This is a genomic window from Streptomyces sp. NPDC005303, assembly GCF_040607335.1.
Lineage (GTDB): Bacteria > Actinomycetota > Actinomycetes > Streptomycetales > Streptomycetaceae > Streptomyces.
Window position 1 is genome coordinate 1 of record NZ_JBEXGM010000001.1, and the last position, 112,494, is coordinate 112,494.

General features: G+C 70.2%; 108 protein-coding genes and 2 pseudogenes. 65 read left to right on the forward strand and 45 right to left on the reverse strand.

The window, feature by feature from the left end; translation table 11 throughout:
- Positions 1–115 precede the first annotated feature (115 nt).
- The 9 genes from ABZT93_RS00005 to ABZT93_RS00045 all read left to right on the forward strand — a co-directional run bounded on the left by ABZT93_RS00005 (position 116) and on the right by ABZT93_RS00045 (position 7,908).
- On the forward strand, positions 116–760 hold the full coding sequence (locus tag ABZT93_RS00005) for an HAD family hydrolase (protein WP_356096563.1): 645 nt from the start codon (positions 116–118) through the stop codon (positions 758–760).
- A gap of 69 nt (positions 761–829) precedes the next feature.
- A complete protein-coding gene (locus ABZT93_RS00010) occupies positions 830–1,513 on the forward strand; it encodes a VC0807 family protein (protein ID WP_356096566.1) in 684 nt (227 codons plus the stop codon).
- Between the two features lie 66 nt (positions 1,514–1,579).
- The gene (locus tag ABZT93_RS00015) at positions 1,580–2,794 is read left to right on the forward strand and encodes an MFS transporter (protein WP_356096568.1); all 1,215 of its coding nucleotides are present in this window, start codon (positions 1,580–1,582) and stop codon (positions 2,792–2,794) included.
- Entirely contained in the window at positions 2,745–3,917 is a 1,173-nt protein-coding gene (locus ABZT93_RS00020) for an acetoin utilization protein AcuC (RefSeq protein ID WP_356096569.1), read from the forward strand. The genes ABZT93_RS00015 and ABZT93_RS00020 overlap by 50 nt, the downstream gene beginning before the upstream one ends.
- 178 nt (positions 3,918–4,095) lie before the next feature.
- Positions 4,096–4,911, forward strand: coding sequence for a phosphatase (locus ABZT93_RS00025; protein WP_356096572.1), 816 nt, complete (start codon positions 4,096–4,098; stop codon positions 4,909–4,911).
- A 129-nt stretch (positions 4,912–5,040) separates the two neighbouring features.
- On the forward strand, positions 5,041–5,250 hold the full coding sequence (locus ABZT93_RS00030) for a helix-turn-helix domain-containing protein (RefSeq protein WP_016437488.1): 210 nt from the start codon (positions 5,041–5,043) through the stop codon (positions 5,248–5,250).
- A 178-nt stretch (positions 5,251–5,428) separates the two neighbouring features.
- Positions 5,429–5,527 (forward strand): AURKAIP1/COX24 domain-containing protein, encoded by a 99-nt coding sequence (locus ABZT93_RS00035; RefSeq protein WP_003948845.1) that lies wholly within the window; start codon positions 5,429–5,431, stop codon positions 5,525–5,527.
- 240 nt (positions 5,528–5,767) lie between these two features.
- Positions 5,768–6,832: an NAD-dependent epimerase/dehydratase family protein gene (locus tag ABZT93_RS00040; protein WP_356096575.1), complete on the forward strand. Its 1,065-nt coding sequence runs from the start codon at positions 5,768–5,770 to the stop codon at positions 6,830–6,832.
- Positions 6,833–6,846: 14 nt separating this feature from the next.
- Positions 6,847–7,908, forward strand: coding sequence for a lysophospholipid acyltransferase family protein (locus ABZT93_RS00045; protein ID WP_356096577.1), 1,062 nt, complete (start codon positions 6,847–6,849; stop codon positions 7,906–7,908).
- Positions 7,909–7,977: 69 nt separating this feature from the next.
- Here the strand turns inward: ABZT93_RS00045 and ABZT93_RS00050 are convergent, their stop codons facing one another.
- The 3 genes from ABZT93_RS00050 to ABZT93_RS00060 all read right to left on the reverse strand — a co-directional run bounded on the left by ABZT93_RS00050 (position 7,978) and on the right by ABZT93_RS00060 (position 11,439).
- Positions 7,978–9,192 carry a DUF5667 domain-containing protein gene (locus tag ABZT93_RS00050; protein ID WP_356096580.1) on the reverse strand — a complete coding sequence of 405 codons (1,215 nt, stop codon included), beginning with the start codon at positions 9,190–9,192 and terminating at the stop codon, positions 7,978–7,980.
- 233 nt (positions 9,193–9,425) lie between these two features.
- Positions 9,426–10,199, reverse strand: a complete 774-nt coding sequence (locus tag ABZT93_RS00055) for an ECF subfamily RNA polymerase sigma factor, BldN family (protein WP_356096583.1) — start codon at positions 10,197–10,199, stop codon at positions 9,426–9,428.
- 313 nt (positions 10,200–10,512) lie between these two features.
- Positions 10,513–11,439: an HAD-IB family hydrolase gene (locus ABZT93_RS00060; RefSeq protein WP_356096586.1), complete on the reverse strand. Its 927-nt coding sequence runs from the start codon at positions 11,437–11,439 to the stop codon at positions 10,513–10,515.
- 125 nt (positions 11,440–11,564) lie between these two features.
- Between ABZT93_RS00060 and ABZT93_RS00065 the strand changes: the two genes are divergently transcribed.
- The 11 genes from ABZT93_RS00065 (at position 11,565) to ABZT93_RS00115 (ending at position 25,375) form a co-directional block, all read left to right on the forward strand.
- The gene (locus tag ABZT93_RS00065; protein ID WP_356096589.1) at positions 11,565–11,843 is read left to right on the forward strand and encodes a glutaredoxin family protein; all 279 of its coding nucleotides are present in this window, start codon (positions 11,565–11,567) and stop codon (positions 11,841–11,843) included.
- Positions 11,844–12,078: 235 nt separating this feature from the next.
- The gene (locus ABZT93_RS00070) at positions 12,079–12,846 is read left to right on the forward strand and encodes a redox-sensing transcriptional repressor Rex (RefSeq protein WP_356096592.1); all 768 of its coding nucleotides are present in this window, start codon (positions 12,079–12,081) and stop codon (positions 12,844–12,846) included.
- Entirely contained in the window at positions 12,843–14,573 is a 1,731-nt protein-coding gene (locus ABZT93_RS00075) for a glutamyl-tRNA reductase (protein WP_356096595.1), read from the forward strand. Before ABZT93_RS00070 ends, ABZT93_RS00075 begins: the two co-directional genes overlap by 4 nt.
- Entirely contained in the window at positions 14,570–15,529 is a 960-nt protein-coding gene (hemC, locus tag ABZT93_RS00080) for a hydroxymethylbilane synthase (RefSeq protein ID WP_356096598.1), read from the forward strand. Before ABZT93_RS00075 ends, hemC begins: the two co-directional genes overlap by 4 nt.
- On the forward strand, positions 15,526–17,229 hold the full coding sequence (locus ABZT93_RS00085) for a bifunctional uroporphyrinogen-III C-methyltransferase/uroporphyrinogen-III synthase (RefSeq protein ID WP_356096601.1): 1,704 nt from the start codon (positions 15,526–15,528) through the stop codon (positions 17,227–17,229). Before hemC ends, ABZT93_RS00085 begins: the two co-directional genes overlap by 4 nt.
- A 196-nt stretch (positions 17,230–17,425) precedes the next feature.
- The gene (locus ABZT93_RS00090; RefSeq protein ID WP_356096604.1) at positions 17,426–21,397 is read left to right on the forward strand and encodes a WD40 repeat domain-containing protein; all 3,972 of its coding nucleotides are present in this window, start codon (positions 17,426–17,428) and stop codon (positions 21,395–21,397) included.
- 243 nt (positions 21,398–21,640) lie between these two features.
- The gene (locus ABZT93_RS00095) at positions 21,641–22,285 is read left to right on the forward strand and encodes a hypothetical protein (protein WP_356096607.1); all 645 of its coding nucleotides are present in this window, start codon (positions 21,641–21,643) and stop codon (positions 22,283–22,285) included.
- Positions 22,286–22,369: 84 nt separating this feature from the next.
- Positions 22,370–23,248, forward strand: a complete 879-nt coding sequence (locus ABZT93_RS00100; protein ID WP_356096610.1) for a glycine betaine ABC transporter substrate-binding protein — start codon at positions 22,370–22,372, stop codon at positions 23,246–23,248.
- Between the two features lie 40 nt (positions 23,249–23,288).
- Positions 23,289–23,648, forward strand: coding sequence for a hypothetical protein (locus ABZT93_RS00105; RefSeq protein WP_356096613.1), 360 nt, complete (start codon positions 23,289–23,291; stop codon positions 23,646–23,648).
- 83 nt (positions 23,649–23,731) lie between these two features.
- Positions 23,732–24,724 (forward strand): porphobilinogen synthase, encoded by a 993-nt coding sequence (gene hemB / locus ABZT93_RS00110; RefSeq protein ID WP_356096616.1) that lies wholly within the window; start codon positions 23,732–23,734, stop codon positions 24,722–24,724.
- 294 nt (positions 24,725–25,018) lie between these two features.
- Positions 25,019–25,375 (forward strand): DUF805 domain-containing protein, encoded by a 357-nt coding sequence (locus ABZT93_RS00115; protein ID WP_356096618.1) that lies wholly within the window; start codon positions 25,019–25,021, stop codon positions 25,373–25,375.
- Positions 25,376–25,404: 29 nt separating this feature from the next.
- Here ABZT93_RS00115 and ABZT93_RS00120 read toward each other — a convergent pair whose 3' ends face one another.
- Positions 25,405–25,620 (reverse strand): hypothetical protein, encoded by a 216-nt coding sequence (locus ABZT93_RS00120; RefSeq protein ID WP_356096621.1) that lies wholly within the window; start codon positions 25,618–25,620, stop codon positions 25,405–25,407.
- A gap of 251 nt (positions 25,621–25,871) precedes the next feature.
- Here ABZT93_RS00120 and ABZT93_RS00125 point away from each other — a divergent pair, with 251 nt between their 5' ends.
- Positions 25,872–26,774, forward strand: a complete 903-nt coding sequence (locus ABZT93_RS00125) for an SAM-dependent methyltransferase (RefSeq protein ID WP_356096623.1) — start codon at positions 25,872–25,874, stop codon at positions 26,772–26,774.
- Positions 26,775–26,889: 115 nt separating this feature from the next.
- A complete protein-coding gene (locus ABZT93_RS00130) occupies positions 26,890–28,101 on the forward strand; it encodes a PLP-dependent aminotransferase family protein (protein ID WP_356096626.1) in 1,212 nt (403 codons plus the stop codon).
- A gap of 6 nt (positions 28,102–28,107) precedes the next feature.
- Here the strand turns inward: ABZT93_RS00130 and ABZT93_RS00135 are convergent, their stop codons facing one another.
- The 6 genes from ABZT93_RS00135 to ABZT93_RS00160 form a co-directional block, all read right to left on the reverse strand.
- A complete protein-coding gene (locus ABZT93_RS00135; protein WP_356096629.1) occupies positions 28,108–28,611 on the reverse strand; it encodes a hypothetical protein in 504 nt (167 codons plus the stop codon).
- A complete protein-coding gene (locus tag ABZT93_RS00140; protein WP_356096632.1) occupies positions 28,608–29,864 on the reverse strand; it encodes a putative T7SS-secreted protein in 1,257 nt (418 codons plus the stop codon). The genes ABZT93_RS00135 and ABZT93_RS00140 overlap by 4 nt, the downstream gene beginning before the upstream one ends.
- Positions 29,864–30,190 (reverse strand): hypothetical protein, encoded by a 327-nt coding sequence (locus tag ABZT93_RS00145; protein ID WP_356096635.1) that lies wholly within the window; start codon positions 30,188–30,190, stop codon positions 29,864–29,866. Before ABZT93_RS00145 ends, ABZT93_RS00140 begins: the two co-directional genes overlap by 1 nt.
- Before the next feature lie 126 nt (positions 30,191–30,316).
- Complete coding sequence (locus tag ABZT93_RS00150) at positions 30,317–31,141, reverse strand: DUF4253 domain-containing protein (RefSeq protein ID WP_356096638.1); 825 nt, start codon at positions 31,139–31,141, stop codon at positions 30,317–30,319.
- Positions 31,142–31,185: 44 nt separating this feature from the next.
- Positions 31,186–31,359, reverse strand: a complete 174-nt coding sequence (locus tag ABZT93_RS00155) for a DUF397 domain-containing protein (RefSeq protein ID WP_356096641.1) — start codon at positions 31,357–31,359, stop codon at positions 31,186–31,188.
- Positions 31,356–32,183, reverse strand: a complete 828-nt coding sequence (locus ABZT93_RS00160) for a helix-turn-helix transcriptional regulator (RefSeq protein ID WP_356096644.1) — start codon at positions 32,181–32,183, stop codon at positions 31,356–31,358. The genes ABZT93_RS00155 and ABZT93_RS00160 overlap by 4 nt, the downstream gene beginning before the upstream one ends.
- 113 nt (positions 32,184–32,296) lie before the next feature.
- On the opposite strand from ABZT93_RS00160, the gene ABZT93_RS00165 reads away from it, so the two are divergent.
- The 3 genes from ABZT93_RS00165 to ABZT93_RS00175 are packed head-to-tail and all read left to right on the forward strand — an operon-like array spanning position 32,297 to position 36,581.
- Positions 32,297–32,698 (forward strand): ATP-binding protein, encoded by a 402-nt coding sequence (locus ABZT93_RS00165; RefSeq protein WP_356096647.1) that lies wholly within the window; start codon positions 32,297–32,299, stop codon positions 32,696–32,698.
- A 56-nt stretch (positions 32,699–32,754) separates the two neighbouring features.
- Entirely contained in the window at positions 32,755–34,689 is a 1,935-nt protein-coding gene (locus ABZT93_RS00170) for a hypothetical protein (protein WP_356096650.1), read from the forward strand.
- Between the two features lie 56 nt (positions 34,690–34,745).
- Positions 34,746–36,581, forward strand: coding sequence for a protein kinase (locus tag ABZT93_RS00175; RefSeq protein WP_356096653.1), 1,836 nt, complete (start codon positions 34,746–34,748; stop codon positions 36,579–36,581).
- Positions 36,582–36,591: 10 nt separating this feature from the next.
- Here the strand turns inward: ABZT93_RS00175 and argS are convergent, their stop codons facing one another.
- Complete coding sequence (gene argS, locus ABZT93_RS00180; RefSeq protein WP_356096655.1) at positions 36,592–38,346, reverse strand: arginine--tRNA ligase; 1,755 nt, start codon at positions 38,344–38,346, stop codon at positions 36,592–36,594.
- Between the two features lie 141 nt (positions 38,347–38,487).
- On the opposite strand from argS, the gene lysS reads away from it, so the two are divergent.
- On the forward strand, positions 38,488–40,233 hold the full coding sequence (gene lysS, locus ABZT93_RS00185; RefSeq protein WP_356096658.1) for a lysine--tRNA ligase: 1,746 nt from the start codon (positions 38,488–38,490) through the stop codon (positions 40,231–40,233).
- A gap of 59 nt (positions 40,234–40,292) precedes the next feature.
- On the opposite strand, the gene ABZT93_RS00190 is transcribed toward lysS, so the two are convergent.
- The 3 genes from ABZT93_RS00190 to ABZT93_RS00200 all read right to left on the reverse strand — a co-directional run bounded on the left by ABZT93_RS00190 (position 40,293) and on the right by ABZT93_RS00200 (position 43,555).
- Entirely contained in the window at positions 40,293–41,546 is a 1,254-nt protein-coding gene (locus tag ABZT93_RS00190; protein ID WP_356096661.1) for a DUF2637 domain-containing protein, read from the reverse strand.
- Between the two features lie 115 nt (positions 41,547–41,661).
- Complete coding sequence (locus ABZT93_RS00195) at positions 41,662–42,480, reverse strand: DUF3558 domain-containing protein (RefSeq protein WP_356096664.1); 819 nt, start codon at positions 42,478–42,480, stop codon at positions 41,662–41,664.
- Positions 42,481–42,733: 253 nt separating this feature from the next.
- The gene (locus ABZT93_RS00200) at positions 42,734–43,555 is read right to left on the reverse strand and encodes a DUF3558 domain-containing protein (protein WP_356096666.1); all 822 of its coding nucleotides are present in this window, start codon (positions 43,553–43,555) and stop codon (positions 42,734–42,736) included.
- A gap of 206 nt (positions 43,556–43,761) precedes the next feature.
- Between ABZT93_RS00200 and ABZT93_RS00205 the strand changes: the two genes are divergently transcribed.
- Entirely contained in the window at positions 43,762–44,955 is a 1,194-nt protein-coding gene (locus ABZT93_RS00205) for an RtcB family protein (protein WP_356096669.1), read from the forward strand.
- A gap of 7 nt (positions 44,956–44,962) precedes the next feature.
- Here ABZT93_RS00205 and ABZT93_RS00210 read toward each other — a convergent pair whose 3' ends face one another.
- Complete coding sequence (locus tag ABZT93_RS00210; RefSeq protein ID WP_329266200.1) at positions 44,963–45,097, reverse strand: hypothetical protein; 135 nt, start codon at positions 45,095–45,097, stop codon at positions 44,963–44,965.
- Positions 45,094–45,870 (reverse strand): SDR family NAD(P)-dependent oxidoreductase, encoded by a 777-nt coding sequence (locus ABZT93_RS00215; RefSeq protein ID WP_356096672.1) that lies wholly within the window; start codon positions 45,868–45,870, stop codon positions 45,094–45,096. The genes ABZT93_RS00210 and ABZT93_RS00215 overlap by 4 nt, the downstream gene beginning before the upstream one ends.
- Before the next feature lie 135 nt (positions 45,871–46,005).
- On the opposite strand from ABZT93_RS00215, the gene ABZT93_RS00220 reads away from it, so the two are divergent.
- Positions 46,006–46,440: a nuclear transport factor 2 family protein gene (locus ABZT93_RS00220; protein WP_356096675.1), complete on the forward strand. Its 435-nt coding sequence runs from the start codon at positions 46,006–46,008 to the stop codon at positions 46,438–46,440.
- A 10-nt stretch (positions 46,441–46,450) separates the two neighbouring features.
- Here the strand turns inward: ABZT93_RS00220 and ABZT93_RS00225 are convergent, their stop codons facing one another.
- Positions 46,451–46,786 (reverse strand): YnfA family protein, encoded by a 336-nt coding sequence (locus tag ABZT93_RS00225; protein WP_356096678.1) that lies wholly within the window; start codon positions 46,784–46,786, stop codon positions 46,451–46,453.
- A 130-nt stretch (positions 46,787–46,916) separates the two neighbouring features.
- On the opposite strand from ABZT93_RS00225, the gene ABZT93_RS00230 reads away from it, so the two are divergent.
- Complete coding sequence (locus ABZT93_RS00230; protein ID WP_356096681.1) at positions 46,917–47,375, forward strand: hypothetical protein; 459 nt, start codon at positions 46,917–46,919, stop codon at positions 47,373–47,375.
- A gap of 47 nt (positions 47,376–47,422) precedes the next feature.
- On the opposite strand, the gene ABZT93_RS00235 is transcribed toward ABZT93_RS00230, so the two are convergent.
- Positions 47,423–48,238, reverse strand: coding sequence for a helix-turn-helix domain-containing protein (locus ABZT93_RS00235; protein ID WP_356096684.1), 816 nt, complete (start codon positions 48,236–48,238; stop codon positions 47,423–47,425).
- Positions 48,239–48,313: 75 nt separating this feature from the next.
- Here ABZT93_RS00235 and ABZT93_RS00240 point away from each other — a divergent pair, with 75 nt between their 5' ends.
- From ABZT93_RS00240 to ABZT93_RS00260, 5 genes are all read left to right on the forward strand, one after another.
- Positions 48,314–48,919, forward strand: a complete 606-nt coding sequence (locus ABZT93_RS00240; protein WP_356096686.1) for a TIGR03086 family metal-binding protein — start codon at positions 48,314–48,316, stop codon at positions 48,917–48,919.
- A gap of 227 nt (positions 48,920–49,146) precedes the next feature.
- Positions 49,147–50,238, forward strand: coding sequence for an LLM class flavin-dependent oxidoreductase (locus tag ABZT93_RS00245; RefSeq protein ID WP_356096689.1), 1,092 nt, complete (start codon positions 49,147–49,149; stop codon positions 50,236–50,238).
- On the forward strand, positions 50,235–50,864 hold the full coding sequence (locus ABZT93_RS00250) for an FMN reductase (RefSeq protein WP_356096691.1): 630 nt from the start codon (positions 50,235–50,237) through the stop codon (positions 50,862–50,864). Before ABZT93_RS00245 ends, ABZT93_RS00250 begins: the two co-directional genes overlap by 4 nt.
- Before the next feature lie 85 nt (positions 50,865–50,949).
- Positions 50,950–51,663 (forward strand): response regulator transcription factor, encoded by a 714-nt coding sequence (locus ABZT93_RS00255; protein ID WP_356098355.1) that lies wholly within the window; start codon positions 50,950–50,952, stop codon positions 51,661–51,663.
- Positions 51,664–53,088: a HAMP domain-containing sensor histidine kinase gene (locus ABZT93_RS00260; protein ID WP_356096694.1), complete on the forward strand. Its 1,425-nt coding sequence runs from the start codon at positions 51,664–51,666 to the stop codon at positions 53,086–53,088.
- A 216-nt stretch (positions 53,089–53,304) separates the two neighbouring features.
- Here the strand turns inward: ABZT93_RS00260 and ABZT93_RS00265 are convergent, their stop codons facing one another.
- From ABZT93_RS00265 to ABZT93_RS00295, 7 genes are all read right to left on the reverse strand, one after another.
- A complete protein-coding gene (locus tag ABZT93_RS00265) occupies positions 53,305–54,156 on the reverse strand; it encodes a PaaX family transcriptional regulator C-terminal domain-containing protein (protein ID WP_356096697.1) in 852 nt (283 codons plus the stop codon).
- A gap of 52 nt (positions 54,157–54,208) precedes the next feature.
- Positions 54,209–55,579 carry a prolyl oligopeptidase family serine peptidase gene (locus ABZT93_RS00270; RefSeq protein ID WP_356096700.1) on the reverse strand — a complete coding sequence of 457 codons (1,371 nt, stop codon included), beginning with the start codon at positions 55,577–55,579 and terminating at the stop codon, positions 54,209–54,211.
- Positions 55,576–56,919 (reverse strand): MFS transporter, encoded by a 1,344-nt coding sequence (locus tag ABZT93_RS00275; RefSeq protein WP_356096703.1) that lies wholly within the window; start codon positions 56,917–56,919, stop codon positions 55,576–55,578. The genes ABZT93_RS00270 and ABZT93_RS00275 overlap by 4 nt, the downstream gene beginning before the upstream one ends.
- Positions 56,920–57,055: 136 nt before the next feature.
- Positions 57,056–58,087: a LacI family DNA-binding transcriptional regulator gene (locus tag ABZT93_RS00280; RefSeq protein WP_356096706.1), complete on the reverse strand. Its 1,032-nt coding sequence runs from the start codon at positions 58,085–58,087 to the stop codon at positions 57,056–57,058.
- Positions 58,088–58,163: 76 nt separating this feature from the next.
- Entirely contained in the window at positions 58,164–59,000 is an 837-nt protein-coding gene (locus ABZT93_RS00285) for an ATP-binding cassette domain-containing protein (protein WP_351990456.1), read from the reverse strand.
- Positions 58,997–60,010 (reverse strand): ABC transporter permease, encoded by a 1,014-nt coding sequence (locus ABZT93_RS00290; protein WP_007383866.1) that lies wholly within the window; start codon positions 60,008–60,010, stop codon positions 58,997–58,999. The genes ABZT93_RS00285 and ABZT93_RS00290 overlap by 4 nt, the downstream gene beginning before the upstream one ends.
- 130 nt (positions 60,011–60,140) lie before the next feature.
- Complete coding sequence (locus ABZT93_RS00295; RefSeq protein WP_356096710.1) at positions 60,141–61,157, reverse strand: sugar ABC transporter substrate-binding protein; 1,017 nt, start codon at positions 61,155–61,157, stop codon at positions 60,141–60,143.
- 350 nt (positions 61,158–61,507) lie between these two features.
- On the opposite strand from ABZT93_RS00295, the gene ABZT93_RS00300 reads away from it, so the two are divergent.
- The gene (locus tag ABZT93_RS00300; protein WP_356096713.1) at positions 61,508–61,801 is read left to right on the forward strand and encodes a putative quinol monooxygenase; all 294 of its coding nucleotides are present in this window, start codon (positions 61,508–61,510) and stop codon (positions 61,799–61,801) included.
- Between the two features lie 70 nt (positions 61,802–61,871).
- Here ABZT93_RS00300 and ABZT93_RS00305 read toward each other — a convergent pair whose 3' ends face one another.
- Complete coding sequence (locus ABZT93_RS00305) at positions 61,872–63,131, reverse strand: ROK family transcriptional regulator (RefSeq protein ID WP_356096716.1); 1,260 nt, start codon at positions 63,129–63,131, stop codon at positions 61,872–61,874.
- A gap of 162 nt (positions 63,132–63,293) precedes the next feature.
- Between ABZT93_RS00305 and ABZT93_RS00310 the strand changes: the two genes are divergently transcribed.
- The 4 genes from ABZT93_RS00310 to ABZT93_RS00325 are packed head-to-tail and all read left to right on the forward strand — an operon-like array spanning position 63,294 to position 67,840.
- Positions 63,294–64,610 (forward strand): sugar ABC transporter substrate-binding protein, encoded by a 1,317-nt coding sequence (locus ABZT93_RS00310; protein ID WP_356096719.1) that lies wholly within the window; start codon positions 63,294–63,296, stop codon positions 64,608–64,610.
- Positions 64,611–64,615: 5 nt separating this feature from the next.
- Positions 64,616–65,608 (forward strand): sugar ABC transporter permease, encoded by a 993-nt coding sequence (locus ABZT93_RS00315; RefSeq protein WP_356096722.1) that lies wholly within the window; start codon positions 64,616–64,618, stop codon positions 65,606–65,608.
- Positions 65,609–65,621: 13 nt separating this feature from the next.
- Positions 65,622–66,461: a carbohydrate ABC transporter permease gene (locus ABZT93_RS00320; protein ID WP_356098358.1), complete on the forward strand. Its 840-nt coding sequence runs from the start codon at positions 65,622–65,624 to the stop codon at positions 66,459–66,461.
- A 20-nt stretch (positions 66,462–66,481) separates the two neighbouring features.
- A complete protein-coding gene (locus ABZT93_RS00325) occupies positions 66,482–67,840 on the forward strand; it encodes a GH1 family beta-glucosidase (protein ID WP_356096725.1) in 1,359 nt (452 codons plus the stop codon).
- A 137-nt stretch (positions 67,841–67,977) separates the two neighbouring features.
- Here the strand turns inward: ABZT93_RS00325 and ABZT93_RS00330 are convergent, their stop codons facing one another.
- Both ABZT93_RS00330 and ABZT93_RS00335 read right to left on the reverse strand, forming a co-directional pair.
- On the reverse strand, positions 67,978–68,547 hold the full coding sequence (locus ABZT93_RS00330; RefSeq protein WP_356098362.1) for a TetR/AcrR family transcriptional regulator: 570 nt from the start codon (positions 68,545–68,547) through the stop codon (positions 67,978–67,980).
- A 201-nt stretch (positions 68,548–68,748) separates the two neighbouring features.
- The gene (locus tag ABZT93_RS00335) at positions 68,749–70,251 is read right to left on the reverse strand and encodes an MFS transporter (RefSeq protein ID WP_356096728.1); all 1,503 of its coding nucleotides are present in this window, start codon (positions 70,249–70,251) and stop codon (positions 68,749–68,751) included.
- 303 nt (positions 70,252–70,554) lie between these two features.
- Between ABZT93_RS00335 and ABZT93_RS00340 the strand changes: the two genes are divergently transcribed.
- Entirely contained in the window at positions 70,555–71,433 is an 879-nt protein-coding gene (locus ABZT93_RS00340) for an alpha/beta hydrolase (RefSeq protein WP_356096730.1), read from the forward strand.
- A gap of 216 nt (positions 71,434–71,649) precedes the next feature.
- Here ABZT93_RS00340 and ABZT93_RS00345 read toward each other — a convergent pair whose 3' ends face one another.
- From ABZT93_RS00345 to ABZT93_RS00360, 4 genes and pseudogenes are all read right to left on the reverse strand, one after another.
- Positions 71,650–72,747, reverse strand: a complete 1,098-nt coding sequence (locus ABZT93_RS00345) for an NmrA family NAD(P)-binding protein (RefSeq protein WP_356096733.1) — start codon at positions 72,745–72,747, stop codon at positions 71,650–71,652.
- 37 nt (positions 72,748–72,784) lie between these two features.
- Positions 72,785–72,955, reverse strand: a pseudogene (locus tag ABZT93_RS00350) (alpha/beta hydrolase); the annotation flags it as partial.
- A 98-nt stretch (positions 72,956–73,053) separates the two neighbouring features.
- Positions 73,054–73,755: an SDR family oxidoreductase gene (locus ABZT93_RS00355; RefSeq protein ID WP_356096736.1), complete on the reverse strand. Its 702-nt coding sequence runs from the start codon at positions 73,753–73,755 to the stop codon at positions 73,054–73,056.
- A gap of 150 nt (positions 73,756–73,905) precedes the next feature.
- Positions 73,906–74,553 carry a hypothetical protein gene (locus ABZT93_RS00360; protein ID WP_174269201.1) on the reverse strand — a complete coding sequence of 216 codons (648 nt, stop codon included), beginning with the start codon at positions 74,551–74,553 and terminating at the stop codon, positions 73,906–73,908.
- A gap of 303 nt (positions 74,554–74,856) precedes the next feature.
- Here ABZT93_RS00360 and hemL point away from each other — a divergent pair, with 303 nt between their 5' ends.
- From hemL to ABZT93_RS00400, 8 genes are all read left to right on the forward strand, one after another.
- Complete coding sequence (hemL, locus tag ABZT93_RS00365; protein ID WP_356096739.1) at positions 74,857–76,176, forward strand: glutamate-1-semialdehyde 2,1-aminomutase; 1,320 nt, start codon at positions 74,857–74,859, stop codon at positions 76,174–76,176.
- Entirely contained in the window at positions 76,173–76,862 is a 690-nt protein-coding gene (locus ABZT93_RS00370; RefSeq protein WP_356096742.1) for a histidine phosphatase family protein, read from the forward strand. Before hemL ends, ABZT93_RS00370 begins: the two co-directional genes overlap by 4 nt.
- Positions 76,863–77,050: 188 nt before the next feature.
- On the forward strand, positions 77,051–78,337 hold the full coding sequence (locus tag ABZT93_RS00375; RefSeq protein WP_356096745.1) for a hypothetical protein: 1,287 nt from the start codon (positions 77,051–77,053) through the stop codon (positions 78,335–78,337).
- A 66-nt stretch (positions 78,338–78,403) separates the two neighbouring features.
- Positions 78,404–79,012 (forward strand): TlpA disulfide reductase family protein, encoded by a 609-nt coding sequence (locus ABZT93_RS00380; RefSeq protein ID WP_356096748.1) that lies wholly within the window; start codon positions 78,404–78,406, stop codon positions 79,010–79,012.
- Between the two features lies 1 nt (position 79,013).
- Complete coding sequence (locus ABZT93_RS00385; RefSeq protein ID WP_037720801.1) at positions 79,014–79,787, forward strand: cytochrome c biogenesis protein CcdA; 774 nt, start codon at positions 79,014–79,016, stop codon at positions 79,785–79,787.
- A 3-nt stretch (positions 79,788–79,790) separates the two neighbouring features.
- Positions 79,791–81,554 (forward strand): cytochrome c biogenesis protein ResB, encoded by a 1,764-nt coding sequence (locus tag ABZT93_RS00390; RefSeq protein ID WP_356096751.1) that lies wholly within the window; start codon positions 79,791–79,793, stop codon positions 81,552–81,554.
- Entirely contained in the window at positions 81,551–82,633 is a 1,083-nt protein-coding gene (ccsB, locus tag ABZT93_RS00395) for a c-type cytochrome biogenesis protein CcsB (protein WP_356096754.1), read from the forward strand. The genes ABZT93_RS00390 and ccsB overlap by 4 nt, the downstream gene beginning before the upstream one ends.
- Positions 82,634–82,658: 25 nt before the next feature.
- The gene (locus tag ABZT93_RS00400) at positions 82,659–83,063 is read left to right on the forward strand and encodes an SRPBCC domain-containing protein (RefSeq protein ID WP_356096757.1); all 405 of its coding nucleotides are present in this window, start codon (positions 82,659–82,661) and stop codon (positions 83,061–83,063) included.
- An 8-nt stretch (positions 83,064–83,071) separates the two neighbouring features.
- Here the strand turns inward: ABZT93_RS00400 and ABZT93_RS00405 are convergent, their stop codons facing one another.
- The 3 genes and pseudogenes from ABZT93_RS00405 to ABZT93_RS00415 form a co-directional block, all read right to left on the reverse strand.
- Entirely contained in the window at positions 83,072–84,634 is a 1,563-nt protein-coding gene (locus tag ABZT93_RS00405) for a hypothetical protein (protein ID WP_356096760.1), read from the reverse strand.
- Positions 84,634–86,730, reverse strand: coding sequence for a hypothetical protein (locus tag ABZT93_RS00410; protein ID WP_356098365.1), 2,097 nt, complete (start codon positions 86,728–86,730; stop codon positions 84,634–84,636). The genes ABZT93_RS00405 and ABZT93_RS00410 overlap by 1 nt, the downstream gene beginning before the upstream one ends.
- A gap of 105 nt (positions 86,731–86,835) precedes the next feature.
- Positions 86,836–86,946: pseudogene (locus ABZT93_RS00415) on the reverse strand (transcriptional regulator); the annotation flags it as partial.
- Between the two features lie 147 nt (positions 86,947–87,093).
- Between ABZT93_RS00415 and ABZT93_RS00420 the strand changes: the two are divergent.
- Positions 87,094–87,993, forward strand: a complete 900-nt coding sequence (locus ABZT93_RS00420; protein ID WP_356096763.1) for a transglutaminase domain-containing protein — start codon at positions 87,094–87,096, stop codon at positions 87,991–87,993.
- Here ABZT93_RS00420 and ABZT93_RS00425 read toward each other — a convergent pair.
- A complete protein-coding gene (locus ABZT93_RS00425; RefSeq protein ID WP_356096766.1) occupies positions 87,990–89,273 on the reverse strand; it encodes a PucR family transcriptional regulator in 1,284 nt (427 codons plus the stop codon). The two genes, ABZT93_RS00420 and ABZT93_RS00425, sit on opposite strands and share 4 nt — an antisense overlap.
- Positions 89,274–89,366: 93 nt before the next feature.
- Here ABZT93_RS00425 and ABZT93_RS00430 point away from each other — a divergent pair, with 93 nt between their 5' ends.
- Both ABZT93_RS00430 and ABZT93_RS00435 read left to right on the forward strand, forming a co-directional pair.
- Positions 89,367–89,816, forward strand: a complete 450-nt coding sequence (locus ABZT93_RS00430) for a nucleoside deaminase (RefSeq protein ID WP_356096769.1) — start codon at positions 89,367–89,369, stop codon at positions 89,814–89,816.
- Positions 89,797–90,774: a 2-oxoglutarate and iron-dependent oxygenase domain-containing protein gene (locus ABZT93_RS00435; protein WP_356096772.1), complete on the forward strand. Its 978-nt coding sequence runs from the start codon at positions 89,797–89,799 to the stop codon at positions 90,772–90,774. The genes ABZT93_RS00430 and ABZT93_RS00435 overlap by 20 nt, the downstream gene beginning before the upstream one ends.
- A gap of 36 nt (positions 90,775–90,810) precedes the next feature.
- On the opposite strand, the gene ABZT93_RS00440 is transcribed toward ABZT93_RS00435, so the two are convergent.
- Positions 90,811–92,202 (reverse strand): cytosine permease, encoded by a 1,392-nt coding sequence (locus tag ABZT93_RS00440; RefSeq protein ID WP_356096775.1) that lies wholly within the window; start codon positions 92,200–92,202, stop codon positions 90,811–90,813.
- A 103-nt stretch (positions 92,203–92,305) separates the two neighbouring features.
- Complete coding sequence (locus ABZT93_RS00445) at positions 92,306–92,695, reverse strand: PLD nuclease N-terminal domain-containing protein (RefSeq protein WP_356096778.1); 390 nt, start codon at positions 92,693–92,695, stop codon at positions 92,306–92,308.
- 88 nt (positions 92,696–92,783) lie between these two features.
- Here ABZT93_RS00445 and ABZT93_RS00450 point away from each other — a divergent pair, with 88 nt between their 5' ends.
- From ABZT93_RS00450 to mqnP, 3 genes are read left to right on the forward strand one after another with little or no spacing between them, the layout of a single operon-like run.
- Positions 92,784–94,241 (forward strand): menaquinone biosynthesis decarboxylase, encoded by a 1,458-nt coding sequence (locus tag ABZT93_RS00450; protein WP_355747745.1) that lies wholly within the window; start codon positions 92,784–92,786, stop codon positions 94,239–94,241.
- A complete protein-coding gene (locus tag ABZT93_RS00455; protein ID WP_356096781.1) occupies positions 94,238–94,708 on the forward strand; it encodes a hypothetical protein in 471 nt (156 codons plus the stop codon). Before ABZT93_RS00450 ends, ABZT93_RS00455 begins: the two co-directional genes overlap by 4 nt.
- Positions 94,705–95,628: a menaquinone biosynthesis prenyltransferase MqnP gene (gene mqnP, locus ABZT93_RS00460; protein WP_356096784.1), complete on the forward strand. Its 924-nt coding sequence runs from the start codon at positions 94,705–94,707 to the stop codon at positions 95,626–95,628. Before ABZT93_RS00455 ends, mqnP begins: the two co-directional genes overlap by 4 nt.
- Positions 95,629–95,802: 174 nt before the next feature.
- On the opposite strand, the gene ABZT93_RS00465 is transcribed toward mqnP, so the two are convergent.
- Positions 95,803–96,405 carry a rhomboid family intramembrane serine protease gene (locus ABZT93_RS00465; protein WP_356096787.1) on the reverse strand — a complete coding sequence of 201 codons (603 nt, stop codon included), beginning with the start codon at positions 96,403–96,405 and terminating at the stop codon, positions 95,803–95,805.
- A gap of 80 nt (positions 96,406–96,485) precedes the next feature.
- Here ABZT93_RS00465 and ABZT93_RS00470 point away from each other — a divergent pair, with 80 nt between their 5' ends.
- The 7 genes from ABZT93_RS00470 to ABZT93_RS00500 all read left to right on the forward strand — a co-directional run bounded on the left by ABZT93_RS00470 (position 96,486) and on the right by ABZT93_RS00500 (position 101,332).
- Entirely contained in the window at positions 96,486–97,169 is a 684-nt protein-coding gene (locus tag ABZT93_RS00470) for a UbiX family flavin prenyltransferase (protein WP_356096790.1), read from the forward strand.
- 93 nt (positions 97,170–97,262) lie between these two features.
- Positions 97,263–97,718 carry an Lrp/AsnC family transcriptional regulator gene (locus ABZT93_RS00475; protein ID WP_031057954.1) on the forward strand — a complete coding sequence of 152 codons (456 nt, stop codon included), beginning with the start codon at positions 97,263–97,265 and terminating at the stop codon, positions 97,716–97,718.
- A 49-nt stretch (positions 97,719–97,767) separates the two neighbouring features.
- Positions 97,768–98,931 carry an aminofutalosine synthase MqnE gene (gene mqnE / locus ABZT93_RS00480; protein ID WP_356096794.1) on the forward strand — a complete coding sequence of 388 codons (1,164 nt, stop codon included), beginning with the start codon at positions 97,768–97,770 and terminating at the stop codon, positions 98,929–98,931.
- An 83-nt stretch (positions 98,932–99,014) separates the two neighbouring features.
- Positions 99,015–99,662, forward strand: a complete 648-nt coding sequence (locus tag ABZT93_RS00485; protein ID WP_356096797.1) for a UdgX family uracil-DNA binding protein — start codon at positions 99,015–99,017, stop codon at positions 99,660–99,662.
- A gap of 16 nt (positions 99,663–99,678) precedes the next feature.
- Positions 99,679–100,203 (forward strand): GNAT family N-acetyltransferase, encoded by a 525-nt coding sequence (locus tag ABZT93_RS00490; protein ID WP_356096800.1) that lies wholly within the window; start codon positions 99,679–99,681, stop codon positions 100,201–100,203.
- A 96-nt stretch (positions 100,204–100,299) separates the two neighbouring features.
- Entirely contained in the window at positions 100,300–100,611 is a 312-nt protein-coding gene (locus tag ABZT93_RS00495) for a DUF4229 domain-containing protein (RefSeq protein WP_356096802.1), read from the forward strand.
- Between the two features lie 46 nt (positions 100,612–100,657).
- Entirely contained in the window at positions 100,658–101,332 is a 675-nt protein-coding gene (locus ABZT93_RS00500; protein ID WP_356096805.1) for a TetR/AcrR family transcriptional regulator, read from the forward strand.
- Here ABZT93_RS00500 and ABZT93_RS00505 read toward each other — a convergent pair.
- Positions 101,325–102,278, reverse strand: coding sequence for a MaoC/PaaZ C-terminal domain-containing protein (locus tag ABZT93_RS00505; protein ID WP_356096807.1), 954 nt, complete (start codon positions 102,276–102,278; stop codon positions 101,325–101,327). The genes ABZT93_RS00500 and ABZT93_RS00505 overlap by 8 nt on opposite strands.
- On the reverse strand, positions 102,278–103,570 hold the full coding sequence (locus ABZT93_RS00510; protein WP_356096810.1) for a 3-oxoacyl-ACP reductase: 1,293 nt from the start codon (positions 103,568–103,570) through the stop codon (positions 102,278–102,280). Before ABZT93_RS00510 ends, ABZT93_RS00505 begins: the two co-directional genes overlap by 1 nt.
- 88 nt (positions 103,571–103,658) lie before the next feature.
- Here ABZT93_RS00510 and ABZT93_RS00515 point away from each other — a divergent pair, with 88 nt between their 5' ends.
- Together ABZT93_RS00515 and ABZT93_RS00520 are read left to right on the forward strand one after the other, a co-directional pair.
- Positions 103,659–104,945: an acetyl-CoA C-acetyltransferase gene (locus ABZT93_RS00515; protein WP_356096813.1), complete on the forward strand. Its 1,287-nt coding sequence runs from the start codon at positions 103,659–103,661 to the stop codon at positions 104,943–104,945.
- 221 nt (positions 104,946–105,166) lie between these two features.
- Entirely contained in the window at positions 105,167–107,083 is a 1,917-nt protein-coding gene (locus tag ABZT93_RS00520) for an AMP-dependent synthetase/ligase (RefSeq protein WP_356096816.1), read from the forward strand.
- Here the strand turns inward: ABZT93_RS00520 and ABZT93_RS00525 are convergent.
- Together ABZT93_RS00525 and ABZT93_RS00530 are read right to left on the reverse strand one after the other, a co-directional pair.
- Positions 107,071–107,289 (reverse strand): DUF397 domain-containing protein, encoded by a 219-nt coding sequence (locus ABZT93_RS00525; RefSeq protein ID WP_356096819.1) that lies wholly within the window; start codon positions 107,287–107,289, stop codon positions 107,071–107,073. The genes ABZT93_RS00520 and ABZT93_RS00525 overlap by 13 nt on opposite strands.
- Positions 107,286–108,140, reverse strand: coding sequence for a helix-turn-helix transcriptional regulator (locus tag ABZT93_RS00530; RefSeq protein WP_356096822.1), 855 nt, complete (start codon positions 108,138–108,140; stop codon positions 107,286–107,288). The genes ABZT93_RS00525 and ABZT93_RS00530 overlap by 4 nt, the downstream gene beginning before the upstream one ends.
- Before the next feature lie 117 nt (positions 108,141–108,257).
- Between ABZT93_RS00530 and ABZT93_RS00535 the strand changes: the two genes are divergently transcribed.
- A complete protein-coding gene (locus ABZT93_RS00535) occupies positions 108,258–108,680 on the forward strand; it encodes an ATP-binding protein (protein WP_356096825.1) in 423 nt (140 codons plus the stop codon).
- Positions 108,681–108,731: 51 nt separating this feature from the next.
- Here the strand turns inward: ABZT93_RS00535 and ABZT93_RS00540 are convergent, their stop codons facing one another.
- Positions 108,732–110,687: an Ig-like domain repeat protein gene (locus ABZT93_RS00540; protein ID WP_356096828.1), complete on the reverse strand. Its 1,956-nt coding sequence runs from the start codon at positions 110,685–110,687 to the stop codon at positions 108,732–108,734.
- Positions 110,688–110,846: 159 nt separating this feature from the next.
- Positions 110,847–111,752, reverse strand: a complete 906-nt coding sequence (locus ABZT93_RS00545) for a LysR family transcriptional regulator (RefSeq protein WP_356096831.1) — start codon at positions 111,750–111,752, stop codon at positions 110,847–110,849.
- Between the two features lie 158 nt (positions 111,753–111,910).
- On the opposite strand from ABZT93_RS00545, the gene ABZT93_RS00550 reads away from it, so the two are divergent.
- Complete coding sequence (locus ABZT93_RS00550) at positions 111,911–112,456, forward strand: DUF6817 domain-containing protein (RefSeq protein WP_356096834.1); 546 nt, start codon at positions 111,911–111,913, stop codon at positions 112,454–112,456.
- Positions 112,457–112,494 lie beyond the last annotated feature (38 nt).

Here is a 112,494-nt window from a genome sequence, read left to right on the forward strand (position 1 = left end):
GCGCCGATGGTACTGCAGGGGGGACCCTGTGGGAGAGTAGGACACCGCCGAACAATTTTTGGGAAAACCCCCGTGCCATTCGGCACGGGGGTTTTCTGCGTTTAGGGTCGATGCCATGCGCTATGACCTCGTCATCTTCGACAACGACGGCGTTCTTGTCGACAGTGAACCGATCTCCAATCGCCACCTCGCCGCCTATCTGACGGAGCTCGGGCATCCGACCTCCTATGAGGACTCCATCCGGGACTACATGGGCTCCGCCATGCACCGGATCCATGACCTCGTCCTGGAGCGGACCGGGCAGCGGTTGCCGGCGGACTTCGACGATGTCTTCCATGCGAGGGTGTTCGCCGCGTTCGAGCGGGAGTTGAACGCCGTGGACGGCGTCACCGGCGTACTGGAGAAGCTGACGGCGGACGGGGTGCCGTACTGTGTCGCGTCCTCCGGTAGCCATGAGCGGATCCGGGTGGGGCATCGGGCGGCCGGACTCGACCGGTGGTTCGAGGACGGGCGGATCTTCAGTTCGGAGGATGTGGGGCGCGGGAAGCCCGCGCCGGATCTGTTTCTGCACGCCGCTGAGCGGATGGGGGTCGAGCCCGGGCGCTGTGTGGTGGTCGAGGACAGTCCCCTGGGGGTACAGGCGGCCAACGCGGCGGGGATGGACGTGTACGGGTTCACCGCGATGACGCCCGCCGCCAAGCTCGCCGGAACCACGCAACTCTTCTCCGACATGGGCGAGTTGGTGGACCTGCTCGTCTGACATTTGTCATGCCGAGCTCCGGACGATCGTTTCTACTGGCGCCCCCCTGCCGGACGAGAAGCTGAGGGCATGACGACGAAGACGAACTCGAAGCGCGCGAACCTGGCTCCTCTGATCGTGGACGTGGCTGTGCCGATCGGGGCGTACTACCTGCTCAAGGACGGGCTCGGGATGAGCACGTTGATGGCGCTGGGCCTCAGCAGTGTCGTCCCGGCCGTGCGGACCGGCTGGAGTGTGGTGAAGGAGCGGACGGTCAACGGTCTGGCCGCCCTCATTCTCGTCGTCAACGTCGTGGGGCTGCTGCTCAGCTTCGTGGCCGGCGACCCGCGGCTGATGCTCGCCAAGGACAGCGGGGTCAGCAGTGTGATCGGGATCGGCATCCTCGTTTCCGTCGCGCTGGGGAGGCCGATGATGACCGCGGGCATGAAGCCCTGGCTGGTGAAGGGGATCGCGGAGCGGGAGGCCGCCTGGGCGCGGCTCCAGGGCAGGTCGGCGGACTTCCGGCGGGCCGAGCGCAGGTTCTCCGTGGTGTGGGGGGTCGTACTGCTGACGGAGTGTGTGCTGCGGGTCGTGGGGGCGTACACGCTGCCGGTGGACACGATGGTGTGGCTCGGGTCCGTGGTCATGGTCGTGTCGATGGCGGTGGCCTTCCTGGTCAGCGGGGCGATCGGGGCCGGACCCATGGCCCGGATGCTCGTCGCCGAGACGAAGGGCTGCGCCCCCGTGAGGCCGGAAGTCGCCCTCGCCCGATAAAGCTGAGGGAAACTCATCTTTGGCTGGATCTACCCACGAGTACGCCGGGGCCCTACGCTCGCCGCCATGACAGATGTGCTGCGGCGCGGTAGGGCCTCGCTGGCGTTCAGCTTCTTCGCGCAAGGCGTCGCCTTCGCTCTGCTGGTGACTAGGATCCCCGCGATCCAGGACCGGTACGGCGTCTCCGACGCGCTGCTGCCCGCCTTCCTGGCCGCCGTGCCGATCCTGGCCGGGGTCGGGAGCGTCTCGACCGAGCACCTGGTGAAGCGAATACGGCCCAGCCGGCTGCTGCGGTTCGCCCAGCCCGTCGTGCTCCTGGCGCTGCTCGGCGTGGGAGCCGGGGACTCGACGGTCGAGCTGGGGGTCTCGCTCGCCGCCTTCGGGCTCGCCGTCGGCATGCTCGACGCCTCCATGAACATGCTCGGGGTGAGCCTGCAGCGGTCGTACGGGCGCAGCATCATGCTGAGCTTCCACGCGGTGTTCAGTCTTGGCGGGATCGTGGGGGCCTCGCTCGCCTGGGTCGGGGCGCACTGGCATCTCGCGCTGTTCGTGTCCTATCTGCCCGTCGTGGTGGTGCTGGTGCCGCTGTGCCTGGTGGGGAGTCGGTGGTACGTCGACGGTGACGGGACCGCCGTGGAGGAGAAGGCGCAGGGTGGTGGGGACGGGCTCGTCTTCAAGCTGCTGCTGCCGCTGTGTCTGGTGATGACCTTCGCCTATATCGGGGACTCCACCGTCTCCAACTGGAGCGCCAAGTACCTTCAGGACGTGCTCGGGAGCAGTGAGCAGCTGGCGACCGTGCCGTACAACGTCTACATGGTGACGACCCTGCTGGGGCGGGCCGTGGGGGACTTCGGGGTGCGGCGGTTCGGGGCGGCGACGGTCGTACGGGCCGGGGCGCTGGTGGCGGCCGGGGGGTTCGCGGTGGTCGCCGTGGCGCCCGGGCCGTGGGTGGGGATGCTCGGGTTCACGCTGCTGGGGATGGGGTTGTGCGTGCTGGTGCCGCAGACCTTCGCGGCGGCGGGGCGGTTGTTCCCGGGGGCGTCGGACGCGGCGGTCGCGCGGCTCAATGTCTTCAACTACGTGGGGTTCCTGGTCGGTTCGCCGTTGGTGGGGGCCTTGGGGGACGCGTGGAGCTATCGCGGGGCCATGCTGGTGCCGATGGTGTTGGTGCTGGTGACGCTGGTGTACGCCAAGTCGTTCGCGGCTCAACCGGACCGATACGGTGGCGGGCATGAGCGGCCGCGCACAGCTGATGTGGGACGAGGCAGTAACGGGCTATGACTTCGGTCCGGACCATCCGATGGATCCGGTCCGGCTGGACCTGACCCGGCGACTGGTGGACGCCTTCGGGCTGGACCGGGACGTGGAGGTCGTGGCCGCGAAGGCGGCGGGCGAGTCGACGCTGCGGCTCGTGCACCGGCAGGACTACGTCGAGGCCGTGAAGGCGGCTTCCGTGGATCCCGGGGCGGCCGACCAGTCGTACGGGCTGGGGACGATGGACGATCCGGCCTTCGAGCGGATGCACGAGGTGTCGGCGCTGATCGCCGGGCAGTCGGTGGGGGCGGCGGAGGCGGTGTGGCGCGGGGAGGCGCTGCACGCGGTGAACTTCGCGGGCGGGCTGCACCATGCGATGCCGGGGGGAGCGTCCGGGTTCTGCATCTACAACGACGCCTCGCTCGCCATCGCGCGACTGCTGGAGCTGGGGGCCCGGCGGGTCGCCTATGTGGATGTCGACGTGCATCACGGGGACGGGGTGCAGGCGGCGTTCTGGGAGGATCCGCGGGTGCTGACGATCTCGCTGCACGAACATCCTCGGACGCTGTTTCCGCAGACCGGGTGGCCCGAGGAGACGGGGGCGGACTCGGCCGAGGGCAGCGCGGTGAATGTGGCGCTGCCGGCGGGGACGGGGGACGCGGGGTGGTTGCGGGCGTTCCACGCCGTGGTGCCGGAGCTCATCGCGGACTTCCGGCCGGATGTGCTGGTGACACAGCACGGGGCGGACACGCACTTCGAGGATCCGCTGGCTCATCTCGCGGTGTCGTTGGACGCTCAGCGGGCTGTGCAGGTGGCGTGTCATGAGCTGGCGCACGAGTACGCCGGGGGGAAATGGATCGCGCTCGGGGGTGGGGGGTACGCCGTGGTGGATGTCGTGCCCCGGTCCTGGACGCATCTGGTGGGGATCGCCGCGGGCCGGGCCATCGAGCCCGAGGCGATGATTCCCGAGGGCTGGCGGCAGGAAGTGTTCGCCCGGACGCGGCAGTTGGCGCCGGCGCGGATGACCGACGGGCGGTGGCCGGTGTCCTATGCGGAGTGGGATGCGGGGTACGACCCTGCGGACCGGCTGGATCAGGCTGTGCTGGCTACTCGGCGGGCGGTGTTTCCGTTGCGAGGGCTCCTTGCCTGAGGGGCGCCCACGGAAGTGCCTCGCTGTGTCGTAGGGCGGCTGCGGGTGCTTTGTGGCTGGTCGCGCCCGCGCGGCGGAGCCGCATATCGATACAGCCCCGCGCCCCTGACTACTCCGACCGTGCGGTGTATTTCTGTTCCCCCACCTTCCTCACTCCCCATCCGCCACGATCACCATCGTGTTGAGCACCGGCGCCCTCCGCGCCCATCTGCTGGCCGCCCGTCTCGCCGGACCCGTGGCCACCTCGCGGGAGGAGAGTCTGCGGAGTTATCGGTTGTTCGCGGCTCGGGACCCGAGGGTGCTGATCGGGATTGATCCTGAGGGGGCGTGGACCGAGCGGGATCTGATCGGTCTCATGGCTGACAAGTGCGGGGTTTCGGGCAATCCTCGGCATAGAACCGGCAACGATGTGATCGATCCTGAACGGACGCTCGTCGCGCTCGACGCCTTCGCGGAGCGGCTCGCGGCAGTCGCCCAGCGCAGTGGGACCGTGCTTCTCGGCACCGGCCATCCGCACCGACTGCTCGGGTTCTACGCCGCCCTCGCGGACGCCCTCTCGGCGGCGGGATGTACCGTCCTCACCTCTGCGCATGGTCGCCGTGTCGACATAACGACCCGGTTCGGTCTACGCACGTACAACCTTCAGTACGTACGAGGAGTCGCGCTCCTGCGAGAACCGGACGGGAAGAGCTCCGGTGGTGAGCCGGGCGCACACACGCACTCACCGCTGCCGGTTCGTACCGCGCTGGCGGCCGCGGCGGAGAGCGGCGGGCCGCTTCCGGAGCTCGTGATCGGGGATCACGGATGGGTCTGCGGAGCAGGTCAGCTGGGGTTCGAGGCGATTGGGCCCGCGGATACGGATGACCCCGCGCTCTTCGTGGGGGAGGCTGAGAGGGTCGTGTCCGTCGTCGTTCCACTTGATGACGCTGTGCGGTCTGATTACTACCGGCCGCTGACCCGCTACGTACTCAATCGAGCGTGTCTGTCACAGTAGGCCGCCGATGGGTGCACCTCTTCCCCACTTGCATCACCCGCCCCTACATTGGGGAGTGAGCACGCAGCGACGAAGAGTCACCGGAAGGGGAAGCCGGTGGCCGTCGAGTGCGGAAGGTTCAGGTGTGTCATGGCTGCTGAACAGAGGCCTCTGAGTGAGGTTCAGTTCCTTACCGTGGCGGAAGTCGCCTCGGTGATGCGAGTGTCGAAGATGACCGTGTACCGGCTGGTGCACAGCGGTCATCTGCCCGCGATCAGGGTGGGACGGTCCTTCCGTGTCCCCGAGAACGCGGTTCACGAGTACCTCCGCGAGAGTTATGTGGGGGTGGAGACGGCCTGACGGTGACCGGACTCGGGGAGGTTCCAAGGGGGCCTCAGGGCACTCGTGGACCCCTGCCGGATCTCCCCGGTTCACCTCGATTACGACCTCAGCGCTCGGGCGGGTAGGCTGACCCCTCGTAGGTCGTATGGGCCCATGGCGCCCAGCACCGAGTGATGAGAAGTGAGCGAGGGTAGTCGTGGGCTCTGTTATCAAGAAGCGGCGCAAGCGGATGGCCAAGAAGAAGCACCGCAAGCTGCTCAAGCGCACGCGCGTTCAGCGTCGCAACAAGAAGTAGGCGACACCGCGTAAGCGTGTTTGTGGCCCTCCACCTGATATCGGTGGAGGGCCACACGCGTGTCAGGACGTGGCAGTGGGCTGGATGTCGTCACCTCGTGCAGTGGGCGGTCATCACAGCGCAACATCGAACCGCTAAGTTGGCGGAACACGGGGAACGCGGCACAGGACTGGGGCTGTACAAGGGCTGTACCAGGACTGGCACCAGGACTGGACTACGGCTGGAAGGAAGGCGCTGATCTTGGGAAAGGTCGTGCTCGTCACCGGAGTGGCCCGACAGCTGGGGGGCCGTTTCGTACGACGCATACAGCGTGACCCGCAGGTGGACCGGGTGATCGCCGTGGACGCGGTGTCGCCGGAGCATCATCTGGGCGGTGCCGAATTCATCCAGGCCGACATCAGGCAGCCCGGGATCGCGCGGGTACTGGCCGAGACGGCTGCCGACACCGTCGTACACCTGGATGTGACGGCCATGGCGCTCGGCAGCGGGAGCCGGACCACGGTCAAGGAGACCAACGTCATCGGCACCATGCAGTTGCTCGGTGCCTGCCAGAAGTCGCCGAACGTGCGGCGGCTCGTGGTGAAGTCCAGTACGAACGTCTACGGGTCCGCGCCCCGTGACCCCGCCGTCTTCACGGAGACCACCCCGCCCAAGTCCCTGCCCTCCGGCGGCTTCGCCAAGGACACGGTCGAGGTCGAGGGGTATGTGCGGGGCTTCGCGCGGCGGCGGCCGGACGTGGCCGTGTGCGTGCTCAGGTTCGCGAACATACTGGGACCGACGGCGGACACCCCGCTCGCCTCGTACTTCGCGCTGCCGGTGCTGCCGACGGTGTTCGGGTACGACCCCCGGCTGCAGTTCGTGCACGAGGACGACGTGGTCGAGGTGCTCAGGATCGCCTCGCACGAACCGGAGCGGGGCACGCTCAACAGCGGCACCTTCAACATCGCGGGCGACGGCGTCCTGTTGCTGTCACAGTGTTCCCGGCGGCTCGGCCGGCCCACCGTGCCCCTGCTGCTGCCGGCCGTCACCTGGGCCGGGTCGCTGGTGCGTACGCTGGGGATGACGGACTTCTCGCCCGAGCAGATCCGGCTGCTGACCCACGGCCGGGTTGTGTCGACGGTCCAGATGCGCGAGACGCTCGGATTCCGGCCGAAGTACACGACGGCCGAGACCTTCGCGGACTTCGCGCGCAGCCAGGGCCGCGGGCTGCTGCCGCCGGAGGCCCTCGCGGGGGCCGTCGACCGGATCGCCGCGCTGCCGTCCCTGGCGGGCAGCGGCAACCCCCCGACGCAGAGCGCCAACTGAGGAGCGCATCAACGATGGCGGACGCCAAGGTCATTCCGTTCGACGACGACCGGTCCCGCGCAGGCGCCGTACAGCGGCCGGCGCGGCGCCGCGGCGCGGGGAGCCGGCGCAAGGGCACCGAGCCCGGGCTGGTCCGTGAGGTCCACCCCCTGCCCAGCGGGGTCTCCGCGCAGGATGATGTTCCTGTGACGCGTGAGGAAGAGCCGCCGCAGCAGGCGACCGACGAGGGCGGCGAGGGCGGCCTGGAGCGGCGGATCGCCGGGGGCCTGAGTTTCCTGCGCCGCCGTCTCACCGGGGACTACGAGGTCGACGACTTCGGCTACGACGAGGAACTCACCGACCAGGTCCTGATGTCCCTGCTGCGGCCGGTGTACGAGAAGTACTTCCGGGTCGAGGTGAAGGGCGTCGAGAACATCCCCGCGGAGGGAGGCGCGCTGATCGTCGCCAACCACTCCGGGACGCTGCCGCTGGACGGCCTGATGATGCAGGTCGCCGTCCACGACCACCACCCCGCGAACCGGCATCTACGGCTGCTGGCGGCGGACCTGGTGTTCATGCTGCCGGTGGTCAACGAACTCGCCCGCAAGGCCGGTCACACCCTCGCCTGCGCCGAGGACGCCGAACGGCTGCTGGGGCGCGGGGAACTGGTCGGAGTGATGCCGGAGGGCTTCAAGGGCATCGGCAAGCCCTTCAGCGAGCGATACAAGCTCCAGCGCTTCGGCCGGGGCGGCTTCGTGTCCACGGCCCTGCGTCAGCGCACCCCGATCATCCCGTGCTCGATCGTGGGCGCGGAGGAGATCTACCCGATGATCGGCAACGCGAAGACCCTCGCGCGTCTGCTGGGCTTCCCGTACTTCCCGCTGACGCCGACCTTCCCGTGGCTCGGGCCGCTGGGCGCGGTCCCGCTCCCGACCAAGTGGACGATCCAGTTCGGCGAGCCGATCCCCACGGACGGCTATCCGCCGGAGGCCGCCGAGGACCCGATGCTGATGTTCAACCTGACCGACCAGGTCAGGGAACAGATCCAGCACACGCTGTACAAGTTGCTCGTGCAGCGGCGGTCGGTGTTCTTCTGAGGTGAGGTTCGGTACGACGGTGGGGGCGCCCTTCGCAGGAAGGGCGCCCCCACCGTCGTACCGGAAGAGCTAGCCGTCCTCGCTGTTGATGCCCAGGCCGGGCAGGAGGCCCGGGAGGAGGGGCGGGAGGGTGACGTCCGGGTCGGCCGAGGGGGCCGGGGACGTCGGGGTGGCGGTGCCGGTGTCCTTCGGCGGGTCGAGGAGGCCCCCGGTGCTGCCGCCGATCAGGCCGTCGTCCTCGCCACCCGAGGAGGCCGACTTGCTCGGACTGCTGCCGCCGTTGTTCTCGGCGGAGCCGCCGGTGCCAGGAGCCGTCGAGCGGCCGGAACCGGTCGAGGTGTCCGAGGACGCCGAGCCGGAGCCGCGCTGCCGTTGGCCTCCCTTGCCGCCGCTCTGGGCCGGGGACTGGGGGAGCCGGGACTGGAGCGGCGCGACCTCTTCGTCTATGGCGTCGAAGACGTCGGACACCTGCTCGCTGACATCGCCGAGCTGGACGGGCAGCCGCTCGCGCAGTGCGCCCCAGGCCTCGCGGTGCGAGCGCGAGAAGCTGGAGAGGGCCTGGATGGGACCCAGGGCGTTCGGGTCGCGCTCGTACGCCTCGTGCAGCAGCCGGTGCCCCTCGGAGGCGTCGTACTGCATGCCGGACAGTGCGCGGCGGATCTCGCCCACGGACTCGTGGTCGAGGTGACCGCCCCGGCCGCGCTCCATCAGGCGGCGGGCCTCGTTCAGCCGGGTGGAGGCCTGGTCGAGGTAGGCGACACCGCGCTCGTCGTCGCCGTCGGACATGTAGGTGAGCTTGAAGTCCTCGATGCCGCGCTTGAGGCCGTACAGCGAGTCCCCGGGCAGGGCGTCCGAGCTGGCCGCGGCCACTCCGCCGAAGGCCCCGGCGGCGACTCCGACGCTCAGGCCGCCCGCGGCCAGGCCCTTGGTGAGCCGGGAACGCGGTCGCAGTTTCCCGAGCGGGCTCGCCCGGTGGGTGCTCCTGGCCCGATGGGAGCGCTGCTCGGGAACCGCGGGTTCCGCCCCGTCGCCCTCCAACAGCATGGCCTCCATCGCGGCCACCAGCTGGGCTCGCTGGACGACCTTGACCTCCGGGTCCAGCTCAGGCCTGGGCAGTTCGCCGAGACACTCCGCGAGGGCCAAAAGGCGGTCCGGATCGGGATGGTCCGCGGCGGCCGGCGCTGGTCCTTCGGACTGCTCGGCCGCCGGGTCCCGGTCGGACTGCTCCTCCAGGGCCTGGGCGAAGGCGTTCGCCCGCCGGTGCGCCGATACGTTCGCGATCACTGGCGGCACCTCCTCTCGTCATGACGGTCGACTCCCCAGGGGGTCCTGAGGGTTGCACACCCTGAGCACAAGCACACGATCGAGTGATCGCGGTCGGCCAGGGAGTGACCACAGGGAGCCTGCATCCCGCACAACGAGTGGCGCGGCACTTGGGTTACGGACTGCGGATGATCGGATCGGGAAGGCAACGGACTTTCACCGAGAGCGAGTTGACGGTTACCGGGCGTGCGATCTCAACGGGCGTCGTCCGGGAGGAGCCGGGCCAGGGTGCGGACGGCCCGGTACTGGAGGGTTTTGATGGCCCCCTCGTTCTTGCCCATCACCCGGGCTGTCTCGGCGACCGACAGGCCCTGGAGGAACCGGAGGGTCACGCACTCCTGCTGCTGGGGGTTGAGCCGGCGGACGGCGTCCAGCAGCGCGGCGTTGGAGAGGGACTCCAGGACGGAGTCCTCGGGCGAGCGCTCGACCTCGTTGGCGTCGAGCATCTCGCCGGTGGTGACCTCCAGCCGGAACCGGCTCGACTTGAAGTGGTCGGCGACGAGGTTGCGGGCGATGGTGACGAGCCAGGCGCCGAAGTCACGGCCCTGCCAGGTGAAGGTGCCGATCCTTCTGAGCGCGCGCAGGAACGTCTCGCTCGTCAGGTCCTCGGCGGTGGCCTTACCTCCTACCCGGTAATAGATGTACCGGTACACGGTGTCGCTGTACTGGTCGTACAGGCGGCCGAAGGCGTCGGCCTCGCCGGCCTGGGCACGTTCGACCAGGTCCATCATGCGGGCGCTGTCGCTGTCCGCGGCGGGACGGCGGGCGGGGGCGGCGCCGGTAGAACGCCCTCGTCTGCCGACGGCCGCGGAGCCGTCGGCCAGTGCGTAGCACGGGCCGATCGGTGCCGCGGCTACGGCGAGGGCGGGGACGGCGTACGCGGTGGGGACGAAGCCGCGCAACAGGTCTTGGACCGTTGCGCGCAGCGTAGCCAGGCCCGAGGCGTCAACCCCGACGTGTGGGTACACGGGACTCCCAGAGGCAGAGCTTCCATCACGTGCAGTGCGGGACCGTTCACCCGTCGTAGCGACGGAGGGGTACCGGATTGCGTCTGAGGAGAATAACGCTTAGTGCAGGCACTGCTACACCCAGTTGCTCTATTCATCGATTACGTCGCTTCTGTAACCGATTGGGAGCCGTTCAAGTGCCACAGAGTGACCGGTTGTTGATCGAAGACGGTCGTGTTCTGCCAGGGAACGGGGCGAGTTGTGGCCGTGTGCAGCCAATGTGCCTGCACACAGGGTTACGGGGGCAAAACTCGTGGATTGGCGTGTTGCCCGGCTACCGGCGGCGCTTGTGCAGGGCGATCGCCGCCGCCGTGCCGCCCGCCACCGCTCCGACGCCCGCCGCCGCCGGGATGCCGACCTTGGCCGCCTTGCGGCCCGTGCGGTAGTCGCGCAGGCGCCAGTCCAGTCGACGGGCGTGCTTACGGAGCTTGGTGTCCGGGTTGATCGCGTAGGGGTGACCCACCAGCGAGAGCATCGGGATGTCGTTGTGGCTGTCGCTGTACGCCGCGCAGCGCGACAGGTCGAGACCCTCCGCCGCGGCCAGGGCCCGGACCGCCTCCGCCTTCGCGGGGCCGTGCAGGGGCTCGCCGACCAGCTTTCCCGTATAGACGCCGTCCACCGACTCCGCCACCGTGCCGAGGGCGCCGGTCAGGCCGAGGCGACGGGCGATCACCTGGGCGATCTCCACCGGGGCCGCGGTGACCAGCCACACCTTCTGACCGGCGTCCAGGTGCGCCTGCGCCAACGCGCGCGTGCCCGGCCAGATGCGCTCGGCCATGTACTCGTCGTAGATCTCCTCGCCGATCGACTGGAGCTCGGCGACGCGGTGGCCCTTGACGATGGAGAGCGCCGAGTCGCGGGCCTCCTGCATGTGTTCGGGGTCCTCGGAGCCGGCCAGCCGGAACCAGGCCTGCTGCCAGGCGAAACGGGCGAGGTCGCGGGTCTCGAAGAACTTCCGCTTGTACAGGCCGCGGCCGAAGTGGAAGAGGGACGCGCCCTGCATCACGGTGTTGTCCAGGTCGAAGAAGGCGGCGGCCTTGTCGTCGCCCAGGACCGGGAACTGTGACTCCGGTTCCGCACCAGGGGTCTCCTCGACCTCCTGGGAGGACTTGCGCGCGGCCTCCGCCGAGGCCTCGCCTGCCAACACGCTGCGCGCCGTGGCGGAGCGCCTACGGGGAGTGAGCCATCCGAGAGCGGCCATGGCGTGAGCATAGCCAGTTTGTTCGGTGGTTCCGGAGTCGAGAGGTTTGAAGGGTGTGAACACTCCGAGACTGTGCCGTTAAGCAGGCGCGCGGATCGAGGACGCCGCGCGGGAGAATGGCCCGTATGAGTCCCATCTTCCGCCGAAAGCAGGCCAGGCCCCCCGAGGACCGGCTCGTCACCCTGATCCGCAAGCCCGGTTGCCATCTGTGTGATGACGCACAACTGGTGATCGAGAAGGTGTGTGGAGATCTCGGGGTTCCCTGGGAGTACAAGGACATCGACCAGGACCCTCAACTCCACGAGCAGTACTGGGAACAGATCCCCGTCGTGCTCGTCGACGGTGAGCAGCACACTTTCTGGCGGGTGGACGGCGAGCGCCTCCGCAAGGCCCTGACCGACTAGTCCAACTCGTCCGGCCGGTCGCTTAGGATCGATGGCGAAGTGGTCTTGGGGGCGGGATTGATGAGGGAAGTGTGCGGTTTTGCCTCCGAGAGAGACGCGCGTGACCCCGGTCACGTTGGCCGGGCAAATCGGACACCATCTTTGTGCACGCGTTCACAAAGACATAGCCTGCATTCGACGGGGCGGTCCGGGGACGTGTGACCGCCTACAGCCCCGCTCTACCCGCAGGAGCACCGTGGCAACTGGCCGAACTCACCGACCGGCGACCCGTAGCCGAGGGATTCCCGAGGCCACCGTCGCCAGGCTTCCGCTGTACCTACGAGCCCTGACGGCACTGTCCGAGCGCTCGGTACCCACGGTCTCCTCCGAGGAGCTCGCGGCCGCCGCGGGGGTCAATTCCGCGAAGCTGCGCAAGGACTTTTCTTACCTGGGTTCCTACGGAACGCGCGGTGTCGGCTACGACGTCGAGTATCTCGTCTACCAGATCTCCCGCGAACTCGGCCTGACCCAGGACTGGCCGGTAGTGATCGTCGGCATCGGCAACCTCGGCGCCGCTCTCGCCAACTACGGCGGGTTCGCGTCCCGTGGATTCCGGGTCGCCGCGCTGATCGACGCCGATCCGGCGATGGCCGGCAAGCCCGTCGCGGGAATCCCGGTGCAGCACTCGGACGAACTGGAAAAGATCATCGAGGACAACGGCGTGTCCATCGGTGTCATCGCGACCCCCGCCGGTGCCGCCCAGCCGGTCTGCGACCGGCTCGTGGCCGCCGGGGTCACCTCCATCCTGAACTTCGCGCCGACCGTGCTGTCGGTGCCGGACGGCGTCGACGTGCGCAAGGTCGACCTCTCCATCGAGCTGCAGATCCTCGCCTTCCACGAGCAGCGCAAGGCCGGTGAGGAGGCCGCCGCGTCCGATGGCGCCGGTCCGGTCGCCGCAGGCCGCGACGCCGCCTCCGCCGACAAAGGGCCCGACGGGGACGTACCCGCCGTGATGCCGGCATGAGTCTCCTCGTCGTCGGGCTGAGCCACCGCAGCGCGCCGGTCAGTGTGCTGGAGCGGGCGGCGCTGCATGCCGATGCGCAGGTGAAGCTGCTGCAGGACACGGTCGCCGCGGAGCCGGCCACGGAAGCCGCGGTGCTCGCGACCTGCAACCGGATCGAGCTGTACGCCGACGTGGACAAGTTCCACGCGGGCGTGGCCGAGCTGTCGACGCTGCTTGCTCAGCACAGCGGGGTGGGGCTTGATGAGCTCACTCCCTATCTGTACGTGCACTACGAGGACCGGGCCGTCCATCACCTCTTCTCCGTGGCCTGTGGGCTCGACTCCATGGTCGTGGGCGAGGGCCAGATCCTCGGGCAGATCAAGGACTCGCTTGCCCGGGCTCAGGAGCTGCACACCGCCGGGCGGCTGCTGAACGACCTGTTCCAGCAGGCGCTGCGGGTCGGGAAGCGGGCGCACTCCGAGACCGGGATCGACCGGGCGGGGCAGTCGCTGGTGACGTTCGGGCTGGAGCAGCTGGCTCTGGGCGCGGAGGTGTCCGACTGGGCGCGCGGGAAGAAGGCGCTGGTCATCGGGGCCGGGTCGATGTCCTCGCTGGCAGCGGCGACGCTGGCGCGGGTGGGCGTTTCCGAGATCGTGATCGCCAACCGGACCGCTGAGCGGGCCGAGCGGCTCGCGGAGATCCTCAATGACGCCGGGAACGTGGTTGCCCGTGCGGTACCGATGGATTCGGTGTCGGACGAGCTGACACGTGCCGATGTCGTGGTGTCTTGTACGGGGGCTACTGGGCTGGTGCTTACTGCTGAGGCTGTTGCTTCGGCTGCGCCCGGTGTGGGGGCTGAGCGGGGGTGGGTCGCGCGGCCCGGCGCTGACGGGGTGCCGCCCGCGCCCACCCGTGCCGCCCCAAGCGGCACGACTGCCCGCAGCTTGGCGGAGCCAGTTGCTGAAGAGAACTGTCCGCTCGACCTGGCCCCCGTTCAGGCCACCGCCGGTTTCTCCGTGCTCGGGGAAGCCGCCGTCGCCGGCATGGCTGCCTCCGAGCTCGAGCAGCACGCCGCCTGGGTGGACAACGCGCCCCGGCCGCAGGGGGCCGTCACCGTCGTCGATCCCGTCCAGGAAGCCGACGTCATCGCCGCGCTCGCCGCCACCGCCGCCGTGATCGGGCGGGTGCCCGAGCGGCGCAGGCCCGAGCCCGTCGCCGAGATCCCGCGGCCGACCCCCTCGCTCTTCCTGCTCGACCTCGCCATGCCCCGGGACATAGACGCCGCCGTGCACCGGCTGGGCGGGGTGCGGCTGGTCGACATCGAGTCGCTCGCCGAGGCGTCGGCGGACGCGCCCATGGCGGCCGACGTCGACGAGGTCCGCCGTATCGTCGCGGACGAGGTCGCCGCCTTCGGGGCGGCGCTGCGGGCCGCGCACATCACGCCCACCGTCGTCGCGCTGCGCACCATGGCCGCCGATGTCGTCGCGAACGAGATCGCGCGGCTCGACGGGCGGCTGCCGGGCCTTGACGACAAGCAGCGCGGGGAGATCACGCAGACCGTGCGGCGCGTCGTCGACAAGCTGCTGCACGCGCCGACCGTACGGGTCAAGCAGCTCGCGGCCGAGCCCGGCGGAGCCGGGTACGCGGACGCGCTGCGGACCCTGTTCGACCTCGACCCCGAGACGGTGGCCGCCGTCTCCCGCGCCGAGGACAGCACCACCGATGAGAAAGACCGAGGCTCGTCATGAGTACCAAGGCGCTACGGCTCGGGACCAGGCGGAGCAGACTCGCCATGGCCCAGTCCGGGCGGGTGGCGGATGCCGTGAGCCAGGTGACCGGGCGGCCCGTCGAGCTCGTCGAGATCACCACGTACGGCGATGTGTCCAGGGAGGCGCTCGCGCAGATCGGCGGCACGGGTGTGTTCGTGACCGCGCTGCGTGAGGCCCTGCTCAAGGGCGAGGTCGACTTCGCGGTGCACTCGCTGAAGGACCTGCCGACCGGGCAGCCGGACGAGTTGGCGCTGGCCGCGCTCCCCGAGCGCGAGGACCCGCGCGATGTCCTGGTCGCCCGGGACGCCCTCAAGTTCACCGACCTGCCCCGCGGTGCCCGCATCGGTACCGGTTCGCCCCGGCGTACCGCGCAGCTGAACGCGTACGCCCGCGCGCACGGACTTGATATCGAGACGGTTGCGATCCGAGGGAACATAGACACCCGCGTGCGGTTCGTGCGCGATGGTGAACTGGATGCGGTCGTGCTGGCCGCGGCAGGGCTGCAGCGCATCGGCCGTATCGACGAAGTGACCGATTTCCTCTCGGTCGACACAGTTTTGCCCGCTCCCGGCCAGGGAGCACTCGCGATCGAGTGCACCGCGGACAACGCGGACCTGATCGCAGCGCTCGGCGAGCTCGACGACCCGTTCACGCGGGTCGCCGTGACCGCCGAGCGGTCACTGCTCGCCGCCCTGGAGGCCGGTTGCAGTGCCCCTGTGGGGGCGCTGGCCGACCTGCTGGCCGACGGGCAGATTGTCAAGGAAATGCGCCTGCGGGGCGTCGTCGGTACCACCGACGGCTCGCGCATGGTGCAGTTGTCCACCACCGGTCCCGTGCCCGAGTCGTACGACCAGGCAATGGCGCTCGGTCGCGAACTCGCGTCCGAGATGCTCGCCCAGGGCGCGGCCGGTCTGATGGGGGAGCGAGCACAGTGAGCCCCACCACCCTTCCCGCCGGTCCTGAACACGGGCACGTCACCTTCCTCGGTGCCGGACCCGGAGATCCGGGACTGCTGACTCTGCGCGCCGTCGAGGCGCTCACGAACGCGGACGTTCTCGTCGCCGGGCACGAGGTGCTCGACGTCGTGCGCGTCCACGCTCGGTCGGGCGTCGCCGTCGTGGACACGGACACCGAGTTGCCCTCGGCTCCGGGTCCGGGCACGGGCGCGCCCCAACTGACAGTCGTTGACGGCACGTCAACAACCCCTGCTGTCCCCGCTGTACGGGATGCCGCACATCTTGTCATGGAGGCCGCACGGGGCGGCAGGCGGGTCGTGCGTGCGGTGTCCGGGGACCCCGGACTCGACGCGTACGCCGCCGAGGAGATGCTGGCCTGCGCCCGCGCGGGCGTTCCCTTCGAGGTCGTGCCCGGTGTGGCCGCGGCCGTCGGCGTACCCGCGTACGCCGGTGTCCCGCTGCGGGACGCGCAGGGTGCGGACGTGCGGTTCGTGGACGCGCGCACGGCCTCCGACCGGTGCTGGACGGAGGTGGGGGTGTCGGACGGGACCGTGGTCGTGTCGACGACCCTGGACTCCGTGGGCGCCGCCGCCGGGGAGCTGGTCGCCGCCGGGCGCAAGCCCGACACCCCGATGACGGTGACGGTCGCCGGTACGACCACGCGCCAGCGGACCTGGACGGCCACCCTGGGCACCATCGCCCAGACGCTCAAGCAGGCCAAGGTGCTGCCCTCGCCGGAGGGCAGCCGGCCGGTGATAGCCGTGGTCGGTGAGCGCTCGGCTGCCGCGCAGCGCGACCAGCTGTCGTGGTTCGAGAACAAGCCGCTGTTCGGCTGGAAGGTTCTCGTGCCGCGCACCAAGGAGCAGGCGGCCTCGCTCTCCGACCAGCTGCGGTCCTACGGGGCCGTGCCGCACGAGGTACCGACGATCGCGGTCGAGCCGCCGCGCACGCCCCAGCAGATGGAGCGGGCGGTCAAGGGGCTCGTGACCGGGCGCTACGAGTGGATCGCCTTCACCTCGGTCAACGCCGTCAAGGCCGTCCGGGAGAAGTTCGAGGAGTACGGGCTCGATGCCCGCGCCTTCGCGGGGATCAAGGTCGCCGCGGTGGGGGAGCAGACGGCGAACGCACTGGTCGCCTTCGGTGTGAAGCCCGATCTGGTGCCGAGCGGGGAGCAGTCCGCCGCCGGTCTGCTGGAGGACTGGCCGCCGTACGACCCCGTCTTCGACCCGATCGACCGGGTGTTCCTGCCGCGGGCCGACATCGCCACGGAGACCCTGGTCGCCGGGCTCATCGAGCTCGGGTGGGAGGTCGACGACGTCACCGCCTACCGGACCGTGCGGGCCTCGCCGCCGCCCGCGGACACGCGGGAGGCGATCAAGGGCGGCGGGTTCGACGCCGTTCTCTTCACGTCGTCGTCGACGGTGCGGAACCTGGTCGGTATCGCCGGGAAGCCGCACAACGTGACCGTGATCGCGTGTATCGGTCCCGCCACGGCGAAGACGGCCGAGGAGCACGGGCTTCGGGTGGACGTGATGGCTCCCGAGCCGTCCGTGCACAAGCTGGCCGAGGCGCTGGCCGACTTCGGGCTGCGACGCCGCGCTGCCGCGGTGGAGGCAGGGGATCCCGTGACGCGGCCGAGTGAGCGGCGGCCGGGGGCCAGGCGTCGTCGTACCACCTGAGGTGAGGTGAGTCTCCAGGTTCTCCGGCAGGTGAGGAGGGCCTGGAGGGCGCCGCCCGGCCCCGCGGAGAGCTTCTTTCCCATGCCCTGGACCTTGTGGAATTCTCTGTTCCGATACTTTAAAGTACAAGGAAATCGCTTGCTAAGCCTGCGCATGCCCTGAGGTGAGGTGCGTCTTGGGCCGTCCCGAACGACCGGTGGACCCAGGCGCCGGGCCCCTCCAGCGCTTCGCGCACGAACTGCGGTCGCTTCGCAGGGACGCCGGGTCACCGTCGTACCGGACGATGGCCCAGCACACCGGCCTCTCCGTGACCGCCCTGTCGCGGGCCGCCTCCGGCGAGCGGCTGGCGTCGGCCGCGGTGGTACGGGCGTACGCGCGGGCCTGTGGAGCGGATCCGGACGAGTGGGAACGCCGTCGGGAGGCCGTCGCCGAGGAGGCGGCGCCGCAGGGGGCGGAGGAGGGGGACTCGCCCTATCAGGGGCTGGCGAGGTTCGAGCCGGGTGACCGAGACCTGTTCTTCGGCCGGGACCGGTTGGTCGAGGACGCGTTGCGGCTGGTCGTGGACCACCGGTTCGCGGCGCTGCACGGCACCTCGGGCAGCGGTAAGTCCTCACTTCTGCGGGCCGGGCTGCTGCCGCGTCTGGAAGACCTGATCAGGGAGCAGGCCTGCGACATGGAGCTCCGGCTGATCACGCCGGGCGCCCGGCCCGCCGCCACCCACGAATGGCTGCTCGATCCGGCGCCGGACGGGCCGGAACGGTTCGTGGTGGTGGACCAGTTCGAGGAGGTCTTCACGCTGTGCCGGGACCGGGCCGACCGCTGGCGGTTCGTGGACCGGCTCCTGGCCGCCGCTGAACCGGCGAGCCGGCTGCGTGTGGTCATCGCGGTAGGCGGCAGCTTCCTCCCGCGGTGCGCAGAGCACGACGGTCTGGCCCACGCGCTACGGCACCACGCCCTGGCCGTCCGGCCCATGACACGGGCGGAGTTGCAGGAGGCGGTGGTCAAGCCGGCCACGGCGGCCGGGCTGCGGGTGGAGCGGGAGCTCACCGCCCGGATCGTCGAGGAGGCCGCGGACCGGCCCGGCGCGCTGCCGCTCCTCTCGCAGGCCCTGCGGGAGACCTGGCGAAGACGGACCAGCGGTGTTCTGACGCTCGCCGCGTACGAGGCGGCGGGCGGGATCAACGGCGCTATCGCCGCGGCCGCCGAAGAGGTCTACGGCCGCTTCTCACCCGTCCAGGCCGACACCGTACGGCGGCTGCTGCCGGCGCTCGTCACCCCCGGCGAGGGCAGCGCCGACACCCGCTGCCCGGTCAGCCTCGCCGACCTGCGCGAGTGGCCCGACCCCGAGCTGCCGGTCGTCCTGGAACGACTCGCCGCCGCCCGGCTCGTGCTCCTGGACGAGGGGAACGTCGAACTCGCCCACGAGGCCCTGATCACGCACTGGCCGAGGCTCCAGGCGTGGGTCGAGACGAACCGGGAACGGCTGCGCGAGCGCCGGCGCCTCAGCGAGGCCGCGCGGCTGTGGAAGGAGCGCGACCACGACCACGGCAGCCTCTACCGGGGAACCCATCTCGCCGTGGCCGACCTGCTGTTCGACCGGGGCACCGGCGACCAGGACCTCACCGGGCGGGAACGGGCCTTCCTCAGCGCCTCCCGGGTCGCCGACTCCATGGAGTGCTGGAAGGCGAGGCGGATACGACGGCGGATGCGGGCACTGGCGGTGGCGTGCACCGTCGTCGTGGTGGGCGCGCTTCTCGCCGCGCAGATCGCCTGGCAGCGCAGCAACACGGCCGACCTGGAGAACATACGCGCCACGGCCCTGGAAGCCGCCGCTCTCGCCGCTCAGACCCGGTCGGTCGATCCCCGTACCGCCGCCCTGCTCAGCGTCGCCGCCTGGCGGCTCGCCCCCTCCCCGGTCAGCCGTGCGGCCCTGATCAGCGCACTCGCCGAACCCGAGGACGACATCCTCACCGGGCCGGTACTCGGTGACGACGACCGTGCCTTCCTCGTCGACTCGGGTCGCACCCTGCTGGTGGCGGGGACCGGCACCTGGTCCTCGTGGGACGTGGCCACGCACAGCCCCACCGGATCGGGTCCGCTGCCGGACGGCCGGGTGGCCGCGGCGGATCCGGCGGGCCGGACCCTGCTGACCGGCGGTGGGCACCTGTGGCACCTGACCGCGGGGACCGGTACCGGTCCTCCCGTGACGGGTGGCCGGGTGCTCGGCTTCGGGGCCGACGGGCACAGCTATGTCGTACGGGACTCCGGGCCGGACCCCGAGGTGCGGCTGCGCGCGGTCGACGACGGCAGGACGTTGTTCGAGGCGGCGGGCGACGGCTATCCCGTCCCCTCGCCCGATGACCGCCTGGTGGCCGTCTGCCGGCCGGACCGGCCGCTGGAGGTGTGGGGCACCGCCCGCCGTGTGGCCAGGCCGGGCGACTGGGAGACCCGCCGGGCGGCGGGCTGCTCCTCGGGGACCGTCGCCTTCGGCGCGGACGGCGCACGGCTCGCCGTGGTCACGGACACCGGCGTGCGCGTCTGGGACACGGCCACCGGGCGGCGACTCGCCGACCTCGCCGGGGCGGTGGTCACCGGGCACCTCGCCTTCACGCCGGACGGAGCGTTCCTGGCGGCGTCCGGCCCCGACGGCGTCACCGTCTGGCGGATCTCGGCACCCCGGCTGCCGGTGCTGAGCCGGACGGGGCCCGGCAGCTCCGTCACCGCCCTCGCCTGGGACCCCGCCGGCCGCGCCCTGCGCTTTCTGACGGGCAGCACCGTGCACTCCCTCGACCTCGCATCCACCCTGGACTCCCCATGGCGCGCGCGCCCCGTGGACGCCGTACGGCTGAGTCCGGACGGTCGGCTCCTCGCGACCGCGGAGCGGACCGCGGCCGGCTACCGGCTCCGTCTCCAGGAGACCCGTTCCACCCGCCTTGTCGCCGAACTGCCCTTCCCTCGACCGGCCGCCGACCCCGCCGGGGCCTCCCGCCCACTGCTCGCCTTCAGCCCGGACAGCGGCAGCATCGCCTACGGCATCACCGGGGTGCCAGGACCCGTGCCCACCGCTCGGTTCGCCGTCCGCGACGTATCACCGGCAGGCCGTGGGGGCACCTCGTTCGACGTGACGGGTCCGGCCGCGTCCACGGCCCGTGCGATCGTCCTCACCGCGCGGGGCCGGAAGCTGCTGGTCGGCTGGGGCACGTCCGCGGGCTCGCTCGTCGGGCAGATGTGGGACACCTCGCACGGGACCCCGTGGGCGCGGTCGGACGGTCCGGAGGTCGTGGGCAAGGAGGCCATGACCGCGGGGTTGGCCGGCCGGGTGGCCATAGCGCCTGTCGGGCCCGACCCGCACCCCTCGTTCATCGACGGAACGCAGGCGTACGAGCTCGCGATCAGTACCGGCGGCAGGCAGGTGGCGACGGGCGGGGCCTTCGGCACCGTCACCGTGTGGGACACCGGAGCGGACCGGGACCCGGGGGCGGTGATCCCCGCGCCCTCCGCCGTCGCCGGTTGCGCCGCCTGCACGCGGATCACCGCCCTGGCCTTCGGCCTCGACGGCACCACCCTCGCCGTCGCCTACGGCTCGGGAGCCCTGCGACTGTGGGATCTCAGGACGAACCGGCTTCTGGGCGACAGCCCGGACACCTCGGGTGACGTGATCGACTCGCTGGCCTTCGGCGCCGACGGCTACCTCTACGCCGCCGGCCTGCACGTCTCCGTCCAGGCCTACCCCGTGGACCCCGAGCAGGTCGCCGCCCGGCTCTGTGTCCGCGCGGGGCGCTCCCTGACCGTCGCCGAGTGGCGGCGCTACCTCCCCGGCGTGTCCTACCGGCTCGTCTGTGACGGGCCCAGCCCGGACGACGGGTCAGCGCGGGCCGTGACCGAGGCGGCCCCCGGCCTCGTCGAGCCCGCCCGCACGCCGCCACCGCCTTCGCCACCGGCTACGGCCGTGTTCCCGGGCGCCGCCGACGAGCGGAAGCCCTCGTCCGTACCCGATCCCCGGCGCCGGGCGCGCGCGGAGCACCGTGCGGGGGAGAACCGGGCGGCTTCGGGCGAGAACGGCAGGACGGGAAAGCGGGCCGGGAAAACTCCGCCGACGCTGCGGAACACACCCCGGCCTCCGCACGGAAACGCAGGCGACACCGAGCGGCGGCATACCGGTCGGTAGGGTCGTCGATTGCGTTGTTTACCCCTCTGACCTGCATTGATGAACAATTCCGAGGCTCTGAGAGTGGATGTCGAACGGTCCGCTCCACCGCTGCCGACTTCCCCCCGGTGCGGTAGCGGCGCGGTCGCCGTGCCGGCCCTCACACCCCCGAGGGCCGGCAAAAAGAAGCGCATGAACAATTCCCGGATTTTCTTCAGCCGAGCTTCCCCGGCAGGGGGAAGCCGACTTCCACTGGAGTATTCGATGCGATTCGCACTCCGCGCCACCACCCCCTCCCGCCGCATCGCGCGCAGCGCCGGTGCCGTCGCGGCCCTCGCTCTGGGCGCCTCCCTCATGGCGGCCCCGCAGTCCTACGCCGACAGCAGCCCCTCCGTCGCGCAGCTCCTCCAGGCCTGCGGCTCGGCCGACCTGTGCAAGTTCCACCCGCAGAGCTACACCGCGTACACCGGCCCGGAGCACGTGATCGGCACCCCCGCGTACAACTGCGGTCACGAGATCAACCCCAGCACCGTCAGCTGGTCGGACACGACCTCCGCCACGAACACGGTCGGCGTCGCGATCACGGCGTCCGCGAAGTTCTGGGAGGTCTACGAGGTCTCCGTCGAGGCCTCGTACTCCCACTCCTGGACGGCCTCGCACACCGACACCGACTCCAAGACGGTCAACATCCGCCCCGGATACAAGGGCTGGCTCGAGCGCGGCACCGCCAAGCAGAAGGCCACGGGCTGGTACGAGTTCCACTTCGGCAAGCGCTACTACGGCCACTACATCTGGTACATCAACAACTACCAGGCGGCGGGCTGGGACGGCGACCACCCCAACAACGGCTACGTCACCATGAAGGACAGGCCCATGACGTCCGCCGAGCGCTCCGCGCACCACTGCTGAACCGTCCCGTAGGACAGCGGGCGGCCCGGCGCAGGCAACGGACCGCGCCGGGTCGTCCGCCCCCACAAGAAGTGGTGTTCCGTGATGCCAGACAGTCGTCTTCGTCCGCGTGCCGCCGTAGCGGCCACCCTGTGCTCGCTGCTGTTCCTCACGGGCTGCGGCGGCGCGGCGAAGGGAAACAGTGCGACCGCCTACGCGGACGAGGTGGGGCCGACGGTGATCGGCACCGACGGTTCGCCCGAGAGCCGCGTGGTGGCGGCCCTGTACGGCGAACTGCTCGCCGACGCGGGAGTGAAGGTGCGTACGGCGAGCACCCGTTACTCCTCGCCCGCCGACACCACGCGGGCCGTGGCGGAGGGCCGGCTCGGCCTCGCGCCCGCCTACGAGACCGCGACGCTGCGCGCCCTGCCCGCGGCCCAGACCCTGCCCGGCAACATGGCCGCCACCCTCAGCATGGCCCTGCCCCCGGGCATCGACGCCCTGCCGCCCGCGCGGGCACAGAACGGTGTCGTCCTCGCGGTCACCCGGGCCACCGCCCGCAAGCACGGCCTGCGCACCCTCGCCGACCTCGCGAAGGCCGGCCGCCTCACCCTCGGCGGCCCCGCCTCCGGCGACCCGGACGCCCCGTCGGCCACCTGGCTGCGGAAGGCCTACGGCACCCACCTCACCGAGACCGGTACCTCGGCCACCGCCGACGTCCTGGTCCTGCACGGCACCGACCCCGTCATCACCCGGGACGGCCTGGTCGTGCTGACCGACCCGAAGAACGCCCTGCCGCCCGAGCATGTCTTCCCGCTCATCGGCGCCCCCTATGCGGACCTGGCCGCGAGCAAGGCTCTGGCCCGTCTCAACTCCCGGCTCACCACAGCGCGGTTGGCCGCACTGGCCGCCTCCGTCGACGGCGGGGCGTCCCCGTCCGGCACGGCTCGGACATGGCTACGGTCCAACGGCCTGCTCGGCTGAGCCCTCCTCACCCTCCTCGCAAGCGAAAGGCACCCCCGACATGGGCAACCTCCGCAGAAAGCTCACCATCGCCGCGCTCGCCGTGGCCTCCGCCACCGGTGTCCTCGCGGCGCCCGCGACGGCCAGCGCCGCCACCGCCAACGTGCAGATCCAGATCTGCAACGACAACGGCTCCGCCCTGAAGTTCTTCCTCGTCGGCTACAACGACCAGGGCGACTGGGTCAACTCCCGGTTCTGGGACGTCCCGGCCAACGGCTGCACCACGGCCTGGAACTACTGGTGGCAGACCAACAGCTCGGTCGAGCTCCACTACGTGCGTCCGCCGGCCGGCTGGACCTGGCACCAGGTGTACGTCCCGAAGTCCAAGAACGGCCGTACCTTCACCTACCACCAGGGGTAGGCACGACCACCGCCCGCCCCGGGAGGCCCGTTGCGACAGGACGTCGGCAAAGGTGCCCCCGGGGCGGGCGTAGCGTAGACGGCATGTCGAAGTACGGATCGTTCCCCGGTACGCGTCCTCGGCGGTTGCGTACCACCCCCGCCATGCGCCGCATGGTCGCCGAGACCCGGCTGCATCCGGCCGACTTCATCCTCCCGGCGTTCGTCCGTGAGGGGGTGAGCGAGCCGGTGCCGATCGCCGCGATGCCCGGAGTCGTGCAGCACACCCGGGACAGCCTGAAGAAGGCCGCTGCCGAGGCCGTCGCGGCCGGGATCTCCGGGATCATGCTCTTCGGGGTGCCGGAGGAGTCGAAGAAGGACGCTCTCGGGACGCCGGGCACCGACCCCGACGGGATTCTGCAGGTCGCCCTCCGGGACGTGCGGGCCGAGGTCGGTGACGAGCTGCTCGTGATGTCCGACCTGTGTCTCGACGAGACGACCGATCACGGGCACTGCGGGGTGCTGGACGCGCAGGGGCGCGTCGACAACGACGCCACCCTCGAGCGGTATGCCGAGATGGCCCAGGTGCAGGCGGATGCCGGTGCCCATGTGGTCGGGCCCAGCGGGATGATGGACGGGCAGATCGGGGTCGTGCGGGATGCCCTTGATCAGATCGGGCGGGAGGACGTCGCCATCCTCGCCTACACGGCCAAGTACGCCTCCGCGTTCTACGGGCCGTTCCGGGAGGCCGTCGGGTCCTCGTTGCAGGGGGACCGCAAGACGTACCAGCAGGATCCGGCGAACGCGCGGGAGTCGCTGCGGGAGCTCGCCCTCGATCTGGAGGAGGGCGCCGACATGGTGATGGTCAAGCCGGCCGGGCCCTATCTCGACATCCTCGCCCGGGTCGCCGACGTCTCCGACGTGCCGGTCGTCGCCTACCAGATCTCCGGCGAGTACTCGATGATCGAGGCCGCCGCCGAGAAGGGCTGGATCGACAGGGACCGCGCGATCCTGGAGGCGCTGACCGGTATCAAGCGGGCCGGGGCGCAGAACATCCTCACCTACTGGGCCACCGAGGTGGCGCAGAAGCTCGGCTGACGCGGCCGCCGCGCGGCGTGTCACGGCAACGGTTCGAGCTCGGTCCGGATACGGGCGGAGCTCGTTCCGGCCAACGCCCGGACAACAACGCCCACTTCGCGCGGTGATCTTCTGGTGTTCTGTCCGTAATTCGCATCCGGGTGTGGTGGATTTGTCGGGCCGCGTCGAGCCTTCGGCTTGATGGACCGCTTACATCCGTCGAATTGACGAGTTCCCGACATCCTCCATATCTTCTGCGCCTGGCCTGATCCATTCGGAACGGTTCCGAACGGCGATCTATGGGGGGACACCACCATGAGCTGGTTCATCGAGGCACTCAAGAAGTACGCGGTCTTCAGCGGGCGTGCGCGCCGCAAGGAATACTGGATGTTCGCGCTGTTCGCCGGGATCATCTACGTGGTGTTCCTCGTCCTCGGCCTCGTCACCAAGCAGACGTGGCTCGTGGCCATCCCCTACCTCGGCTTCCTGCTGCCCGGCCTGGCCGTCACCGCGCGCCGTCTGCACGACACGGGCCGCAGCGGCTGGTGGATCCTGTTCGGCTTCGTGCCGCTGGTCGGCGGCATCACCCTGTTCGTCTTCTCGGTGCTGGACAGCGAGCCGGGCGACAACAAGTACGGCCCCAACCCGAAGCTGGCCCCGGCTCACGTGTGATGCCGTAGCTCTGCTGCGAGGCCGCCCGGTCAGTTCCGGGCGGCCTTCTGGCTTTCCACGGGGGTGAGGGCCGCCGCCCTGTCCTTGGCCGGGCCCTCGTCGCGTACGCCCTGGCCGTCCTTGCAGCCTGTCAGTGTGAGGGCGAGGAGGGTCAGGAGGGCGAGGGCGGTCGTGGTGAGCCTGCGGGGGGTGCGGGGGGTGCGGGGGGTGCGGGGGGTGCGGGGGGTGTCGGGTCGGGTGGGCATGGGATCAGGCTGCGGGGGAGCCGGGGCGTTCGCCAGACCCTGGCGGGGGATTCGGGACGGCCTTGTGCCGGAAGCCTCGTTGACCTGCGCGGACGTGGTTTCCCAAGTCCCCTGTGCGGGACGCGGGACGGGGTGTGTCGTGCACTGGGCACCATCAAGTCGCCCCGGGAGTTTGGTTCTTGACCATCGCGGTGGTGGTCCGTCGTAGGACCGACGCATTCACCACCGACGCATTCACAGGGGAGACGCCCATGTCCGGTGACGCGCTGAGCCAGGACCCGGCCGAGCTGGCCAAGAGGATCGACACCACCAAGGCACATCCGGCCCGCGTCTACGACGTCTTCCTCGGCGGCAAGGACAACTACCCCGCCGACCGCGCGGCGGCCGCCGCCGCGCTCGCCGCCAACCCGCGCGGGTATCTCGACGTACGCCACAACCGCGACTTCATGCGCCGGGCCGTCGACAGGCTGGCCTCGCGGGACGGGATCCGGCAGTTCCTCGACATCGGCACCGGGCTGCCCACCGCGGAGAACGTCCACCAGATCGCCCAGCGGATCCGGCCCGACTCCCGGGTCGTGTACGTCGACAACGACCCGGTGGTGCTGGCGCATGCCCGCGCGCTGCTCACCAGCGGGCCCGAGGGGCGTACGGACTACATCGACGCCGACTTCAAGAGCCCCGCGCAGATCCTCGAACAGGCCGCGAAGACCCTGGACTTCGACCAACCGATCGCGCTGTGCCTGGTCGCGCTCCTGCACTTCGTCGAGGACGACGAGGCCTATCCGATCGTCCGCGAGCTCGTGGAGGCGCTGCCCGCGGGAAGCCGGGTCGTGCTCAGCCATCTGACCGACGAGATGCACCCGGAGCCCACTCGCGCGGTCCAGCGGACCTACACCGAGCGCGGGTTCACCTTCGTGTTCCGGTCCAAGGCGCAGGTGGAGCGGTTCTTCACCGAAGTGCCGGGGCTGTCGCTGGACGAGCCCGGTGTGGTGCCCGCGCACCTGTGGCACCCCGGGCCCGCGCCCGCGCCGCCCGCCATCGACGGGGAGGACTTCGAGTCCCTCGACGACATCGAGAAGATCCGCTACCGCGACATCAACGACGTCACGGACGACGACATCAACGTCTACGGGGCGACCGGCACCAAGGCCTGAGCGGGTGGAGCGGGTGCCCGGCGTCCGTATCGCGGAAAGGTAATTGTAGGCGGCACTCAGTTCCCTAGGCTGCGCTGCACCAGTCGTCGCAGTCAGCAGTCGAAGGAGCCGTGCCATGACGGTGCCCACGTTCGCTTCCGTGCCGCCGCTCGCCGCCCGGGCCCGGTCGGTCGGTGGGTCGCCGGTACGGGACATCCTCGCCGTCACCGCCCGCCCCGAGGTGATCAACTTCGCGGGCGGGCTGCCGGCGCCCGAACTGTTCGACGCCGAGGGGATCGCGGAGGCGTACCGGGCGGTGCTCGCCGAGATGCCCGAGCGGGCGCTCCAGTACTCGACCACCGAGGGCGAGCCCGTGCTGCGGGCGGCCCTGGCGGAGCGGATGTCGGTGCGCGGGCTCGCCACCGACGCCGACGACGTCCTCGTCACCACAGGGTCGCAGCAGGCACTGTCGCTGCTCGCCACCGCGCTGATCGAGCCCGGGGACACCGTCCTCGTCGAGAGCCCCTGTTACCTGGCCGCACTTCAGGCCTTCGGGTTCGCGGGCGCCCGGGTGGTGGCCGTGCCGGGGGACGACGAGGGGCCCGATCCCGCGGCGCTGGAGGAACTCGTCGTGCGGGAGCGGCCCAAGCTGCTCTACACCGTGCCCACCTTCCAGAACCCGACCGGGCGGACCATGTCCGCGGGGCGCCGGGCCGCCGTCGCGTCCGTGGCCGCGCGGTGCGGCCTGTGGATCGTCGAGGACGACCCGTACGGCGAACTCCGCTTCGAGGGCGAGCGGGTGCCGTGGATCGCCGCCCACGAGGAGGTCCGCGACCGGGTCGTGCTGCTCGGGTCCTTCTCCAAGGTCATGGCCCCCGGCTTGCGGCTGGGCTGGCTGCGGGCGCCCGGCGAGCTGCGGCGGGCCTGCGCGGTCGCCAAGCAGGCCGCCGATCTGCACACCCCGACCGTCAACCAGCTCGCCGCGGCACGCTACCTGGCCGACCGGGACCTCGACGCGCATGTGCGCCGCGTCGCGGGCGTCTACGGCGAGCGGCGCGACGCCATGCTCGCGGGGCTGGCCGGGGCCCTGCCCGAGGGGTCGGCCTGGACGCGGCCCGAGGGCGGCATGTTCCTCTGGGCGCGGCTTCCGTCGTCGTACGACACGGCCGCGCTGCTGCCGCAGGTCGTGACGCGGGATGTGGCCTACGTCCCCGGGGCGCCCTTCTACGCCGGTGAGCCCGACCGCTCGACCCTGCGGCTCTGCTTCGTGACGCAGACGCCGCAGGAGATCGGTGAGGGGCTGCGGAGGCTGGGAGAGGGACTGCGGGGCGGCCCGGCCGGGGTGTGAGACGTGTCAGCCGAAGGGTGAGACGGACGGGGAGGTCCAGAAGGTCACGGTCGGGCCGTAGGCGCCGTCCTCCTCGTCGCTGACCTCGACGGTGATCTCCAGGTCGGGGTACCGGGCGGACAGGACGCCCTGCCAGCATTCCCCCAGGGCGAGCGCGAGTTGAGGCAGTTCCTCGCCGAGTTGATCGTCGTCCGTGAGGGCGGTGTTGTTGAAGGTGCCCCACAACTCGACGTGATTGACGACGACTTCAATTCGATTTCGATCGTCACCCAGCTTCGTGAACCAGTCGTCGACAGTGCTCTGACGGAATCGCTCCTTGAGGAACACGCAGCCGCGGTACTCGACCGTCTCGGGGCAGAACAGCCAGGCCGCGGCCAGGACGAAACGAAGGCCGCCCTCGAAGTCGAGGTAGTTGTCCGGGTCGAGATCCTCGTTCTTCCAATCGGTCCGCCACCTTTTGAAGAAGGCCGGTAGCTCACGCTCGGACCACGACGGTTTGATGCTGCTCACGGGATCTCCCAGGGGAACGCGGTGCGCACGTCCTTCGACTCACCCACAAAGACTTGCCCGGTCTTGGGGTTGGTATTGTGCACCATTTCTACGACATGTGGTGTGTCCACCCCGTTGTGCGCCGCCCCCTCCACGTCCACTCGCTTCAAGGCGCGACCTTCGGAATCGTAGGTGGAGTAGCTGGTCACCTTGCCCGTCTGCGGATCGGTCTTGTACAGGGTCCCGTTCTTCGGACCGTTCTCCTTCGGAAGCTTGAGGCCTCCGCGGCCGGAGCCGGTACCAGTGCCCTCGTACTTCTGGCCGTTCTTGATCAGATCGGACGCCGGCGGCTGTGAGGAGCTGCCGGTGCCGGAGCCCTCGCTGTTCATGCGCAGGGGTTCGACCCGGGAGTCGCTCGTGGCGTGCTGGGCGAGGTCCACGGCGCCGGCTCCCGCCAGGCCGACGCCCGTGGCGATCCCGGCGGCGGACACCACGTTGAGGGGTACGCCGGCGACGGCACCGATCCCGGTGGCGTCCAGGGCGACGCCGAGACCTTCGCCGCCGGCGCTGACGCCCGCCAGGAGCATGCCGCCGAGCATCGCCGCGCTGTCGCCGGGGTGCTGGACCATGGCGTTGCCGAAGGAGGCGAGGTCGTTGACGACGGTCTTGCCGCCGTCCAGCAGGCCCTCGCCCACGTCGCCGAGGACGTCGCCGACCTTGGACCAGAATCCCGGGCGCTCCGGGGCGGACTCGGTGGCCTTCCGCACCAGCGCGGCCGCGGTGTGTCCGGCGGTGTTCACATTGCCGCGGGCGGTGTCGAGATCCGCGCGGGCGGCGGCACGGTCCGCTTCACCGGGGTCGTTGAAGGGGATCTCGGTGGTGTCCCCTTTTCCACGCGCCTCGGTGACCTGCCGGTCGTGTTCGTTCTTGGCGTTCGTGGTGGCCGCCTCGCCGCGCGCGTACCGGGAAATGGCGTCGGCGGCGCGCTGCTGGGCCGCGCGCAGGGTGTGCAGGTAGTCGTACAGGGCGTTCGCGGCGGCGTGGAACTCGTTGCCCGCCTCGGTCCATCGGGCGGGCTGGCCGTGGAAACGGTCCCGGAAGGCGTCCCCGGCGGGGCCCCGCCAGCCGTCCACGGTGTCGATCTTCGCCAGTCCTTCGCCGGCCTCGATGAGGACGTCACCGTAGGCGAGCAGGGACTGTGCGGTGGTGGTCAGGGAGTCCGGTGAGCCGGGGACGAGCGCGCGGGGGTCCGACGTCTCGCCGAGCTCGGCCATCAGGACGCCCCCGGGTCTGTTCCGGACGGCGACTGGAGAATGCCCTCGGTGGAGAGCTGGATGTGCTCCTCGGCCGCTTCGTAGTTCGTGACGCAGCGGTTCAGCCGGTCGGAGACCTCGGAGCCGTCGGAGGCCAGGTGCGTAACGCCGATGTTCCACCGGTCGGTGAAGTCGACGATCGCGGAGGCCAGTTCGTCGTGCCCGAAGTCGCCCTTGGGAACGTCGATGTCGCTCACCTTCTTGGTGGCCATCGCGTCCAGCGTGGTGCTGATCCCGGAGGCGGCCTTGCGCAGCGCGCCGAGGTCCACAGAAAAGCCGTCGGCCATGCTGAGCGCCCTCCCCCTGTTAAGGACCGCAAACGAGAAGGGAGTTTAGCGACGGATTCCGTGAGTCGAGACGGGAGGGGGTGACTTGAAAGGGAATTTGCTTATGGGAGACCTTTGGTTTGCCTTTCAGTCCCACCAGAAGGACCAGACGCGTCGGCCCAGCACCGCGTGTTCGGCGTACGCGCGCAGGGTCTCGTGATCGCCCTGGGTGATGTTGTCCGGGCAGAACGCGAAGTGCTCGGCGGCGACGGCCTCCGCCTCCTCCCTTGTCGTGGGCGGGGCTGCGACGGACACGGTCAACTGGTCGAAGCCGAGCGCGATGACCCGTATGCCGAAGCGGTCCTCCCAGTCGCGGAGGATCGCACAGATACGGGCTGTGTCGCCCTCGTAGTTCATCGGACCCGTCCACCCGATCGCCGCCGGGATGTCCGCGCTGCGGCGGGCCGGGACAAGGGCGAGACGGGGCTCCTTGAACCACGATCCCTCGTCGAGGAGCGCGTCGGCGGTATCGGCGGCCCGGGTGTCGGGGTCCGCGGGGAAAGACTCCGGGGCCGGGGCCAGACCCGGCCAGGTCTCGTCGTAGGGGGCGACCGTCTCGTCGAGGTCGTCGGGCTCCTCGACCGCGTACGCCCAGTACTCCGCCAGCAGTTCCTCCGGGTCGTGATCCCCGGGGTACGACATCTCCCCGGGCATCAACTCCCACTCCTCCGGCCCGCCCTGCGTACCGCCGACGTCTATCAGCACCGGCAGCAGCCCGGTCCGCGCGGCCGGTGTCCCGAGCGCGGTCCACGCCCCGGAGGACGCGGCGTACTCGGCATGCCACAGCAGCGGTTCGTGCCAGGGGCCCTCGTCGGTCGTGTCGATCAGTCTCCCCAGAGGGAGTCCAAGTCCGAGCGAACGACCGCTCGGGTCTGCCGCGAGGGTGGGCAGCGGGTTGGGAAGAGTCGCCATGTCAGTGACTGTAGGGGCCGCCACTGACAATGGCCGACGGTGCGCTACTTGAGGGCGGTGGTGAAGGCGGTCCAGGTGGTGGGGGTGACCTGGAGGGTGGGGTCGGGGTTCTTGGAGTCGCGGATGTGGATGGCTTCGGGGCAGGTGGCTACTTCGACGCACTGGCCGCCCTCGCTGCTGCTGTAGGTCGACTTGAACCACTGAAGTGCGGTGCTCATAGCTCTCCTAGCAGACGGTCCAACCAGCTTCTGGAGTCCTCGATGGTGAGGGCCTGAGTCCGCAGCATCGCATATTTGCGCGCGAGGATGGACACCTCATCCGCGTTGGATACCCACTGGCTGCCGCGCTGGGACTCGGTGTAGGCGAGGTGCTGGTGGTCGGGAGTCTCCAGGAGCGTGAAGGGGCCCGCGTCCCCCGCATGCGATGTGCGGTTCAGCGGCAGGATCTGCAAGGACAGGCAGGGGAGTTCGGAACACTCGCGCAGAAAGCGCAACTGGTCCAGGTGCGTCCCGCGGCCGCCCGTAGGCATGAGGAGCGCGGGCTCCCAGACGACGAAGCTCAGCGTCGGCGGGACCTTGCGGTGGAGGATCTCCCGGCGGCCGACGCGCGCGGCGACCTTCGTCTCCAACTCGTCGGCGTCGTACGCCGGAACACGTCCACCCAGCAACGCGCACGCGTACGGCTCGGTCTGGAGCAACCCCGGTACCACCAGGGCGTCGTACCAGGACAGGGCGATGGCTTCGCGCTCGTGCTCGGCGTACAGCTCGGCCCACATCGGGAACTGGTCGATGTCCGGCAGGTTGGCCACCCCCGCCGCCAACATCCCCTTCGTCTCCAGGACTTCGTCCAGCAGCGCGGCCAGGTCCGGTTTCAGCGTCCGCCTGCCCTGCTCGATCGACGCGATGGTCTCCTCGTCGACGCGGACGAGGTCGGCGAGGACGGTCTGGGTGTGGCCCGCGGCGCGGCGGGCCGTGCCCAGCTGCTTGCCCAGCATCTTCATGGACGTGAGGTTCTTCGGCCGCGGTGGCTTCCTGGCGCTCATGCAGGTCTCCATCCCCCTCGGGGCGCGTACGTCACCGGGTGTGAACCCGTACAAAAAATCTGTACGGGTTCACCGAGTGATCAACGGTAGTCACTCTCCGCGACTCTCGTCCCGTGAACGAGACGACCCAACTACCGCTCCTGCGCGAGAGGTTCTTCCGCCGCGAACGCCGGACCGCGCAGGCCGCCCGCCGTTTCACGACCGAGGCCCTGGCCGGCTGGGGCCTGGCGGAGACCTCGCGGGCGGACGACGTACTGCTCTGCGTGAGCGAACTGGTGACGAACGCACTGCTGCACGGCGTACCGCCCGGACGCCAGTTGCGGCTGTTCCTGCGGTACGACGTGAGCGCCCTGGTCGTCGAGGTGCACGACAGCGGGGGCGGCGTGCCGCACCTCGTCCCGGAGCGGGACGAGGGCGGCCGGGGGCTGCTGCTGGTGGCCGCGCTGAGTGACAGGTGGGGGGTGCGGGAGCGGGAGCCGGGGAAGGCGGTGTGGTGCGAGTTCGCGCTGGCGTAGCCCTGATGACAGTGGGTCCCGATACCTTGGGTTTCAGTACGACCTAGGGGGACGGGATGGCCGACCAGCCAGTGCTCGCGCAGTTGCACTTCGGGCGTGAGGACGCCGAACGGGACGCGACCGACGGGCTGTTGTTCCGCGGGGGGTTCTTGCCGAACGCCGCGTACCGGGGCGCGCTCAGTGGGCGCAAGATGCTCATCATCGGGCGCAAGGGGTCCGGGAAGAGCGCCATCTGCATGCAGTTGATGTCCGACGGCGAGGGCGGGCACCGGGGCGGCAAGGTGCTCGTCACCCCTGACGAGGCAGCGGGGGAGGAGATCCGGCGGTTCGAGCTGCAGGGGCTGCCGGGGGACTCGGCCAAGGCGCTGATCTGGCGGTATGTCTTCGCCGTGCATGCCGCCCGGCACCTCGTCGATCATGCCAAGGGCGCACACGGCGGCGGCCACAAGACCGACTCCGTCAAGGCGTTAGGGCGGTTCCTCAAACAGAACGGCGAGGCGCCGGGAGGGGGCGGCCGGCTGGTGGAGCGGCTGGCGCAGGGTGCCCGCGGGCTGCAGACCTCGCTGTCCCTTGAGGCCTTCGGGGTCAAGGCGAGCGTGGACCTCGCCCAGTCTCCGTCCGAAGGGGCCCGCGCGGCGAGGCAGTTGGAAATCGTCGAGCAGGGCGTGGCGAAGGCCTTCGGCGATCTGGGCTGCGACGGCGTCGTACACCCACCGCTCCTCCTCATGGTCGACCAGCTCGAACAGGTGTGGTCCGCCGAACCGGACAGCAACTCCATGGTGATCGGGCTGCTGCTGGCGGCCAAGCACGCGGCGAGCCTGTACGGCCGTTCGGTGCGGTTCCTGCTGTTCCTGCGCGCCGACATCTACGACTCGCTGTCCTTCGGGGAGGGCGACAAGTTCCACGGTGACGAACTGCGGATCGCCTGGACCGAACAAGCCTTGCGAGGACTCGCATTGGCGCGGGCGCGGTGTTCCATCGGGGAGGAACTGACAGAGGAATGGCTGTGGAAGGAGCTGTTTCCCCAGACGGTGGGTGGCGAGGAGATCACCGCGCACCTCTTCGGCCGCTGTCTGCCGAGGCCCCGTGACGCCATCCAGTTCCTGAACCTCTGCCAGGAGAAGGCATGGCTGGACCATGAGCGGGACCGGATCACCGAGGCGGACGTGGCGCAGGCGGGTCGCCAGTTCTCGGAGTGGAAGCTCAAGGACCTCACTTCGGAGTATCTGGTCGCGCACCCCTTTCTCCGGAACCTCTTCCCGCTGTTCCAGAACACCGGATACGTCGTCACGCGCGCCGCGCTCACCCGCCGCTTCGAGGCCGCCGCCCAGACCCTCCACCACGACTTCCCGGCGTACGCCGACGCGTTGACGCTGCCCGGGATCATCGACGTGCTCCACGGAGTCGGGTTCCTCGGGGTGCGGCGGGGCAACGACGTGGTGTACGCCGGTGACGACGGGCTGCCGGTCCAGCCGCACGAGACGGAGTTTCAGGTCCACCCCTGCTTCCGGGGGGCGCTCGGTGCGACGACCGCCTTCGATCTGCGGCGTTATGAGTGCCAGTTCGCGGACGCGCGCATCGCGTCGGGCAACTACAGCCCCGGCGCTTCGGGTTCGTCCTCGCTCAACCGGGACGACAGGCTTCTGATGCAGCTTGCACGCTCCTGCCACTCGATCCTCGCGCAGGTGGGGCGGGCGGTGGCGCTGACGCGGGACGTCCGCGACGAGATCACCCTCCAGGTCAACCGCGTCCTGGACGAGGTCAACCGCATCCCTCCGGGAGCCGCCGCGTCCGTGGGCGTCGACGTGGACGACTACCTCCTCACCGCTGCCCACTACTTCACGGGCCTCGCCGCCGAACTCCGCGCCGGCGGCCTGGAGGAGGGCACGGGCGTCGGTGACGTGGCGCGGCGCGTGGAGGAGGAAGTACGGCGGTTGCGACGGTCGGCGGGTGGGTCGTACGGCAGCTCGGGGGACTCGTCGGGTTACTGAAGGGGCCATACTCGTAAGGGATGTGCGGGTCTGGCCGCCGACGGGGGAGGGGACCGGTGCAGGGCGTACTGCTCGACGAACGGTTTCGGATCGGCCACCGGCTCGGTGCCGGCGCCATGGGGCAGGTCTGGGCCGCTCAGGACGAGCGGATGCGGCGGAACGTCGCGGTCAAAGTTGTCCATCCGCAGTACGGCATGGACGAGGCGGAGACTCAGGCCCGATTCCAGCGTGAGGTACAGCTGGCGGGGCGGCTGGCCCACCAGAACATCGTCACAGTGCACGACTGGGGCGAGGTGTCCGTGGACGGGCGCCCCACCCTCTTCCTCGTGATGGAGCTCGTGCAGGGCGTGCCCCTTCACCGGCGGTTGAAGGAGTCCACGCCGTCGTGGCCGCTCGCCGTTGGGTGGGCCGCGCAAATCGCGGAGGCGCTGCACGCGGCGCACGCCCAGGATGTCGTCCACCGGGACATCAAGCCGGCCAATGCGCTGCTCACGCCCAACGGGACGGTGAAGGTCCTTGACTTCGGGGTCGCGAAGTTCATGGGCGAAACCATCGGGGCCCGCGAACTGACCGTCACGGGTATGCCGGTCGGATCCCCGTCGTACATGTCTCCGGAACAGGCCGACGGCGACAAGGCGATCGACCACCGCAGTGACCTGTACTCCTTGGGATGCCTCCTGTACCACGCGGTGACGGGCCGGCCGCCGTTCACGGGGACCAGCCAGTGGGCCGTACTCCGCAAGCAGATGCAGGACGCGCCGGAACCACCCGCGTCCCGGGTCGAGGGCTTGCCGGTCCCGCTGAACGACCTCATCCTGAACCTGCTCGCCAAGCGCCCGGACGACCGCCCGGCGGATGCCGCCGTCGTCTACGAGCAGCTGAGCACCTTCCTCGCCGACCACGCCGTCACCGAGCCCGGCGGAAGCATTCTGGACACCACGCAGCTGGGAAACAGGCACTCCGTGTCGGGACGGCTCCTGAAGCGGGCGTGGGAGTTGTTCCAGTGGACGGAGTGGGACAGGGCGAGGCAGCGGGCGGAGACGGAGGCGGTTCGTTCGGAGGCCGAGCAGCTGTTGCGCCGTGCCCGCACTGAGGCCGAGCGGCTGCTGGACGCCGCGTCCAGTCAGGCCCAGGAGGCCCTCGAATATGCCGAGCGACTGGCCGGCGAGGCGGCGAAGGTCAACGCCGATCCGCTCGTCGAGGACGCTCGGGCCGAGGCCGAGAAGATCCTCGCCGAGGCACGCGAGATCGGGAAGACGCTCAGAGGCGAGGTGGCGGAGGAGGCCCGTCGGCTGAGCGGCGAGGCCGAGCAGCTGCGCGCCGACGCGGTCGCCGAGGGCGAGAAGATCCGCGCGGAGGCCCGCAAGGGGGCCGTCCAACAGATCGAGGAGGCGGCCAAGACCGCCGAGGAGCTGCTCTCCAAGGCCAAGGCGGACGCCGACGAGCTGCGCCAGAGCGCCACCACGGACAGCGAGAACGTCCGCAGAGACGCCATCGAGCGCGCCACCACGCTGCGGCGGCAGGCCGAGGAGACCCTTGAGCGCACCCGGCGAGCGGCCGACGAGCACAGGGCCGAGGCGATCGACGAGGCGGAACGTACGGTCGAGGAGGGCAAGCGTGAGGTGGCGGTTCTAGAGCGCCGCCGTGAGCTCCTCAATGGGGAAGTCTCCCGTATCCAGGGATTCCTGGAGCTGCTCGAAGGGCCCGATGAGCGCTACTACCAGGTCTTCAAGCGGCAGTCGATCGAGGGTGGCCTACCCACCTGGGACCAGTTCAGGGAGCAGGTGAAGGCGGTGTACGGCGACACCCTTTCGGAGGATGACGCCGTACCCATGGTCAACCGCTTCGCCAGCCGTGTCACGGCTGAACTGGAGGAGGACCACATCGCGTAGGGCCGACCGGTCAGAGCCTCTCGGGCGTCCTGATCCCCAGCAGGGCCATGCCCTGGTGCAGGGTGCGGGCCGTCAGGTCGCACAGGAACAGGCGGTTCTCCACCTGGGCCGGGGTGTCGGCCTTGAGGACCGGGCACTTGTCGTAGAACGACGTGTACAGGGAGGCGAGCTGGTAGAGGTACGCCGCCAGCTTGTGGGGGGCGTACTCCGCGGCCGCCTCGAAGACCGTGCCGCCGAACGCGTCCAGGTGCAGGCCCAACGCCCGCTCCGCCTCGGCCAGTTCGAGCTCCGGGTGGGCGGACGGCCGTACCTCTCCCGCCTTGCGCAAGATCGACTGGATACGGGCGTACGCGTACTGGAGGTACACGGACGTGTCGCCGTTCAGCGAGACCATCTGGTCCAGGTCGAACTTGTAGTCGCGGCTGGGGGACGTGGACAGGTCGGCGTACTTCACCGCGCCGATGCCCACCTGCGCCGCCCGCTCCTGGATCTCGTCCTCGGTGAGGTCGAGCGCCTTCTCGCGTACGACCTCCGCCGCCCGCTGCACCGCCTCGTCCAGCAGGTCCTCCAGCTTGACGGTCTCGCCCTCACGCGTCTTGAACGGCTTGCCGTCGGCGCCGAGCACCGTGCCGTAGCCCATGTTGTGCGCGGTGACCTCGTCGGTCAGCCAGCCCGCTCGCCGGGCCGCCTCGAAGACCATCTTGAAGTGCAGGGACTGGCGCACGTCGACGACGTACAGGAGCGAGTTCGCGTGCAGGTCGGTGACCCGGTTCCTGATCGCCGTCAGGTCGGAGGCCGCGTAGCCGAAGCCGCCGTCCGCCTTCTGCACGATCAGCGGGACCGGCTGGTCGTCCTTGCCGCGGATCTCGTCGAAGAAGACGACCAGCGCGCCCTCGGAGCGGACCGCGACGCCCATCTCCTCCAGGAGGCGGGCGGTCTCGGGCATGCCCTCGTTGTACGCCGACTCGCCGACGATCTCGTCGTCGCGGATCTCCATGTCCAGCTTCTCGAAGACCGAGTAGAAGTAGACCTTCGACTCGTCCACGAACTGCTGCCAGAGTTCGAGCGTCTCCTTGTCGCCGGACTGGAGGGCCACGACCCGCTTCCGCGCCCGCTCCTTGAACTCCTCGTCGGAGTCGAAGACCACACGGGACGCCTTGTACACCCGGTTCAGGTTCGACATGGCCTGCTCGCCGTCGACCTCGTCCGGGGGGGCCAGCTCGCCCGGGTTCTCGATCAGGTACTGGATGAGCATGCCGAACTGGGTGCCCCAGTCGCCGATGTGGTGCCGGCCGATCGTCCGCTCGCCGGTGAAGTCGAGCATGCTCCGCAGGGCGTCACCGATCACCGCCGAGCGCAGGTGCCCGACGTGCATCTCCTTCGCCACGTTCGGCTGGGCGTAGTCGATCACCGTGACACCGGGCTGGTCCTTGAGCGGAACGCCGAGACGGTCGCCGTCCTCGTACCGCGCGGCCAGGTTCTCGGTGATCGCCCTGTCGGTGAGCGTCACGTTCAGAAAGCCGGGACCGGAGACCTCGACGTCCTTGATCACGTCACCCGTGACGATCTGCGCCACGACCTGCGTCGCCAGGTCCCTCGGGTTCGCCTTCGCCTTCTTGGCGAGCGCCAGGATGCCGTTCGCCTGGAAGTCGGCCCGGTCGCTGCGTCGCAGCAGTGGGTCCGCGGAGGCCTCCGGCAGCGTGGCGGAGATCGCGGAGCCGAGCTGCTGGTTGACGGAGTCGCTGAGGGACGTGACCGGGGCCATGGGAGTGGGTGCCGTTCTCCTCGGGGGATCAGATAGACACCGTCAGTATCCCATGGGGGGTAAAGCGGTTTTCTCCCGCGCGGTGCCGTCTGGGAGAATGGGGAGTCCATCAAGCCTTCAGCAACTTAAGCAAAAGAGGACGTGCCGATCGTGGGTCAGAGCGCTGAGACCACCGACTGGGTCTCCCGTTTCGCGGATGAGGTCATCGAGGAGTCGGAGCGTCGGGCCCCGGGCAAACCGGTCGTCGTCGCGTCCGGGCTTTCCCCCTCCGGACCCATCCACCTCGGGAACCTCCGCGAGGTCATGACCCCGCACCTCGTCGCCGACGAGATCCGGCGCCGGGGCCACCAGGTACGCCACCTGATCTCCTGGGACGACTACGACCGCTACCGCAAGGTGCCGGCCGGTGTCCCCGGGGTCGACGAGTCGTGGGCCGAGCACATCGGCAAGCCGCTGACCTCCGTGCCCGCGCCCAAGGGCTCCGCCCACCCGAACTGGGCCGAGCACTTCAAGGCCGCCATGGTCGACGCGCTCGCCGAGCTCGGCGTCGAGTTCGACGGGATCAGCCAGACCGCGCAGTACACCTCGGGCGTCTACCGCGAGCAGATCCTGCACGCCATGGCGCACCGCGGGGACATCGACGCGATCCTCGACCAGTACCGGACCAAGAAGGCCCCGGCCGCCGCGAAGAAGCAGCAGAAGCCGCTCGACGAGGCCGAGGTCGAGGCCGCCGAGGGCTCCGGCGCCGCCGCCGAGGACGACGGGTCCTCAGGGTCCGCCGGGTACTTCCCGTACAAGCCCTACTGCGGCAACTGCGAGAAGGACCTCACCACGGTCACCTCCTACGACGACGCCACCACCGAGCTGTCGTACACCTGCAACGCCTGCGGGTTCTCCGAGACCGTCCGGCTGAACGAGTTCAACCGCGGCAAGCTCGTCTGGAAGGTCGACTGGCCGATGCGGTGGGCCTACGAGGGCGTCGTCTTCGAGCCCAGCGGGGTCGACCACTCCTCGCCCGGATCCTCCTTCCAGGTCGGCGGGCAGATCGTCGGGATCTTCGGCGGACAGCAGCCGATCGGGCCGATGTACGCCTTCGTCGGGATCTCCGGGATGGCGAAGATGTCGTCGTCCAGGGGCGGGGTGCCGACCCCCGGTGACGCGCTGAAGATCATGGAGCCGCAGCTGTTGCGCTGGCTCTACGCCCGCCGTCGGCCCAACCAGTCCTTCAAGATCGCCTTCGACCAGGAGATCCAGCGGCTCTACGACGAGTGGGACAAGCTGGACGCCAAGGTGGCCGACGGCACCGCGCTGCCGGGCGACGTGGCCGCGCACTCCCGCGCGGTGGGCACGGCCGGCGGGGAACTGCCCCGGACGCCGCGTGTGCTGCCGTACCGGACGCTCGCCTCCGTCGCCGACATCACCGCCGGGCACGAGGACCAGGCGCTGCGGATCCTCAGCGAGCTGGACCCCGACAACCCGCTGTCGGCACTGGACGAGGCCCGGCCCCGCTACGACAAGGCCGAAGCCTGGATCAACACGCAGGTGCCCGCCGAGCAGCGGACCATCGTGCGCGACGAGCCCGACGCCGAACTGCTCAAGTCCCTCGACGAGGCCACCCAGCAGTCGCTGCGGCTGCTCCTCGACGGGCTCGCCTCGCACTGGTCGCTCGACGGGCTCACCCACCTCGTGTACGGCGTGCCCAAGGTGCAGGCCGGGTTCTCCGCGGACGCCACGCCCAAGGAACTGCCGCCCGAGATCAAGACCGCCCAGCGGACGTTCTTCGCCCTGCTGTACCAGCTGCTGGTCTCCCGGGACACCGGGCCCCGGCTGCCCACACTGCTGCTGGCCGTGGGGCAGGAGCGGGTCCGGGCGCTGCTCGGGGAGTGACAGGCGGTACGGAAGAGGGGCCCTCCGGTGTGGAGGGCCCCTTCTCATGTCCGGGTGGCTCAGGCGATGTGGTCTTCCTGGAGTTCCGCCGTGTGGCGGTTGGTGAAGCGGTTGACCATGCGCTCGGCGTCGCGCTGGGAGAGCACGACGCCGTACGTCGCCTCCACGTCACCCCTGAGCTGGCCGGGGGAGGGGTAGCTGCCGTCGATCGACTTCTTGAAGACCTGGTAGAAGTCTTCCTCCGTCGGTTCGGGGGTGCCGCCGCCTTCACCCAGCTCGCGGGTTCGGCCGGTGGTCACGGGGATGGGGAAGCTGCCGGTCTCCTCCATCGAGGGGTCCCGGGGAGGCTCCTCGTACTGGATCTGCTGGAGCTCGTACTGCTCGGCTTCCAACTGCTCCTCGTACCAGCGGTTGTACTGCTCCGCGGGGTCGTAGTCGGGGTTGTAGCCGCCCTGGTACTCGACCTGCTTGGGGGTTTCGAACCACGGGCTCTGGTCGGGATCGGGTTCCGGCTCAGGTGGGGGCGCGGCCTGCGGCGGGACGGGAGCCGCCACAGCGGGACGACTGTCCGCAGCCACCGCACGGGCGGCCGCGGGGAGTTCGGCGTGCTCCGGAGCCGGAGGCAGCAGCACCGGCTCGATGCCCGCCGCCGCCAGGCCCGCCGGAGCCGTCTCCGCCAGCGGAACCCCGTACCTCGCCAGACGCAGCGGCATCAGGGACTCCACCGGGGCCTTGCGGCGCCAGGCCCGGCCGAAGCGGGAGTGGAGACGCGCACGGTAGACGAGTCGTTCCTGCTCCAGCTTGATGACCTGCTCGTAGGAGCGCAGCTCCCACAGCTTCATCCGGCGCCACAGCAGGAACGTCGGGATCGGGGAGAGCAGCCAGCGGGTGAGGCGGACCCCCTCCATGTGCTTGTCCGCCGTGATGTCCGCGATCCGGCCGATCGCGTGCCGGGCCGCTTCCACCGACACCACGAACAGGATCGGGATCACCGCGTGCATACCCACACCCAGCGGGTCCGGCCAGGCCGCCGCGCCGTTGAAGGCGATCGTCGCGGCCGTCAGCAGCCACGCCGTCTGACGCAGCAGCGGAAACGGGATGCGGATCCAGGTCAGAAGCAGATCCAGGGCCAGCAGGACACAGATACCCGCGTCGATGCCGATCGGGAGGACATAACTGAAGTTCCCGAAGCCCTTCTGGACGGCGAGCTCACGGACGGCCGCGTACGACCCCGCGAAGCCGATGCCGGCGATGATCACGGCGCCGAACACGACCACGCCTATGAGCACGCGGTGCATTCGAGTCAGCTGCATGGGCGCGGACACCCGTACTCCCCTCCCTGTACGTCTTGTTGCGCGCAACAGAGTGGCACATATGTGCTGCGCACGGGTGGCCGGTACTGGCCGTCAGTACTTCTTCAGTACGTCGTCAGCTCGTCTTCGCGGCCGACTTGGACGGAGATGCCGACTTCGACGCCGACTTCGCGGGGGACTTCGAAGCGGACGGGGACGCGGACTTCGACGGCGCCTTCGAACCCGACGCGGACTCCGAGGGGGCCGGGTTCGCCGCACCCTCACCGTTCGCCGCCGACACCGCCGACACCGCCTCCTTGGCGGCCTGCTCCGCGAGCTTCGTGAGGCTGTCCGAACTCGGCGCCTTGTCACCGGCCAGACCCGCGCCGTTGTAGTCGACGGTGACGACGACGTTCTCCACGCGCGTGACGACCGTCTGCTGCTTGAAGGCGCCTTCCTTCTTCTTCAGGTCGTAACGCACCAGCGTCGCCGCGTCACCCGTCCCGGAAACCGCCTGCGACTTGGTGTTCTTCGCACCGGCCACCGACTGGGCGTCCTGGATCTGCTGCTCGTAGTACTTCTGCGCCTGCGCCTCGCCCGTACCGCGCGAGCTGTCCGACTCGAAGCGCAGCAGCGAGACGTTCAGCCAGCGGAACTGAGAGCCCTTCACGCCGTTGTTGTCGAGGCTGCTCCAGGAGCAACTGCCGCGCGTACCCGCCTCCGACGTGCCCTTCTTACCGGACTTCCCAGCCTCCGGGACCAGCGACTTCAGGGTCTTCGAGGACAGCACCTTGCACGACTCGGGAAGCGAGTCGTACGCCGCCGCCTGCACCGTGGGCGCCGCGCTTTCGGAGGCCGACACCGTCGCACCGGCGCCCGCGGCCTTGTCCCCACCGCCGCCGGAGCCGGAGTCGCCGGAGCCGGAGTCGGAGGAGCAGCCAGCGGCGATCAGCATCACCGGGACTGCGGCCGCGCAGACAAGGACGCGGTGAAGACGCTTCGCTCTCCCCCACTGCCCGAAAGACGTGGGAGGGGCCCCCAGAACACCCTGGTCACGCTCTGCTCGTCGCTGCATGGTTCCTTCACTCATGACGCTTGTGGTTCCTGCCGTCGGGTCGGGTCCGAGGGGCCACGGTACGCGGTGAGGAAGCTGTGCGGTCCAGCATCGAACGCTTTGTGCGCACGGGTGAGGGGTGTGTGCAGAGCACTCAGCCGGACAGCGACCCGGCCAGCTGCGAAGCCAGTTTCCGGGCGTTGTCCTGCATTTCCTTGCTGTCCGGGGTGACGCCGATCGTCGTCGGCTGCTCCTCGTACTCGATGGTCACGATCACGTTGGACGTGCGGAACGCCACAGTCACCTTGCGCTGCTGGGCCGTCGAACCGGAGTTGCTCAACACGTCGTCCAGGAAGGCCTCGTCGCCCAGATCGTCCAGAAGACGCGGCTGCAGATCGGACGGAGTGGCGGACGCCGAGCCACTCGGACTCGCGGAACCGCTCGGGGGGGCCGTCGGGGCCGTCGGGGACGCCGTGGCACTGGCGGTGCCGCTCTCCGCCACGTCCGAGGTGGCGCTGGACGTCGCCGCCGGCAGATCGGCCTTCTCCTGGGCCTGCGCGAACAACTGCTGCGCCTGGGTGTCGTCGCTGACCGCGTTGTCGTACGACACCACGCGCTCGAAGTCGACCGAGAGGTACTCGGTGGCGTCCGTGGCCTCCACCTTCCAACGGCAGCCGACCTTGCGGTCGGTGTCGTAGGTGAGCGTGGCGTCGCCCGCGTAGGCCCTGGCGCGCTGATCGGTGTCGGCGATCTGCTGGATGCCGGGCAGGAGCGTGTCGAGGGTGCTCTCCCCGACCACGCCGCACGCCTCGGGCAATGTGCGGTACTTGCCGGGCTGGGCCACGACGGAGGCGGTGCCGGTGTCGCCGGGGTTGGCGTCGTCCGTCGGGCCGTCGCCACCGGAGCTGCCGGTGCAGCCGGCCAACAGCGCCGCGAGGAGGGCGGCGACGCCGGGTACGTAGGCCTTCCGCTGCACGGTGGGGCTCCTCTCGGAATGTCTCCGACTCGTGGGGGATCTCAGTGTCCCCGCAGGTTATTCACTTGCCGCACGGGGGTGCGCCCTGGAGACAATGTGTATCGCACGCACTGCCGTGAACGCCGGTCCGTCATCCCATACGTCGACCTTGGCACCGGTATTGCGATTTGAGACTTCTGCTTTCTTTCCGGGGGAATGAGGACGATATGTCGTACGTGGAGATGCCGGGCGCCAAAGTCCCGATCCGGATGTGGACCGACCCGGCGACCGTCGAGGACGTGGCCCTGCAGCAGCTGCGCAACGTCGCGACCCTGCCGTGGATCAAGGGCCTCGCGGTGATGCCGGACGTGCACTATGGCAAGGGGGCGACGGTCGGATCCGTCATCGCGATGCAGGGGGCGGTGTGTCCGGCCGCGGTGGGCGTGGACATCGGCTGCGGGATGTCGGCGGTGAAGACCTCCCTGACGGCGAACGACCTGCCGGGGGACCTGTCCCGGCTGCGGTCGAAGATCGAGCAGGCCATTCCGGTGGGGCGGGGGATGCATGACAGTCCCGTCGAGCCGGGGCGGTTCCACGGGCTGGCGACCGGGGGGTGGGACGACTTCTGGGGGCGGTTCGACGGGGTTGCGGATGCGGTCAAATTCCGTCACGAACGTGCTGGAAAGCAGATGGGAACGCTCGGATCCGGAAACCACTTTGTCGAGGTGTGCACGGATACGACCGGTTCTGTCTGGCTGATGCTGCACTCCGGTTCCCGGAACATCGGCAAGGAACTCGCCGAGTTCCATATAGGCGTGGCCCAGAAGCTCCCCCACAACCAGGGGCTGGTCGACCGTGACCTCGCCGTCTTCATCGCGCAGACCCCGCAGATGGAGGCGTACCGCAACGACCTGTTCTGGGCGCAGGAGTACGCCAAGTACAACCGCACGATCATGATGGCGCTCCTCAAGGACGTGGTCCGCAAGGAGTTCAAGAAGGCCAGGCCGACCTTCGAGCCGGAGATCAGCGCTCACCACAACTACGTTGCCGAGGAGCGCTACGACGGGATGGACCTGCTCGTGACCCGCAAGGGCGCGATCCGGGCCGGTTCCGGCGAGTACGGCATCATCCCGGGCTCCATGGGGACGGGGTCGTACATCGTGAAGGGCCTCGGCAACGAGAAGGCCTTCAACTCGGCTTCCCACGGGGCGGGTCGGCGTATGAGCCGGAACGCGGCCAAGCGGCGCTTCTCGACGCGGGACCTGGAGGAGCAGACGCGGGGCGTGGAGTGCCGTAAGGACTCCGGTGTCGTGGACGAGATCCCGGGCGCCTACAAGTCGATCGACCAGGTCATCGACCAGCAGCGGGACTTGGTGGAGGTCGTGGCCAAGCTGAAGCAGGTCGTGTGCGTGAAGGGCTGAGCCGCGCTCACTTCGGGGCGTGCATCACCGCGTAGATCATGACGAACGCCACGATGTGGATGCCGAAGAGGAAGTAGGCGAGCCACCACCACATGTGGCGTTCGTCGTGGGGGTCCTTGGGGTCCTTGGGGTCCGGGGTCACAGGTCCCGGTGGACCTTCGTGTTGGAGGCCTGGGCGCGGGGGCGCAGGACCAGGAGGTCGACGTTGACGTGGCTGGGGCGGGTGACCGCCCAGGTGATGGTGTCGGCGACGTCGTCGGCGGTGAGGGGCTCGGCGACGCCCTGGTAGACCTTCTCCGCCTTCTCCTGGTCGCCGCCGAAGCGGGTCAGGGCGAACTCGTCGGTCTTGACCATGCCGGGCGCGATCTCGATCACGCGGACCGGGCGGCCGACGATCTCCAGGCGCAGGGTCTCGGCGAGGACGTGGGCGCCGTGCTTGGCGGCGACGTAGCCTCCGCCGCCCTCGTAGGTGCCGTGGCCGGCGGTCGAGGAGACGACGACGATCGTGCCGTCGCCGCTCGCGTCGAGCCTGGGCAGCAGGGCCTGGGTGAGGTTCAGGGTGCCGATGACGTTCGTCTCGTACATCGTGCGCCAGTCGGCCGGGTCGCCGGTGGCCACCGGGTCGGCCCCCAGGGCACCGCCGGCGTTGTTGACGAGGACGCCGACCGTCTTGAAGGCCGTCGCGAACTCGTCGACCGCCTCGCGGTCCGTCACGTCCAGCTGGTAGGCCGTCGCCTGGTGGCCGGCCGCGTTGATCTCCTCCGCGAGCGCCTCGATGCGGTCCTTGCGACGGGCGGTCAGCACGACCCGGTAGCCGGCCGCGGCGAGCTGCCGTGCGGTGGCCGCGCCGATTCCGCTGCTCGCCCCGGTGACGATCGCGATCCGGGACGCGGGGGACGGGGCGGCGGATGCCATGGCTGCTCCTCGGGCGTGCGTGGGTACGGGCTCCCGCCAGGATAGGTCGGCCGCGGTCCGGGGCTCCGGGCGGTCCGGATCGCGGGCCGGTGCGAAAATTGAGGTGGGTGATCCCCTGACATACGGAGGTGGATCATGGGAGAAGCGCGTGAGGTCATGGACCGGCTCACGGATGCGGTCACGCACCCGGATCTGAAGGCCATCGCCGAGCTGTACGCGGAGGACGCGGTCGCTGTCACCCCTGACGAGGGGGAGATCCACGGGCGCGACAACATCGTCGCGTACTGGCGGCAGATGACGGAGGCGGTGCCGGACGGCACGTTCGAGACGAAGCACGCCTACGAGGCCGGGGACACGGCCATCGACGAGGGCGTCTTCAGCGGACGCAACACCGGGCCGATCCAGCTGCCCACCGGGGAGACGCTCCCGGCGACGCAGAAGGAGATCAGGATCCGCGGGGTCGACATCGCCACGGTGCGGGACGGGCGGATCGTGGACTACCGGCTCTACTTCGACGAGATGGAGTTCCTCGGACAGCTCGGGCTGCTGCCGGACGACGAGACATCCTGACCGCGGCCGCTCAGTCGCCCCGTGGGGCGTACATGATCACCGCCATGCCCGCGAGGCAGATCAGTGCGCCCGCGATGTCCCAGCGGTCGGGGTGGTAGCCGTCCGCCGCCATGCCCCACAGGATCGAGCCGGCCACGAAGATGCCGCCGTACGCGGCGAGGATGCGGCCGAAGTGGGCGTCGGGCTGGAAGGTGGCGACGAAGCCGTAGGCGCCGAGGGCGAGGACGCCACCCGCGGTCCACATCCAGCCGCGGTGCTCCCGCACGCCCTGCCAGACCAGCCAGGCGCCCCCGATCTCGAAGAGGGCGGCCACGACGAACAGGGCGGCGGAGCGGGCTACGAGCATGTGGGCCAGCTTCGCATGCCGGTTCGCCGGGGCCGCTGTCACCTGATGGAGGGCGCCTGTCGGCTGTCGGGCGTGGGATACATCCCAGCGACCACGGCGGTTCGGGCGGCTGGAGCGAGGAGTGGGTGGCATGCGGGTGCTTGCGGTGTGGGGTGCGGTGGTGGTGGCTCTGGTGGGTGGGGGTACGGCGGTCGCGGTGGGCGGACCCGAGGCGGATCTGGCGTATCACGGGGCCGCGTCCCTGTCCGGGGGGCTGGTGGACGTACGGTTCACGCCGCGCAATCACGGGTTTGCCGCTGTGCCGGACGCGACCGTACGGCTGCAGTGGTCCGAGCCGCTGGTGGACGAGCAGACGTTGCCGCAGGGGTGTGCGCGGTCGGCGGAGCGGGTGGTGTCGTGCCGGGTGGGGGTGCTGGCGGCGGACGGGGTGGGGGAGCGGGTCGACATGCGGGTGCGGTTGCGGGGGGTGCCGTCGGAGGTGCTGCTGGAGTTCGACACGGTGTGGAACGGCGGCACGGTGGACCGGAACGGGGCGAACGACAGGCAGCGGGTGCTGTTGCTGGACAGCGGGGACGAGTACTACTTCTGACGCGCCTGGGGGACCGGGCCCCAGGCGGCCCGAGCCGCTGCTGCGGGTCAGTCCGCGGACGCCTGTGCGTACGCCGTCGGCGGGACCCCGACCGTGGCCGTGAAGTCCCGGACCAGATGGGCCTGGTCCGCGTAGCCGAGGTCGGCGGCGAGGGCGGCCCAGTCGGCCTCGCCCCGAGTGCCGGCGCGTTCCAGGGCCTCGTGGATGCGGTAGCGGAGGATCACCCACTTGGGGCTGACACCCACGTGCGCCGAGAAGAGCCGTTGGAGTGCCCGTACGGAGAGTCCCGCCGTGGCGGCGAAGTCGTCGACGCGGCGGACGGCGCGGTCCTCGTGGACGCGGTCGACCAGGGCGGTGGCGAGGTCGGCCTGCGGGTCGGGGTCGGCCGGGGCGAGGGGGAGGAGGAAGGCGTCGAGTGCGGCGACGCGGGCCTCATCGGTGGCGGGGGTCACCACGGAGCGGGCGGTGGCTGGGGTGGCCCGCGGGAACACGTCCTGGGCGGGCAGTACTCGGCCCGTCCAGTGGGAGACGGGATGGTCAGGGGCGTACGGACGGAAGCCGCCGGGACGGAACTTCACCCCGCAGACCCGGCCCCGGCCGGTGAGCTTCCTGGTGTAGAGGCCGCCGGGGATGCCGGTCAGCTCGGCGTAGAGCGCGTCCTCGTCCTGCTGGAAGGTGAGGTGGACGCAGGGGTGCGGGACGACGTGGGAGACGTAGGGCTCGGGCAGGTCCCAGTCGATGAACCAGTACCGCTCGACGTACCGGCGCAGTGGCGCGGCGGGCTCGTGGCGGCGGAACCTCACCCGGGTCAGCAGCCCGGCCGGGTCGACGATCCCGCGGGTGTCGCGGCGGGGGACGGCCATGAGGGGATCGTACGTCCGGGCCGGGCGTCGCGTTTCTTCAAGAAGGGAGGGCGGCGGGCTTCGTACGGTCGGGGCATGGACACGAACACGGCGAACAAGACGTACGGCATCGGTGAGCTGCTGGGCATGGCCCGGGATCGGGCGGTCCCGGTGGTCCGGGGGATCGAGGACACGGCTCTCGGGGCCGCCACGCCCTGTGCGGAGTACGACGTGAAGGAGCTCGTCAACCATCTCTTCCAGGTGATCGTGCAGTTCCAGCGGCTGGCGGCGAAGGAGCCGTCGGACTTCGGCGAGGCCGCTGCCGACCGGGTGGCCGAGGGGCCGGGCTGGCGGGAGCGGTTCGCGGCGGAGGCGGACCGGCTGGTGTCGGCCTGGTCCGTGCCCGGCGCCGAGGAGGGCACGACCGGGGCGATGGACATGCCGGCCCGGTTGGTCGGCTCGATGGCGCTGCTCGACCTGACCGTGCATGTGTGGGACCTGGCGCGGGCCACGGGTCAGGAGTACGGGGAGGCCGACGGGGCGGTGGTGGAGGAGCTGACGGGTGCGGTGGCTCAGCTCGCTCCCACGGCCAGGAAGATGGGGGTTTTCGGGGAGCCGGTGGCGGTTTCCGGGGAGGCGTCGGAATTCGAGCGGTTGCTGGGGCGGACGGGTCGGGATCCGGGGTGGGGTGACGACCGCTGAAGGGGTGGGTGCGGGTGTCGATCGGCTGCCGGCCGGCGGGGGGCTCGTCGCGCAGTTCCCCGCCCCTGAGTGGGGCAGGTGGGCCTGGGTGGGGAGTGGGGCGGCTGATCGGTCGAGGCCCGTGCTCCCAGGGTTCCTCTGGATCGGGGGAATAGGGGTCCCTGCGTCGTCGTTCTCCAGGCACGCGGTTATAGTTGAACCGTCAACTACCTGGAGGGTGAGCGACCATGCAGTTCGGGATCTTCAGCGTCGGTGATGTCACGCCGGACCCGACGACCGGCCGTACGCCGACCGAGCGTGAGCGGATCAAGGCCATGGTCGCGATCGCGCTGAAGGCGGAGGAGGTCGGACTCGACGTCTTCGCGACCGGTGAGCACCACAACCCGCCGTTCGTGCCGTCGTCGCCGACCACCATGCTCGGGTACATCGCGGCGCGGACCGAGAAGCTCATCCTCTCGACCTCGACCACGCTGATCACCACGAACGACCCGGTGAAGATCGCCGAGGACTTCGCGATGCTCCAGCACCTGGCCGACGGCCGCGTCGACCTCATGATGGGCCGCGGCAACACCGGCCCGGTCTACCCCTGGTTCGGCAAGGACATCCGCGAGGGCATCAACCTCGCCATCGAGAACTACGCCCTGCTGCGCCGGCTGTGGCGCGAGGACGTCGTGAACTGGGAGGGCAAGTTCCGCACGCCGCTCCAGGGCTTCACGTCCACGCCGCGCCCGCTGGACGGGGTCGCGCCGTTCGTCTGGCACGGCTCCATCCGCTCCCCGGAGATCGCCGAGCAGGCCGCCTACTACGGTGACGGCTTCTTCCACAACAACATCTTCTGGCCCGCCGACCACACCAAGCGGATGGTCGAGCTGTACCGGGCCCGCTACGCCCACTACGGCCACGGCACGGCCGAGCAGGCGATCGTGGGTCTCGGCGGCCAGGTGTTCATGCGCCGCAACTCGCAGGACGCGGTGAAGGAGTTCCGGCCGTACTTCGACGTCGCACCGGTGTACGGGCACGGGCCCTCCCTGGAGGAGTTCACCGAGCAGACCCCGCTGACCGTGGGCTCCCCGGAGCAGGTCATCGAGAAGACGCTGAAGTTCCGCGAGTACGCCGGGGACTACCAGCGCCAGCTGTTCCTGCTTGACCACGCCGGACTGCCCCTGAAGACCGTCCTGGAGCAGCTCGACCTGCTCGGCGAGGAGGTCGTACCGGTACTGCGCAAGGAGTTCGCGGCGGGCCGTCCGGCGGACGTCCCCGAGGCTCCCACTCACGCGTCCCTGCTGGCCGCCCAGCAGAACAAGGAGGTCGTCGCATGAGGCTCGTCGTCGTGTCCGCGGGGCTGAGCGTCCCCTCGTCCACGCGCCTGCTGGGAGACCGGCTGGCCGCCGCCGTGGGGCGTACGGCCGAGGTGGACACGCAGGTCGTGGAGTTGCGGGAACTCGCCGTGGAGATCGCGCAGAACTTCACCAACGGCTTCCCGGGACGGGCCCTGGCCGCAGCGCAGGAGGCGGTGGCCGCGGCCGACGGCCTGATCGTCGTCACCCCGGTGTTCTCGGCGTCGTACAGCGGACTGTTCAAGTCGTTCTTCGACGTGCTCGACCCGGAGGCGCCGGCGGGCAAGCCGGTGCTGATCGCCGCGACCGGTGGCTCGGCCCGGCATTCGCTGGTCCTCGAACACGCGCTGCGGCCGCTCTTCGCCTATCTGAAGGCCGTCGTCGTGCCGACCGGGGTGTACGCCGCCTCGGAGGACTGGGGCGCCGAGGGGCTGGACGGGCGGATCGAGCGGGCGGCCGGGGAACTGGCCACGCTGATGACGGGACTGTCGGGCGCAGTGTCGGGCGGGGTGCCGGCCGGCCGTGCGCCGCGTGCGTCCCGGGCCGACGCGTTCTCGGCCGTGGTGCCCTTCGAGGAGCAGCTCGCCGCGTTGCGTCCCACCGGGTGAGAGGCCAGTAAGAAGGGCGGGCGGTGAGCAGCTCATCACACGTACGACTCGGTGGGCACGGCACACTGAGGGTGTGTCCCCCAATGTGCTGCTCGCCGAAGACGACCGCGCCATCCGTCACGCCCTGGAGCGCGCCCTGAGCCTGGAGGGCTACCAGGTCACCGCGGTCGCCGACGGGGTCGAGGCGCTGGCGCAGGCCCACAAGACGCCGCCGGACGTGCTCGTCCTCGACGTGATGATGCCCGGGATCGACGGACTCCAGGTCTGCCGGGTGCTGCGCGCCGAGGGCGACCGTACGCCGATCCTCATGCTGACGGCGCTCGTGGAGACCCAGGACCGGATCGCCGGTCTGGACGCGGGCGCCGACGACTATGTGGTCAAGCCGTTCGACGTCGAGGAGGTCTTCGCCCGGCTGAGGGCCCTGCTGCGGAGGACCAGCCCCGACGGGATGGCCCCGGTCGACGCCGCTCCCAAGGCCGTCGTGCCCGAACTGCCCCAGGGACGGATCGAGGCGGCCGGGCTGCGCATGGACATCCAGGCGCGGCGGGCCTGGCGGGGGACGCGCGAGCTGGAGCTGACCCGTACCGAGTTCGAGCTGCTGGAGCTGCTCGTGCGCAACGCGGGCATCGTGCTCGACCACTCGACCATCTACGACCGCATCTGGGGCTACGACTTCGGGCCCGGCTCCAAGAACCTCGCCGTCTACGTCGGCTATCTGCGCCGCAAGCTCGACGAGCCCGGTGCGCCGCAGCTGATCCACACGGTGCGTGGCGTGGGTTACGTGCTCCGGGAGGACTGAGTGGGGCGGCTGGCTCGACTGTGGGCCCGGCCGCGGCCCCGGCTGCTGTCCCTGCGGACCACGTTCGCGGTGTCCTTCGCCGCGGTGACGGCCGCGGTGACCGTGCTCGTCGGTGTGCTGTCCTACAGCGCCGCCGCCCGTCTGGTGCGGGTGGACCAGGAGTCCGTGTTCGACCAGGTCGTGCAGGACCTCCGGGACGAGGTGAGCCAGCACCGGATGGCGCCGGAGGACTTCTCGTCCTCGGCGCCCGGGCACGACCTGGTACGGCCCGCGCGTACGGATGTGCAGGTGCTGGGACCCACCGGGGCGGTCGCGGACCCCGGGCGTCCCGGGCTGCCGGTGATCTCCGGCGACCGGCGGATAGCGGCCGCCGGCGCGGCCGGGCGGATGGTCCTGCACAAGGAGGTCTCGGTCGGGAGCGATGTGTACCGGGTCGCCACCGTCTCCCTGGGGGGCGGGCGGGGTGCCGTGCAGGTCGCCCAGGAGTTCAGCGACACCGAGGACCTGCTGCGGGCGCTGCAGCAGCGGACGTTCCTGCTCATGGCGGCGGTCGTGGTGGGCGCCGGGTTGTTCGGGTGGTGGCTGGCCCGGCGGATCACCCGGCGGCTGGTCATCCTCACGTCCGCCGCGGAGGACGTGGCACGGACCCGGCGGCTCGGGATCGAGGTGCCGGTCACCGGCTATGACGAGGTGGGGCGGCTGGGGCGGGCCTTCGACCGGATGCTGGGCCGGCTCGCGCAGTCCGAGGAGGATCAGCGGCGGCTGGTGCAGGACGCGGGACACGAGCTGCGGACACCGCTCACGTCGTTGCGTACGAACATCTCGCTGCTGCGCCGGATCGACGAGCTGCCGCCCGCCACACGCGAGGACCTCGTCGCCGATCTCACCCAGGAGGCACGGGAGTTGACCGACCTGGTCAACGAACTGGTCGACCTCGCGGCGGGGCAGTCGGACAACGAGCCGCCGCAGCGGGTGGACCTCGCCGATGTCGCGGAGGAGGTGGCGGGGCTGGCCCGGCGGCGCACCGGGCGGGAGATCGTGGTGCACGCGAGCGGGTCGACGGTGACGGACGGGCGGCCGGGGAGTCTGCAGCGGGCCTTGTCGAACCTGGTCGAGAACGCGGCGAAGTTCGACCGGGACGGTAGCGCCGCGATCGAGATCTCGGTGTCGGGGATCACGGCGGCCGGGCCGGTGCGGGTGGAGGTGCTGGACCGGGGGCCCGGGATCGCGAACGCCGATCTCGTGCGGGTCTTCGACCGCTTCTACCGGGCGGCGGACGCGCGGTCGTTGCCGGGGTCGGGGCTGGGGTTGTCGATCGTGCGGGAGGTGGCGCTGTCGCACGGGGGCGCGCCGTTCGCGTTTCCCCGGGACGGGGGTGGGACGGTGATCGGGTTCACCGTGGGTGGGGATGCCTCCGGCGGTTGAGCGGTTGTGCCTGCGGGGGTGCCGGGTTCGGTTGTCGGGCGGGTGCGGGTTCGGTGGGGGCTGGTCGCGCAGTTCCCCGCGCCCCTGGGGCCTGCGGCGGCCTGTGCGGGTTCGGTGGGGGTGGGCGTTTGCGCAGTTCCCCGCGCCCCTGAAAACCGGCCCCGACGCATCCGCGGTCGCCTGACGGCACAGCGAGGCACGCCAAGAGGCGCAGCCCTAGGACGGCTGTCCGCGCAGGGGGATCGTCTCCAGGGCCGTGCGGCCTGCCACCAGTGCCGGGTGGGTCTGTTCCGCGACCCGGTGGAAGGTCTCCTGCGCGACGCGGGCCGGCCAGGCCGGGGGCAGGTGGCGGGCCGGGAGTCTGGGGTCCGTGCGGATGGTGCGGAGCCAGTCGCTGACCAGGCGGAGGCGGGTGCCGATCGGGTCGTCGTCGGTGCCGTTGCCGAGGTGGGCGCTCCAGCGCTTGTCGAAGGCGACATAGCGGGCCGCGATGGACTCCAGGTCCCAGGTGTCGCGGATCATCTGCTCGATGTCGGTCACCTCGGCGGCCTGGGCGTGGAAGATCTTGACGTGGGCGGTGAGGCCGAGATCGGTGACCACCGCGGAGACGTCCACGTGGCCGGGGGCGATCCACAGGCCGCTGTACAGGGCGCCGAATCCGGACCAGGTCAGGCGTGAGCGCAGGTCGTGGCGCTGGCGTTTCCAGGAGTCGGGCAGTGAGAAGCCGAGCAGGGTCCAGGAACCGTCCCAGTCGTCGTTGACGGCACCCTGCTTCCAGATGCGGGTCCGGCCGTCGATCAGGACCCGGGTGGCCTGCGGGGTCAGGCCGAAGAACATCTTGCGGCCCTCGCGCTGACGCTGGAGCAGGCCGCGGTTGACCATGCGGGTGAGGGTGGAGCGGACGGCCTGTTCACCCACGCCCACGCGGCCCAGGACGTCGATGATGCTGCCCGAGTAGACGCCGAGGTCCCCCTCCTCCAGAACGTGGTTGCCGAAGAAGGTGAGCATGAGCGACTGCGGGCGCTGCTGCGGCCCGTCCGCGGTGTCCAGGATGTCGTCGTCCTCCACGGGGGCAAGGGTACGACCGCCCGCCGACCGTGCGGCAGGCGGTCGTACGAGGTCACCGGCGGTCGGCGGGGTGGGCAAGGTCGTAGGGGCGAAGGTAGGGGGTGGGGTGGTACCGGACGTAACGGGTGGGGGTGGTGGGGTCGGCCGCGGTGGCGCGGGAATTGAGGGACGCCGGGTCGGTGCCCCGCCATTCGCCGGTGGTCAAGCGGTCCTCCAGGGTGTGCAGGGCGGCCAGTTGCTCGGCGGGGCTGAACGTGCAGTGGCCGGCGTTGTCGACGTAGGCCTGGCGCAGGAGGGCACCGGAACCGGCCGCGGTGACCGCGCGGCGCAGGGCGCTTTCCGTCTGGACCGGGACCAGAGGGTCGCCGATGGTGTGGACGGAGAGTTGCGGCTTGGCCAGGCGGCCGGTGAAGGAGCTCGTGCTGCTCATCCACGCCACGGCGTTCTGGTCCGCCTTGATGCGCGGGGCCCGGTTGAGGGCCGCGAGGTCCTTCTGCAGCGAGAGGCCGGCCTCCTTGTACAGCTCGGTGACCTCCTTGCGGACCGAGGACTCGCCGAGCAGCCGGGCGTAGTCGATGCCGGTGTTCCAGGACATGTTGCCGCCCGCCCGGGCCTCGGCCTCCTGGCGCCGGTTGAAGGCGGCGATCTTCAGCAGGCCCTTGACGGCGTCGTACTGGTTGGCCTGCTGGGCGTCCCAGTCGGTCGCGGCGGGCCGGGTCTGGGTGGGCGCGTTCCAGACCGGGATGTTGTGCAGGGCCGCGGCGAGGGCGATACGGGCGCGGCCCTCGGCGGTCGACTGGGCGGAGTCGACCTTGGCGGTCAGGGTGTTCGCGGCGGCGGTCGCGGCCTCCTGGCTCGGGAGGTCCACCAGCGGGACGTCGGAGCCGAGGAGCGTCTTGAGGGCGAAGACCGGGTCGAGGGTGTTGTTCCAGTTGGCCACGCCACCGTGGACCAGGCCGCACATGGAGAGCGAGCCGTCGATCTCGTCCGGGTGGCGCTCGGCGATGGCGGTGGTGACCAGGCCGCCGTACGACCGTCCCCAGGCCAGGGTGCGGGAGGCCCGGCCGAAGCGGGTGGTGAAGGCCTTGAGGGTGGCCATCTGGTCGGGGACCGCGTCGGTGACCGCCCAGCCGGTGGACGCGTACGAGGAGCCGATGAGGGCGTAACCCTGCTGGAGGAGAAGGGGCTTGGTGGCTGCGTCCGGAGCGTCCTGGGCGGGGTTGGCGGGGCCCGCGTTGTAACCGTGGCTGAACAGCAGGACGGTGCCGTTCCAGTTGGTGGGGACGTCCATCATGTACGTGGCGCCGGAGGGGAGTTGGCCGTCCACGTGGGTGGGGGTGTCGGTGGCGGCCGTAGCCGCGGGGGCGGCGGTGAGGGTGAGCAGAAGCGCCGTCGCGCAGGCGATGCGGGTGCCGTGCCTCATGCGGTGATCTCCTCCGTGTGGGGGGTGGTGGGGAGTTCGGAGGCGGGGTCCTCGCCGAGTGACGTACGGCTGGTCTCGCGGACGAACCACACCGTCAGCGCGGTGATCAGCGAACCGCCGCACAGCAGGAGGGCCACGGGGGTGCCGTTGCCGCTGCTCGCGACCAGGCTTCCGGCGATCATCGGGGAGAAGCCGGCGCCCACGAGGGTCGCGCCCTGGTAGCCGAGGGAGGCGCCCGTGTAGCGGACCTTGGTGCCGAACATCTCGCTGAACAGGGCGCCCAGCGGGCCGTACATCAGCGACTGGGAGATGCCGTGGCCGATGACGACGGCCAGGATCAGGGCCCCCGACGACCTGGAGTCGATCAGTGCGAGGACGGGGAACGCGGTGGCGGCCGACAGGATCGCGCCGGTGAGGACGACCGGGCGGCGGCCGATCCGGTCGGAGAGCGCGGACGCGCAGGGCAGCACGACCAGGGCGACGGCGGCGGAGACGGTGAGCGCGGTGAGCACCTGCGGGCGGGGATAGCCGATGCCGGTGGCGTACGCGATCAGGTAACTGGTCAGCAGGGACTGGGCGGTGAAGGCGCCGATGCCGACGCAGCAGGCCAGCAGCACGGGCTTCGGGCGGCGCAGGACGTCGAGGACGGGGAGCCTCGACTCGGCGCGGTCCTTCTTCACCGCGGCGAACAGCGGGCTCTCGACGACCTTGAGGCGGACGAACAGGCCGACGCCGAGCAGCAGCACGCTCACCAGGAAGGGCACGCGCCAGCCCCAGGCCGCGAACTGGTCCTTGGGGAGGGTGGAGACCAGGGCGACGACGGCGGCGGAGATCAGGGAGCCGAGCGGGGCTCCCATCTGTGTGAAGCTCGACCACAGGCCGCGGCGCTTCTCGCCCGCGTGCTCCACGACCATCAGGGTCGCGCCGCCCCACTCGCCGCCGATGGCGATGCCCTGGACCACGCGCAGGGTGATCAGCAGGACCGGGGCCCAGACGCCGATGGTGTCGTACGTGGGCAGCAGGCCGATGAGGAAGCTGGCGCCGCCCATCAGGCCCATGGTGAGCAGCAGCATGTTCTTGCGGCCGAGGCGGTCGCCGAAGTGTCCGAAGACGATGCCGCCGATGGGGCGGGCCACGTATCCGGCGGCGAAGGTGCCGAACGCGGCGATCGTGCCCACGGCGGGGTCGGCGCCGGGGAAGAACAGTTCGCCGAAGACGAGCGCGGCGACGGTGCCGTAGACGAGGAAGTCGTAGAACTCGACGGCGGTGCCGAGCAGGCCGGACAGGGCGACTCGGCGGAGTTGGCGGGTGCGTTCTGATGCGGTGGGGGACGGGGGCATCGCGGGCTCCCTTGAGCGGGGGAAGGACACCGCGAAATTAGGCTGTCTGGTGACTGCCGTCAATAAAGTGCACAACATTGACAGGCTTGTGATGGGTGAGTGTGACGTGCGTCACCGTGCGGCGCGTGACTGTGGGTCAGGCCCGCTGCAACGACGGGGCGGGCCGCTCGCCGGAGCCCCGCACGATCAGGCGCGTCGGCACGGTGATGGTCCGGGCCCGGGTGCGGTCGCCGTCGAGGCGGGACAGAGCCGTGGTCGCCGCTGTTCTGCCGATCTCCTCGGGGTCCTGGGCGACGACGGTCAGCGCCGGTTCGAGCGCCTCGGCGAGCGGGACGTCGTCGAAGGAGACGACGGCGACGTCCTTGCGCCTGCTGCGGGCGAGTTCGGCGACTATCCCCAGGGCGACGATGTTGTTGCCCGCGAACAGGGCGGTGGGCGGATCGGCCAGGTCGAGGAGTTGGGAGGTCGCGGCCGAAGCGCCCTGCTGGTCATGGGCGTTGGTGACCAGGGAGCGGTCGTAGGGCAGGCCGGCCTGCTCCAGGGCCTCGCGGTACCCGGTCAGGCGCTCCCGGCGGGTGTAGAGCTTGACCGGCAGGTCGCCGACGAAGCCGACGCGCCGGTGCCCGTGGGCGATCAGGTGGGCGACGCCGTCGTGGGAGCCGGTGCGGTTGGAGCTGACCACGCTGTCGGCGGCCAGACCCACTCCGGGACGGTCGAGGAAGACGACGGGCAGGCCCGTGGCCCGGTGGGTCTTGAGATGGGAGTGGTCGGCACCGACCGACGGCACCACCAGCAGGATGCTGACGCGGCGGGCGAGGAACTTGTCCGTCAGGGCCCGTTCACGGTCCGGTTCGTCCGCCGACGAGCCCATCAGCAGCGTCAGTCCACGGTCGCGGACCGTGTCCTCGATACTGCGGGCCACCGCTCCGAAGAACGGGTTGCCCAGGTCGGGGATGACCAGGCCGACGGTGGTGTCGGGCCCGCCGACGCGGATGTTGCGTGCCATGAGGTTCGGCTGGAAGCCGAGCTTGGCCACGGCGGCCAGCACCTGTTCCCTGGTCTCGGCCGACGCGGGTCCGTCCTCGTTGAGAACGCGGGAGACCGTCTTGGCGCTGACGCCCACTTCGCGGGCGACGTCGGCCAGGGTCGGGCGGCGGTTCGCTGCCATGGAGGAAACCGTCTCCTGTGCTCGTCGGTTCCGGCCGCGGCCTCGGCCGGATGCCGTCGAGTGTCGAGTGCTGTGGTCAGGTGGCCTGGACGCCCGCGGCCTTCGCGGCCTCGGAATCCGCTACGACAGTACCGCCGGCCTCATCGACGGTGAGCGCGCCGGTCATGATGGCGACGACCTCCGCCATGGAGTAGTCGGAGGGCTTGATGAGGGCGGCCCGCCGGCCCAGCCGGTGGACGTGGATGCGGTCCGCGATCTCGAAGACGTGCGGCATGTTGTGGCTGATCAGGACGACCGGCATGCCCTTGTCCCGGACCCGGCGGATGAGGTCGAGGACCTGTCCGGACTCCTTGACGCCGAGCGCGGCGGTGGGTTCGTCCATGACGACCACGCTGCGGGCCCAGGCGACGGAACGGGCGACCGCCACGGCCTGCCGCTGCCCGCCGGACAGGGTCTCGACCGACTGGGTCAGCGAGCGCAGCCCGATCTTCAGGTCGGCCATGTGCTCGGCGGCCTCCTGGCGCATGCGCTTCTTGTCGAGCATGCGGAAGACACTGCCGAGGACACCGGGGCGCCGCAGTTCCCGCCCGAGGAACACGTTCGAGGCGATGTCCATCGAGGCGGCCACGGCGAGGTCCTGATAGACCGTCTCGATGCCGTGGGCGCGGGCGCTCTGCGGCCCGGAGAACTGGATGGGCTCGCCGTTCAGGCGGATCTCGCCCGCGTCGGGCGTCACCGCGCCGGTGAGGGCCTTGATCAGGCTGGTCTTGCCGGCACCGTTGTCGCCGATGACGGCGAGCACCTCGCCGGGCAGCAGGTCGAAGTCGGCGCCGTCGATGGCGGTGACCTGGCCGTAGCGCTTGACGAGACCGCGGGCCTGGAGGACGGGGGTGGGGGAGGCGATGGCGGTCATCGGGCCTTCTTCCGGGAGATCTGGTCGACGGTCACCGCGAGGATCACCAGCACACCGGTGATCAGCGTCTGGTAGATCGAGGCGACGCCCATCAGCTGGAGTCCGTTGCGGAAGACCCCGACGATGAGGACGCCGATGAAGGTGCCGAGGACCGAACCGCGGCCGCCGAAGAGGCTGGTGCCGCCGAGGACGACGGCGGTGATGCTGTCGAGGTTGTCGGTCTGCCCGGCCTGCGGGTCGCCGACTCCGGTGCGGGAGATGAGGAGCAGGGCGGCGACGCCGTAGAGGAGACCGGCGACGGTGTAGACGCCGATGGTCAGCCGGGAGGTGCGGATGCCGTTCAGCCGCGCGGCCTCCTGGCTGTTGCCGAGGGCGTAGACGTGCCGGCCCCAGCCGGTGCTGCTCAGCGCGTAGGCGAGCAGCAGGAACAGGCCGATGGTGACGAGGGAGCCGTAGGTGATGTCGGTGTGGCCCATCGGGAAGGTCTGCCCGAGGGCCGTCAGCGGGCCGGGCAGGTTGGTGACCGTCTGCTCCTCGGAGTAGATGTGGGTCAGCGCGAACGCCACGTTGAGCATGCCGAGGGTGACGATGAACGGCGGCAGCGGGATCTTCTGCACCAACAGCCCGTTCAACAGGCCGAATCCGCCGCAGACGACCAGTCCCAGCGCGATGGCGACGAGCGGCGGCAGCGAGCCCTCGGCGGCCATCTTGGCGATCACGATGCTGCCGAACGCCATCACCGCGCCGCACGACAGGTCGATGCCCGCGGTGAGGATGATCAGCGTCTGGCCGATGGCGAGGGTGCCGACGACCATGACCTGCTGCACGATCAGCGAGAAGTTCCCGCCGGTGAGGAACTGGTCGGACGAGACGGCGAAGAAGACACAGGCGAGCAGAAGGGCGACCAGCGGGCCGGTGGTCGGCGCCGTGAGCAGCCTGCGGGCCGTGGTCGGCGCTTTGAGTTCGGCGTACGGCGAGGAGGTGCTCGGAGGCGTGGACGTGGCGGTCATGCGAAGTCCTTGTCGGAAGACAGAAGTCCTGGTGGGAGGACAGGGGGCGGCCGTCCCCGGGTCGGGGAGGAGCGGGGCCGGCCGCCCCGCTCGGGGGAGAGGCGTTGTCGTACGGTCCCGTGGGCCGGCCTCAGCCCCAGCAGTTCTCCAGGCCGAAGGCGGTGTCCTTGGACGTGACGTTGGTCTGGGCCTTGTCGGTGATCAGGGTGACGCCGGTGTCGGTGTAACCCGACGCCTTCTTGCCGTCCTTGGCGTACGTCACGACGGCCTTGACTCCCTGGGCGGCCATCTTCAGCGGGTACTGCTGCGAAGTGGCCGCGATCTTCCCGTCCTTGACGGCCTGGGTGCCGGTGCAGCCGCCGTCGACGGAGACGATCAGGACGTCCTTCTCGCGGCCCTTGGCCTTCAGCGCGGTGTACGCGCCGAGCGCGGCCGGCTCGTTGATCGTGTAGACGAGGTTGATGTCGGGGTTCTTCTGGAGGCAGTTCTCCATCGCCGTCTGGCCCTTGGCCTGGTCGCCGCCGGTGTCCTGGGCACAGGCCACGTCCTTCTCGGTGGCGCCGAAGCCCTTGAGGAACCCGTTGTGCCGCTGGACGCCGACGGAGACGCCGGGCGCGAGGTCAAGGGCGGCGATCTTCGCGGTCTTGCCCTTCATGGCGGCCTTGGCGTACTCGCCGATCAGCTCGCCGGCCTTGAGGTTGTCGGTGGCGAAGAGGGCGTCGACCGCGCTCTCCGGCTCGGTCGGCGTGTCCAGGGCGATGACCAGCACGCCCTTGGCCTTGGCCTTGGCTATCGCGGGCACGATCGCCTTGGAGTCGCTCGGGGTGATGAGGATGCCCTTCACCCCGGCCGCGACCATGTTCTCGATGGCGGTGACCTGGCCGGCGTTGTCCCCGTCGAACTTGCCCGCCGCGGTCATGAGTTGGGCGCCGTTCTCCTTGGCGGCCTTCTCCGCGCCCTCCTTCATCTTCACGAAGAACGGGTTGGTGTCGGTCTTGGTGATCAGCCCGACCTTCACCGTGCCCGATCCGGAGCTCGTGGAGCCCGATCCGGAGCCGGAACCGCAGGCCGTCAGGGCGAGGGCCGCGACCGAGGTGCACGCGGCGACTCTGAGCAGGGAGGAAGGCAGTCGAGGGGTGCGAGACATGAAACGACTCCAGCGGGATTGCGGGCGAGCGGCGGCATCGGAGCATGCCGTCCCTAGGTGTCATCGTTGACTTATGTCATCGTTGACACTGCCGAGGATGATGACCCCGTCTCCCGGCAACGTCAATGCCCCGCGTTCGTCACAAGTCCGCAACGACGGTGATGGCCGCCCGGTTCGTGCCCGCTTTCGAATCGCGCCCGCTGTCGAACCGCGCTCGTCGTGAGGGGTGCCGTTGACGAGGGGGCGGGACTGCGTCCATCATCGGGCCACGTGGTGTCAGCGATGACACAAGTCAACGATGACACCCGTGGGACCTCGGCTCCTATCGCGACGGACAAGGACACGAAACCGTGAAGAAGACCCTGCTCGCCGAGTTCACCGCCCGTGAGGGAGTGCGGGACGAGGTCGCGCGCATGATCGTGGAGTACGCCGACAAGGTGCGTGCGGAGGAGGGCAACCTCGCCTTCGACGTCTACACGAAGGCGTCGCATCCGCGCGCCTTCTGGATCTTCGAGGTCTACCGGGACGAGGACGCCTTCCAGGCACACCTGAAGGCCCCGTACGGCGGCCCGTTCAACGCCGCACTCACTCCGCTGATCGAGGAGGACGCCTCCGTGCTGACGTTCCTCGACCCGGTGGTCTGACGGGGTCCGCCTCCGCCGGCGACGGGGTCGTCCGCCGCTCTGGGCGGGCGGCTCGTGCTCCCGGCGCGGGTCAGCCGTTCGCCTCCGCGCGTACCCGCCCGCGCGCGCCGCGCCGCCCGCCCCCGGCGAAGAAGTCGGCGAGGGGCAGGCTCGCCGCGCCGACCGTGACCGCGTCCGGGCCGAGTTCGCCGAGGTCGATGGAGACGCGTGCGGCGGGGTGGCGCAGGGCGTACGCGTCGGCGTACCGGCGTACGGCGGGCAGGACGTGGGGGCCGAGCTGGAGACCGGCCCAGCCGCCGATGAGGATGCGTTCCGGCTGGAAGAGGTTGACCAGGTCGGAAAGGCCTGCCCCCACGTACTCGGCGGTCTCCTCCAGGACGGCCAGGGCCACCGGGTCGGCCTCGGCGCTCCCGGCCGGGTGGGCGGCGGCGAGCAGTGCGGCCAGTGCGGTCTCCTCGTCGGTGCCCTCGGGCGGGTGGCCGCCCGCCTCGCGCCAGCGGTCGACGAGCGCGCCCGCGCCCGCGTACGCCTCCAGGCAGCCGAGCGCACCGCAGCGGCAGCGGCGGCCCCTGACCTGCACGGTCACATGTCCCCACTCCAGGGCGCGGCCGTACTCCACCCCCTCGGTGACGAGACAGGCGCCGATGCCCGACCCGAAGAGGACGACGACCGCGTTGCGCGAGCCCCGGCCGGCGCCAAACCACAGCTCGGCCTGGCCGAGGGTGCGGGCGCCGTTGTCGATGAAGTACGGCACGGAGTCGGGGAGTTCACAGGTCGAACGCAGCAGGGACTCCAGCGGGACGGCGTCCCAGCCCATCGTCTGACCGTGGACCACCGCGCCCTGCCCGGGAGTGGGGGCCACGATGCCGGGGACGCCGATGCCGACGCCGAGGAGCTGTTCCGGGGTGATGGCCGTGTCGGCGAGGACCTCTGCGATGCCGTCGCGGATGTGACCCACGACGGCCTCGACGTCGTAGCCGTGATGCTCCAGGGGGCGCTCGGTGCGGGCGAGTTCGGTGAGGGTGAGATCGAAGAGCTCGACTCGGACGCGGGTCTCGCCGACATCGACGCCGATCATGTGGCCGCCGGCGGGGGCGACACGCAGCAGGGTGCGGGGGCGGCCGCCGTCGGACTCGACGGTGCCGGCCTCCTCGACCAGGCCGTCCTCGACCAGTTCCGCGACCACGTTGCTGATGGAGCCGCCGCTCAGGCCGGTGGCCGGGGCCAGCTCGAAGCGGCTCATCGGCCCGTCGAAATACAACCGTTGCAGTACGGCGGCCCGGTTGCCCCGTCGCAGGTCACGCACCGTACGCCCGCTCCGCCCCGCCATGTGGACCCCTTCCGATGCCGCCTCCACCTGCAAGATACCGCTGCGCCGACTCTTGACGCGCCTTTTCCTTCGCGTCTTAAATCACGCCATAAATTAACCCCGGGGTGGTGTTCGGGAAGCGAACGCACCCGGGGGTCTCTCCCTGGAAGGGACGCCAGAGCCATGCGCAGAACCCGAGCCGCGGCCGCCGGTGCGGTCACCGTTTCCCTCATGACTCTCGTGACCGCCTGTGGCGGCGGCTCGTCGACGAGCGGCGGGTCCAACGACTCGCCGAAGACCCTGACCTACTGGGCCTCCAACCAGGGCGCCAGCATCGAGGTCGACAAGAAGGTCCTCCAGCCCGAGCTCGACAAGTTCGAGAAGCAGACCGGCATCAAGGTCAAGGTCGAGGTCGTCCCCTGGTCCGACCTGCTCAACCGCATCCTCACCGCGACCACCTCGGGCCAGGGCCCCGACGTCCTCAACATCGGCAACACCTGGAGCGCCTCCCTCCAGGCCACCGGCGCGCTGCTGCCCTGGAACGCCAAGAACTTCGCCGCGATCGGCGGCAAGGACCGCTTCGTCGACTCCGCGCTCGGCTCCACCGGCGCCGAGGGCAAGGACCCGGCCGCGGTCCCGCTCTACTCGATGTCCTACGCCCTCTACTACAACAAGGAGATCTTCGCCGACGCCGGCATCAGCAAGCCCCCGGCCACCTGGGACGAACTGGTCGCCGACGGCAAGAAGATCCAGGCCAAGGGCAAGTCCGCACTCGGCGCCGAGGGCGCGAACCTCTCGGAGAACATCCACCACGTCTTCGTCTTCGCCAAGCAGCACGGCGGCGACTTCTTCACCGCCGACGGCAAGCCCGACTTCACCAACGACAACGTGGTGGCCGCGGTCAAGCAGTACGCCGACCTCATGGCCAAGGACAAGGTCATCCCGACCGGCGACGCCGAGTACGCCCAGAACCAGTCCGTGAGCGACTTCGCCAAGGGCAAGCAGGCCATGCTGCTGTGGCAGTCCGCTTCCGCCAACCTCAAGTCCCAGGGCATGAGCGAGGACAAGTACGGCATCGCACCCGTCCCCGTGCAGTCCGGCACCCCGGGCGCCGGCACCCAGGTCAACTCGGCCGTCATGGGCATCAACCTGGCCGTCTTCAAGAACACCGACAACATCGACGGCGCCAAGAAGTTCGTGAAGTTCATGACCGGCGACGCCGAGCAGAAGATCCTCAACACCGCCTACAGCTCCATCCCGCCGGTGAAGACCGTGCAGGAGGACTCCGTCTTCAGCTCGGGCGCCAACGCGGTCCTCAAGGACACCCTCGCCACCAGCGCCGCCGCGCTGCCGCAGGTCGCCGACGAGTCGCAGTTCGAGACGGCCGTAGGGACTGCGGTGAAGGACCTGTTCGCCGACGCGGCCGCCGGACGCGCGGTCACCACCGAGTCGGTGAAGGCGGCGCTGGAGAAGGCCCAGCAGCAGATGCCGACGAAGTGAGCACGATGACCACCACCGCGCCCGCCGAGGCCACCGTGGGCGAGACCCCTTCCGGGGCGGCGAAGCCCGGTCCCCGCCGCCGCCCCGGAAGGATCCGCCGCATCGGGCTGCCGTATCTGCTCCTGCTGCCGGCCCTGCTCCTCGAACTCCTGGTCCACCTGGTGCCGATGGTGATCGGCATCGTGATGAGCTTCAAGGAACTCACGCAGTTCTACATCCGGGACTGGGGCGCCGCGCCCTGGTCCGGCCTCGACAACTACAAGGTGTCGGTGGACTTCGACGCCCCGGTCGGCGAGGCGCTGCTGCACTCGTTCCTCGTCACCGTGGCCTTCACGCTGCTGTCGGTCGGCCTGTGCTGGCTGATCGGCACGGCGGCGGCGGTCTACCTCCAGGACACCTTCCGCGGTCGGGGCCTGCTGCGCGCCCTGTTCCTCATCCCGTACGCCCTGCCGGTCTACGCGGCCGTCATCACCTGGGTGTTCATGTTCCAGCACGACAACGGCCTGGTGAACCACGTCCTGCACGACCAGCTCCACCTCACCGACAAGCCGTCCTTCTGGCTGATCGGCGACAACAGCTTCTGGGCCCTGCTGACCGTCTCGGTGTGGAAGGGCTGGCCGTTCGCCTTCCTCATCGTCATGGCCGGGCTCCAGAACATCCCCGGCGAGCTGTACGAGGCGGCTGCCCTGGACGGGGCCGGGATGTGGCAGCAGATCCGCCGCATCACGCTGCCGTCCCTGCGCCCCGTCAACCAGGTGCTGCTCCTGGTGCTGTTCCTGTGGACCTTCAACGACTTCAACACGCCGTTCGTCCTGTTCGGCAAGTCGGCCCCGGAGGCCGCGGACCTCATCTCGGTCCACATCTACCAGGCCTCCTTCGTCACCTGGAACTTCGGCACCGGCTCCGCCATGTCCGTGCTCCTGCTGCTGTTCCTGCTCGTGGTGACGGGCGTCTACCTCCTGCTGACCTCCCGGGGAAGGAAGCCGGTCCATGGCTAGCACCAACTCGCCGATGGCACCACCGCGTTCGTTCTTCTGGTCCCGGCGGATCTTCCTCACCCTGCTCACCGGCTTCGTCCTGCTGCCGGTCTACGTCATGGTCTCCAGCTCACTGAAGCCGCTCGCCGACGTCACGGGCGAGTTCCACTGGCTGCCCAGCGAGGTGACCATCCGGCCGTACATCGACATCTGGTCCACGATCCCGCTCGCCCGCTACTTCATGAACTCGCTGATCGTGGCGGGCGCGGCGACCGTCTGCTCGGTCGTCATCGCGGTCTTCGCCGCCTACGCCGTCAGCCGCTACGAGTTCCGCGGCAAGCGCGTCTTCACGGTGACCGTGCTCTCCACGCAGATGTTCCCGGGCATCCTCTTCCTGCTGCCCCTGTTCCTGATCTACGTCAACATCGGCAACGCCACCGGCATCGCCCTGTTCGGCTCGCGCGGCGGGCTGATCCTGACGTATCTGACCTTCTCCCTGCCGTTCTCGATCTGGATGCTGATCGGGTACTTCGACTCGGTGCCGCGCGACCTGGACGAGGCCGCGCTGGTCGACGGCTGCGGGCCGTTCGGCGCGCTCTTCCGGGTCGTGGTGCCGGCCGCGATCCCCGGGATCGTCGCGGTCGCCGTCTACGCCTTCATGACGGCGTGGGGCGAGGTGCTCTTCGCCTCCGTCATGACCAACGACACCACCCGCACCCTCGCCGTCGGACTCCAGGGCTATTCCACGCTCAACAACGTGTACTGGAACCAGATCATGGCCGCCTCGCTGGTCGTCAGCGTCCCCGTGGTCGCCGGGTTCCTGCTGCTCCAGCGCTATCTCGTCGCCGGGCTGACGGCGGGCGCCGTCAAGTGACCGACCTTGAAAGGACTTTCGTGAGCATCGACCTCGCCGCACTCCCGCACGACTTCCTGTGGGGCACGGCCACGGCGGCCTACCAGATCGAGGGAGCCGTGTCGGAGGACGGCCGCTCGCCGTCGATCTGGGACACCTTCTCGCACACCCCCGGCAAGGTCGCGGGCGGCGACACCGGCGACGTCGCCTGCGACCACTACCACCGCTGGCGCGAGGACATCGACCTCATGCGCCGACTCGGCACCAACGCCTACCGGCTGTCGGTCGCCTGGCCGCGCGTGATCCCGGGCGGGGACGGCCCGGTCAACCCCAAGGGCCTCGACTTCTACGACGAGTTGATCGACGCCCTGCTGGCCGCCGGCATCACCCCGTCCGTCACCCTGTACCACTGGGACCTGCCCCAGGTGCTCCAGGACCGCGGCGGCTGGCCCGCGCGGGAGACCGCGGAGCACTTCGCCGCCTACGCCGAGGTCGTGGCCGGGCGCCTGGGGGACAGGGTGCGGCACTGGACCACGCTCAACGAACCCCTGTGCTCGGCCTGGATCGGCCACCTGGAAGGCACCATGGCCCCCGGCCTGACCGACCTGACGGCCGCCGTCCGGGCCTCCTACCACCTGCTCCTCGGCCACGGCCTGGCCGCACAGGCGATCCGCGCCGCGTCCCCGTCCGCCCAGGTCGGTCTGGTCACCAACCTCTCCACGATCCACGCCGCCACCGACAGCCCGGAAGACCTCGCCGCCGCCCACCGCATGGACGGCCACACCAACCGCTGGTGGCTCGACCCGGTCCACGGCCGCGGCTTCCCTGCCGACATGCGCGAGGTCTACGGCGTCGAACTCCCCGAGCGGGACGGCGACCTGTCGTTGATCGCCGCTCCCCTGGACTGGATCGGCCTCAACTACTACATGCCGATCACCGTGGCCGACGACCCCAACGGCCCGGCGCCACGGGCCCGTCAGGTCTCCCGGCCCGGCGTCCCCCGCACCGGCATGGGCTGGGAGATCGACGCCGACGGCATCGAGGCCCTCCTGCTCCGCCTCACGCACGAGTACGGCGCACGCAAGCTCTACGTCACCGAGAACGGCTCCGCCTACCCCGACGTCGTACGCCCCGACGGCACGGTCGACGACCCCGAACGCCAGCGGTACCTGACCGACCACCTGGCCGCCTGCGCCTCCGCCGCCCGCAGGGGCGCCCCGCTGGCCGGCTACTTCGCCTGGTCCCTGCTCGACAACTTCGAGTGGGCCTACGGCTACGACAAGCGCTTCGGCCTGGTCCACGTCGACTACCGGACCCAGAAGCGCACGATCAAGGGCACGGGGTACCGGTACGCGGACATCATCCGGGCGCACGGGGAAAGGGGCCGCAAGGCCGCCTGAGCACGGACGCCTGAGCGCGGACACCTGAGCGCGGACGCGTGGGCGCAGACGGCGGTGTGCGGCGGCTTTCGGGCGCTCGGCGGCCAGTGCGGCGGCCGGGCGCTCGCAGGGGTCGCGGAGAGCGCTCGTACGGGACGTCAGCGCATGTCCGCCGCGTCGAGCAGGGTGGTCACCGTGGGAGCGAGGAGCCCTCCCGCCTTGTCGGCCTTGATTCCCGCACGGGCGCTGGCGCCGTCGAAGACCAGGATCAGCTGCCGCGCCAGCAGGTCCGGGTCGCTCGCCCCGCCCCGTTCGGCCTCGGCGCGGAAGAAGGCTGTCACGTTCTCCTTGACCCGGCGGGCCACCCGGCTCGCGGGGTGGCTCTGGTCCTTGAGCTCGATCTGCGCGACGAGGTACCGGCAGCCCTGGAAGTCGGGTGTGGCCGCCTGTGATTCCGCCTGTTCGAAGACGTGCAGGATCCGCTCGCGGGGTGGGCGGTCGTCGTCCGCCGTGGGAAGGAGTGCCGCCACATAGGAGGTGGCCCGCTCCTCCAGGCTCGCCGCCAGCAGCTCGCCCTTGCTCTCGAACAGCTGGTACATGGAGCGCTTCGACACCCCCGCCGCCTTGCACAGCGCGTCGACGCCGATGTTGACGCCGTCTCGGTAGGTCAGCGTGGCCGCTGCCTCCAGCAGCCGCTCTCGGGAGTTTGGCTTCGCCTCGGTGGTCATAGTGGCCTCGGTGGTCATAGTGCGAGGTTAACTCCGATCCGGCCCCTTGGAAACCGATCGGTTTACGTTCTGGGGGGCACCGGCTCCGAGATGCCCCTGTCTTCCTGTGTCTTCCTGTGTCTTCCTGTGTCTTCCTGCGCTGAACAGTGCCTTGGGAGCACCGGTCAGCGCAGGGCGTCGGTCACCACGGTGGAATCGGGCTCAGTGGGCGATCACGGGCTCGCCCTCCGACTGCGCCAGAGGCGCGTTCGGTATCAGCAGCGCCGAAAGGACGGCACCGGCCACGAAGAACCCGGCGCCCCACGCCAGAGTGGCCGTGTAGCCCTCGACCCCGGCCTGCGCCGCGGCCAGCGCGCTGGGCTTGTGCGAAGTCAGGTAGTCGGTCGCGGCCGACGAGGCAACGGTGGTCAGCAGTGCCGTACTGATGGAGCCGCCGATTTGCTGACCGGTGTTGATCAGTGCCGAGGCGACGCCCGAATCCTCGTGGTGTATGCCGGCGGTGGCCCCCTGGAAGGCGGTGGTCATCACCCCGCCGAGGCCGAGACCCAGCAGGATCATGCCGGGCATGATGTGGGCGGCGTAGGTGCTGTCCAGCTTGAGTTGGGTCAGCAGGGCCATGCCGGAGGCGGCGACCAGGAAACCGGCACTGACCACGATCTTCGGGCCGACCCTGGGCAGCAGCAGCGCGGGCGCCGTGGTCGACGCGGCGACGATGCCCCCGACCATCGGCAGGAACGCCAGACCCGTCTTGATCGGCGAGTAGCCGATGCTGGCCTCCAGGTAATAGGTCAGGAAGAGGAAGATCGAGAACATCCCCATTCCGATGACGAACACCGCCAGGAACGAACCACCGCGGGTCCGGTCCAGCACGAGGCGCAGCGGCAGCAGCGGATGCGCGACCCTGGACTCCAGCCACACGAACACCGCGAGCAGCACCACGCCGGTGATCACGGAGCCCAGGGCGACCGGGTCGGTCCAGCTGGTGGATTCGACGTGCGCGAATCCGTAGACGATGGCGAACAGTGCCGCGCTCACCACGACGGTGCCGGGAATGTCGAGCTTGGGCCGCTCGGTGACCGCGGGCTTGGCCAGCAGGAGCACCGCACCGACCAGTGCGACGGCCGCGAAGACGACGTTCACGTACATCACCCAGCGCCATGACGCCCATTCGGTGAGCATGCCGCCGAGCAGCAGCCCGATCGCTCCGCCCGCACCGGCCAGTGCGCTGAAGATGCCGAACGCCTTCGGCCTCTCGGCCGGGTCGGTGAACGTCACGCTGAGCAGGGAGAGTGCCGCGGGGGCGAGCAGTGCGGCGAAGAGTCCCTGGGCCACACGTGCCGTGACGAGGATGCTGAAGCTGTTGGCCGCACCGCCGAGGACGGATGCGCCCGCGAAACCGATCAGTCCGGTCACGAAGGTGGTGCGTCGGCCGAACAGGTCGCCGAGCCGGCCACCGAGCAGCAGCAGGCTGCCGAACGCCAGGGCGTAGCCCGTGATGACCCACTGCCGGCTGCCGTCGCTGAAACCGAGGTCGTGCTGGGCCGCGGGCAGCGCGATGTTCACGACGGTCGCATCGAGCGTGACCATGAGCTGCGCCGTGCCCAGCACGACAAGCACCCACCAGCGCACGGCAGGTGAGCCGCGGCGGCCCGAGTCTGTTTTCCCGGAGGCGGGCGCCGCCCCACGATCGAAGGTGGTACTCACTGTTCCCCTTAGTCGCTGGTCATCGGCCGACCGCCGGTCGGAAACCGATCTGTTTCCACTCAGGAAAACAGATCGGTTTCCATGGCGCAAGTTCCTTGGGTCCGTGGGCGTGGAACGCCTCGGCGAAGCGGCGGGTCGGGCGGGCTTGCGCTCGGAAACCGATCGGTTTACGGTAATGGAAACCGGACGGTTTCGTGCTCGCCGACGGCATCTCACGGCAGGTCGAGGCGGCTCTCACCGGCCCTCTGGCCGACCTTCACCCCACTGGCCAAGCAGCCCCTTCACACCCAAGGAGTCGGCGACATGCCCACCCAGGCCTCACGTCCCACGATCGACATCCCGGGGACCACCAGCCACACCATCGCCCCCCGCGCCGGACAGCACGGCCGCGAGGGAACCCTGCGTTACCTCAAGGCGGGCGCCGGAGCCCCCCTCGTCCTCCTGCACACCGTGCGCACCCAGGCCGAGCACTTCCGCCGCCTCATCCCGCTGATCGCGGACCGGTACACCGTCTACGCCCTCGACCTGCCGGGGATGGGCTACTCCGAGATCGTGCCCGGGGCGTCGTACGACGAGCCGGCCATGCGCGCGGGCGTCGAGCGACTTCTCACCGAACTCGACCTGCACGACGTGACGTTGGTCGGTGAGTCGATGGGGGCGGTGCTCGCCCTGACCACCGCGGCCGACCTGCCGGAGCGGGTACGGCGCGTCGTCGCGGTCAACGCCTACGACTTCCGCGGTGGGATCGCCCGCTCCAGCCTCCTCGCCCGCGTGGTGGTCAGCGGTGTCCTCGCGCCCGGAGTCGGCCCGGTGATCGCCGGTGTGGAGCCCAAGCCCGCCCTCCGCGCGATCCTGCAGGGCGGCCTCGGCGACAAGAGCGCGCTGCGGGAGGACTACGTGGACGAACTCCTCCAGGTCGGGCGCCGCCCCGGCTACCCGACCGTCGCCCGGGCCGTGTACCAGGCCCTGCCCAGCCTCATCGCGGCCCGCTCGCGCTACCCCGAGGTCAAGGCGCCGATCCACTTCGTCTACGGCGAGAAGGACTGGTCCCGCCCCTCGGACCGGGAGGCGAACCGGCAGCTGCTGCCCGCCGCCGACTTCACACAGGTCCCGAAGGCCGGCCACTTCATCGCCCTGGAACGCCCCGACGTACTGGCCGACCTGCTGAACGCGGCGGCCTGACAGCCCCGAGAGTGCCGGGATCACCCCCGTTCGGTTCGACCACATCCGGGGCGAACACCTCGTCCGCCCCGGCGACGTCGCCGGTGTCGCAGAGCTCCAGTTCGCGCGCGGCGAGCGTGATGTCCTCCGCGGTGTGGGGGGTGGGCTGTTACCGCAACAGTTCCCTGACAGAATCAGTTACTTCAGATGCACTGATGGAGGGGATGCGAGTGCGGATCACAACTTCCCGGTCCGGAAATCCGCGCTGCTCTTGAGGACCGCGGAGTCCACCGTCCAGTTCTCCGGCTGGACCCTTTCCCAGAGACTTCCCTTGCCGGATTCCCGGCCCAACTGGTCTTCTCGGCGGAACCACTCCTCGGCGCTACGGATCCTGTTGGGGTGGATTTCGTCGAGCAGGGCGTAGTCCCTGGTGATGATCCCGTGCTTCCACACGTTCCAGAAGCCGGTGAAGTTGTCCCGGAAACTCATGGTGCTCTTGTCGTCGGGGTCGGCGTTGTATCCGGCAGGGTGGTCGGCGATTCCAGTCAGGTCCGGACTGTTCCAGTACGCGTCCAGATCGGTGTCGATGTACTGTGCCGGATGCCCGGTGACCTTTTCGAACGCTGCCGCCATGTCGGCATAGGTCATGTGCTCGATGGCGACTTCGAGGTCCATGCCATTGGCTCGTTCCGGGTTGTCGAACAGCCAACGGACATAGAAGCCGCAGTCCTCCAGAGCGACGTGGGGGACAGCCCCCTCGCCGAGCGGGACGCGCCAGGTGACGACACCGTCCTCGATGGAGGGTGTCATGGGTGTGAGCGGTGAGATCACCATCTCGATGTAGGGGCCCGAGGTGAAGACCGCCGCTCCCATCCGGTCCCTGTTCTCCTTGTTCTGGAACAGCACCCATTCGGCCATACGGCCCTTGCCGTCATAGTGACCGGTGCGGAACCTGGAGTCGTAGCCCGATTTCTTGAGGGCGTAGTCGAGATTGCCGTAGACGAAGAACTTGATTCCCTCTTCGATCGCCAGCTCGTAACTGCGGATGGCCCAGTAGGTCTCGGTCTTCTCGCCGGTGTTGAATCCGTCGATGTTGATGAACGCCCCGTCACAGCTGCGGAAACCCTCCCGCAGTACGTCCTCGTCGGCGAATGACCCTTCGAGGATGGAGACGTTGCCGAGCGCGAGGAGAGCCTTGGCCCGGGCGGAGTTGGCGTCCCGGGTGAGGACCCGGACGGAATACTTCCTGTCGGCGACGAGGGCGCGGACGATGGGTATTCCCTGGGCCCCCGTGCCGCCTATGACGAAGATGGTGGAGGTGGAATGGGAAGGCATGGTCGTTTACTCCGGGGTCTGGGAGTCGAGAGCGGCGGAAGTGCTCGGCCTGGGTGCGCAGAGTGTGCAGGAGGACGAGAGGAGCTCCGGTGCCCGCCTTGAGGTAGCGCAGGGTTCCCTCGCGGCCGTGCTGTCCGGCGCGGGGGGCGATGGTGTGGCTGGTGGTCCCCGGGATGTGGATCCCGGGACGTGGCTCCTGGGCGGGCATGTCGCCGTTTCCTTCAGCGTGGGCTGCGGATGGGTGAGGCGGATACGTCGGACAGGCGGGGGCGGCGTGCGGCCACGCCCCTCGCTGCGGTCAGCGGCCTACTCGGCCAGCTGGGCGTAGAGGTCGACCAGATCGCCGGCGAGGCCGAGCTTGACCTGGCGGGAGATGTCGTCGGCGAGGACTTCGTGGGCGCCGGTCTCGATGCCGTCGAGGGCGAGTGCGGCGACGGCCCGGGGGTCGGACTTGGGGGCGTCGACGCCCGTGGTCAGGTCGGTGTCGACGTAGCCGACGTGCAGTCCGGTGACGGCGATGCCGCGGGGCTGGAGTTCCAGGCGCAGGGAGTTGGTCTGTGACCACAGGGCGGCCTTGGAGGCGCTGTAGGAGCCGCCGAGGGCGATCCAGGAGAGCACGGAGTGCACGTTGAGGAGGTGGCCGCCGCCGTTGCGCTCGATGACCGGCACGAAGGTGCGGGTGGTGAGGAGCGGGCCGTAGAAGTTGGTCTCGAACTCGCGGCGGACGTCGTCGATGGGGGAGTCGAGGAAGGAGGCGCCGACCGAGGCACCGGCGTTGTTGATCAGCACGGTGACGTCCTGCGCCTGTGCGGCGGCGGCCGCGACGGAGGCGGGGTCGGTGACCTCCAGTGCCACCGGGACCGCGTCGGGGTGCGTCACGGTGCGCGGGTCGCGGGCGGTGGCGTAGACCTTGCCGGCGCCGCGCGCGTACAGCTCCTCCACCAGCGCCTTGCCGATGCCGCGGCTGCCGCCGGTGACGAACACGTTCGCGCCCTTCAATGCGGTCATGACTACCTCCACACATGAGAAAACTGATCGGTTTCCACTACCGTAAACCGATCAGTTTCCATGCGCAAGCCCAGGCGGGGATGAAGGTGGGGGAGCACATGAAAAAAGGCGGGACCCGAAGGTCCCGCCCGCACGTAACGAAGCCCCGGATCAGGGCCAGACAAGGCAATAAGGCTGATGCCCCGCCTCATGCAACCGATGGCTGAAGTCCTGCCACTCGTGCAGCAGCTGGTACACGTTGAACGCGTCCCGCGGGCCGCCCCGGTCCGGGACCGTCGACCAGATGAACGCCGCCGCGCCGACCGCCTCCTCGCCTATGCCGCGCAAGGGGTCCACGACCGTCATGGGGAGCTTGACCACCGCGTAGTCGGGGTGCAGGACGACCAGTTCGAGCGGGGGGACCTTGTGGAGGGGGACGCCCTCGATGCCGGTGAGGACCATCGCCGCCATGGTCTCCGGCTTGATCTTGGTGAACATGCCGTTCATGCCGAGCTCGTCGCCGCCGAGTTCCTCGGGGCGCATCGAGATCGGGACACGGGCCGCGGTCGCGCCGTCGGGCGCGCCGAAGTACTTGTACGTCACCCCCACCCGACCACCATTCCTGCTTCCCGCCCTCAACGGATCGATCCGACGTTCGATACGTCGCTCGTCGCGTTCCGACTCATCCGGGGTGCCCGAGGCGCCGCGTCCCTGACGTGTCTCGGCCGCTTCCTCCGCCTCGCGCCGGTGCCTTCCCCGCCGGGCACGTCGAGGACCCAGGTCATCAGTCCCCTCGCCCAGTCCGCCACCGCGATGCATATCTCCACCCGACTGCTTTTCTAGGACGCGTGGCCCCCGCCGCGCAACCCGATCATCGTGTCAGTGACCTCCCCCACGGCCGCTCGCCGAAACGTGCGTTGAAACACCTGTCCGCGGGATCTTCGCAGCCTCTGAACAGACGGCTCCGTGCCGTCGTCTCCGTGAGCTGTGTGTATCTGCATCCAGTTTCGCAGATCGTGGGGCGCCAGGCGCTTTCGAGGGCTGGCCTACCCTGAGGTAGTCACCGGCAACGGAGTCCGAGAAAGCCGAACAAACCGGAGAAGGTCGGAGTAGTCGCAGGATATGAGTGAATTGCCCTATTCATACGAGGCGCCTGTCTCACAGGCCCTGTTCGACCGCGCGTCCGCCGTCACGCCCGGCGGCGTGAACTCCCCGGTCCGCGCCTTCCGTGCCGTCGGCGGCACCCCCCGCTTCATGGTGTCCGGCACCGGCCCGTACCTGACGGACGCCGACGGGCGCGAGTACGTCGACCTGGTCTGCTCCTGGGGCCCCATGATCCTCGGGCACTCGCACCCGGAGGTCATCGCCGCCGTCCAGGAGGCGGTGTCGAAGGGCACCTCCTTCGGCACCCCGGGCGAGGGCGAGGTCGCGCTCGCCGAGGAGATCGTCGCCCGGGTCGAGCCCGTCGACCAGGTGCGCCTCGTCTCCAGCGGGACCGAGGCCACCATGTCCGCGATCCGGCTCGCCCGCGGCTTCACCCGGCGCACCAAGGTCATCAAGTTCGCCGGCTGTTACCACGGTCACGTCGACTCGCTGCTCGCCGCGGCCGGCAGCGGAGTGGCCACCTTCGCGCTGCCCGACACTCCCGGCGTCACCGGTGCCCAGGCCGGCGACACGATCGTGCTGCCGTACAACGATCTCGAAGCCGTCCACGAGGCCTTCCACCGGCACCCCGGCGAGATCGCCTGTGTGATCACCGAGGCCTCGCCCGGCAACATGGGCGTCGTGCCGCCCCTGCCCGGGTTCAACCAGGGGCTGAAGGACGCCTGTGCGCAGAACGGCGCCCTCTACATCTCCGACGAGGTCATGACCGGGTTCCGGACCAGCCGCAGTGGCTGGTACGGCATCGACGGGGTCAAGCCCGATCTCATGACCTTCGGGAAGGTCATGGGTGGAGGTTTCCCCGCCGCCGCCTTCGGGGGGCGTGCCGATGTCATGGCCCACCTCGCTCCCGCTGGGCCCGTCTATCAGGCCGGCACCCTCTCCGGGAACCCCGTCGCCACCGCCGCCGGCCTCGCCCAGCTGCGGCTGCTCGACGACGCGGCCTACGTCAAGGTCGACGCCGTCTCCCAGCAGATCCAGGCGCTGGTCTCCGAGGCCCTCGGCAAGGAAGGCGTCGCGCACACCGTGCAGAACGCCTCCAACATGTTCTCGGTGTTCTTCACCGAGAGGCCGGTACGCGACTACGAGGACGCCAAGGCGCAGGAGTCCTTCCGGTTCACCGCGTTCTTCCACTCCCTTCTGGAGAACGGCGTCTACCTGCCGCCGTCCTCCTTCGAGTCGTGGTTCGTCTCCACGGCCCACGACGAGCAGGCGGTTCAGCGCATCGCCGACGCCCTTCCGGCGGCGGCCCGAGCGGCGGCGGAGGCCACGGCAGCATGAGCACCCCGACCAACAGCGACATCACCGTCGTCCACCTCATGCGCCACGGTGAGGTCGCCAACCCCGACGGGGTGCTGTACGGCCGTCTCGCCGGCTACCACCTCTCCGAGCTCGGACGGCAGATGGCCGACCGGGTCGCCGAGCACCTCGCCCCCCGGGACGTCACCTATGTCTGCGCCTCCCCGCTGGAGCGGGCGCAGGAGACCGCCACGCCGATCGCCAAGGCCCACGGCCTCGACCTCGCGACCGACGAGCGGCTCATCGAGGCGGAGAACGTCTTCCAGGGCAAGACCTTCGGTGTCGGCGACGGAGCGCTGAAGAACCCGGACAACTGGAAGCACCTCGTCAACCCCTTCAAGCCGTCCTGGGGAGAGCCGTACGTCGACCAGGTCGTCCGGATGAAGGGCGCGCTGGACGCGGCCAGGGACCGGGCGCGCGGGCACGAGGCGGTGCTGGTGAGCCATCAGCTGCCGATCTGGATCGTGCGGTCGTACGTCGAGAAGCGGCGGCTGTGGCACGACCCGCGCAAGCGGCAGTGCACGCTCGCGTCTCTTACTTCCTTCACGTATCAGGGTGACCGGATCGTGTCCGTGGGGTACAGCGAGCCGGCGATCGATCTGGTGCCGGTGCATCTCCGGGCCGGGGCCAAGCCGGTGAAGGGTGGGTCCAAGGGGTTCGGGGCGTAGTCGGTTCGTGGGGGGCTGCTGCGCCGTCGTGGCTGGTCGCGCCCACGCGGCGGAGCTGCATATCCATACGGCCCCGCGCCCCTTCGGGCGCGTCTCTGTTACCGAATCCGGAAAAAGTGCCGGAACCCGCTCCTTCGTCACGTCCTCTGACTGGGTGACCACCAGAGAACGTGACGAATCGGGGAAGCATGCACTCTCTCACCCGAAGGGGAGCAATAGGCCTGGGCGCGGGCGCCGCGGCCGCCGTAGGGCTTTCGGGGTGTGGAACCCTCACCGGATCGGACGGGGACGGGGCGGACGGGGTGACCCACGCCGCCGGCTCCAGGCCCAGCAAGAAGCCGGTCACCGTGCGCCCCATCGGCGACGGCTCCACCTCCTTCACCGGCAAGCAGCCCCACCAGCCCGGCAAGCCGGTGCCGCTGGAGCCCGGCCAGACCCCGCCGCAGTTCGTGATCTTCTCCTGGGATGGCGCCGGCGAGGTCGGCAACGGCCTCTTCCCGCGCTTCCTCGACCTCGCCAGGAAGCACGACGCGCACATGACCTTCTTCCTCTCCGGGCTGTATCTGCTGCCCGAGTCGAAGAAGCGGCTCTACGACCCCCCGAACAACCCCCGCGGCGCCTCCGACATCGGCTACCTCACCGACGAGCACGTCAAGGCGACCCTCACCAACGTCCGCCGGGCCTGGCTCGAAGGGCACGAGATAGGCACCCACTTCAACGGCCACTTCTGCTCGGGCTACGGCACCGTCGGCAATTGGACACCGGCACAGTGGCGCTTGGAGATCCAGCAGGCGAAAGCTTTCGTCAAGGAGTGGCGCACCAACACCGGCTGGACCGACCTGCCCGCGCTGCCCTTCGACTACGACAAGGAACTCGTCGGCGGCCGCACCCCCTGCCTCCTCGGCCAGGACAACCTCTTGCCCACCGCCCGCGAGCTCGGCTGGCGCTACGACGCCTCCTCGCCCGGCGGCCGCCAGGTCTGGCCCGAGAAGAAGAACGGCATCTGGGACCTGCCGCTGCAGGCGATACCGTTCCCCGGCCGCGGCTTCGAGGTCCTGTCCATGGACTACAACATGCTCGCCAACCAGTCCATCAACTCGACCAACGCGCCCGCCTACAACTACCCGGCCTGGCGCGAGCAGTCCGCCGGGGCCTACATCGCCGGCTTCCAGCGGGCCTACGAGACCAACCGCGCCCCCTTCTTCGTCGGCAACCACTTCGAGCACTGGAACGGCGGCATCTACATGGACGCCGTCGAGCAGGCCTTCAAGCACATCGCGCGGGAGAAGGAGAAGGGCGCGGACGTCCGCATGGTCTCCTTCCGGCAGTTCGTCGACTGGATGGACGTACAGAAGCCGGAGGTGCTCGCCCAGCTCCGCACGCTGGACGTCGGCCAGGAGCCGGCGGGCGGCTGGAAGTCCTTCCTCAAGGCGCCCTCGACACCCTCCTCGACGGCCTCCTCGAACGCTGCCTGAAATGCGGGTTTCCGCCCGCAAGGGGGGTGCGCAAGATCCCCGGAACGGGCATGCGAAACTTTTCACATGAGTGCCGCCAGTCGTAGCCGCTCCCGAGTCCGTACCACCCTGCTCACCGCGGGTGCCGCAGCCGCAGCGCTGACCCTGTCCGCCTGCAGCTCGGGCGGCACCTCGGGCGGAGGCGGCGACACCAACTTCATCATGGGCGCGGACGGCATCTCGACCGCCGAACAGGGCGACCGGGGCACCGCCCCCGACCTGTCCGGCAAGACCGTCGACGGGGGACAGCTCGACGTCGCCGACTACAAGGGCAAGGTCGTCGTCCTGAACATGTGGGGCTCCTGGTGCGCCCCCTGCCGGGCCGAGGCACCCAACCTGGAAGCGGTCTACAAGGACCTCAAGGGCAAGGACGTGCAGTTCGTCGGCGTCAACACCCGCGACACCAGCGTCCAGAACGCCCGAGCCTTCGAGAAGGACATGGGCATCACCTTCCCGAGCCTGTACGACCCGACGGGCAAGCTGATGCTCCGCTTCAGCAAGGGCACCCTCAACCCGCAGGCCGTGCCCTCCACGCTCGTCATCGACCGGGACGGGAAGATCGCCGCCCGCTCGCTGGCCGCGCTCAGCGAGAGCAAGCTGCGCAAGATGATCAACCCGGTCCTCGCGGAGAAGTGACGTGAGCGCAGTCGTCACGCTCGCCGCCGAGACGGGCTACAACGGCACCGTCCTCAACGGCGCCCTGCTCGTCGCCCTGCCCATCGCGGTCCTAGGCGGCCTCGTCTCCTTCTTCTCACCCTGTGTCCTGCCGCTGGTCCCCGGCTATCTGTCGTACGTCACCGGCGTCACCGGCACCGATCTGGCCGAGGCCCGACGCGGCCGGATGGTCGCCGGCGCCTCCCTGTTCGTGCTCGGCTTCACCGCGGTGTTCGTCTCCAGCGGGGCGCTGTTCGGCTACTTCGGCCAGACGCTCCAGGAGAACCAGGGCGTGCTGTCCAAGGTGCTGGGCGTGCTCATGATCCTCATGGGCGTCTTCTTCATGGGCCTGATGCCCTGGATGACCCAGCGGGAGTTCCGCTTCCACAACAAGCCCACCATGGGCCTGGTCGGCGCCCCGCTGCTCGGCGCGCTGTTCGGCATCGGCTGGACCCCCTGCATCGGCCCGACCCTCGCCTCGGTGATCGCCCTGTCCTCCCAGCAGGGCAGCGCGGGCCGCGGTGCCATACTGACCGTCGCCTACTGCCTCGGCCTCGGCCTGCCCTTCGTGCTCGCCGCGGTCGCCTTCCGCAAGGCGCTCGGCGCCTTCGGCTGGGTCAAGCGCCACTACGTCTGGGTCATGCGCATCGGCGGCACCATGATGATCGTGACCGGTCTGCTGCTGCTGACCGGCGCCTGGGACCGCCTCGTGCAGGACGTCCAGTCCTGGTCCGCCGGCTTCACTGTGGGGATCTGATCGATGAGCAAGACCACACCCGCCACCCCCGACGCCCCCACCACCGCCGACGCTCCCGTCGGCGACCAGGACCTCGGGGCCGCCGGCTCCCAGCTGTCCACCGCGCCCACCGACAGCCTGAGCATGCCCGCCCTGGGCGTGATCGGCTGGGCCCGCTGGTTCTGGCGCCAGCTGACCTCCATGCGGGTCGCGCTGCTGCTGCTCCTGCTGGTGGCGCTCGGCGCGATCCCCGGCTCGCTGATCCCGCAGACCGGGACCGACGCCACGAAGGTCGCCGACTTCGTCAAGAACAACCCCACCCTCGGGGACGTCTACGGCAAGCTCGGCCTCTTCCACGTCTACAGCTCGGTGTGGTTCTCCGCGGTCTACATCCTGCTGTTCGTCTCCCTCATCGGCTGCATCGTGCCCCGCACCTGGCAGTTCGTGGGGCAGCTGCGCAGCCGGCCGCCGGGCGCCCCCAAGCGGCTGACCCGGCTGCCCGCCTACACCACCTGGCGCACCGAGGCCGAGCCCGAGCAGGTCCGCGAGGCCGCGCTCACCCTGCTGAAGAAGCGTCGCTTCCGCGCCCACCTCACCGGGGACAACGTCGCCGGTGAGAAGGGCTATCTGCGCGAGGTCGGCAACCTCGCCTTCCACATCGCGCTGATCGTGATGCTGACCGCCTTCGCCTGGGGCCAGCTCTTCAAGTCCGAGGGCAACAAGCTGGTCGTCGAGGGCGACGGCTTCTCCAACACCCTCACCCAGTACGACGACTTCAAGTCCGGGAACCTCTTCGACACCGGCGATCTGGTGCCGCTCAGCTTCACGCTGGACAAGTTCACCGGCACCTACGAGACCAGCGGCCCCAACAAGGGCACCCCGCGCCTCTACCAGGCCGCCATCACCTACAGCGAGGGCGCCTACGGCAAGGACCACAAGACCCTCGTCAAGGTCAACGAGCCGCTGGAGATCAGCGACGCGAAGGTCTACCTCACGGCCCACGGCTACGCCCCCCTCATCACGGTCCGGGACGGCAAGGGCAACGTCGTCTTCCACGACGCGGTCGCGATGCTGCCGCTCGACTCCAACGTCACCTCCACCGGTGTGATCAAGGTCCTCGACGGCTACAAGAACCCCAAGGGCGTCAGCGAGCAGCTGGGCATCTCGGCCTTCTTCCTGCCGACCTACACCAAGGGCAGCGAGACGGCCTCCACCTTCCCCGCGCTGAACAACCCGGTGCTCAACCTCACGCCGTACCACGGCGACCTGGGTGTCGACTCGGGCATCCCGCAGAGCGTGTACCAGCTCGACAAGTCGCATGTGAAGGACTTCAAGGACGCCAAGGGCCAGGAGCTCAGGGAGAACCTGAAGCCCGGCCAGACCATGAAGCTCCCGAACGGCGCCGGCTCGGTCACCTACGAGGGCACCAAGCAGTGGGCGAACTTCCAGGTCGTCCAGCAGCCCGCCAGTGGCTGGGCCCTCGGCGGCGCCCTCACCGCGATCTTCGGCCTGGCCGCGTCCCTGTTCATCCAGCGCCGCCGGGTGTGGGTGCGGGCGGTGCGCGGCGACGACGGGGTGACGGTCGTGGAGATGGCCGGCCTCGGCCGCAGCGAGTCGGCGAAGGTGCCTGAAGAGCTGGGCGAGCTGGCGGGGATCCTGTACGACCAGACCCCGGCCGAGTCGACCCACCCAGGGGCGCGGGGAACCGCGCGACAAGCCCCCACGGACCCGCAGCCGACCGACGACATCGAACCCCGAGAAGCACCCTCTGAAGGGTCTGAAAAGTGACTCTCGCCACCGCCACCAACGAGCACCTCGCCAACATCAGCAACACGCTGATCTACTCCTCCATGGCCGTCTACACCCTGGCCTTCTTCGCCTACATCGCCGAATGGCTCCTCGGCAGCCGCAGCAAGGTCGGCCGGACCGCCGCCGCGCTCACCGCCGACACGAAGGCCAAGGCCAAGGCGCCCGCCGTCACCGTGAACCAGGGCGGCAGCACCGCCGTACTGGAGCGGCCGCAGGTCGTGGTGCGGTCGGCGGCAGGGTCGCGGGACGTGCCCGACGGGCCCGGGGCACACGGTGGGGACGAGCAGGGCGACCTCTACGGGCGTATCGCCATCTCCCTCACGGTGCTCGCCTTCCTCGTCGAGCTCGGCGGGGTCGTCGCCCGCGCGGCCTCGGTGGAGCGGGCGCCCTGGGGCAACATGTACGAGTTCAACATCACCTTCTCCACGGTGGCCGTCGCCGTGTACCTGGGGCTGCTGGCCCTGAAGAAGAACGTGCGCTGGCTCGGGCTGTTCCTGGTCACCACGGTCCTCCTCGATCTCGGCCTCGCCGTCACGGTCTTGTACACCGCCAGCGACCAGTTGGTTCCCGCCCTTCACTCGTACTGGCTGTACATCCACGTCTCCACCGCGATCTTCTGCGGCGCGGTGTTCTACGTCGGCGCGGTCGCCACGATCCTGTACCTCTTCAAGGACAGCTACGAGAACAAGATCGCGTCCGGCGGCACCCCCGGCAGGTTCGCCAACTCCGTCCTCGACCGGCTGCCGGCCTCCGCGAGCCTCGACAAGTTCGCCTACCGCGTCAACGCGGCCGTCTTCCCGCTGTGGACGTTCACGATCATCGCGGGCGCGATCTGGGCCGGCGACGCCTGGGGCCGCTACTGGGGCTGGGACCCGAAGGAGACCTGGTCGTTCATCACCTGGGTCGCCTACGCCTGCTACCTGCACGCCCGTGCCACGGCGGGCTGGAAGGGCCGCAAGGCCGCCTACCTGGCGATGATCGCCTTCGGCTGCTGGCTGTTCAACTACTACGGCGTCAACATCTTCGTCTCCGGAAAGCACTCGTACGCAGGCGTCTGAGCCCTCGACGGGCCACCCTGGTGTCATGACCGGTTTTGTGGAACAGGGCAGCAGCCAGACGCACGGCGGCACCCGCATCCTGCACTTCCTGGTGCGGCTGCCGGCGCCCATGGAGACGGTCTGGCCGGCGGTGGCCACCGCGGAGGGGCTCGCGGCCTGGTGGACCGGTCCCGCGGAACTCGAACCCCGGCTCGGCGGCGCGGTCGTGCTGCCGGGCCTCGGGCCGGGGCAGATCACCGCGTGGGACGTGGACCGGATCGCCGAGTACACGCTGGAACGGGACGGGCGGGTCCGGTTCCATCTGGAGCGCGACGGCGACGACGGGGCGGTGCTGCGCTTCACGCACGAACACGAGGGGGAGGGCGAGACCGAGCCCGCATGGCGGGCCCGGTTCGAGCGTCTGCTGGAAACCCTCGGCCCCGCCCTATGACCCCCGCCCTATGAGGGCGGCAGGCACTCCTTCGTCGGCGGCTTCCCCTCCGGCCAGGCGATCCGTACGAAGCGGGCCGTGCCCTGCGGGGTCAGTTCCACGATAGGGACGGCCTTGTCGTACGGGTTGCCGTGGTTGTCGAGGCAGATCCAGCCGCTCGCGCCGTCGACGCGCTGCTGGGTGCCCTTGATGAGCCGCCACTCGTTGCGGACCTCTTCGAGGGTGGGGATGTCCTTGGTGCCCTTGGCGAACCGGATGCCCTGGTACGTCAGCCGCATCGCGTCGTAGGCGATGATCAGCTGGCCGTCCTCCAGGTCGACGTCACCGATCGGGCCCACCTTGTCGCCCTGGCCCGCCAGTACCAGCTCCTGGAGGACCTTGGCGTCCGCGGTCGAACCCCCGGTCGCGGGCGGGGACTTCAGCCACGCGTCCGGGTGGCCGAGCGCGGTGTAGCGGACGGTGAGGTTGCGGTTCAGGGCGTCCCGGTCCAGGTCCTTGTCGCCGGTGAGGTAGGACGCCTCGTCGCCGGTGAGCAGGGTCAGCCTGCGCTTCTGGCAGCCGCGTTCGCCGAGCGCGTTGATGAACTGGCGTAGCTGGGTGTGGCGTCCGGCGAACAGGATGGTGTCGGTGCCGGCGTCCGTGTCGCAGACCAGGTGGGTGATCTGCTCGAAGTCGTTGGCGGTGGAGCCCTCCAGGCTGCGGTCGTCGGGCGGGTTGAACGACCAGGGGGCGTACGGCGATCCCTTGAGCAGTTTCTCGAAGGAGCGCTGGAGTGTCAGCGAGTACGGGTCGCCGTTGTCCTTGTCGTCCGCCTTCTGGTCGTAGACCAGGACCGCCTTGTCGGCGGCGACCCGGGCGAAGGAGGTGAGCGCGCGGGCCTCGTCGGTGTTGGTGGGGGCGACCCGGGCGAGCCCGGGGAAGGGGTCCTTGCCGCGCTGGCCGTTGGCGAGGTTGTCGGCGGTGATGGAGGTGCCGACCACCGCGATGCCGCGGGCGGTGAGTGCGGTGACGGCCCGTTTGTTGTTGGCGGTGCTCAGCCCGACCCCGGCGACCGCCCGCAGCCGGTCCTTCCCCCCGGTCATGCTCTCCAGCTGGTCGACGGTGTGCTCCCAATGGGCGCCGGTGGCACCGGGGTTGGCGAGCACCAGCCGGATCGCGGGGACGGTCCCGTTGGACCGGTGGTTGGCCTGGTACTGCGCGAGGTACGCGCCCTGGAGCTCGTGCAGCACGTCACCGAGGTTGTCGGCGTCGGTCGCGGTGAAGGGCTCCAGCAGGGCCACGGTGACGTACGGGCCCTTGATGGACCTGTTCTCGCGGTCGATCGCCCGGACGACCGGCCGCAGCGGGGCCCTGCCCCAGTCGTAGGCGGTCGCCGAGACGCCCACGCACTCGTCGTCGCCCTCCGCTCTGACGACCCCGGCCGCGCAGGAGCGGTCGTCGTGGGCGAGGGTGCGGACGGCGAGCACCAGGCCCGCGGTCACCACCACGGCGAGCACGATCGCGATGTACCGGCGCAGCGGAATCTCCCACACGCCCTCCCGCAGCCACGTTCCGAAGCCCCTGCCGGCCATCACGCCTCCCCCTCGCCGTCGCTGTCGTCGTCGTCCGGGATGCGCAGCGGCCGCCCCGCCAGGGCGTCCTCGGGCCAGTCCCGGGAGGCCCTCCACAGCAGCGCATTGCCGGCCGGGCGCAGGTTGGACAGCTGCTCCAGCTCGAAGCGCAGCCGGTCGCAGACCTTCGGGTCGGGCAGCGCGAGCGGGTCGGTCAGCTGCCACACGGCGTGCAGCAGCCGTCGTATCCGCAGGTGCAGTACGGGGTCCGCTTCGGCCATGGAGTCCGGCACCCGCTGTGCGGCGTCCGTGTGGCCGAGCGCGATCGCCGCACGCCGGTCGTCGCGGGCCGCGAAGTCGTGGCCCTCGGCGTCGTGCGCGTGGAAGTACGGCGCCGAGGCGACGAAGCGCAGGGTGCGCAGCCAGGTGCGGGTGTCCAGGGCGGTGAAGGTGTCACGCAGGTGGGCGACGGCCGACTCCGTGGTGCCGAGGGCGAGTTCGTGGTGCAGGCGGTAGCGGGCGCGGGTCTCGTCCGGGCCGGTCGGCGCGTAGTACCCGATCAGCGTCTCGTGGGCCTCGCGCCAGCGCCCGTGGTCGGCGGAGCGGTGGTGCAGCCGGAGCAGCAGCAGCGTCCGCACGAAGGGATCGCCGACGAACCGGCCCGGCACCTCCGGCAGCCCCTCCTCGACGAGCCGGGTCTGCAGGGCCCGTACGTCGGCCGGCCCGAAGTCGTCCGGCAGGAGGGCCTCGGCGAGCGCGGTGGCGGAGTCGTGGTCGTGGGCGGCGGCCAGCACGGTCAGCTCGTCCAGCCGGTCGGCGGGCACGAGCCGGTCCAGGAGTTCGACGTAGGCGGGCCTGCCGTCGCGGTCCTCGTGCAGCCGTACGTCCGAGGTGAGCAGTTCGCCGAGGTAGGCCGTGCCGTTCTGTGCGGCGGACTCGGTGAGCAGCGTGATGCCGAGCGGGTTGCCGCCGGTCAGCCGGTGGACGGCGTGCGGCAGTTGGGGCGGCACCTGGTGCTCGTCGACGATGTGCAGGGTGTCGTCGGCGGTCAGCGGCGGCAGGGAGACCACTAGGGCGCGCGAGGAGGGCGAGGCGGGGTCGGGCGTCCAGTCGGTGCGCCGGGCGACCTCGGGGAGGGTGTGCCGTACGGCGTTGCGCAGGGCGGGGCGGCCGGTGCCGCGCAGCGCGGTGATGAAGACGACCTGGTCGGCGATGCCCTCGGAGCGGTCGCGCAGGACGGGGTCGGTGAGGCCGGGGCCGGGCGCGGCCTGGGCGTTGTCGACGAGGACGAGGGGGCGGCCCAGGCGCTGCATGCGGGGCAGTACGCCGGTGTAGGCGTCGGTGAGGTCGGCGAGCAGGGCGCGGACCAGATGGCGCTCGGCGTGCTCGCGGGAGGTGCCGCCGGCTCTGAAGTGCCCGGACAGCAGCATGAGTCCGCGCCGGGCGTTGCGGCTCGCGTTGGGGTAGTCCCGCCACCAGGTGGCCGCGCGCTGCTGGCGGCGGTGGACGAAGCTGTCGGAGATGGACTCCAGGGTCGCCTCGATGGCGGAGGACAGCAGCGGCCCGGTGCCGGTCGCGGCGGCGGCGACGTTGGCGGCGACCCGCCCGGCCCAGCGCCCGGCGAACCCGGCGATCCACGACCCGCTCTCGTTGAGCAGCAGGATCCGCTCGACCTCGCGCCGGATCCGTTCCGAGTCGGCGTCCCGCCACCCTCCGGCGGCGACCGCGACCAGGCCCGACATCAGCCGCGGGAAGGTGATCCGCCCGGCGCCGGTCACCGGCTCCGCGAGCTGTTCGGCGATCACCAGCAGCGCCTGCGACACCGGCGACCAGGCCTCGGGGTCCCGGCCCGCGGGCGGCGCCCCGAACTCGGCGGCCTCGCAGTCGATCAGGGCGACCGGGGTGTGCCCCTGGTAGGCCCGCCGCAGCTCGGCGAGCAGGGCGCTCTTGCCCGTGCCGCGGGCGCCGGTGAGCACGACGAAGGGGAGTTCCTGCGGATGTTCCACCGCGACGGCCCGGTGCTGGTGCGGCCGCAGTCCCACGAGCCGTGGTGCGAGCCCCGGTGATTCCGTGTCGAACAGCGCCCCGCGCCCGTGCAGCTGTCTGTGCACCCGCATTCCCCCCATGCGCGCTGTGTATCAATTACAGGGTACGGAGGGGGAGTTGGTTCGGACTAGATCGCGTGATGTCCGTTGAGTTACGAAAGTGTCGCTACCGGACGCTCAGGGGTCCGCTCGGAGTACGAGTTCCAGCAGCCCCGGGAACCGTGCGTCGAATTCCGCCCGCCGCAGCCGGTTGACGCGCCGCGGCCCCTCGTCCCGCTGCTCGACGAGCACGGGCAAGCTGTCGCTGCGGGTCGGTGCCTGACCGGCGTGCGGGGCCGTCCGGCTGCTGGACATTTCGCGGGGAATTTTGACACGGTGGGGTGCGCCGGCCCGTAATCGAACACGTGGTCGATGACGCCTTTCGGGAGGCCCGTCGTGTCCCTCTCCTTCTATGCCGAGCAGAGCGTGTTCTCCGACCCGGGCGAACTCGCCGGTCTCTACGACGGGTTGCCGCGCGATCCCGCGCAACTGGCACGTCTCGTATGGGATGTGATGATCCATCGGCTTGAAGCCGACCTCTTCGGTCACACCCATCCTGCCGACCGGCTCCACAACGACGCGGAGTCCCGCTACATCGACGTCGTCCTGCGCCTCCTCACCGAGCGGAACGACGCCCCGCTGACCGTGCGGCGCGAGCCCGGTGACCGGTTCGTCGGGATCTGCCGAGACTTCACGCTGCTGCACGTCTCGCTCCTGCGCCACGTCGGCATCCCGGCCCGGCTGCGGTCCGGGTTCGCCGACTACTTCGGGACGGACGGCTTCCACCACGACCATGTGGTCACCGAGTACTGGGACGCGGAACGGGGCTGGCTGCTGGCGGACGCGCAGCTGACCGACCCCGAGATCACCGCCAACTGGCCGGTGGACTTCGATCCGATGGACGTTCCCCGGTCGCGGTTCCTCGTCGCCGGCGAGGCCTGGCGGGCGATCCGGGAGGGCGGGGCGGACGAGGCCGGCTTCGGGCTGCATCCGCCGACCGAGGGGCCGTTCTTCGGGGAGTGGTTCGTGGCCGGGAACATCCGGCTCGACCTCGCCGCGCTCAACAAGGTGGAGACCTTGCTGTGGGACGTCTGGGGCGAGGACGACGGTGAGCCGGGAACGGCCTTGCCGCAGGCCTCGCGGGAGTTCTACGACCGGGTCGCGCCGGTGGTGAGCGGGGAGGTGTCCTTCGAGGCCGTGCGGCAGCTGTTCGCCGAGGAGGACGGGCTGCGGACGCCGCCGACGGTCACGTGTTACGCGCCCTTCAACGGGCCGCATCAGGTCACGCTGCGTTAAGCGGTTCGCCTGAAGTGCGGCGCCGTCGTGGCCGGTCGCGTCCGCATCCCTGTGGGGCGCTCGACCACCCGGTGTGCGCAGGTCGCCGTCAGCAGCTCGCCCAGCAGGTCCGGGTCGTCTATCTCCAGGCCCAGCAACGACTCGATGCGCTCCAGGCGCTGGTACAGGGACTGGCGGCCTATGTGGAGCAGAGCCGCCGTGCGGGTCGGGGAGCAGCCGTTGCGGAGGTGGACCTCCAGGGTGCGGACCAGGTCGCTCGGATGGGCCGCCTCCCAGGCCAGCAACGGCCCCAGGGCGTGCTGCACCAGGGCCGCCAGGCGTTCCCGGTTGGCGTCCACCCCGCCCCGCGTCAGCTCCCGCTCCAGCGCCAGGGCCCGGGACGAGGTCACCAGCGGGCCCTCGGGGGCGCCCGGTTCGGCCGACGGGACGGTCAACGCGAGTTCCAGTGTCGTACGGGCCGCCCGCAGCGTGTCGCTCCAGCGCAGCCAGCCGCCGTCGGAGGCGGACACGGCGTGCCCCACGGCGACCGTGAGTCCGGGGGCCGCCGTGGTGCGGAAGACCTCCTGGACCGCCTTCACCGGGTCACCGGGGCGGCCGGCCCCGGGCAGGGACAGCAGTGCCAGGACGTCGCCCGGGAACGCGGCCCGCATCGCCCCGGCCCCGCCCAGCAGCCGTACCGCGCGGTCGACGGTGCTCACGTCCCCCGTGCCGTGCAGCGACACCCCGATCAGCCGGGCCCCCGGGCTCGGATGGAACCCGGCGAGCGCCGCCCGCGCCTCCACCTCCGGCTGGTTCAGCGCCGCCCGGTCGGCGAGGTCGGCGAGCAGGGCCGCCGTATGGTCGTCGCCCCACGGCCGTACCACCGAACGGCCGGACAGCCCGCGGGCGACGATCGCCCGGTTGGCGGCCTCCGTGATCCGTACGAAGGGCACGACCCGGTGCATCGCCAGCAGCGGCAGCTCACGGCGGCGGGCCTCGTCGACCACCTCCGGGGGCATCACCGGCAGGGACCGTCCGACCTCCACCGCGAGCCCGGCGGCGCCCCGGGCGGACAGCTCGCGGACGTACCGGCGGCGGACCTCCTCGTCGGGGTCGGTCAGCCCGAAACCGTTGGTGAGCAGGAGCTCGCCGCCGTCCAGGAAGTTCGCGCCCTCGTAGACCTCGCTCGAGTGCACCCAGCGCACCGGGCGGTCCAGCGCGGTGTGTCCGGCCAGCAGTTCGGGCTCGGCGGCCCGGACCGGGTCGAGGGCCAGGATCTCGCGAAGGGTGAGTGCGGGCATGCGCGCCTCCCGACAGTTCGTCCGGCTGTGGGCTGCCGGGAGAGTACTTTCCGCACGTTGCCCTCGTGTTTCGGCCACAGCAGAGTGAGAGACATGGATCAGGCACAGGCACACGAGTGGCTCGCCACCGCCGTCGCGGAGGCCCGCGCCGGGCTCGCCGAGGGCGGCATCCCCATCGGGGCCGCGCTCTACGGCGCCGACGGCACCCTCCTCGGGCGCGGCCACAACCGGCGCGTCCAGGACGACGACCCCTCCACGCACGCGGAGACGGACGCCTTCCGGGCGGCGGGACGACAGCGGTCGTACCGCGGTACGACGATGGTGACCACCCTCTCGCCCTGCTGGTACTGCTCCGGACTGGTCCGGCAGTTCGGGATCGGGCGGGTCGTCGTCGGGGAGGCCACCACCTTCCACGGCGGCCACGACTGGCTCGCCGAGCACGGCGTGGAGATCGTGCTCGTCGACGATCCCGAGTGCGTCCGGATGATGACCGACTTCATCGAGAAGAACCCGGCACTGTGGAATGAGGACATCGGTGAGTGAGCCCCGCATCCCCACCATCGACCTGCGCCCCTGGGTGGACGGCGACGCCGAGACCCGCGCGGCGATCGCCAGGACCGTCGACGAGGCGCTTCGGACGGCCGGATTCCTGCTGGTCACCGGCCACGGAGTCGACCCGGCCCTGCGCACCCGGATCCGGGAGGCGGCGCGGACCTTCTTCCGCCTGCCCGCGGAGACGAAGAGGGAGTACGAGGCGAAGGTCGGCGGCCGCGGCTGGCTCGGCCCGGGCGCCGAGGCCAACGGCTACTCGGAGGGGACCGAGACCCCGCCGGACCTCAAGGAGTCGCTGACCTTCGCGACGCACGAGCCCTTCGAGGACCCGGTCGTCAACGCGGAGTGGTACGCGCCGAACGTCTGGCCCGCCGAGGTGCCGGAACTGCGGACGCTGTGCGAGGAGTACCTGGAGCAAATGGGCGAGCTGGAGAAGCGGCTGCTCTCCCTCCTCGGTGACGCCCTCGGGCTCGAACCCGACTTCTTCTCCCGGCACATGGACCACCCGACCTACGGCTTCAACATCAACTGGTACCCGGGGACCGACGTCATCGGGGAGCCGCAGCCCGGCCAGTTCCGCATCGGCCCGCACACCGACTTCGGCACGGTCACGATCCTCGACCGGCAGGCCGGCAAGGGCGGCCTCCAGGTCTTCACGGACGAGGGCGGCTGGGAGGACGCGCCCTTCGACCCCGACGCCTTCACCATCAACATCGGTGACCTGCTGGCCCGTTGGACGGGGGACCGCTGGCGGTCCGGCCGGCACCGGGTACTGCCGCCGCCGGCCGACGCCCCCGCCGAAGAGCTGATGTCCCTGGTCTACTTCGGCGAGTGCACCCCGGGCACGACCGTCGAGTCCGTCCCGGCACCGGTCGGACGGGTGGCGTACGAACCCGTCGACTCCCACACCTACCTGCGGGCGAAGCTGGACTCGATCACGGTCACCTGAGGAGAGCGCGGTGCGCGCGGGCGGGCTGCACGGTCGTCACCCGACCGGCGACCGGCGCCGCAGCGCCGCGTACAGCACCGCGCTCACCACGAAGCCGACCACGGGCGTGACGTCCCCGAACGACGGCCAGTGCTCCGGTACGTAGCCGACGTAGTCCTCCTGGTTGGAGAAGAGGGGGACGGAGACCGCCACTCCGATCAACAGGGCCGCGAGACCGGGCCAGTTGGTGAAGGCGCGGTCGGTGAGGCGGGCCGTCAGCTGCTCCTGGGGCACCCGCGCCTGCAGCCACCGCTCCACCAGGACCACGCCCAGCCAGGGCGCCACCCAGTACGCGATCACCAGCAGGAACGCCTCGTAGGCCGCCCCCGCGTCGGAGAGCGAGGCCCACGCCGCCGCCGTACCCGCGACCCCGGACACCACGACCAGCACGCTCCGGCTCAGCCAGGCGGGGAGGTTCAGGCCGAAGGAGGCGATCGAGATCGCGCCGGAGTACACGTTGAGGGCGTTGGCCGAGACCCCGCCCAGGATGATCGCGAGCAGGACCAGGTCACCCAGCCAGCCGGGGAGATGGCCGGTGAACGCCGCCGTGGGGGTCGCGTCCTTCGGGGCCGCGATGGTCGCCGAGGCCGCCCCGATCACGGCCACCACGGTGACCGACAGGAACAGGCCCAGCGCCGGGTACAGGACCGTCCTGGCCTTGTTCGCCGTACGGGGGAGATAGCGCGAGTAGTCCGAGGCGTACGGGTTCCAGCCCGCCGCGTATCCCCAGGCCGCGCTGAACGCGAGCAGGAAGCCGCCGATGCCACCGCCGGTGCCGCCCCCGCCGAGATCGGCGTCCTTGAAGGTCCACACCCCGGCCAGCAGGAAGACCACCGCGAGGGCGGGGAAGGCGTACTTCTCGAAGACGTGGACGAAGTTGTGGCCGATGAAGCCGATCAGGATCTCGGCGGCCACCACGAGGAGGAGGGACGGCAGCGGGCGCAGCCCGGTCAGGGTGTTGAGCGCGAAGGCCGCGCTGACGCTGTTGACCGCGAACCAGCCGACGCCCGCCACCAGGCCGTTGGCCGCGGCGGGCAGGATGTTGCCGCGGTGCCCGAAGGAGAAGCGGCCGATCACCATCTGCGGCACCCCGAACCGGGGTCCGTCCAGGGACAGGACGCCCTGGGTGATCGCGCCGAGGGCGGTGCCGAGCACGATGGCGGCCGTGGCCTGCCAGAAGCTCAGGCCGAAGAAGAGGACCGCGATCACGCCGATGAAGACGGTCGCGAACTCGATGTTCGGGGAGGCCCAGGTCCACAGCAGCTGGAGCGGGCCACCGTGGCGTTCGGCCTCGGGGATGGGTTCCGAGCCCGCCGTCTCGACGGCGATGACCTTGTCACCGTATGCGGGAGCGAGGGTGCCGGCGGAGTCGGCGGGAGCTGTCGTCATGCGAGGTAAGTGTCCGGTTCCCGCCGGGCCCCGCCCAGGGGCGCATTGTCCGCTTTCGGGGCCTCGGCGGCGTACAAGGTGTAGGTGTCGCCCAGGTGCCGGGTCAGCTGTCCCTGGGGCCCTCGCCCTGCTCCCGGCGCTTGAGCTCCTCCTCGCGGCGGCGCAGGTCGGCCTCCCAGTCCTTCAGCAGGGCCTCGTCCTTCTTGTGTTCGGCCTTGAGGGAGTTCAGGAACTCGGGGTTGTCGTCGGGGGCGACGTACTCCATGCGGTGGTTGCGGTGCCACTCGGAGGGGGTGCGGCCGTTCACCGGCGGGGTACGCAGCTTGCCCGCGGCGAGCCAGGCGATCGGGCCGACGATCCAGAAGAGCAGGATGATGAAGACCCAGGCGATCTTGGGAAGGTGCTTCGCCTCGTCCTCGGGGGTGTTGAGGCAGTCGATGAACGCGTAGATGGTCAGCGCCAGCGGAATCAGGTACATCAGCAGCCGGAACATGTGCTTTTGGCCCCCCAGGGAACGTTGTGTGGAGCCTGTGACGGGCCCCTGACGGGGTCAGGGTAGCGGCTCGGGGATACTTGACCCCATGGCTTACGACGATCTTCGCTCCCTGCTCAGGGCACTGGAACGCGAGGGAGACCTCAAGCGGATCAAGGCCGAGGTCGACCCGTATCTGGAGGTCGGGGAGATCGTCGACCGCGTGCAGAAGGCGGGCGGCCCCGCGCTCCTCTTCGAGAACGTCCGCGGGTCCGCGATGCCGCTCGCGATGAACGTCTTCGGGACCGACCGGCGGCTGCTGAAGGCCCTGGGCCTGAAGTCGTACGGCGAGATCTCCGAGAAGATCGGCGGGCTGCTGCGTCCCGAACTGCCGCACGGCTTCGTGGGTGTGCGCGAGGCCTTCGGGAAGCTCGGCGCGATGGCGCACGTCCCGCCGAAGAAGGTGAAGTCCGCGGGCGCCCCGGTCCAGGAGGTCGTCCTCACCGGGGACGACGTGGACCTCGACCAGCTCCCGGCCCTCTTCACCTGGCCGCAGGACGGCGGGTCCTTCTTCAACCTCGGACTCACCCACACCAAGGACCCGGAGAGCGGGATCCGCAACCTCGGTCTGTACCGCCTGCAGCGCCACGACAAGCGCACCATCGGCATGCACTGGCAGATCCACAAGGACAGCCGCAACCACTACCAGGTCGCCGCCCGGCGCGGAGAGCGCCTCCCGGTCGCGATCGCCTTCGGCTGCCCGCCCGCCGTCACCTACGCCTCCACGGCCCCGCTCCCCGGGGACATCGACGAGTACCTCTTCGCCGGGTTCATCGCGGGCAAGCGGATCGAGATGGTGGACTGCAAGACGGTGCCGCTCCAGGTCCCCGCGCAGGCCGAGGTCGTCATCGAGGGCTGGCTGGAGCCGGGCGAGATGCTGCCGGAGGGGCCCTTCGGGGACCACACCGGGTTCTACACCCCGCAGGAGCCGTTCCCGGCGCTGAAGATCGACTGCGTGACGATGCGGAAGCGGCCGCTGCTCCAGTCGATCGTCGTGGGCCGCCCCCCGACCGAGGACGGACCCCTCGGCCGTGCGACCGAGCGCTTCTTCCTCCCCCTGCTGAAGATCATCGTCCCGGACATCGTGGACTACCACCTGCCCGAGGCGGGCGGCTTCCACAACTGCGCGATCGTGTCGATCGACAAGAAGTACCCGAAGCACGCGCAGAAGGTGATGCACGCGGTCTGGGGGGCACACATGATGTCGCTGACCAAACTGATCGTGGTCGTCGACGCCGACTGCGATGTGCACGATCTGCACGAGGTCGCCTGGCGGGCGCTGGGCAACACCGACTACGCCCGTGACCTCTCGGTCGTCGAGGGACCGGTCGACCACCTCGACCACGCCTCCTACCAGCAGTTCTGGGGTGGCAAGGCGGGCATCGACGCGACGAGGAAGTGGCCCGAGGAGGGCTACACACGGGACGGCGGCTGGCCCGAGATGGTGCTGTCCGACCCGGAGACGGCGGCGAAGGTCGACCGCCGGTGGAAGGAGTACGGACTGTGAGCCCCACCCCCGCGGGCGGCCCGGCCCTGTTCATCGGCACCGACACCGACTACGTGGCGCTCGTGCGGCCAGCGCTGGACCCGGCCGACCCGGGTGTCCGGCAGGCCGCCGAACAGGCGGGCGTCACCCCGGAGGAACTCGCCGGCCCCGGTGACACCTGGGCGGTCCTCTTCGAGCACGACGGCGAGGGCGACGGCGTCGAGCTGCCCGGTGTGCGCGACGCGGAACCCGCCGACTTCGCGGAGCGGCTGCGCGCGGAGCTCGTCGCGGCGGACGGCCCGTTCACGGTCGACGGCGGAGCGGCCCTGCGGCTGGACGCCCGTCCGGCCGGCCCGGACGGATACGCCTTCACGGCGCACGTCACCCCGCCCGACGACGCCGGGACACCGGTGACCGTGGAGACGGGCCCGCTGCCCGCCACCGCACTCCTGACCGACCTCGACGCCTTCCTCGGGAGCCTTGCATGATGACCACCGCCGACGGGGTCGTGGGCCCGGGCCCGGCGCCGCAGCCGACCGGGAAGGTGAAGGGCTTCCTGCGCCTCGTGATGATCGAGCACTCGGTCTTCGCGCTGCCCTTCGCGTACATCGCCGCGCTGACCGCGATGTTCGAGTGGGACAGGAACATCCACTGGGGGCGGCTGCTCCTGGTGACGATCTGCATGGTCGGCCTGCGCACCTTCGCGATGGCGGTCAACCGGATCATCGACCGCGAGATCGACGCGCGGAACCCCCGGACGGCACAGCGCGAGCTGGTCACCGGGGCGATGTCGGTCAAGCACGCCTGGACCGGTGCGCTGGTCGCGGTCGTGGTCTTCCTCGGCTCGGCGGCCCTGCTGAACCCGCTGTGCCTGGCACTGGCTCCCGTCGCGGTGATCCCGATGGTGGTCTACCCGTACGGGAAGCGGTTCACGAACTTCCCGCAGGCCATCCTCGGTCTCGCCCAGGCGATGGGGCCGGTCGGCGGCTGGCTCGCGATCACCGGGGAGTGGTCCTGGGACGCGGTCATCCTCGGCCTCGCGGTCGGCATCTGGATCGGCGGGTTCGACCTGATCTACGCCTGCCAGGACGTGGAGACGGACCGGGAGATCGGCGTCATGTCGGTGCCGGCGCGGTTCGGGATCCCTGCGGCGATCTGGGGGGCGCGGGTCTGTCACGCCCTGACGACGTCCCTCCTGATCTGGTACGCCGTCGCCACGGACGCGGGCGGCTTCTTCTGGGTGGGCCTGATGATCGTCGCGGGGGCGTTCGTGTACGAGCACTCGATCGTGCGTCCGCATGACCTGTCCCGGCTCAACCGGGCGTTCTTCAGCGTCAACGGCTTCATCGGGATTGCCCTGTTCGTGTGCGCGCTGCTGGATCTGCTGGTGCGGGGGTTGACGGTCTGAGCCGGGATCGTGGGGGGTCCGCGGGTCGGTTGCGGGCTGCGGGTTGTGGGGGTTGCTCGCGCAGTTCCCCGCGCCCCTGAGCAGGTACAGGTTCTCGGCGTTTGAACGCGAACGCCGTTGCCACCGCTGCCACCAGGCCCAGCGGGCTGCGAGGCGGTGGGGGAGTGGGTTCACTCACGCCTGGATCGCGTTGCGACCCGGCTTGCGCCTGAGCAGGAACGCGGCCGCCACTCCCGCCATCAGCCCCAGCAGATGCCCCTGCCAGCTGACCCCGGTCTGGGTCGGCGCCAGGCCCATCACGATCGAGCTGCCCCAGACCGCACCGACCAGCACCCCTGCCAGAACGCCCAGCGGGCGGCGCTCCACCACCCCGCTCACCACCAGGTAGCCGAACAGGCCGAAGATCAGGCCCGACGCGCCCGCCGTGTTGGTGTGGGCCGGGGCTATGAGCCACACGCCCAGGCCGTCGGCCACGATGATCAGGGCGCAGACGGCGGCGAACCGGCGCAGGCCGCCGAGGGCCGCGAGGAACCCCATGACCAGCAGCGGGACGCTGTTCGCGGCCACGTGGGCGAAGCCGAAGTGGATGAAGGCGGCCGGGACGACGTCGACCAGCTCGGACGGGGTGCGCGGGGTGATGCCGAGGCCGTCGAGGGCGTGGCCGCTCGCCACGTCCACCACCTCCAGCAGCCACAGCAGCGCGACCCAGCCCACCATCAGCTTGGCCGCCGCCTTCGCACGATCACCGCGCGACCACTCGAGTTCCCTGCCCGTCATGGCAATCCCCTCCCCGTCAGAAGAACGCCCGACCCCCCTTGGCCGGTTCCCAACCTGTGACGCCGGATAGGCTCGGGGGTGTGAACCCAGTCAAGCCAGGAGAGACGCGGCGTACGCCTTGGATCGTAGGGGTGTCCGGCGCCTCCGGCACCCCGTATGCCGCGTCCGTGCTGCGTGCGCTGCTCGCCGCCGGTGAGAGCGTCGACCTGGTGGTCTCCCGTGCCTCGCGGCTCACCCTCCTCGACGAGACGGGGATCTCCTTCCGGGACGCGCACTGGCGCGAGGACCTGCGGGAATGGCTGGGCCGTGGGGCCGACGGCAAGCCCGCCACCTTCGACGTCGACACGGACGCCGTGCGGTACTGGCCCGCCGGGGACCTGGCCGCGGGGCCGTCCTCGGGGTCGTATCCGAGCAAGGGGATGCTGATCGTCCCCGCCTCCACCGCCTGTGTCGCCGGAGTCGCCCTCGGCCTCTCCAAGGACCTGCTCCAGCGGGCCGCGAGCGTGACGCTGAAGGAGCGGCGACCGCTGGTCGTGGCCGTACGGGAGACTCCCCTGAACGGCCAGACGCTCCGGCACCTCGTCGCGCTGGACGACGCCGGCGCGAGCGTGGTGCCGGCCTCGCCGGGCTTCTACGCGGGCGCCACCCACATCCAGGACCTGGTGGACTTCGTCGCCGGGCGGGTGCTGGACGCGGCGGGTGTGGGACACGACCTGTACCGGCGCTGGCAGGGCGAACTGGGCGGCGGCGCGCCGGGTCAGTAGGGCTGGTCGGGGCAGCAGGGCAAGTCGGTCAGCAAGGCAAGTGGCAGTACCTCTCATCACTTCAGGCACTTTTCAGCGGAAGGCTTCGATCCCATGGACGCGGTGGACAGGCAGCTCATCCAGGCCCTGAGGGAGAACGGCCGGGCCTCCTACGCGGAGCTGGGGCGCCTCGTCGGTCTGTCGGGACCCAGCGTCACCGACCGCATCAACCGGCTGGAGGCGGCCGGTGTCATCACCGGTTACCGCGCCACCGTCGACGCCGCCTCGCTCGGCCTCGGCGTCACCGCGCTGATCGGCATCTCGCTGTCCGACGCGGTCGACCACGAGGACGTGGCACGCCGGCTCAGGGACCTCAGCGAGATCGAGGACTGCTGGTTCATCGCGGGCGACGACTCGTACATGCTGAAGGTCCGGGCGCCCGACGTGGACGGGCTGGAGAAGATCATCCGGCGGCTGTCCGGGACCGAGGGGGTCTCCCGGACCCGTACCACGATCGTGCTGTCCACGAAGTGGGAGAACCGGGTCGGAGAGCTGCCCGAAGAGGCGTAGAGGCAGGGACGTACGGTTGTCGAAGTCGTCGGAGAAAGGTGTGACCCCCATGGACGTCGGGCTCAAGCGCGAGCTGGAGGACAAGGTCAGGGCCGGTGAGCGGCTGACCCGTGAGGACGGCATCGCGCTGTACGAGTCGGACGACCTGGCCTGGCTGGGTGGTCTCGCGCACGAGGTGCGGACCCGTAAGAACGGTGACGTGGTTCATTTCAACGTGAACCGCCACCTCAACATGACCAACGTGTGCACGGCGTCCTGCGCCTACTGCTCCTTCCAGCGCAAGCCGGGGGAGAAGGACGCGTACACGATGCGCATCGAGGAGGCGGTGAAGCTCGCCAAGGCGATGGAGGGCGAGAACCTCACCGAGCTGCACATCGTCAACGGGCTGCACCCGAACCTGCCGTGGCGCTACTACCCGCGGTCGCTGCGCGAGTTGAAGGCGGCGCTTCCGGACGTCTCCCTGAAGGCGTTCACCGCGACGGAGATCCACCACTTCGAGACGATCTCGGGTCTGTCGGCCTCCGAGATCCTCGACGAGCTGATCGACGCGGGCCTTGAGTCCCTCACCGGCGGTGGCGCGGAGATCTTCGACTGGGAGGTCCGCCAGCACATCGTGGACCACCGCACCCACTGGGAGGACTGGTCCCGGATCCACCGCCTGGCGCACGAGAAGGGTCTGAAGACCCCGAGCACCATGCTGTACGGCCACATCGAGGAGCCCCGGCACCGCGTGGACCACGTCCTGCGGCTGCGTGAACTCCAGGACGAGACCGGCGGCTTCCAGGTCTTCATCCCGCTGCGCTACCAGCACGACTTCGTGGACGTGAAGGATGGCAAGGTCAGGAACCGCCTCCAGGCGCGGACCCAGATGGCGACCGGCGCGGAGGCCCTGAAGACCTTCGCGGTCTCCCGCCTGCTCTTCGACAACGTCCCCCACGTCAAGGTCTTCTGGGTCATGCACGGCGTGCAGACCGCGCAGCTGGCCCTCCAGCACGGCGCCGACGACATGGACGGCTCGGTGGTCGAGTACAAGATCACCCACGACGCCGACAACTACGGCACGCCGAACAAGCTGACCCGTGAGGATCTGCTGGACCTGATCCGGGACGCGGGGTTCCGGCCGGTGGAGCGGAACACGCGGTACGAGATCATCAGGGAGTACGACGGTCCGGACGCGGGGCGCCGGGAGGCACCGCAGCCGATGCGGGTCTGAGGGTTCCGCTTGTCATTCGGCTGACGCTGAGTGGGGGCTGGTCGCGCAGTTCCCCGCGCCCCTGGGGTGGGTACTCGGGGCGCATGGTCACGAAGGCCCCGGAGGACGCCTACACCGCCGAACCCTTCCTCCCGGATCGCGGCGGACTCGCCGCCCTGCGCAAGGCCGCCGCCGGCTGCCGTGGCTGTCCTCTCCATCGCGAGGCGACCCAGACCGTCTTCGGTACGGGAAACCCCCACGCGCGCGTGATGCTCGTGGGGGAGCAGCCCGGCGATCAGGAGGACCGGCAGGGGGAGCCGTTCGTCGGGCCTGCCGGGAAGCTCCTCGACCGGGCGCTCGCGGAGGCCGGGATCGACCCGGCGGACGCCTACGTCACCAATGCCGTCAAGCACTTCAAGTTCACGCGGGCCGAGCCGCGCAAACGCCGTATCCACAAGGCGCCGAGCCTGAGGGAGATGACGGCCTGCGGCCCCTGGCTCGCCAGGGAGCTGGCGCTCGTCGGACCGGAGTTGATCGTCGTGCTCGGCGCCACCGCGGGCAAGGCGCTGCTCGGATCGTCGTTCCGGGTGACGCAGGTGCGCGGGACCGTGCTGGAGGAGGAGATCCACGGCAGGCGGGAGCGGCTCGTGCCGACCGTGCATCCGTCCTCCGTCCTGCGTTCGGACGACCGGGAGGCGGCCTATCGCGGGCTGGTCGCGGATCTGGAAGTGGCGGCACGCGCGTTGTCGTAAGGCCTACGATGCTGCTGTGTCCCTTACGTTTACTCTCGACCCGGCCGTCACTCCCGCCCTCCGGGACGGCATCCTCGATCTGTGGACGGACGTCAGCAACGCGGGCGGTGCCGTCGGTTTCGTCGCGCCCGTGGAGCGGGAGACCATACGCCCCGAGCTGGTGAAGCACTTCGCGGCGATGGCGGCCGGCCGCACCCGGCTGCTCGTCGGACACGACGCCGAGGGCCGGGTGGCCGCCGCCGTGTTCCTCTCCTTCAACACGCACCGGCTGATGACCCACTGGCTCTGGCTGTACACCGTGATGGTCCATCCCCGTCACCAGGGCAAGGGCTACGGGCGCGACCTGCTCGGCGCCGCCGCGGATGCGGCCCGCGGACTCGACGGCATCGAGGCGATACGGCTCACCTGCCGCGGCGGCCTCGGCCTGGAGCGTTTCTACGGCTCCTGCGGCTACAAGGAGGTCGGCCGCATACCCGACGCCATCCGGGTCGCACCGGGTGACGACCGGGACGACGTGATCATGCTGCTGCCGCTCGCCTGACCCCCGTCGAAGATCGGGCACCCGGCGTGCTTCACTGGACAGTGCCCCTTTGGGGTGTTCAGGCCGTTCGATACGGATACGGAAGAGTGGATTGACATGCTCCGCTACACGCTGATGCGCCTCGGGATCTTCGTGGGCTGCCTCGTGGTCGTCTGGGGCCTCGTCTTCTCCGGCCTCGCCCCGCGCGGTCTCGGCGACTCCAACGGCATGTGGATCGTCCTGCTCTCCCTGCTGCTCTCGGCCCCCATCAGCTTCGTGGTCCTGCGCAAGGAACGCGACCGCGCCTCCATTCAGGTCGTGCAGCGGGTCGACCGCATGAAGGCCAACCTGGAGGCGAACCGCAGCCAGGAGGACGAGGCCGCCGACCAGGCCGCCCCCTCCCAGGGCCAGGCCCCGCAGACCTCCTGACGTCAACGCCCCTGCTGCCGTGCCCGCGTGACCGTAGGCTTTGCGCATGGGTGTCGTGAAGAGCAAGCGCATGCCGCGTGCCGTGCGGGAGCAGCAGATGCTGGACGCCGCAGTCGAGATCTTCGGGCAGCGCGGGTACATGGCCGCCTCGATGGACGAGATCGCCGAACTCGCCGGTGTGTCCAAGCCGTTGGTCTACCTGTACCTGAACTCGAAGGAAGACCTCTTCACCGCGTGCATCCGCCGGGAGGCGGCCGCGCTCACCGAGGCCGTGCGGACGGGCGTGCGGACCGACCTGCCCGCGGACCGTCAGCTCTGGGACGGCCTGCTGGCGTTCTTCACCCACACCTCGGGGAGCCCGCACGGCTGGTCCGTGCTGCATCTCCAGGCCCGTATCCACGGTGAGGCGTTCGCCGCCGAGGTCACCGCGATGCGCGAGGAGATCGTGGAGTTCGTGACCCATCTGATCGTGGTCGCGGCCCGTGAGGCCCACCGCGATCCCGACCTGCCCGAGCGCGAGGTCGCGGGCCTCGCCGAGGCGCTCGTCGGCGCCGCCGAGTCCCTCGCGGCCTGGGCCAACGCGACCGAGGGAGTGACCGCGCGGCAGTCGGCGGCGACCCTCATGAACTTCGCGTGGGCCGGTCTCGGCAACCTCATGGAGGGCCGGCCGTGGACCCTCCATGACACGGGGTCCGGGAGCGCCCCGCTTCAGGTCAGCTGACAGCGTCTTGCGCGGTGTGCCCGGGCAGTGCGTACACGCCCCCGCTCACATGCACGCGGTCCCCGCCGCACAGCTCGAACCGCTCTCCGTCCGCCGCGTACGTCACCGTCCCCGGCAGTAGCACCGGCGCCCTGAACTCGGCCCGTACCAACACCGCTTGAGGTGTGCCGTGCGCCGCCAGACAGCGGGCGGCCGTCCACATGCCGTGCGCGATGGCCCTCTTGAAGCCGAAGAGGCGGGCGGTGAGCGGGTACAGGTGGATCGGGTTGCGGTCGCCGGACGCGGCGGCGTACCGGCGTCCGATGTCCCCGGCCAGCCGCCACTCGGCGACCCCGGGCAGCGGCCCGTGCTTCTCCCGCTCCCGCTCCCCGTCGGTCTCCTTCGTGCGGTGCCGCGCCAGATAGGTGCTCACCGACTCCCATACGACGTCCTCGCCGACCCGCAGCTCGGTGCCGACCGCGACCTCCGTACCGCGTCGGTGCGGCGCCAACCCGTCGACGTACACGGTGAGTTCGTACTCGCCCGACGCGGTCAGCGCCCGGTACCGGGTGATCTCGATCGACGTGTGCACCAGCCCGAGCAGCGGCAGCGGGAAGTCCCGCCCGCTCATCAGCCGCATGGCCAGGGGAAAGCCCAGCACATGCGGGTACGTCACCGGCAGGGCGTCCTCCCCGGTGGGGAAGCCGCACACCCGCTCGTAGGCGGCCAGCCGCGCGAGGTCCACCCGCAGCCGGGGCAGCACCAGCCGGGTCCGGGGGAAGTCCGCGTCGGCGGAGGGCCGTTTGAAGGGGGAGCGCAGGGCGCCCGCGGCCAGGAGGGGGACGAGGGAGGGGGACCGGGTGAGGACGGTCGGCGGGCCGCCGGAGTTCGTCCAGCCCGAGCCCGCGGCCCGTCCGCCCTCGCCGTGCGGCCCCTCGGCCTGTGTGTCGTCCGCGTACGTCCCCACTACGCCCCCAGCAAGCTCTGGCCGCACACCCGCACGACCTGTCCGTTCACCGCGCCGGACGCCGGATGCGCCAGCCACGCCGTCGTCTCGGCCACGTCGACGGGGAGCCCGCCCTGTCCGAGGGAGTTCATCCGCCGCCCCGCCTCCCGGATGAACAGTGGGATCGCCGCCGTCATCTTCGTCTCGATGAACCCCGGGGCGACCGCATTCACCGTGACCTGGTGCTCGGCCATCGCCCGGGGCGCCAGGGAGCGCACCAGCCCGACGACCCCGGCCTTGCTCGCGCCGTAGTTGGTCTGCCCGGCGTTCCCGGCGAGCCCCGCGTTGGACGCGGTGGCGACGATGCGCCCGCCCCGCCGCAGGGTGCCCGTCTCCAGCAGGGCGTCCGTCGTGCGCAGCACGCTCGCCAGGTTCACGTCGAGCACCGAACTCCAGCGCTCCGCGGGCATGTTGACCAGTCGCCGGTCCCGGGTGACGCCCGCGTTGTGGACCAGCACGTCCAGCCCGTCCGGCAGCGCCTCGGCCATCCGCGCGCCCGCGTCCGGGGCCGTGATGTCCAGCGCGAGGGCGCTGCCCCCGAGCCGCGTGGCCAGCCGCTCGGCATCCGCCGACGCCCCCGGCACATCGAGTACGACCACCCGCGCCCCGTCCCTCGCCAGTGTTTCGGCGACCGCCGCGCCGATGCCCCGCGCCCCGCCGGTCACCAGGGCCGTTCGTCCGGCGAGGGGGTGATCCGGGTCGACGTCGGCCTCCTGGGCCCGCCCGACCTCCCGCCCGACCTCGATCACCTGACCACTGACGTACGCCGACTTGGGGGAGAGCAGAAAACGCAGGGTCGACTCGGCCGCGGACGCGTCGGTCAGCCGTACGAGATTGACCGTTCGGCCCCGCCCGATCTCCTTGCCGAGCGAGCGGGTGAACCCCTCCAGGGCCTGCTGGGCGGCGGCCTGGTGGTGGTCGGCGGCATCGAGCGGCGCCCCCAGGACGACGACCCGCCCGGACGCGGCGACCGACCGCACGACCGGGTGCAGAGCGGCATGCACCTCGGCGAGTCCCTCGACGTCCCGTACGCCGGTGGCGTCGAGGAGGACCGCGGCCGGCGTGTCCGACGGGGCGGGGAACTCCGGACCGGACAGCTCCGACTTGCCGGCCGTGAGCAGCAGCACCCCACCCTCGAACGCCGGGGACTCCTGAGTCCACCGCCGCAGCGCCGCCGGCTGCGGAAGCCCGAGACGGCCGGTGAGGAACCGACCCGGCGCGGTGCCGGTGAAGCTCAGATAGCGGTCGGCCATGTCCATCTCCCGGGTCGGTCGCAGATTCCTTACTCTGGAGTAAGGTTACCGCAGGTAAGTCGATTTTCGAGGTGAGGAGCTGGTGGAGATGAGCCCCCTGAAGCCGCCGGTCGCCCGGCGGGTGGCGATCGTCGCCGGTACCCGCGTCCCCTTCGCCCGCTCGGACGGCCCGTACGCCACCGCCTCGAACCAGGAGATGCTCACCGCCGCCCTCGACGCCCTCGTCGAGCGCCACGGGCTCCAGGGGCCGGGCGCCGTGGGGGAGTTCGTCGCGGGTGCGGTCCTCAAGCACGCCCGCGACTTCAACCTCGCCCGCGAGACGGTCCTCGGCTCGAAGCTGGACCCGCGCACCCCGGCGTACGACATCCAGCAGGCCTGCGGGACCGGTCTCCAGGCTGTCGTCGCCGCCGCCAACAAGATCGCCCTCGGGCAGACGGCGTCCGCGATCGCGGGCGGGGCGGACACCGCGAGCGACGCGCCCCTCGGCGTCAACGACGACCTGCGCCGCATCCTGCTGGAGGCCAGACGCGCGAAGTCGGCCGGTGGCCGTCTGAAGGCGCTCGCGCGCATCCGCCCCACCCACCTCGTGCCCGACATCCCGCGCAACGCCGAACCCCGCACCGGTCTGTCGATGGGGGAGCACGCCGCCGTCACCGCCCGGGCCTGGGGCGTGAGCCGCCAGGACCAGGACGCACTGGCGGCGACGAGTCACCAGCGGCTCGCGGCGGCGTACGAACGCGGCTTCTTCCGGGAGCTGGTGGTCCCCTTCCGGGGCCTGGCCCGCGACCAGAACCTCCGCCCCGACTCGACGACCGAGAAACTCGCCACGCTGAAGCCGGTTTTCGGCCTCAAGGACCCCTACCCGACCATGACGGCGGGGAACTCGACCCCGCTGACGGACGGCGCGGCCCTCGTGCTGCTCGCGTCCGAGGAGTGGGCGAAGGCGCGCGGTCTGGAGGTGCTGGCGTACCTCACGGCGTACGAGACGGCGGCCGTGGACTTCGTGCGAGGGGATGTCGTGCAGGGGGAGGACGGGCTGCTCATGGCCCCCGCCTACGCCGTCCCCCGGATGCTGGAGCGGGCCGGGCTCGGTATGGAGGACTTCGACCTGGTGGAGATCCACGAGGCCTTCGCCTCCCAGGTCCTGGCGACCCTCGCGGCCTGGGAGAAGCGGGGCCTGGCCCCAGTGGACCGGGACCGGCTCAACGTCACCGGGTCCTCCCTGGCCACCGGGCACCCCTTCGCGGCGACCGGCGCGCGGATCGTGGCCACGCTCGCCAAGCTGCTGGCCGAGCGGGAGGGCCCGGGGCGCGGCCTGATCTCGGTGTGCGCGGCGGGCGGGCAGGGGGTCACGGCGATTCTGGAGCGCCCGTAAGAGCCGATAGCTGACAAAGCCTCATCTTGCGGTCGAGGTTGCACAGTCCCGGCTCCGGACCATCAACGAACGCGCACAGGCTCGCCACTTGAGCCCCTTAGGATCACCGTCCTAACCCCTGGTAACCCTTCCCGGCGCACTCGCGGGTGAACGCCCCGGTACGTCCCCTGCGTACCTCTTGCAGCGGAGCGGTACCGAGTTGCACGTCCCAGGAGCTGACCATGTCCCTCTCGTACGTGTCCGGCCACGACTACGACGGCGCACCCGTGCTCGTGGAACCAGAGATCGTGCGGCTGGACGGTGAGGTCCGCGAGGTGTCGGTGCCGCCGCTGGTCCCGCCGGTGACCCACGGTTCGCTCGCCGACCTGCCGTTCGACAACGCGGAGGCGGCGCCGGAGCAGCGGGTGATGAGCCGCCGTACCGACGACGGGCGCTGGGTCGACCTCACGGCGGCCGAGTTCGCCCAGCAGGTGCTGGCCGTGGCGAAGGGCCTGATCAGCGAGGGCCTGATGCCGGGCGACCGGGTGGCGATCATGGCGCGTACGACGTACGAATGGACGCTTCTGGACTTCGCCGCCTGGGCCGCGGGCCTCGTGACGGTCCCCATCTACCCCACGTCGTCCGTCTTCCAGACCCGTTTCATCCTCCAGGACTCCGGCGCGGTCGCCCTGGTGACGGAGACAGCGTCCCAGGCCGCCGCCCTCGGTCCCGAGCTCAGCCGTCTCCCCGACCTGCGCCACATGTGGATCATGGAGAAGGGGCATATGGAGCGTCTGGCAGAGCTCGGCCAGGCCGTCCCCGAGCAGGAGATCGGCGTACGGCGGGGCATGCTGGGCCCGGGCACGGTCGCCACCGTCGTCTACACCTCCGGCACCACCGGCCGCCCCAAGGGCTGTGTGCTCAGCCACGGCAACTTCCTCGCCGAGATCGACAACGCGATCGAACTCCTCTACCCCGTCTTCAAGTCGAAGTCGGACGAGGCGGACCTGGCGACCCTGCTCTTCCTGCCCATCTCGCATGTCTTCGGCCGCATGGTCGCCATCGCCTGCGTCCGCGCCCGGGTCCGCCTCGGCCACGCGCCGAGCCTCCAGGCCGAGGACCTGCTGGCCGACCTGGCCAGCTTCAAGCCGACCTTCCTGCTCGTGATCCCGTACATGCTGGAGAAGGTCTTCAACAACGCGCGCGCCAAGGCGGAGAGCGGCGGCCGGGTCGCCGTCTTCGACCGCGCGACCAATGTCGCCGTGCGCTACGGCGAGGCGATGGAGACCCGCCACGCGGGCACCGGCTCCGGCCCGGGCGCGGCCCTGAAGACGGCCCGCACCTTCTACGACCCGCTGGTGTACCGCCGTATCCGCAACGCCATGGGCGGCAGGATCCGGCACATCATCTCCGGCGGCTCCCCGCTCGGCCGCCGCCTGGCGGCCTTCTACGCGGGCGCCGGCATGGAGATCTACGAGGGCTACGGCCTGACCGAGTCGACCGGCGCCGCGACCTGCACCCCGCCCCTGAAGCCCCGCCTGGGCACGGTCGGCTGGCCCATCCCGGGCACCCGGGTGCGCATCGCGGCGGACGGCGAGATCCTGCTCAACGGCGGTCAGGTGTTCCGGGGTTACTGGGACCCGTACGGCGAGGGGGTGGCCCCTGCCTCGGCCGACGGCTGGTTCCCGACCGGTGACATCGGACAGCTGGACGACGAGGGCTATCTGACGATCACGGGCCGCAAGAAGGAGATCCTGATCACGGCCGGCGGCAAGAACGTCGCCCCGGCCCCGCTGGAGAACTGGCTGCGCTCGCACCCCCTGATCTCGCAGTGCATGGTCCTCGGCGACCGCCGCCCCTACATCTCGGCCCTGATCAGCCTGGACATGGACGGCGTCAACCACTGGCGGCAGATGAACGGCAAACACCCCGTCCCCGCCGAACTGCTCGTCAACGACGAGGAGTTGAGGCAGATCCTGCAACGGGCGGTGGACGAGGCGAACAAGATGGTCTCCCGCCCCGAGTCCATCCGCCGCTTCACCGTCCTGCCGACCGACCTCAGCGAGGCGGCCGGCCATCTGACCCCGTCGATGAAACTGCGCCGGGAAGCGGTCATGCGGGACTTCGCGGGGGAGATCGAAGGGCTCTACGAGCGCTGAGCCCGACGCCTTGCCGGGCCACGAGGAGGCGTGGCGAGGAACGCCGACCAGGCGGTGGGGGAGAGGGTGAGGTGAGGGGCGGTGGGGTGCGGGTGCTTGGAGTCGCGGAGGTGGATGGTGTCGGGGGTGACGGCGACTTCCAGGCACTGGCCGCCCTCGCCGTCGCTGTAGCTCGACTTGAACCAGGTCAACTTCTCTATGGTCATCGCTCTTCCAGCATCTTCTCGATGAAGTCCAGGGACTCGTGCGGGTTGAGGGCCTGAGCTCGGATGATCCCATAGCGGGCGGCGAGGACGCGCACCTCTTCTCGGCCGGTGATCAGGCGTGGGTATCCCTGGATCTCCATGTATGCCACCTGCTCCCTTCCCTTGGGGATGAGCAGCGTGAACGAGCCTCCCAGGCTCGGGTGTTCGGCCCGTCCGGTCGGCATCACCTGAAGCTGGACGTTCCGCATCCGCCCGAGCTCCAGCAGCCGTCGCAGCTGACCCGCGTGCACCGACCGGCCGCCGATCGGCCGCTCCAGTACAGCCTGTTCGAGGACAAAGCTGCATTCCGGCGGCGGCCACTTCTCGAAGAGCTGCTGACGGGAGAGCCGGTCGGCGACACGCTTCTCGATGGTCTCCTCGTCGAGCGGCGGATGCCGTTGCGTGAACACGGCCCGGGCGTAGTCCTCCGTCTGGAGCAGGCCCAGCACGCCCATGGTGCTGTAGTCGTAGAGCGACACCGCCTCGGCCTCCAGCCCCGCGTAGTCGCGATACCACTCCGGATGCCGGGTCCGAGACTTCGCCATCGCCTCCTCGACCTCCGGGACGACCTCCTTCAACAGGCCCCCGGCGTCGAGCAGTTCGTCGGCCTTCAGCAAGACCTCCGGCCGGAGTGTCCGTACGCCCCGCTCCATCGCCGAGACCGCGTCGGGCCCGTACCCCACCAGCTCCCCGAACTCCTTCTGCGTCAGCCCCTTCCGCTCCCGCAGCAGCCGCACCATCTTGCCCAGCGCGGCGAACAGCCCCGCCGTACCGTCCGCCTCCGCAGGCTTCTCCGGCCTCCGCTCACCCACGCGCCTCGCCCCTCTCACCCGACAGCCCGTACATCACACGCTCCGCACCCGTACAGTTACCCGGTGTCGCCGAGTCGCCCCTGGTCAGCGTAGAGACAACCCACCACGCTCAGTCACGTGAACGCCGAAATCTCCACCCCCACCGACGAACTGACCCAGCGTCTGAGCGCCACCCCGCGAGGCGCCCGCCTGGCCCGCAGACTCACGGCCACCCAGCTCGCGGAGTGGGGCCATCCCCACGACACCGAGGTGAACGACACCGCGCAGCACCTCGTCGCCGAGCTCGCCGCCAACGCGGTGACGCACGGCCGCGTCCCCGGAAGGGACTTCGAGCTGCGCCTCCTGCTCCTCCCGGAGAACACGCTCCGTATCGAGGTGAGCGACCCGAGAGGAGACCGCCAACTCCGCTTCGCCCACCGCGAGGACGACGAACGCGGCCGAGGGCTGATCCTCGTCACGCTCCTCGCCCGCACCTGGGGCGTCACCGACCGGGACGTCGGCAAGACGGTGTGGGCCGAGATCGGGCTCAGGAGGGCATGAGAACGGCGGCACGGTTGCCCGTGCCGCCGCCCTCTCGCGTTGTGCCCGGCGTCAGTTGCTGAAGTAGAAGTACTGCCAGGCGCCGGTGGTGGTGGTGTTGACGCTGTCGCCCGAGGACGGGTCCACGTACACGGCGCGTACCCGGGCGCGGATGCCCGCGGTTCCCGCATGGCCGAGGTTGACGACGCACTTGCCGTTCGTGCCGAGGGCGAAGTACTCGGAGTCGGTCGTGTACCACCGACCGTCGGAGTAGACCTGGAGGTCCAGGCGCTCCTTGCGGCCTCGGTAGTACGTCATCGTGGTGGTCAGGATCGCGTCGGTGTTCTTGTGGAAGTAGCGGTAGCGGGTGGAGCCGATCGTGCCGGTCTTGTAGTACTTGGACAGCGAGGAGGCGATCTTCACGTGTGCGTACGCGCTGGACTTGACGGTCCGCGGAGCGTAGCGGGAATCGCCCTTGTAGACGGCCTTCACGGCGGTGTCCCGGGACATGGTGACGCTCGCCGACAGGTTGCCGTGCGCGTCGACCTTGCCGGTCTTCAGCAGCTTGTTCGGCTTGTCCGCGCCGTAGGGGTCGGCCCAGATCTCCACCGTGCGGTTGCTGTAGGTGGTGCCGAGGTGGGCGGTGAAGGTGACCTTCTTGCCGTAGGCGTACGTCTTCTTGTTGTTGGTGAGGGTCAGGGCGGGCGTGGCGCGGGAGACGGCGACGGTGTCCGAGGCGGACGCCGCGGTGTGTGCGGCGTCTCCGGGATACGTGACCGTGTAGCGGACCGAGCCGCCGGCCGGGGGCGCGTCGGTGAAGGAGAACGCGCCGTTGGCGGCCAGCTTCGTGGTGCCCAGGGACTTGCCCGAGGGGGAGAGCAGGTCGGTGCGGACGACGTTCACCGGGGTCCCTGCGGGCGGCTTGAGACCGCTGGTGAGGGTGCCCTTGACGGTGAGCGTCTTGGCGCGGGTGGCGGTGGCCGGGGCGTTGACGGCGAGCTTCGTGACGTACTTGCGGGGCTCGTTAACCGTCTGGAACTGCGTGGAGCCGGACGATCCGGTCAGCACGAACAGCTTCGTGCCGTCCGCCGACCAGGCCGTCGAATGACCGCCCCACGGCATCCATGAGCTCGACAGGTTGCGCACGCTGGCCGGGGCGGCGGCGCCACCGGGGAAGACGTAGGTGTCGCCGGTGTTGTCGGTGTCCAGCGAGGTGGCCGCGATCGTGCCGTCCGGGGCGATCGTGACGGTCTCCGCCTCGTCGTTGACCGGGTACTCGTGCACCTCGGCGAGGTCGGAGAGCCGGTATTCGGTGGCGGCCCGGTGGCCCTGCCCGACCACGACGATCGACTGCCCGCCGGGAGTGAGCGCGGCGTCGCTGTAGAAGCCGCCCTCGTTCGCGGTGACACGGATGACCGGGGTGCCGGAGGCGATGTCGTAGACGACGATCGGTCCGCTGCTGGTGCCGCCGTCCAGCGCGACCAGGGTGTCCGGGTCGGCCGGATCGGCGTACAGCATCGGCGTGCTGGCGAAGTCGTGGTCGCCCGCGAGGTCGAGCCGCACGGTGGCCGGGTCCGCGGTCAGGTCGACCTCGCCGAGCCCGGAGTCCCACTGGTCGCCGTAGCCGAACCAGATCCGGCCCTGGGTGAGGGCGATGTGACGCGGCGCCGTGCCCTCGCCGGTCGGGTACGCGCCGGTCTGGCCGAGCGTCGCCGTGTCGAAGGCGACGATCTTGTCGGCGGCGGTGACGGCGGCATACAGGGTGGTGCCGTCCGCACTCATCTGAAGGTCCGAGACCTGGGGCAGGCCGGTGAGTGTGGTGACGACCTTGCCGCTGTAGTCGACGACGGCTATCCCGCTGCCGGTGCTCATGTACAGGTGCTGGTGGGCGCCGTCGACGACGGTGTCACTGACGTTGTCGACGCCGATCGGCACGCTCGTGTCGGCGACCGCGGGAGAGGCGGCGAGCAGGAGCGAACCGAAGAGAGCTGCCGTCGCGACGGCAACCGGAAGTGTGCGGATGCGCACGGTGATTGAACCCCCAAGACTGTGGCCGCCTTCAGCGGCCCGTACCGGCCCCCTGGCCGGCGAAGTGAAGCGTAGGGCAGACCTGTGACACTCCGTACGCCACCCTCCGCTCGGCCGACTACGTGCCCGGAACCGGCAGCTGGCCCGGAGTCGGCGGCCTCAGTCGTGCGCAGCCGTATCGCGGCAGGACTCCGCCACGGTGTCCGCGAACGCCCGCGCCGGCGGCGACAGCGCTTCCCAGCGGCGTACCGCCCAGCCGACGGAGAGCGGGCGCAGTCCGGGCAGGGGCACCAGGCGCAGGTCACCCCGGTCGCCGGGCACGGGCAGGCCCGGCAACGCCGGCACCACCGCCCGCCCCAGCCCCAGTTCGGCCAGCAGCAGGGCCGTGTCCCAGTCGGCCACGCTCGTGTCGAAGGCGAACCGGACGCCCAACTCGGCGCAGGCCGCGTCCAGATGGGCGGCGGAGGTTGAGTTCGGGGGGAGGCGGATCAGACGGAGGTCCTGAAGTTCGGCCGCCTCCACGGACGACCGCGCGGCCAGCGGGTCGTCGGCCCGTACCGCCAGCACCCACGGCAGCTCCCGCACCGACCGCTGCTCGATGCCCCGCACCGGCGCGCCCAGCGTGATCCACGCCAGGTCGAGGGTGCTGTCGGCCAGTGCGTCGAAGCAGGCCCGGCTGGAGCTCTCGGTCCGGAACTCCAGGCTGACACGCGGGTGTTGCCGCCGGAAGGCGACGACCGCGTCCGCCATGAAGTGCCGTACGGTCGTCGCGCCGGTCGCCACCCGGACCGACCCACTCTCACCGTCGACCATTTCGCGCAGGCGGCGCAGGGCGAGATCCAGGCCCGCGATTCCCTCCGCCGCGGCGGCCTCCAGCACCCGCCCCGCCCGCGTCGGTACCACCCCCCGCGGCTGCCGCTCCAGCAGACTGACCCCGGTCTCCCGCTCCAGCCGCTTCACGTGCTGGCTCACGGCGGACTGGGTGCAGTCCAGCTCACGGGCCACCGCGCTGAGGCTTCCCGCCCGGCACACGGCTACGAAGACACGCAGGTCGTCGAGGGTCATGACCCCCAAGCTAACACTTGGGTCCAGCGACAAATACTTAGGATTGACTGGGGCGAGTGCCCGTACGACGATCTCCTCAGGGCCCGGGCGGCAACCCGCTCCCGCACCCGGGGAGGAGCGGGTGCCGACCCAACCCACCCCTTCTGCCGAGGAGTTCGGTGCCCGTGCAGGCGACCAGCACAGACGACGCCCGAGCCCTGTTACGGCGGCTCGGCGCCGACCGCACTCCCCACCCCGGCGGCACCCTCCTCGCCCACCTCGAACGCGTCCGCATCCAACTCGCCCTCTGGGAAGCCCGCCCCGACCTACGACTCGCCGGCCTCTGCCACGCCTTCTACGGCACCGACGGCTTCCCCACCGCCCTGTTCCCGCTCGACCGGCGTACCGAACTCGCCTCCGTGATCGGCCCGGCCGCCGAGGCGATCGTGCACTTCTACGCGAGTTGCGACCGCGAGGCGACCTACCCCCACCTGCTGGAGCCGCTCTTCCGGGACCGGTTCACCGGACGGACGTATGCCCCAGATCCCGTTCTGTGCCGGGACTTCGCGGAGCTCACGGCCGCCAACGAACTCGACCTCGCCCGCCGGGACCCGGCCTTCCGGGAGCGCTGGGGTCCCGGACTCCTTGCCCTGCTGACCCGGTTCAGGCCGCTCCTCAGTGAACCCGCCTGGAGGGACACCCTCGCCGTCCTCCACGCCTCTTGACTTCTCAAGACCCCCGCGCGACGTTCCGGACCCTTCGT

Excerpts from the sequence above, each read along its gene's own strand:
- ABZT93_RS00375 (WP_356096745.1), top strand. The coding sequence starts at position 77,051 with ATGCACTCTCTCACCCGAAGGGGAGCAATAGGCCTGGGCGCGGGCGCC.
- ABZT93_RS00545 (WP_356096831.1), bottom strand. The coding sequence starts at position 111,752 with ATGACCCTCGACGACCTGCGTGTCTTCGTAGCCGTGTGCCGGGCGGGA.
- ABZT93_RS00225 (WP_356096678.1), bottom strand. The coding sequence starts at position 46,786 with ATGCTCGTAGCCCGCTCCGCCGCCCTGTTCGTCGTGGCCGCCCTCTTC.
- hemL (WP_356096739.1), top strand. The coding sequence starts at position 74,857 with ATGAGTGAATTGCCCTATTCATACGAGGCGCCTGTCTCACAGGCCCTG.
- ABZT93_RS00140 (WP_356096632.1), bottom strand. The coding sequence starts at position 29,864 with ATGGCCGAGCTCGGCGAGACGTCGGACCCCCGCGCGCTCGTCCCCGGC.
- ABZT93_RS00405 (WP_356096760.1), bottom strand. The coding sequence starts at position 84,634 with ATGGCCGGCAGGGGCTTCGGAACGTGGCTGCGGGAGGGCGTGTGGGAG.
- ABZT93_RS00015 (WP_356096568.1), top strand. The coding sequence starts at position 1,580 with ATGACAGATGTGCTGCGGCGCGGTAGGGCCTCGCTGGCGTTCAGCTTC.
- ABZT93_RS00280 (WP_356096706.1), bottom strand. The coding sequence starts at position 58,087 with ATGGCAGCGAACCGCCGCCCGACCCTGGCCGACGTCGCCCGCGAAGTG.
- ABZT93_RS00440 (WP_356096775.1), bottom strand. The coding sequence starts at position 92,202 with ATGACGACAGCTCCCGCCGACTCCGCCGGCACCCTCGCTCCCGCATAC.
- ABZT93_RS00095 (WP_356096607.1), top strand. The coding sequence starts at position 21,641 with ATGCGATTCGCACTCCGCGCCACCACCCCCTCCCGCCGCATCGCGCGC.
- ABZT93_RS00315 (WP_356096722.1), top strand. The coding sequence starts at position 64,616 with ATGACCACCACCGCGCCCGCCGAGGCCACCGTGGGCGAGACCCCTTCC.
- ABZT93_RS00030 (WP_016437488.1), top strand. The coding sequence starts at position 5,041 with ATGGCTGCTGAACAGAGGCCTCTGAGTGAGGTTCAGTTCCTTACCGTG.
- ABZT93_RS00075 (WP_356096595.1), top strand. The coding sequence starts at position 12,843 with ATGAGTCTCCTCGTCGTCGGGCTGAGCCACCGCAGCGCGCCGGTCAGT.
- ABZT93_RS00435 (WP_356096772.1), top strand. The coding sequence starts at position 89,797 with ATGAGGACATCGGTGAGTGAGCCCCGCATCCCCACCATCGACCTGCGC.
- ABZT93_RS00150 (WP_356096638.1), bottom strand. The coding sequence starts at position 31,141 with ATGGCGACTCTTCCCAACCCGCTGCCCACCCTCGCGGCAGACCCGAGC.
- ABZT93_RS00510 (WP_356096810.1), bottom strand. The coding sequence starts at position 103,570 with ATGGCCGACCGCTATCTGAGCTTCACCGGCACCGCGCCGGGTCGGTTC.
- mqnP (WP_356096784.1), top strand. The coding sequence starts at position 94,705 with ATGATGACCACCGCCGACGGGGTCGTGGGCCCGGGCCCGGCGCCGCAG.
- ABZT93_RS00310 (WP_356096719.1), top strand. The coding sequence starts at position 63,294 with ATGCGCAGAACCCGAGCCGCGGCCGCCGGTGCGGTCACCGTTTCCCTC.
- ABZT93_RS00520 (WP_356096816.1), top strand. The coding sequence starts at position 105,167 with ATGTCCCTCTCGTACGTGTCCGGCCACGACTACGACGGCGCACCCGTG.
- ABZT93_RS00155 (WP_356096641.1), bottom strand. The coding sequence starts at position 31,359 with ATGAGCACCGCACTTCAGTGGTTCAAGTCGACCTACAGCAGCAGCGAG.
- ABZT93_RS00235 (WP_356096684.1), bottom strand. The coding sequence starts at position 48,238 with ATGGCCGTCCCCCGCCGCGACACCCGCGGGATCGTCGACCCGGCCGGG.
- ABZT93_RS00170 (WP_356096650.1), top strand. The coding sequence starts at position 32,755 with ATGGCCGACCAGCCAGTGCTCGCGCAGTTGCACTTCGGGCGTGAGGAC.
- ABZT93_RS00525 (WP_356096819.1), bottom strand. The coding sequence starts at position 107,289 with ATGACCATAGAGAAGTTGACCTGGTTCAAGTCGAGCTACAGCGACGGC.
- ABZT93_RS00105 (WP_356096613.1), top strand. The coding sequence starts at position 23,289 with ATGGGCAACCTCCGCAGAAAGCTCACCATCGCCGCGCTCGCCGTGGCC.
- ABZT93_RS00190 (WP_356096661.1), bottom strand. The coding sequence starts at position 41,546 with ATGCAGCTGACTCGAATGCACCGCGTGCTCATAGGCGTGGTCGTGTTC.
- ABZT93_RS00130 (WP_356096626.1), top strand. The coding sequence starts at position 26,890 with ATGACGGTGCCCACGTTCGCTTCCGTGCCGCCGCTCGCCGCCCGGGCC.
- ABZT93_RS00160 (WP_356096644.1), bottom strand. The coding sequence starts at position 32,183 with ATGAGCGCCAGGAAGCCACCGCGGCCGAAGAACCTCACGTCCATGAAG.
- ABZT93_RS00005 (WP_356096563.1), top strand. The coding sequence starts at position 116 with ATGCGCTATGACCTCGTCATCTTCGACAACGACGGCGTTCTTGTCGAC.
- ABZT93_RS00450 (WP_355747745.1), top strand. The coding sequence starts at position 92,784 with ATGGCTTACGACGATCTTCGCTCCCTGCTCAGGGCACTGGAACGCGAG.
- ABZT93_RS00380 (WP_356096748.1), top strand. The coding sequence starts at position 78,404 with ATGAGTGCCGCCAGTCGTAGCCGCTCCCGAGTCCGTACCACCCTGCTC.
- ABZT93_RS00250 (WP_356096691.1), top strand. The coding sequence starts at position 50,235 with ATGAGGCTCGTCGTCGTGTCCGCGGGGCTGAGCGTCCCCTCGTCCACG.
- ABZT93_RS00295 (WP_356096710.1), bottom strand. The coding sequence starts at position 61,157 with ATGTCTCGCACCCCTCGACTGCCTTCCTCCCTGCTCAGAGTCGCCGCG.
- ABZT93_RS00495 (WP_356096802.1), top strand. The coding sequence starts at position 100,300 with ATGCTCCGCTACACGCTGATGCGCCTCGGGATCTTCGTGGGCTGCCTC.
- ABZT93_RS00045 (WP_356096577.1), top strand. The coding sequence starts at position 6,847 with ATGGCGGACGCCAAGGTCATTCCGTTCGACGACGACCGGTCCCGCGCA.
- ABZT93_RS00400 (WP_356096757.1), top strand. The coding sequence starts at position 82,659 with ATGACCGGTTTTGTGGAACAGGGCAGCAGCCAGACGCACGGCGGCACC.
- ABZT93_RS00345 (WP_356096733.1), bottom strand. The coding sequence starts at position 72,747 with ATGCCTTCCCATTCCACCTCCACCATCTTCGTCATAGGCGGCACGGGG.
- ABZT93_RS00230 (WP_356096681.1), top strand. The coding sequence starts at position 46,917 with ATGCGGGTGCTTGCGGTGTGGGGTGCGGTGGTGGTGGCTCTGGTGGGT.
- ABZT93_RS00430 (WP_356096769.1), top strand. The coding sequence starts at position 89,367 with ATGGATCAGGCACAGGCACACGAGTGGCTCGCCACCGCCGTCGCGGAG.
- ABZT93_RS00205 (WP_356096669.1), top strand. The coding sequence starts at position 43,762 with ATGTCGTACGTGGAGATGCCGGGCGCCAAAGTCCCGATCCGGATGTGG.
- ABZT93_RS00100 (WP_356096610.1), top strand. The coding sequence starts at position 22,370 with ATGCCAGACAGTCGTCTTCGTCCGCGTGCCGCCGTAGCGGCCACCCTG.
- ABZT93_RS00020 (WP_356096569.1), top strand. The coding sequence starts at position 2,745 with ATGAGCGGCCGCGCACAGCTGATGTGGGACGAGGCAGTAACGGGCTAT.
- ABZT93_RS00410 (WP_356098365.1), bottom strand. The coding sequence starts at position 86,730 with ATGCGGGTGCACAGACAGCTGCACGGGCGCGGGGCGCTGTTCGACACG.
- ABZT93_RS00355 (WP_356096736.1), bottom strand. The coding sequence starts at position 73,755 with ATGACCGCATTGAAGGGCGCGAACGTGTTCGTCACCGGCGGCAGCCGC.
- ABZT93_RS00285 (WP_351990456.1), bottom strand. The coding sequence starts at position 59,000 with ATGACCGCCATCGCCTCCCCCACCCCCGTCCTCCAGGCCCGCGGTCTC.
- ABZT93_RS00065 (WP_356096589.1), top strand. The coding sequence starts at position 11,565 with ATGAGTCCCATCTTCCGCCGAAAGCAGGCCAGGCCCCCCGAGGACCGG.
- ABZT93_RS00115 (WP_356096618.1), top strand. The coding sequence starts at position 25,019 with ATGAGCTGGTTCATCGAGGCACTCAAGAAGTACGCGGTCTTCAGCGGG.
- ABZT93_RS00475 (WP_031057954.1), top strand. The coding sequence starts at position 97,263 with ATGGACGCGGTGGACAGGCAGCTCATCCAGGCCCTGAGGGAGAACGGC.
- ABZT93_RS00390 (WP_356096751.1), top strand. The coding sequence starts at position 79,791 with ATGAGCAAGACCACACCCGCCACCCCCGACGCCCCCACCACCGCCGAC.
- argS (WP_356096655.1), bottom strand. The coding sequence starts at position 38,346 with ATGGCCCCGGTCACGTCCCTCAGCGACTCCGTCAACCAGCAGCTCGGC.
- ABZT93_RS00245 (WP_356096689.1), top strand. The coding sequence starts at position 49,147 with ATGCAGTTCGGGATCTTCAGCGTCGGTGATGTCACGCCGGACCCGACG.
- ABZT93_RS00445 (WP_356096778.1), bottom strand. The coding sequence starts at position 92,695 with ATGTTCCGGCTGCTGATGTACCTGATTCCGCTGGCGCTGACCATCTAC.
- mqnE (WP_356096794.1), top strand. The coding sequence starts at position 97,768 with ATGGACGTCGGGCTCAAGCGCGAGCTGGAGGACAAGGTCAGGGCCGGT.
- ABZT93_RS00370 (WP_356096742.1), top strand. The coding sequence starts at position 76,173 with ATGAGCACCCCGACCAACAGCGACATCACCGTCGTCCACCTCATGCGC.
- ABZT93_RS00515 (WP_356096813.1), top strand. The coding sequence starts at position 103,659 with ATGAGCCCCCTGAAGCCGCCGGTCGCCCGGCGGGTGGCGATCGTCGCC.
- ABZT93_RS00485 (WP_356096797.1), top strand. The coding sequence starts at position 99,015 with ATGGTCACGAAGGCCCCGGAGGACGCCTACACCGCCGAACCCTTCCTC.
- ABZT93_RS00010 (WP_356096566.1), top strand. The coding sequence starts at position 830 with ATGACGACGAAGACGAACTCGAAGCGCGCGAACCTGGCTCCTCTGATC.
- ABZT93_RS00465 (WP_356096787.1), bottom strand. The coding sequence starts at position 96,405 with ATGACGGGCAGGGAACTCGAGTGGTCGCGCGGTGATCGTGCGAAGGCG.
- ABZT93_RS00125 (WP_356096623.1), top strand. The coding sequence starts at position 25,872 with ATGTCCGGTGACGCGCTGAGCCAGGACCCGGCCGAGCTGGCCAAGAGG.
- ABZT93_RS00340 (WP_356096730.1), top strand. The coding sequence starts at position 70,555 with ATGCCCACCCAGGCCTCACGTCCCACGATCGACATCCCGGGGACCACC.
- ABZT93_RS00240 (WP_356096686.1), top strand. The coding sequence starts at position 48,314 with ATGGACACGAACACGGCGAACAAGACGTACGGCATCGGTGAGCTGCTG.
- ABZT93_RS00305 (WP_356096716.1), bottom strand. The coding sequence starts at position 63,131 with ATGGCGGGGCGGAGCGGGCGTACGGTGCGTGACCTGCGACGGGGCAAC.
- ABZT93_RS00060 (WP_356096586.1), bottom strand. The coding sequence starts at position 11,439 with ATGGCCGCTCTCGGATGGCTCACTCCCCGTAGGCGCTCCGCCACGGCG.
- ABZT93_RS00275 (WP_356096703.1), bottom strand. The coding sequence starts at position 56,919 with ATGCCCCCGTCCCCCACCGCATCAGAACGCACCCGCCAACTCCGCCGA.
- ABZT93_RS00220 (WP_356096675.1), top strand. The coding sequence starts at position 46,006 with ATGGGAGAAGCGCGTGAGGTCATGGACCGGCTCACGGATGCGGTCACG.
- ABZT93_RS00360 (WP_174269201.1), bottom strand. The coding sequence starts at position 74,553 with ATGCATCGCGGTGGCGGACTGGGCGAGGGGACTGATGACCTGGGTCCT.
- ABZT93_RS00145 (WP_356096635.1), bottom strand. The coding sequence starts at position 30,190 with ATGGCCGACGGCTTTTCTGTGGACCTCGGCGCGCTGCGCAAGGCCGCC.
- ABZT93_RS00215 (WP_356096672.1), bottom strand. The coding sequence starts at position 45,870 with ATGGCATCCGCCGCCCCGTCCCCCGCGTCCCGGATCGCGATCGTCACC.
- hemC (WP_356096598.1), top strand. The coding sequence starts at position 14,570 with ATGAGTACCAAGGCGCTACGGCTCGGGACCAGGCGGAGCAGACTCGCC.
- ABZT93_RS00270 (WP_356096700.1), bottom strand. The coding sequence starts at position 55,579 with ATGAGGCACGGCACCCGCATCGCCTGCGCGACGGCGCTTCTGCTCACC.
- ABZT93_RS00195 (WP_356096664.1), bottom strand. The coding sequence starts at position 42,480 with ATGCTGATCGCCGCTGGCTGCTCCTCCGACTCCGGCTCCGGCGACTCC.
- ABZT93_RS00500 (WP_356096805.1), top strand. The coding sequence starts at position 100,658 with ATGGGTGTCGTGAAGAGCAAGCGCATGCCGCGTGCCGTGCGGGAGCAG.
- ABZT93_RS00320 (WP_356098358.1), top strand. The coding sequence starts at position 65,622 with ATGGCACCACCGCGTTCGTTCTTCTGGTCCCGGCGGATCTTCCTCACC.
- ABZT93_RS00120 (WP_356096621.1), bottom strand. The coding sequence starts at position 25,620 with ATGCCCACCCGACCCGACACCCCCCGCACCCCCCGCACCCCCCGCACC.
- ABZT93_RS00330 (WP_356098362.1), bottom strand. The coding sequence starts at position 68,547 with ATGACCACCGAGGCGAAGCCAAACTCCCGAGAGCGGCTGCTGGAGGCA.
- hemB (WP_356096616.1), top strand. The coding sequence starts at position 23,732 with ATGTCGAAGTACGGATCGTTCCCCGGTACGCGTCCTCGGCGGTTGCGT.
- ABZT93_RS00425 (WP_356096766.1), bottom strand. The coding sequence starts at position 89,273 with ATGCCCGCACTCACCCTTCGCGAGATCCTGGCCCTCGACCCGGTCCGG.
- ABZT93_RS00290 (WP_007383866.1), bottom strand. The coding sequence starts at position 60,010 with ATGACCGCCACGTCCACGCCTCCGAGCACCTCCTCGCCGTACGCCGAA.